The organism is Mesorhizobium sp. CA14, assembly GCF_020165195.1.
Taxonomy (GTDB): Bacteria; Pseudomonadota; Alphaproteobacteria; order Rhizobiales; family Rhizobiaceae; genus Mesorhizobium.
On the sequence record NZ_JAIUHR010000013.1, the window covers coordinates 55,416 to 142,105 of the forward strand.

General features: G+C 63.8%; 85 protein-coding genes and 1 pseudogene (1 of these 86 only partly in view). 42 read left to right on the top strand and 44 right to left on the bottom strand.

Annotated features, from left to right (window positions below; all coding sequences use genetic code 11):
* Positions 1 to 230 carry the 3' portion of a hypothetical protein gene (locus LB565_RS15845; protein WP_224585565.1) on the top strand. It extends 148 nt beyond the left edge of the window, so the window shows 230 of its 378 coding nt (coding positions 149-378); its start codon lies beyond the left edge, outside the window; it ends in the stop codon at positions 228 to 230.
* A gap of 28 nt (positions 231 to 258) precedes the next feature.
* Here the strand turns inward: LB565_RS15845 and LB565_RS15850 are convergent, their stop codons facing one another.
* Positions 259 to 1,203 carry a nucleoside hydrolase gene (locus LB565_RS15850; protein WP_224585567.1) on the bottom strand — a complete coding sequence of 315 codons (945 nt, stop codon included), beginning with the start codon at positions 1,201 to 1,203 and terminating at the stop codon, positions 259 to 261.
* Positions 1,204 to 1,345: 142 nt separating this feature from the next.
* Here LB565_RS15850 and LB565_RS15855 point away from each other — a divergent pair, with 142 nt between their 5' ends.
* Positions 1,346 to 1,771 (top strand): Hsp20 family protein, encoded by a 426-nt coding sequence (locus tag LB565_RS15855; protein WP_224585569.1) that lies wholly within the window; start codon positions 1,346 to 1,348, stop codon positions 1,769 to 1,771.
* A 63-nt stretch (positions 1,772 to 1,834) separates the two neighbouring features.
* Positions 1,835 to 2,092 carry a DUF1150 family protein gene (locus tag LB565_RS15860; RefSeq protein ID WP_224513840.1) on the top strand — a complete coding sequence of 86 codons (258 nt, stop codon included), beginning with the start codon at positions 1,835 to 1,837 and terminating at the stop codon, positions 2,090 to 2,092.
* Positions 2,093 to 2,199: 107 nt separating this feature from the next.
* On the opposite strand, the gene ptsN is transcribed toward LB565_RS15860, so the two are convergent.
* From ptsN to lptC, 6 genes are all read right to left on the bottom strand, one after another.
* Complete coding sequence (ptsN, locus tag LB565_RS15865) at positions 2,200 to 2,664, bottom strand: PTS IIA-like nitrogen regulatory protein PtsN (RefSeq protein ID WP_042641064.1); 465 nt, start codon at positions 2,662 to 2,664, stop codon at positions 2,200 to 2,202.
* Positions 2,665 to 2,725: 61 nt separating this feature from the next.
* Positions 2,726 to 3,313 (bottom strand): ribosome hibernation-promoting factor, HPF/YfiA family, encoded by a 588-nt coding sequence (gene hpf / locus LB565_RS15870; protein WP_224585570.1) that lies wholly within the window; start codon positions 3,311 to 3,313, stop codon positions 2,726 to 2,728.
* A 306-nt stretch (positions 3,314 to 3,619) separates the two neighbouring features.
* Positions 3,620 to 5,146, bottom strand: a complete 1,527-nt coding sequence (rpoN, locus tag LB565_RS15875; RefSeq protein WP_224585572.1) for an RNA polymerase factor sigma-54 — start codon at positions 5,144 to 5,146, stop codon at positions 3,620 to 3,622.
* 189 nt (positions 5,147 to 5,335) lie between these two features.
* A complete protein-coding gene (gene lptB, locus LB565_RS15880; RefSeq protein WP_224585583.1) occupies positions 5,336 to 6,154 on the bottom strand; it encodes an LPS export ABC transporter ATP-binding protein in 819 nt (272 codons plus the stop codon).
* Positions 6,154 to 6,750 (bottom strand): LptA/OstA family protein, encoded by a 597-nt coding sequence (locus LB565_RS15885; protein ID WP_224585585.1) that lies wholly within the window; start codon positions 6,748 to 6,750, stop codon positions 6,154 to 6,156. The genes lptB and LB565_RS15885 overlap by 1 nt, the downstream gene beginning before the upstream one ends.
* Positions 6,737 to 7,450, bottom strand: coding sequence for an LPS export ABC transporter periplasmic protein LptC (gene lptC, locus LB565_RS15890; RefSeq protein ID WP_224585588.1), 714 nt, complete (start codon positions 7,448 to 7,450; stop codon positions 6,737 to 6,739). Before lptC ends, LB565_RS15885 begins: the two co-directional genes overlap by 14 nt.
* A gap of 290 nt (positions 7,451 to 7,740) precedes the next feature.
* On the opposite strand from lptC, the gene sppA reads away from it, so the two are divergent.
* The 4 genes from sppA (at position 7,741) to LB565_RS15910 (ending at position 10,640) form a co-directional block, all read left to right on the top strand.
* Positions 7,741 to 8,697: a signal peptide peptidase SppA gene (sppA, locus tag LB565_RS15895; RefSeq protein ID WP_224585676.1), complete on the top strand. Its 957-nt coding sequence runs from the start codon at positions 7,741 to 7,743 to the stop codon at positions 8,695 to 8,697.
* A 76-nt stretch (positions 8,698 to 8,773) separates the two neighbouring features.
* On the top strand, positions 8,774 to 9,058 hold the full coding sequence (locus LB565_RS15900; RefSeq protein WP_027165368.1) for an integration host factor subunit beta: 285 nt from the start codon (positions 8,774 to 8,776) through the stop codon (positions 9,056 to 9,058).
* A 118-nt stretch (positions 9,059 to 9,176) separates the two neighbouring features.
* Positions 9,177 to 9,509 (top strand): DUF1049 domain-containing protein, encoded by a 333-nt coding sequence (locus LB565_RS15905; RefSeq protein ID WP_224585590.1) that lies wholly within the window; start codon positions 9,177 to 9,179, stop codon positions 9,507 to 9,509.
* 168 nt (positions 9,510 to 9,677) lie between these two features.
* Positions 9,678 to 10,640 carry an ornithine cyclodeaminase family protein gene (locus LB565_RS15910; protein WP_224585592.1) on the top strand — a complete coding sequence of 321 codons (963 nt, stop codon included), beginning with the start codon at positions 9,678 to 9,680 and terminating at the stop codon, positions 10,638 to 10,640.
* A 154-nt stretch (positions 10,641 to 10,794) separates the two neighbouring features.
* Here LB565_RS15910 and LB565_RS15915 read toward each other — a convergent pair whose 3' ends face one another.
* Together LB565_RS15915 and LB565_RS15920 are read right to left on the bottom strand one after the other, a co-directional pair.
* Complete coding sequence (locus LB565_RS15915) at positions 10,795 to 11,166, bottom strand: VOC family protein (RefSeq protein ID WP_224585594.1); 372 nt, start codon at positions 11,164 to 11,166, stop codon at positions 10,795 to 10,797.
* A gap of 70 nt (positions 11,167 to 11,236) precedes the next feature.
* Complete coding sequence (locus tag LB565_RS15920) at positions 11,237 to 11,947, bottom strand: helix-turn-helix transcriptional regulator (protein ID WP_224585596.1); 711 nt, start codon at positions 11,945 to 11,947, stop codon at positions 11,237 to 11,239.
* A 100-nt stretch (positions 11,948 to 12,047) separates the two neighbouring features.
* Here LB565_RS15920 and LB565_RS15925 point away from each other — a divergent pair, with 100 nt between their 5' ends.
* From LB565_RS15925 to LB565_RS15955, 7 genes are all read left to right on the top strand, one after another.
* A complete protein-coding gene (locus tag LB565_RS15925; RefSeq protein ID WP_224585677.1) occupies positions 12,048 to 12,533 on the top strand; it encodes a DUF1772 domain-containing protein in 486 nt (161 codons plus the stop codon).
* An 88-nt stretch (positions 12,534 to 12,621) separates the two neighbouring features.
* Positions 12,622 to 13,704: a class I SAM-dependent rRNA methyltransferase gene (locus tag LB565_RS15930; protein ID WP_224585597.1), complete on the top strand. Its 1,083-nt coding sequence runs from the start codon at positions 12,622 to 12,624 to the stop codon at positions 13,702 to 13,704.
* On the top strand, positions 13,705 to 14,565 hold the full coding sequence (locus tag LB565_RS15935; RefSeq protein WP_224585599.1) for a TrmH family RNA methyltransferase: 861 nt from the start codon (positions 13,705 to 13,707) through the stop codon (positions 14,563 to 14,565). It begins immediately after the preceding gene.
* A gap of 24 nt (positions 14,566 to 14,589) precedes the next feature.
* On the top strand, positions 14,590 to 15,078 hold the full coding sequence (lspA, locus tag LB565_RS15940) for a signal peptidase II (protein ID WP_224585602.1): 489 nt from the start codon (positions 14,590 to 14,592) through the stop codon (positions 15,076 to 15,078).
* A 55-nt stretch (positions 15,079 to 15,133) separates the two neighbouring features.
* A complete protein-coding gene (locus tag LB565_RS15945; RefSeq protein ID WP_224585604.1) occupies positions 15,134 to 16,123 on the top strand; it encodes an MDR family oxidoreductase in 990 nt (329 codons plus the stop codon).
* A 124-nt stretch (positions 16,124 to 16,247) separates the two neighbouring features.
* Positions 16,248 to 18,527, top strand: a complete 2,280-nt coding sequence (locus LB565_RS15950; protein WP_224585606.1) for a PAS domain-containing sensor histidine kinase — start codon at positions 16,248 to 16,250, stop codon at positions 18,525 to 18,527.
* A gap of 183 nt (positions 18,528 to 18,710) precedes the next feature.
* Entirely contained in the window at positions 18,711 to 19,592 is an 882-nt protein-coding gene (locus tag LB565_RS15955) for a GNAT family N-acetyltransferase (protein WP_224585608.1), read from the top strand.
* 143 nt (positions 19,593 to 19,735) lie between these two features.
* Here the strand turns inward: LB565_RS15955 and LB565_RS15960 are convergent, their stop codons facing one another.
* The gene (locus tag LB565_RS15960) at positions 19,736 to 20,368 is read right to left on the bottom strand and encodes a trimeric intracellular cation channel family protein (protein ID WP_224585610.1); all 633 of its coding nucleotides are present in this window, start codon (positions 20,366 to 20,368) and stop codon (positions 19,736 to 19,738) included.
* Between the two features lie 101 nt (positions 20,369 to 20,469).
* The gene (gene grpE, locus LB565_RS15965) at positions 20,470 to 21,105 is read right to left on the bottom strand and encodes a nucleotide exchange factor GrpE (protein WP_224585611.1); all 636 of its coding nucleotides are present in this window, start codon (positions 21,103 to 21,105) and stop codon (positions 20,470 to 20,472) included.
* A gap of 250 nt (positions 21,106 to 21,355) precedes the next feature.
* Here grpE and LB565_RS15970 point away from each other — a divergent pair, with 250 nt between their 5' ends.
* Positions 21,356 to 21,544, top strand: coding sequence for a hypothetical protein (locus LB565_RS15970; RefSeq protein WP_411970655.1), 189 nt, complete (start codon positions 21,356 to 21,358; stop codon positions 21,542 to 21,544).
* 82 nt (positions 21,545 to 21,626) lie between these two features.
* Here the strand turns inward: LB565_RS15970 and LB565_RS15975 are convergent, their stop codons facing one another.
* From LB565_RS15975 to cysG, 6 genes are all read right to left on the bottom strand, one after another.
* Positions 21,627 to 22,247: a DJ-1/PfpI family protein gene (locus tag LB565_RS15975; RefSeq protein WP_140747164.1), complete on the bottom strand. Its 621-nt coding sequence runs from the start codon at positions 22,245 to 22,247 to the stop codon at positions 21,627 to 21,629.
* A gap of 197 nt (positions 22,248 to 22,444) precedes the next feature.
* Positions 22,445 to 22,978, bottom strand: coding sequence for a DUF934 domain-containing protein (locus tag LB565_RS15980; RefSeq protein ID WP_224585678.1), 534 nt, complete (start codon positions 22,976 to 22,978; stop codon positions 22,445 to 22,447).
* 99 nt (positions 22,979 to 23,077) lie between these two features.
* Positions 23,078 to 23,842: a phosphoadenylyl-sulfate reductase gene (locus LB565_RS15985; RefSeq protein WP_224585616.1), complete on the bottom strand. Its 765-nt coding sequence runs from the start codon at positions 23,840 to 23,842 to the stop codon at positions 23,078 to 23,080.
* Positions 23,817 to 25,487: a nitrite/sulfite reductase gene (locus tag LB565_RS15990; protein ID WP_224585618.1), complete on the bottom strand. Its 1,671-nt coding sequence runs from the start codon at positions 25,485 to 25,487 to the stop codon at positions 23,817 to 23,819. The genes LB565_RS15985 and LB565_RS15990 overlap by 26 nt, the downstream gene beginning before the upstream one ends.
* Positions 25,488 to 25,530: 43 nt before the next feature.
* Positions 25,531 to 25,836 (bottom strand): DUF2849 domain-containing protein, encoded by a 306-nt coding sequence (locus LB565_RS15995; protein WP_224513793.1) that lies wholly within the window; start codon positions 25,834 to 25,836, stop codon positions 25,531 to 25,533.
* A complete protein-coding gene (gene cysG, locus LB565_RS16000; RefSeq protein ID WP_224585620.1) occupies positions 25,833 to 27,281 on the bottom strand; it encodes a siroheme synthase CysG in 1,449 nt (482 codons plus the stop codon). Before cysG ends, LB565_RS15995 begins: the two co-directional genes overlap by 4 nt.
* Before the next feature lie 417 nt (positions 27,282 to 27,698).
* Between cysG and LB565_RS16005 the strand changes: the two genes are divergently transcribed.
* The gene (locus LB565_RS16005; protein ID WP_224585622.1) at positions 27,699 to 28,139 is read left to right on the top strand and encodes a host attachment protein; all 441 of its coding nucleotides are present in this window, start codon (positions 27,699 to 27,701) and stop codon (positions 28,137 to 28,139) included.
* A 217-nt stretch (positions 28,140 to 28,356) separates the two neighbouring features.
* On the top strand, positions 28,357 to 30,156 hold the full coding sequence (gene ybaL / locus LB565_RS16010) for a YbaL family putative K(+) efflux transporter (protein ID WP_224585624.1): 1,800 nt from the start codon (positions 28,357 to 28,359) through the stop codon (positions 30,154 to 30,156).
* A 6-nt stretch (positions 30,157 to 30,162) separates the two neighbouring features.
* Here ybaL and LB565_RS16015 read toward each other — a convergent pair whose 3' ends face one another.
* On the bottom strand, positions 30,163 to 30,969 hold the full coding sequence (locus LB565_RS16015) for an AraC family transcriptional regulator (protein WP_224585626.1): 807 nt from the start codon (positions 30,967 to 30,969) through the stop codon (positions 30,163 to 30,165).
* Positions 30,970 to 31,092: 123 nt separating this feature from the next.
* Here LB565_RS16015 and LB565_RS16020 point away from each other — a divergent pair, with 123 nt between their 5' ends.
* Positions 31,093 to 32,010, top strand: a complete 918-nt coding sequence (locus LB565_RS16020) for a zinc-binding dehydrogenase (RefSeq protein WP_224585628.1) — start codon at positions 31,093 to 31,095, stop codon at positions 32,008 to 32,010.
* Positions 32,011 to 32,020: 10 nt separating this feature from the next.
* On the opposite strand, the gene LB565_RS16025 is transcribed toward LB565_RS16020, so the two are convergent.
* The 8 genes from LB565_RS16025 to LB565_RS16060 form a co-directional block, all read right to left on the bottom strand.
* A complete protein-coding gene (locus LB565_RS16025; protein ID WP_224585630.1) occupies positions 32,021 to 32,770 on the bottom strand; it encodes an SDR family NAD(P)-dependent oxidoreductase in 750 nt (249 codons plus the stop codon).
* A gap of 62 nt (positions 32,771 to 32,832) precedes the next feature.
* Positions 32,833 to 35,091, bottom strand: a complete 2,259-nt coding sequence (locus LB565_RS16030; RefSeq protein WP_224585631.1) for a transglycosylase domain-containing protein — start codon at positions 35,089 to 35,091, stop codon at positions 32,833 to 32,835.
* A gap of 198 nt (positions 35,092 to 35,289) precedes the next feature.
* Positions 35,290 to 35,427: a hypothetical protein gene (locus LB565_RS16035; RefSeq protein ID WP_224585632.1), complete on the bottom strand. Its 138-nt coding sequence runs from the start codon at positions 35,425 to 35,427 to the stop codon at positions 35,290 to 35,292.
* Between the two features lie 64 nt (positions 35,428 to 35,491).
* Positions 35,492 to 36,739 carry a helix-turn-helix domain-containing protein gene (locus LB565_RS16040; protein WP_224585633.1) on the bottom strand — a complete coding sequence of 416 codons (1,248 nt, stop codon included), beginning with the start codon at positions 36,737 to 36,739 and terminating at the stop codon, positions 35,492 to 35,494.
* 374 nt (positions 36,740 to 37,113) lie between these two features.
* Positions 37,114 to 37,260, bottom strand: a complete 147-nt coding sequence (locus LB565_RS16045; protein WP_140836137.1) for a hypothetical protein — start codon at positions 37,258 to 37,260, stop codon at positions 37,114 to 37,116.
* Between the two features lie 49 nt (positions 37,261 to 37,309).
* Positions 37,310 to 37,507: a hypothetical protein gene (locus LB565_RS16050; RefSeq protein WP_224585634.1), complete on the bottom strand. Its 198-nt coding sequence runs from the start codon at positions 37,505 to 37,507 to the stop codon at positions 37,310 to 37,312.
* Positions 37,508 to 37,559: 52 nt separating this feature from the next.
* Positions 37,560 to 38,180, bottom strand: coding sequence for a ribonuclease D (locus LB565_RS16055; RefSeq protein WP_224513781.1), 621 nt, complete (start codon positions 38,178 to 38,180; stop codon positions 37,560 to 37,562).
* Positions 38,181 to 38,301: 121 nt separating this feature from the next.
* A complete protein-coding gene (locus LB565_RS16060; RefSeq protein ID WP_224585635.1) occupies positions 38,302 to 39,687 on the bottom strand; it encodes a M20/M25/M40 family metallo-hydrolase in 1,386 nt (461 codons plus the stop codon).
* Positions 39,688 to 40,112: 425 nt separating this feature from the next.
* Between LB565_RS16060 and polA the strand changes: the two genes are divergently transcribed.
* On the top strand, positions 40,113 to 43,073 hold the full coding sequence (polA, locus tag LB565_RS16065) for a DNA polymerase I (protein ID WP_224585636.1): 2,961 nt from the start codon (positions 40,113 to 40,115) through the stop codon (positions 43,071 to 43,073).
* A 217-nt stretch (positions 43,074 to 43,290) separates the two neighbouring features.
* Here polA and LB565_RS16070 read toward each other — a convergent pair whose 3' ends face one another.
* The 8 genes from LB565_RS16070 to LB565_RS16105 form a co-directional block, all read right to left on the bottom strand.
* Positions 43,291 to 43,695, bottom strand: coding sequence for a Fur family transcriptional regulator (locus tag LB565_RS16070; RefSeq protein WP_041003614.1), 405 nt, complete (start codon positions 43,693 to 43,695; stop codon positions 43,291 to 43,293).
* 147 nt (positions 43,696 to 43,842) lie between these two features.
* Positions 43,843 to 44,889, bottom strand: coding sequence for an L-glyceraldehyde 3-phosphate reductase (gene mgrA / locus LB565_RS16075; RefSeq protein ID WP_224585637.1), 1,047 nt, complete (start codon positions 44,887 to 44,889; stop codon positions 43,843 to 43,845).
* 216 nt (positions 44,890 to 45,105) lie between these two features.
* A complete protein-coding gene (locus LB565_RS16080; protein WP_224585638.1) occupies positions 45,106 to 46,248 on the bottom strand; it encodes a Gfo/Idh/MocA family protein in 1,143 nt (380 codons plus the stop codon).
* A 6-nt stretch (positions 46,249 to 46,254) separates the two neighbouring features.
* Complete coding sequence (locus LB565_RS16085) at positions 46,255 to 47,007, bottom strand: sugar phosphate isomerase/epimerase family protein (protein WP_224585640.1); 753 nt, start codon at positions 47,005 to 47,007, stop codon at positions 46,255 to 46,257.
* 30 nt (positions 47,008 to 47,037) lie between these two features.
* A complete protein-coding gene (locus LB565_RS16090) occupies positions 47,038 to 48,138 on the bottom strand; it encodes an ABC transporter ATP-binding protein (protein ID WP_224585679.1) in 1,101 nt (366 codons plus the stop codon).
* A 2-nt stretch (positions 48,139 to 48,140) separates the two neighbouring features.
* Positions 48,141 to 49,073, bottom strand: coding sequence for a carbohydrate ABC transporter permease (locus LB565_RS16095; RefSeq protein WP_224585641.1), 933 nt, complete (start codon positions 49,071 to 49,073; stop codon positions 48,141 to 48,143).
* The gene (locus LB565_RS16100) at positions 49,066 to 49,959 is read right to left on the bottom strand and encodes a carbohydrate ABC transporter permease (protein ID WP_224585643.1); all 894 of its coding nucleotides are present in this window, start codon (positions 49,957 to 49,959) and stop codon (positions 49,066 to 49,068) included. Before LB565_RS16100 ends, LB565_RS16095 begins: the two co-directional genes overlap by 8 nt.
* Positions 49,960 to 50,041: 82 nt before the next feature.
* Positions 50,042 to 51,280: an ABC transporter substrate-binding protein gene (locus LB565_RS16105; protein WP_224585646.1), complete on the bottom strand. Its 1,239-nt coding sequence runs from the start codon at positions 51,278 to 51,280 to the stop codon at positions 50,042 to 50,044.
* Between the two features lie 386 nt (positions 51,281 to 51,666).
* Between LB565_RS16105 and LB565_RS16110 the strand changes: the two genes are divergently transcribed.
* Positions 51,667 to 52,710, top strand: coding sequence for a LacI family DNA-binding transcriptional regulator (locus tag LB565_RS16110; RefSeq protein ID WP_224585648.1), 1,044 nt, complete (start codon positions 51,667 to 51,669; stop codon positions 52,708 to 52,710).
* 133 nt (positions 52,711 to 52,843) lie between these two features.
* On the opposite strand, the gene gndA is transcribed toward LB565_RS16110, so the two are convergent.
* From gndA to LB565_RS16140, 6 genes and pseudogenes are all read right to left on the bottom strand, one after another.
* Positions 52,844 to 54,331, bottom strand: a complete 1,488-nt coding sequence (gene gndA / locus LB565_RS16115) for an NADP-dependent phosphogluconate dehydrogenase (protein WP_318012164.1) — start codon at positions 54,329 to 54,331, stop codon at positions 52,844 to 52,846.
* Positions 54,332 to 54,388: 57 nt separating this feature from the next.
* A complete protein-coding gene (locus tag LB565_RS16120) occupies positions 54,389 to 56,017 on the bottom strand; it encodes a copper resistance CopC/CopD family protein (protein WP_224585650.1) in 1,629 nt (542 codons plus the stop codon).
* A gap of 52 nt (positions 56,018 to 56,069) precedes the next feature.
* A pseudogene (locus LB565_RS16125) lies at positions 56,070 to 56,588 on the bottom strand (YcnI family protein).
* Positions 56,589 to 56,618: 30 nt separating this feature from the next.
* A complete protein-coding gene (locus tag LB565_RS16130) occupies positions 56,619 to 57,176 on the bottom strand; it encodes a copper chaperone PCu(A)C (protein WP_224585652.1) in 558 nt (185 codons plus the stop codon).
* A gap of 88 nt (positions 57,177 to 57,264) precedes the next feature.
* Positions 57,265 to 57,612 carry a DUF2946 family protein gene (locus tag LB565_RS16135; protein ID WP_224585654.1) on the bottom strand — a complete coding sequence of 116 codons (348 nt, stop codon included), beginning with the start codon at positions 57,610 to 57,612 and terminating at the stop codon, positions 57,265 to 57,267.
* 228 nt (positions 57,613 to 57,840) lie between these two features.
* Positions 57,841 to 58,743 carry a GntR family transcriptional regulator gene (locus LB565_RS16140; RefSeq protein ID WP_224585655.1) on the bottom strand — a complete coding sequence of 301 codons (903 nt, stop codon included), beginning with the start codon at positions 58,741 to 58,743 and terminating at the stop codon, positions 57,841 to 57,843.
* 254 nt (positions 58,744 to 58,997) lie between these two features.
* Between LB565_RS16140 and LB565_RS16145 the strand changes: the two genes are divergently transcribed.
* The 5 genes from LB565_RS16145 to LB565_RS16165 all read left to right on the top strand — a co-directional run bounded on the left by LB565_RS16145 (position 58,998) and on the right by LB565_RS16165 (position 65,653).
* Complete coding sequence (locus tag LB565_RS16145) at positions 58,998 to 60,503, top strand: UxaA family hydrolase (RefSeq protein ID WP_224585656.1); 1,506 nt, start codon at positions 58,998 to 59,000, stop codon at positions 60,501 to 60,503.
* A gap of 395 nt (positions 60,504 to 60,898) precedes the next feature.
* Complete coding sequence (locus tag LB565_RS16150; protein WP_224518361.1) at positions 60,899 to 61,894, top strand: ABC transporter substrate-binding protein; 996 nt, start codon at positions 60,899 to 60,901, stop codon at positions 61,892 to 61,894.
* A 157-nt stretch (positions 61,895 to 62,051) separates the two neighbouring features.
* Positions 62,052 to 63,605 (top strand): sugar ABC transporter ATP-binding protein, encoded by a 1,554-nt coding sequence (locus tag LB565_RS16155; RefSeq protein WP_224585657.1) that lies wholly within the window; start codon positions 62,052 to 62,054, stop codon positions 63,603 to 63,605.
* Positions 63,602 to 64,567, top strand: a complete 966-nt coding sequence (locus LB565_RS16160; RefSeq protein WP_095769218.1) for an ABC transporter permease — start codon at positions 63,602 to 63,604, stop codon at positions 64,565 to 64,567. Before LB565_RS16155 ends, LB565_RS16160 begins: the two co-directional genes overlap by 4 nt.
* Before the next feature lie 69 nt (positions 64,568 to 64,636).
* On the top strand, positions 64,637 to 65,653 hold the full coding sequence (locus tag LB565_RS16165) for a zinc-binding alcohol dehydrogenase family protein (protein WP_224585658.1): 1,017 nt from the start codon (positions 64,637 to 64,639) through the stop codon (positions 65,651 to 65,653).
* A 332-nt stretch (positions 65,654 to 65,985) separates the two neighbouring features.
* On the opposite strand, the gene phnF is transcribed toward LB565_RS16165, so the two are convergent.
* A complete protein-coding gene (phnF, locus tag LB565_RS16170) occupies positions 65,986 to 66,729 on the bottom strand; it encodes a phosphonate metabolism transcriptional regulator PhnF (RefSeq protein WP_224585659.1) in 744 nt (247 codons plus the stop codon).
* 138 nt (positions 66,730 to 66,867) lie between these two features.
* Here phnF and phnG point away from each other — a divergent pair, with 138 nt between their 5' ends.
* The 13 genes from phnG (at position 66,868) to LB565_RS16235 (ending at position 78,646) form a co-directional block, all read left to right on the top strand.
* A complete protein-coding gene (gene phnG / locus LB565_RS16175; protein ID WP_224585660.1) occupies positions 66,868 to 67,329 on the top strand; it encodes a phosphonate C-P lyase system protein PhnG in 462 nt (153 codons plus the stop codon).
* Positions 67,329 to 67,940 (top strand): phosphonate C-P lyase system protein PhnH, encoded by a 612-nt coding sequence (phnH, locus tag LB565_RS16180; protein WP_224585661.1) that lies wholly within the window; start codon positions 67,329 to 67,331, stop codon positions 67,938 to 67,940. Before phnG ends, phnH begins: the two co-directional genes overlap by 1 nt.
* Before the next feature lies 1 nt (position 67,941).
* Positions 67,942 to 69,054, top strand: a complete 1,113-nt coding sequence (locus LB565_RS16185) for a carbon-phosphorus lyase complex subunit PhnI (protein ID WP_224585662.1) — start codon at positions 67,942 to 67,944, stop codon at positions 69,052 to 69,054.
* Entirely contained in the window at positions 69,051 to 70,028 is a 978-nt protein-coding gene (locus LB565_RS16190) for an alpha-D-ribose 1-methylphosphonate 5-phosphate C-P-lyase PhnJ (RefSeq protein ID WP_318012163.1), read from the top strand. The genes LB565_RS16185 and LB565_RS16190 overlap by 4 nt, the downstream gene beginning before the upstream one ends.
* The gene (gene phnK / locus LB565_RS16195) at positions 70,025 to 70,801 is read left to right on the top strand and encodes a phosphonate C-P lyase system protein PhnK (protein WP_042640728.1); all 777 of its coding nucleotides are present in this window, start codon (positions 70,025 to 70,027) and stop codon (positions 70,799 to 70,801) included. Before LB565_RS16190 ends, phnK begins: the two co-directional genes overlap by 4 nt.
* 2 nt (positions 70,802 to 70,803) lie before the next feature.
* Positions 70,804 to 71,511 carry a phosphonate C-P lyase system protein PhnL gene (gene phnL, locus LB565_RS16200; RefSeq protein ID WP_224585663.1) on the top strand — a complete coding sequence of 236 codons (708 nt, stop codon included), beginning with the start codon at positions 70,804 to 70,806 and terminating at the stop codon, positions 71,509 to 71,511.
* Positions 71,508 to 72,122, top strand: coding sequence for a DapH/DapD/GlmU-related protein (locus LB565_RS16205; RefSeq protein ID WP_224585664.1), 615 nt, complete (start codon positions 71,508 to 71,510; stop codon positions 72,120 to 72,122). The genes phnL and LB565_RS16205 overlap by 4 nt, the downstream gene beginning before the upstream one ends.
* Before the next feature lie 120 nt (positions 72,123 to 72,242).
* Positions 72,243 to 72,953: a DUF1868 domain-containing protein gene (locus LB565_RS16210; protein ID WP_224585665.1), complete on the top strand. Its 711-nt coding sequence runs from the start codon at positions 72,243 to 72,245 to the stop codon at positions 72,951 to 72,953.
* 115 nt (positions 72,954 to 73,068) lie between these two features.
* A complete protein-coding gene (gene phnC / locus LB565_RS16215; RefSeq protein ID WP_224585666.1) occupies positions 73,069 to 73,926 on the top strand; it encodes a phosphonate ABC transporter ATP-binding protein in 858 nt (285 codons plus the stop codon).
* Between the two features lie 140 nt (positions 73,927 to 74,066).
* Positions 74,067 to 74,975 (top strand): phosphonate ABC transporter substrate-binding protein, encoded by a 909-nt coding sequence (gene phnD, locus LB565_RS16220; protein WP_224585667.1) that lies wholly within the window; start codon positions 74,067 to 74,069, stop codon positions 74,973 to 74,975.
* Between the two features lie 56 nt (positions 74,976 to 75,031).
* The gene (gene phnE / locus LB565_RS16225) at positions 75,032 to 75,985 is read left to right on the top strand and encodes a phosphonate ABC transporter, permease protein PhnE (RefSeq protein WP_224585668.1); all 954 of its coding nucleotides are present in this window, start codon (positions 75,032 to 75,034) and stop codon (positions 75,983 to 75,985) included.
* Position 75,986: 1 nt separating this feature from the next.
* Complete coding sequence (gene phnE / locus LB565_RS16230; protein ID WP_224585669.1) at positions 75,987 to 77,351, top strand: phosphonate ABC transporter, permease protein PhnE; 1,365 nt, start codon at positions 75,987 to 75,989, stop codon at positions 77,349 to 77,351.
* A 170-nt stretch (positions 77,352 to 77,521) separates the two neighbouring features.
* Positions 77,522 to 78,646, top strand: a complete 1,125-nt coding sequence (locus LB565_RS16235) for a TIR domain-containing protein (RefSeq protein WP_224585670.1) — start codon at positions 77,522 to 77,524, stop codon at positions 78,644 to 78,646.
* Here the strand turns inward: LB565_RS16235 and LB565_RS16240 are convergent.
* The 3 genes from LB565_RS16240 to LB565_RS16250 all read right to left on the bottom strand — a co-directional run bounded on the left by LB565_RS16240 (position 78,639) and on the right by LB565_RS16250 (position 82,146).
* Positions 78,639 to 79,523 carry a sugar phosphate isomerase/epimerase family protein gene (locus LB565_RS16240; RefSeq protein ID WP_224585681.1) on the bottom strand — a complete coding sequence of 295 codons (885 nt, stop codon included), beginning with the start codon at positions 79,521 to 79,523 and terminating at the stop codon, positions 78,639 to 78,641. The genes LB565_RS16235 and LB565_RS16240 overlap by 8 nt on opposite strands.
* Before the next feature lie 220 nt (positions 79,524 to 79,743).
* The gene (locus LB565_RS16245; protein ID WP_224585671.1) at positions 79,744 to 80,931 is read right to left on the bottom strand and encodes a Gfo/Idh/MocA family protein; all 1,188 of its coding nucleotides are present in this window, start codon (positions 80,929 to 80,931) and stop codon (positions 79,744 to 79,746) included.
* Between the two features lie 159 nt (positions 80,932 to 81,090).
* Positions 81,091 to 82,146 (bottom strand): sugar phosphate isomerase/epimerase family protein, encoded by a 1,056-nt coding sequence (locus LB565_RS16250; RefSeq protein ID WP_224585672.1) that lies wholly within the window; start codon positions 82,144 to 82,146, stop codon positions 81,091 to 81,093.
* Between the two features lie 400 nt (positions 82,147 to 82,546).
* Here LB565_RS16250 and LB565_RS16255 point away from each other — a divergent pair, with 400 nt between their 5' ends.
* From LB565_RS16255 to LB565_RS16270, 4 genes are read left to right on the top strand one after another with little or no spacing between them, the layout of a single operon-like run.
* On the top strand, positions 82,547 to 83,434 hold the full coding sequence (locus LB565_RS16255) for a sugar phosphate isomerase/epimerase family protein (protein WP_140644632.1): 888 nt from the start codon (positions 82,547 to 82,549) through the stop codon (positions 83,432 to 83,434).
* 56 nt (positions 83,435 to 83,490) lie between these two features.
* Complete coding sequence (locus LB565_RS16260; RefSeq protein ID WP_224585673.1) at positions 83,491 to 84,660, top strand: mandelate racemase/muconate lactonizing enzyme family protein; 1,170 nt, start codon at positions 83,491 to 83,493, stop codon at positions 84,658 to 84,660.
* 2 nt (positions 84,661 to 84,662) lie between these two features.
* Positions 84,663 to 85,379: a FadR/GntR family transcriptional regulator gene (locus LB565_RS16265; RefSeq protein ID WP_224518333.1), complete on the top strand. Its 717-nt coding sequence runs from the start codon at positions 84,663 to 84,665 to the stop codon at positions 85,377 to 85,379.
* Positions 85,380 to 85,383: 4 nt separating this feature from the next.
* Positions 85,384 to 86,364, top strand: coding sequence for a hydroxyacid dehydrogenase (locus LB565_RS16270; RefSeq protein WP_224585674.1), 981 nt, complete (start codon positions 85,384 to 85,386; stop codon positions 86,362 to 86,364).
* Positions 86,365 to 86,690 lie beyond the last annotated feature (326 nt).

The window sequence follows — 86,690 nt, forward strand, 5'->3', positions numbered from 1 at the left end:
GCACGCAGCGCGTGATCGGCGTGGTTGAATACATCAGGCCCGCGCCCGTCAATCCGAAGTTCACAGTCGGCCGGGGGCTATATTACACCTATGATGTGCGGCTTGAGGACGACACACTGATATCGATAGACGATGAAGTGGGGACGCCGCACCTTGTCGGATCGGCAATCCCCATCGAACGGCAGCATCACAAGCACGGCGCCGACACCTATCGATTGCTCAACGGGTGACGGCGGGCGCTGGTTTTGGCCTACATGGCTAATTGAGCCGCCCCAGCCGCTCCACCAGCAACGCGAAGAAGCCGTCATGGTCGATGTCGCGCATCACCATGGCGTTCTTTTTGCGCTTGGCGACACCCCACCAGTCGATCACCGTCATGCCCATGGTGAGCTCCGACGCGGTCTCGACGCTGACATTGCAGTGGCGGCCCTTGAACAGCTCCGGCTTGACGAGGTAGGCGATCACGCACGGGTCGTGCAGCGGCCCGCCATCGGTGCCGTATTTTTCCTCGTCATAGCGCTCGAAGAATTCCAGCATCTCGGCGGTCGCTGTGCCGACCTTGGTGCCGAGTTGGCGGAAAGCCTGGATGCGCTTGGAGGTGGTCAGCGCCTTGTGGGTGACGTCGAGCGGCATCATCACGATCGGAATGCCCGATTTGAACACCAGATCGGCGGCCTGCGGGTCGACATAGATGTTGAATTCGGCCGCCGGCGTGACATTGCCGCCCTCGAAGAAGCCGCCGCCCATCAAGACGATTTCCTTGATGCGCGGCGCGATCCTGGGCTCGCGGATCAGCGCCAGCGCGATATTGGTGAGCGGTCCGAGCGGGCAGAGCGTGATCGTGCCGATTTCCTCGCGCATCAGCGTCTCGACGATGAAATCGACGGCGTATTGTTCCTGGAGCGGCATGGTCGGCTCCGGCAGCTGCGGGCCGTTCAGGCCGGTCTTGCCGTGCACTTCCTCGGCGGTGACGAGTTCGCGCGCCAGCGGCCGGATGGCGCCGGCATAGACCTTGATGTCGGGCCGTCCGGCCAGTTCGCAGATCTTGCGGGCGTTGTTCTGGGTCAGTTTCAACGGCACGTTGCCGGCAACCGCGGTGATGCCGACGATCTCCAGCTCGGAACTGCCGAGCGCCAGCAATATGGCGACGGCATCGTCCTGGCCGGGATCCGTGTCGATGATGATTTTTCTGGACTGGGGCATTTCAATTCCTTTTTGGGGAGTCTTTTTGGGCGGGGTCTTAATGGCTTGAACTTGATCGCGCGGCGGACCATATCAAGACCATCGGGAAAAATGCCATCCGGGTTTTTCCAGTTTGTGTCGCTCTTCAGAGGACAGTGTAACAATGAGTCGAATGACGCCCTTCTCCAGCCCGCTTCTCCTGGGTTTTGATGCCATGGAAAAGACGCTCGAACGTCTGGCGAAGTCCGGCGACAGCTATCCTCCATACAATATCGAGCGCCTCAGCGCCGCTGACGACAAGGCCGAGAGGCTGCGCATAACGTTGGCCGTTGCCGGTTTCGCAGAAAGCGACCTCGATGTCACCACGGAGGAAAACCAACTGATCGTGCGCGGTCGTCAGACCGACGATACCGAGCGCGAGTTCCTGCACCGCGGCATCGCCGCTCGCCAGTTCCAGCGCTGTTTCGTGCTGGCCGACGGCATGCGAGTGATCGCGGCGGAACTGAAGAACGGTCTGCTGTCGATCGATCTCGACCGGCCGGAGTCCGAGCGGATGGTACGGAAAATAAACATATCGGTGAAAGACTGACCTTTGCCGATGGCTCTATGCGAGGCGGCCGATCCTGGCGTCCTCGCGCCAAGGAGGCTTGAAATGACCAGAACTGACGAAACGATCACCATGACCAGCGGCGAACTCGCCCATCTCGGCGAAGGTTCGGTCGCCTATCTCAGGAAAGTGTCGAGCGACGACCTGCGCGGCCGCTTCCCCGGCCTGCAGGAAATCGCGCCCGGCCTGGAGCTGTGGGCACTGTTTGCCGCCAACGGCCAGCCGATCCTGCTTTCCGATGCCCGTGACCGGGCGCTGGCAGGTGCGTTGGAGAACGATCTGACCACCGTCGCGATCCACTAAGATTATGATCGACTAAAATAGCGACTGTGACGTCTTGAATCGAAAGGGCCGCCACGCGGCGGCCCCTGAAGGTTTTAATCCAAAGACAGGTTTTGATCCAAAAAACTTCAGGCTGCGTGCGAGGCCTGCGTATCGGATAGCAACGCATGGATCGCCACGGCGTCGCGCGTACCCCTGATCTTGGCCACCGTGTCGGCATCGCGCAGCACGCGCGCAATGCGCGACAGCGCCTTGAGATGGTCTGCGCCCGCCCCTTCCGGCGCCAGCAGCAGAAACACCAGGTCGACCGGCTGGTCGTCTAGCGCCTCGAAATCGACCGGCGTTTCCAGCCGGGCGAAGACGCCGGCGATCCGCTTCACGCCGGCGAGCTTGCCATGCGGAATGGCGATGCCGTTGCCGACGCCGGTCGAGCCCAGCCGTTCGCGCTGCAGGATAGTGTCGAACACCTCCCGTTCCGGAATCCCCGAAATCGCCGCCGCCCTCTCCGACAGCAATTGCAGAAGCTGCTTTTTGGAATTCGCCTTCAACGCCGGCATGATCGCCGGGACGCTGATGAGATCACTGAGATCCATGCTTGAAAAATCCCTTGCTCGCCTGCCGCGCCAGTCGTCGCCCCCTTGCGCGGCTGGCTTTTTATCCTTGCGCGACTTTGGTCGTCGACGGATCGATCCAGCCGATATTGCCGTCCGGCCGGCGGTAGACGATGTTGAGATGGTCGGTTCCAACGTTGCGGAACAGGAAGACCGGGCTGTCGCTGTTGTCGAGTTCGATGACCGCCGAAGCCACCGACATGGTCCGCAGCGTCACGCTTGATTCGGCGACGATGACCGGAGCGAAGTCCTCCGGAATGTCTTCTTCGTCGTCGGTAAGAGGAGCCATCACGGTATAGGCGATGTCGGTCGGCTCTTCGCCATTGCCGTTGCCGGTATTGCGGGATTTCAGCCGGCGCTTGTAGCGGCGCAGCCGCGTTTCCAGGCGGTCGGCGGCCGCCTCGAAGGCAAGCGTCGGGTCCTGGGCGTCGCCGGTTGCCTGCAGCGAGGCGCCGGAATCAAGCCGGACCATGCAGTCGGCGGAGAAGCGCGATCCCGATTTGATGACCGTGACATGTCCTGAAAAACCCCGATCGAAATATTTCTCGATCGCCTCGCCGACCCGGTCGTTGATGCGTGTGCGGAACGCATCGCCGATGTCCATGTGTTTTCCCGAAATGCGTAGATTCATCTGAAAACTGACCTTCCTTGCTCAGGCTTCAAACTGTTCCCGAGTTTATACCCGTGGCGCGCGCGCACAAGCTTCGCAGCGGCATGCGCGCCGATTTTAGACCCGAACTTTCCGGTTGATCACAAGTCGCCTTCTTGGCCGTCCATGGCCATGTCTGACAGACCCATTCGCAAGCGGGCATTACCGCCCTGCTCCATGCGGGCGGGCTTCTAGACACTTCATTGCGGCTTGTCAATCAAGCTTGGGAATTGTGGGAAAGCAGCCTGTCTCGCACCGGCCAAGGCTTGTCGAAATTCCGGGCCGGGCCTAGCGGCCGACGTTCGCGAGCGCCCGCTTTTCCCGCCGCCGCTGCACCGACGATGGGATATTCATGCCTTCGCGGTATTTCGCGACGGTGCGGCGGGCGATATCGACACCGCTCTCCTTGAGCATGTCGACGATGGCGTCGTCGGAAAGCACATCGGCGGGCTTTTCCTCGTCGATCATCTGCTTGATGCGGTCGCGCACGGCCTCGGACGAATGCGCTTCGCCGCCTCCGGCCGAGGCGATCGACGCCGTGAAGAAATAGCGCAGTTCGAAGACGCCGCGCGGCGTCAGCATGTATTTGTTGGCGGTGACGCGGCTGACGGTCGATTCATGCATGCCGATGGCATCGGCCACAGTGCGCAGGTTGAGCGGCTTGAGGTGGCGCACGCCATGGATGAGGAAGGCATCCTGCTGCCGCACGATCTCGGACGCCACCTTGAGAATGGTCTTGGCCCGCTGGTCGAGGCTGCGCGTCAGCCAGTTGGCGTTCTGCAGGCATTCGGCGAGAAAATCCTTTTCCGCCTGGTCCTTGGTGTGCCTTGAAACGCGGGCGAAGTAGACATTGTCCACCAGCACGCGCGGCAGCGTATCGGCGTTGAGCTCCACCGCCCAGCTGCCGTCATTGGCAGCGCGCACCTCGACATCGGCGACGATCGCATCGCTCGCGCCGCCTGAAAACGCCAGGCCGGGACGCGGATCGAGCGCGCGGATCTCGGCCAGCATGTCGAGGAGATCCTCCTCGTCGACGCCGCAGATGCGTTTCAGCGTCTGGAAATCCCGCCGCGCCAGAAGCTCGAGATTGGCGACCAGCGCTTTCATCGCCGGATCGAGCCGGTCGCGCACCGCCAGTTGCAGCGACAGGCACTCCGCAAGGTCGCGCGCGAAAAGTCCTGAAGGCTCGAAAGTCTGGCAGACGCCAAGCACGCGCGCCACCGCCGCTTCGTCGGCACCGAGCCGGGCCGCGATCTCCATCAGGTCGGTGCGCAAATAACCGGCTTCGTCGAGCCCGTCGGCGAGCTCACCCGCGATCAGGCGTTCGCCAGGGCTGAGGGAAGCAAGCGCGATCTGCTCGCCGACATGTTCACGCAGCGTGGCGACGACCGCCACCATGTCGCCGACGTCGAAACCTTCCGATGACGCCGTGCCTGCGCTGCCGGCGGCCGACTTCCACTGCGCCGTGAGATCAGGCCCCAGTCTCTCATGGGTACCGGGATCGTCGGGAAACAGGTTCTCCAGCGAAGAATCGAGCTTTTGCGAGATCGCTTCGGCGCTCCATTCCGTCTCGCCTTCGAACCAGTCGCCCTCGGGGTCCCGCTCCGGCGCCGCCTCGCTTTTCTGGGCTTGGTCGCCGGCGATATCGTCCTGCGGTTCGGCCCGCTCCAACAGCGGGTTGCGCTCGATCTCCTCGTCGATGAAGCGCTCGAGCTCGACATGGGTGAGCTGCAGCAGCCGGATCGACTGCATCAGCTGCGGCGTCATCACCAGCGACTGGGACTGTCTGAGCTGCAGTTTGGCTGCCAGCGCCATGGTGGGATTCAAACGCCTCGTCTACGCGTCGTACAGTTGTTTTTCGGTCGGGCATTGAAACTGGCCCGGCTTTTGCTTGTCAAGGAAAACGCTAGCAGCTGCGGCTTACCGGAGCGTTATCGAACGCTAAAATAGCGAAAAACCGCCATGCGACTTTCGAAAATCGCGCCACGACCCGAAAATCAGCAGTCAGAGTGTGAAGCCCTCGCCGAGATAAAGACGCCGCACATCAGCGTTGGCGACGATCTCGTCGGCTCGGCCATGCGTCAGCACCTGGCCGGCATGGATGATATAGGCGCGGTCGATCAGGCCGAGCGTCTCGCGCACATTGTGGTCGGTGATCAAGACGCCGATACCGCGGGCCGTGAGGTGGCGGACGAGCTGCTGGATGTCGGCGACGGCGATCGGGTCGATACCGGCGAAGGGCTCGTCGAGCAGCATATAGGCCGGCCGCGTCGCCAGCGCCCGCGCGATTTCGAGGCGACGCCGTTCACCGCCTGAGAGCGACATCGACGGCGCCTTGCGCAGATGGCTGATGTGAAATTCCTCAAGCAGCTCGTCGAGGTTGCGTTCACGCGCCTTGCGATCCTTTTCGACCACTTCCAGCACGGCGCGGATGTTCTGCTCGACGTTGAGGCCGCGGAAGATCGACGCTTCCTGCGGCAGATAGCCGATTCCGAGGCGGGCTCGTCGGTACATCGGCATCGACGTGACATCGAAGCCGTCGATCTCGATCGAGCCTTCGTCGACCGGCACGAGGCCCGTGACCATGTAGAAACAGGTGGTCTTGCCGGCGCCATTGGGCCCGAGCAGGCCGACGGCCTCGCCGGCGCGCACGCCAAGCGTCACCCCGCTCACAACCTTGCGGCCCTTGTAGCTCTTGGTCAGCCCCTTGGCGATCAGGGTGCCCTTGAACTTCGCCTTGTCGGTGCCGACCGTCGCCGGCGCAGCCGGTTTTGCGGCCGCCAGTCCCGGAAGACGGGCCAGCAGCGAGGTTACGCCGGCCATTAGTTGCCCGACGCTCCCTGCTGCTGCGCGCCTTGCTTCTGGGGCGTGAACGACATCATCACGCGACCGCCACAGCCGTCGACATTGGCGAGGCCGCTCTTCATCTGCACGGTGAGCTTGCAGCCCTTGAGCACATTGTCGCCTTGCGACAACACCACTTCCTTGCCCTTAAGCACCAGCACCTGCGTCTTCATGTCGAATGTGCCGCTGTCGCCCGTGGCGACCTGGTCGTTCGATTTGACGTAGACTTTGTTCTCGACCTCCAGGTGGTCGATATTGGCCGCCCCGGTCATCGCCGACGCGCCGGCCGCGGCGCTTTTGCCGGCATTGGCATCCTTGACGTAGTAGACCGTCATCTTGCCGGCCTTGAGCAGGGTCGGCCCCTGATTGACGGTCACGTTGCCGCTGAACACGGCCATGCTCTCGGCCTGGCGGACCTCAAGCTTGTCGCTTTCGATCTGGATCGGCTGGTCGCCCGACAGTTTCAGCCCCGGAATCTGGCTGGTCGCGCTCGATTGCGCGAAGGAATGCGCCGTCGCCAAAAGCAGCAATGCGGAAGCAGCGCCCGGAAGCCATGCCGATTTACTGCGACGCATTCTGTTCTCCACCGTTTACCCCCGCTGCCTTCAGCGCGGTTGGATCTATGTTGACGCGAACCCGGTTCTCGAAGACCACGAGCCTGCCATTGTCCTCGACCGCCATGGACTCCGCGGTGATGCGCGACCCGCCGCGGCTGACGTCGACCGGATTGCTCGTCTTCATAGAGCCTTTGCCCATGTCTAGGAAGATCGATTTGAATTTCGCCATCAGACCGTCCGACGTCGTCACGCTGACGTCGCTGGTCAGGTCCATCGTGTTGGCGTCGCGATTGTAGATACCATGCGCGGCATCGACCGACACGATGTTGTCGGTGGCGACGGGCAGTTTGGCGTTGATGCCTTCGAGATCGATAACGGCCTGCTGGCCGACATCCTGCGTCGCCCTGGTCGCCGTCAGCGAATATAGCAGCTTCTGCTTGGTGAAGCCGTTGAGCTTCGGATTGGCCATCACCAGCTTGCCGTTGGAAAACGCCGTGCCGTCGGCCTGCACCGAGACGGGCAGCGGGGCCTTGAGGTAGGAATAGACCGGAAAGGCAACGGCGATAACGACCGCGAGCAGCGGCACCGCGAATTTCAGCACGCGCACGCGGCGCGAGTGCCGCTGCGCGCGGTTGAAAGCATCGCCACGCGTGCCGCCTTGGGCCGCGGGAGCCGATGCCTCGCCGGCCTGGCTCGTTTCGTCAGATCGCGCCAACATGACTTTCTAATGGACCTTTGCCCGCCCAAACACCGCCTATAGGTGGTATGCCGGCACCTACAAGCAAGCACAAGCGGAGGAAAACTGCAAAAATGTGACAACTGGCCGCCCGCAAAATCGACAGGAATCTGGCGAGACGGCCTGTACTTTATAGCAGATAGGGACTTAGTTGCGTTAATTTTTCGTGAGGTCGGCGTCAACGCTTCACGGCCGGGCATTTTCAGGAAACGGTAGCCGTGTGCCGAGGCTTGCTTTAAAAGCGTGCTTCCCACCGATCCATGAGGCTGATGATGGCAATGAGAGCCGACGACCTGATCGACCGCCGCCGCTTGCGCCGCAAGCTGACTTTCTGGCGCGTGGTCGCGTTTCTGGTTCTGGCGGCGGCAATTATCGCCTTCTCGACCTGGGTCTATGGCGACAATTTTACCGGCAAGGCGGTCCCCCATATCGCCAAGGTCAAGATCGAAGGCACCATCACCGAGGACGAGGACCTGCTCAAAAGGCTGGAATCGATCCGCAAGTCGCCGGAGGTGAAGGGCGTCATCCTGTCGATCGATTCGCCCGGAGGCACTACGGTCGGCGGCGAGTCGATATTCGACGCCGTGCGCAAGCTTGCCGGCGACAAGCCGGTGGTGGCCGAAGTCGGCACGCTGGCGGCATCGGCCGGCTACATGATCGCCAGCGCTGCCGACCACATCGTCGCCCGCAAGACCTCGATCGTCGGTTCGATCGGCGTGCTGATCCAATACCCCGATGTCAGCGGCCTCATGGACAAGCTCGGCATCAAGCTGGAAGAAGTGAAATCCTCGCCGCTCAAGGCTTCGCCCTCGCCCTTCAAGCCGACCAATGACGATGAGCGCGCCATGGTGCGCAAGCTCATCCTCGACAGTTACGACTGGTTCGTCGGCATTGTCGCAGACCGCCGCAAAATGACGCATGAGCAGGCGCTGGCGCTGGCCGACGGTTCGATCTTCACCGGCCGCCAGGCTTTGGCCAACCATCTGGTCGACGCCGTCGGCGGCGAGCAGGAGGCGATCGACTGGCTGGCGACGAAGGGCGTGGACGCCAAGCTCAAGGTCGTCGAGTGGAAGGATAGGGAAAGGCGTGGCGGTTTCCTGTTTTCCCAGTCGATGGCAAAACTGGCGGCCAAGGCACTCGGCCTGCCGGATGCCGGCGGCGATGTCATTCACGAACTCGGCGCCGACCGCTTGTTTCTTGACGGTCTCGTTTCGGTCTGGCACCCTTGACATCTCGCTGGGGCGAGCCAAAAAAGCAGTAAAATCATTCTGATAATCGACTGCAGTGGTTTACGGGGAACGTTCTATGATCAAATCCGAGCTTGTGCAGATCATTGCCGCGCGCAACCCGCACCTTTTCCTGCGCGATGTCGAAAACATCGTCGGCGCGATCTTTGACGAGATCACCGATGCGCTTGCCGAGGGCAACCGGGTCGAGTTGCGCGGTTTCGGCGCCTTTTCGGTGAAAAACCGTCCCGCCCGCACCGGCCGCAATCCGCGCACCGGCGAATCCGTCGAGGTCGAGGAAAAGTGGGTGCCGTTCTTCAAGACCGGCAAGGAGTTGCGCGAGAGACTGAACGGCGGCAAATAGGCGCCGCGCCGGCGGGTTGAATCGGCATCTTGGCGCCTAAAGCATGTCTCCCGAAAGCGGAGACCGGTTTTCGGGACAAAGACATGCGCGCCCCAAGAAGTCTCTCCATGGAGATCTGATGTTCAGTCGCTTCATTCTCGTCGTGGTCTTCGTGCCGCTGGCTATCATCCTGATCGCGCTCGCCGTCGCCAATCGCGGCGCCGTCGCCTTCACGCTCGATCCATTCCATCCCGGCAATCCCGCGCTGACGCTGACCCTGCCGCTTTTCATCTTCCTATTCCTTGCCTTGGCCGTCGGCATGGTCGTCGGCAGCATGGCGACCTGGGTGAAGCAGGGGCGCTACCGCAAGCTCGCGCGCCAGCGCGGTCTGGAAGCCGAAAACCTGCGCCAGGCGGTGAGCCGCCCGCCAGCGGCGCCCAAGGGACCGGCGCTGCCCAAGCCCACGGACTAGAGCAATTCCAGGAAAAGTGTGAGCGGTTTTCCGTCCGGAATTGGAGATAGAACATTTCACGGTTTCCGTGAAACGGTGAAATGTTCTAGAGCATGATGCCGAAACCTGTGGAGCGGTTTTCGGGCGACATCATGCTCTGTCTCTGAGCAACACCTTACGGAGCCTCCGATGCTGACCATTTCGGCCGCCGATGTCGACCGCGCGCTGACCTTTCCCGGCCTTGTCGAGACATTGCGCACGGCTTTTCGCGAAGGCGCCGTGCAGCCGGTTCGCCATCATCATGGTGTCGAACGGCCGGACGGCGCCGCCTCGACCTTGCTTTTGATGCCGGCCTGGACCGATTTCAACGCCGCCGGCACCTCGGCGGGAGGCCATATCGGCGTCAAGATCGTCACCGTATCGCCGGACAACAACGCCATCGGCAAGCCGGCAGTGATGGGCCTCTATCTTTTGCTCGACGGCGTCACCGGCGAGCCGCAGGCGCTGATCGACGGCCAGCGGCTGACGCAGTGGCGCACGACCTGCGCCTCCGCGCTCGCCGCCTCCTATCTCGCGCGCAAGGACGCCTCGCGGCTTCTGGTCATCGGCGCCGGCGCGCTGTCGCCGTTCCTTGCCAAGGCGCATTCGGCGGTCAGGCCGATCACATCCATCCGCATCTGGAACCGCACGGCGGCCAATGCCGAAAAAGTGGCGGTCGCCTTGCGCGCCGAAGGCCTTCCGGCAAGTGCCGCCGGCGATCTCGACGCGGAGCTTGCCGAGGCCGACATCGTTGCCTCCGCGACCATCTCGAACACGCCGCTGGTCAAGGGCGCGCTGCTGAAGCCGGGCGCCCATGTCGATCTCGTCGGCGGCTTCACGCCGACGATGCGCGAAAGCGATGACGACGCGATCAAGCGCGCCCGCGTCTATGTCGACACCCGCGCCGGCGCCACCAAGGAAGCCGGCGACATCGTCCAGCCGCTGGCGTCAGGCGTGCTGAAGCCGGACGCCATCGTCGCCGACCTGCACGAACTTGCCCGCGGCGAGAAGCAGGGACGGCAAAGCGACAGCGAGATCACGCTTTTCAAGTCGGTCGGCGCGGCCCTTGAGGACCTCGCCGCAGGCATCGCCGTCTACAAGGCGCTCAAATAGGCAGGGCAGTAGGCATAGGGAAAACAGACCTACTGCCTACTGCCTACTGCCTACTGCCTACTGCCTACTGCCTACTGCCTACTGCCTACTGCCTACTGCCTACTGCGTACTGCCTACTGCCTACTGCCCACTGCCCACTGCCTACTGGCTACTGCTACTGCCCATTCGGCCAATAGACGCGCAGGCGATGATTGTCCGGATCGAGCGCTACGAAGGTGCGGCCGAAATCGAGATCGGTTGGCGCCTGCAGTACCTTAAGGCCTCTGCCAGTCCAATCCGCATGGATGGCATCGACCGCCGCTGCGTTCTCGACGGCAAGCACGAGCTCGCCGCCACCGCCTGCTGCCGCCGCAGCCGGTTCCACCGTGTGGCTCGACCAGAGGCCGAGCTTGAAGCCCTTGTCGAGCACGAACATGACGAAGGTCGGCGAGGATTCGACCGGCTCGCGTCCGAGCAGAGAGGCGTAGAACGCGCCGCTCTTTTCCGGACTGTCGACATAGAGGATGACGAAATTCGGCGTGGTCATGTCTGATCTCCAAAGTGTCTGAACCTTGGACACCATACGCGGACCTGCTGTCAGATTCTGGCAGTAGCGATCAGCCGGAAGCGTCTTTCGCGCCGTTCCGGCCGGGCGCGTCAAGGCCCGCCCGCCACTCCTTCAGCATCGCCTGGCGGCGGCGCGGATAGCGGATGCCGGTCGCCGTCAGGCCGGACATCCGGTCGGCGCGGAAATGGCGGAAATCCTGGCGCGTTTCGCACCACGCCACCATTACCCGCACCTTATCGAAGAAGGCGAGCGCGAACGGCCAGACCAGGCGCTTCGATGCCGCTCCCCCGGCGTCACGATAGAGGAAGCCAAGCTTGCGCTCGTCGCGGATCGCCTGCCGCACGATGCCGAGGTCGATCGCTTCGGCATTTTCCGAGCGCGGCCCGACGAGCAGTGTCGTAGCGTCGAGATCGTCGCGCAGGTCATCCGGCAGCACCGCCGCGATCTTGGCCAGCGCATCCGCCGCGGCGGCCGCCAGCCTTTTGTCCGGCTGCTTCGCCACCCAGCGCGAGCCGAGCACGATCGCCTCGATCTCCTCGTCGGTGAACATCAGCGGCGGCAGCATGAAGCCGGGCTTCAGCACATAGCCGAGCCCCGCCTCGCCTTCGATCGGCGCGCCCTGCCCCTGCAGCGTCGCGATGTCGCGATAGAGGGTACGGATCGACACGCCCATCTCGCCCGCAAGCGTGCGGCCGCTCACCGGCCGGCGATGGCGGTGCAGGATCTGGACGAGGTCGAGCAGGCGGGCTGAACGGGACATGAATGGCTAACCGGCGTGCCGGACAATAGGGCTGGCCCGCACATCACGGCAAGCAGTCCGACGCTACGGGAACGCCTGCTGACCATTGCCGTTCTCCACAATGGAGATGCGCGGATTCCTGCTGTTCTGGTCGGTGCTGACCGTTTTCGTCGCGGCGCTCAGCCTTGGGCCGTCCTTTGCCCATGTGCTGGAATCGCTGCCCAGGCTGACGAAATGGTCGCCGGCGCTGTGGCGAGAGGCGACGGTCTTCAACGGTCAGTTCCTGCTTTTTGCCGTCATCGGAGCGCCGCTCGATATCGCTGCGATCCTCTGTCCGGCGCTGCTTGCCTGGACGCTGCGTGCGGACCCCTTTGCCTTCCGGTTCGTGCTCGTCGCCGCATTGCTTTATGCGGTCTCGCTGGCGCTTTGGTTCGGCCTCGTCAGACCGGCAAACGCTGTCCTCGCGACCTGGACGCCGGGGCCAATTCCAGAAAACTTCGAAGCCGTCCGGCTGCGTTGGGAAACCGGCCACATGGCGGTGAGCGCGGCGAAGGCGCTTGGCTTCATTTCGCTTTGTTTCGGCCTGCTCGGCGTCCGGCATAGTTGATGACGCCACCATTGAATAAGCCGGGCTTTGTTGCGCCGGTGGGCTTAGCTGTGGCAGAAGCGGGCCGAACCGCCGGAGATGATCCTTCTTGAAATCTTTTCGCGACAAACGCCGCGATGGCCGCCCGCATCCCGCAAGGGCGGAACAGTCCCGCCCGCGTGAGGCGTTCGCGGCTGGACGGCAGCAGGCCACGCCCGCCGAGCGCCGCGAAACCAAACCGGCGGACCGGCAGGAAGCCAGACCGGCGCCGCGCGTGCTTGCGCGCCGCGAGGGCACGTTGCCCGCCGAGCGTCTGCCATTGATCCTCGAAGTCGCGCCCAATGCCGATTACGCCCTGCTGGACAGCGGCGCCGGCGAGAAGCTCGAGCAATACGGCCCCTACCGCATCGTGCGGCCCGAAGGCCAAGCGATCTGGCAGCGGGCCCTTCCGGCGAAAGAGTGGGAGCGCGCCGACGCCATCTTCACCGGCGACACGGACGAGGAAGGCATCGGCCGCTGGCGCTTTCCGAAGGCGCCGCTCGGCGAGACCTGGCCGATGAAGCACGACGGCATCGACTATCTCGGCCGCTTCACCTCCTTCCGCCATGTCGGCGTCTTTCCGGAACAGGCCTCGCATTGGGACCATATGGCGGGGCTGATCGCGGCGGCGAAGCGCCCGGTTAAGGTGCTGAACCTCTTCGGCTATACGGGGCTTGCCTCGCTGGTGGCGGCCCGCGCGGGCGCCGAGGTCACCCATGTCGATGCTTCGAAGAAGGCGATCGGCTGGGCGCGCGAAAACCAGGAGATGGCCGGGCTTGCCGACAAGCCGATCCGCTGGATCGTCGAGGACGCGGTGAAATTCGCCGAGCGCGAGGAACGCCGCGGCAGCCGCTACGACATCGTGCTGTTCGATCCGCCGGCCTATGGCCGCGGGCCCAAGGGCGAAGTTTGGCAATTGTTCGAGGACCTGCCGGGCCTCACCGACCTCTGCCGCTCGATCCTGACGCCAAAACCGCTCGCCGTCGTGCTCACCGCCTATTCGATCCGCGCCTCCTTCTTCGCCATCCATGCGCTGATGCGCGATACCTTCGCCGGCATGGGCGGCACGGTCGAATCCGGCGAGCTGATCATTCGCGAGAAATCGGCCGGCCGCGCGCTGTCGACCTCGCTGTTCTCGCGCTGGGTGGCCTGAATGACTGCACATGACGGCGTACGCCTGGTCGGACAGGTCAAGGAAGTCACCAGCTTGGCCAACCCCCTGGTCAAGGACATCAAGGCGCTGGCGCTCAAGAAATTCCGCGACCAGCAGAACGCCTTCATGGCTGAAGGCCTGAAGCTGGTCATCGACGCGCTCGACCTCGGCTGGTCGATCAGGACCTTGGTCTTCGCCAAGGCCGGACGCGGCAACGCGGCCATCGAAAAGGTCGCCGCGCGAACCGTCGCCGCCGGCGGCACGGTTCTGGAAGTCTCGGAAAAGGTGCTCGCGACCATCACCCGCCGCGAAAACCCGCAAATGGTGGTCGGTGTCTTTGCCCAGCAGACCGTGCCGCTGAAGGACATCCGCGCCAGGGACGGCGATGTCTGGGTCGCGCTCGACCGGGTCCGCGATCCCGGCAATCTCGGTACCGTGATCCGCACCGTCGATGCCGTCGGCGCCAGAGGCGTCATCCTGGTCGGCGACACCACCGATCCGTTCTCGCTGGAGACGGTGCGCGCCACCATGGGTTCGATCTTCGCCGTGCCGGTCGCCAAAGCGACGGAGCAGGCCTTCCTCGCCTGGCGGCGCGATTTTTCCGGCCTGGTCGTTGGAACGCACCTCAAGGGCGCGGTCGATTATCGCTCGGTCGATTTCTCCAGGGGCCCGGTCCTGCTGCTGATGGGCAACGAGCAGCAGGGATTGCCCGACAACCTGGCCGAAAGCTGCGATCGGCTGCTTCGAATCCCCCAGGCCGGCCGCGCCGACTCGCTCAACCTGGCAGTCGCCACGGGCGTGATGCTGTTTGAGATAAGGCGCGGCGCGTTGAAGCTCGAGCCTGCCACCGACATGCGATGAGGACTGCCCGATGAGGACTGCCAAGTGAAATCCTGGTCCCCCTACGTCGTGCTGGTCGTCATTGCCATTGCGCTCGACCAGTGGATCAAGCAGCTGGTCGAGAACGGGCTCGCCTTTCAGGAGAAGGTCGACCTCCTGCCCTTCCTGGCGCTGTTCCGCACCTACAACACCGGCATCGCCTTCTCGATGTTCCAGTCCTTCGGCGATATCGGCCTGGTGGTCATCGCCGTGCTGGTCGTTGCCTTCGTGCTCTATCTCGCCACGCGCACGCCGGCCGGCCATGTCGTCGCCCGCATCGGCTTTGCGCTCATCATCGGCGGTGCGCTCGGCAACCTCATCGACCGCGCCGTCTACGGCCATGTCATCGACTATATCCTGTTCCACACGCCCGTCTGGTCCTTCGCGATCTTCAATCTGGCCGACACCTTCATTTCCGTCGGCGCGGCACTTGTCGTCTTCGACGAGCTGATCGGCTGGCGGCGCGAAGCCAAGTCCCAGGACCTTGGCAATTGACCTCACGCTGTTGAAACCGCAGACTTCCTCACCAGGCGGAACCGAGGAGAAAAACGTGACCGACACCTTTAAAGCCATCCTCGTTTCGCGCGATGCGGATAAGAAGCAGTCCGTCGACGTCGTCGACCTCACCGAGGCCGACCTGATGGAAGGCGACGTCACCGTCGCCGTCGAGGCGACGACGGTGAACTACAAGGACGGGCTCGCCATCACCGGCAAGGCGCCGGTCGTGCGCCGCTGGCCGCTGGTTCCAGGCATCGATTTCGCCGGCACCGTGATCTCCTCCTCGCATGCCGACTGGCGCAAGGGCGACAAGGTGATCCTCAACGGCTGGGGCGTCGGCGAGACGCATTACGGCGCCTATGCCGGCCGCGCCCGCGTCAAGGGCGACTGGCTGGTGCCGCTGCCTGAGGGCATGAGCGCGCATGATGCGATGGCCGTCGGCACGGCGGGCTACACGGCAATGCTCTCGGTCATGGCGCTGGAGCGCCACGGCATCGTGCCGGATCGCGGTCCCGTGGTGGTGACGGGTGCTGCCGGCGGCGTCGGCTCGGTCGCCATCTCGATCCTGTCGAGCCTTGGCTACCATGTCATCGCGTCAACCGGCCGCAGCGCCGAAAGCCCCTATCTGATCGATCTCGGCGCGGCCGAAGTGATCTCGCGCGAGGAGCTCGGCCAGCCGGCGAAGCCGCTCGCCAAGGAGCGCTGGGCTGGCGGCGTCGACTCGGTCGGCAGCCATACCTTGGCCAACGTGCTGTCGATGACCTCCTATGGCGGCGCGATCGCCGCCTGCGGCCTCGCCGGCGGCATGGATCTGCCGGGAAGCGTCGCGCCCTTCATCCTGCGCGGCGTCTCGCTGCTCGGCATCGATTCGGTGATGGCGCCGAAGGAAGTCCGCCTGGAGGCATGGCGCCGCATCGGCGCCGATCTCGACTTGAAGAAGCTGTCGACATTGTCGCGCACGATCGGTTTCGACGGTGTTGTCGCCGCCGCACGCGACATCGTCGAAGGTAAGATCAGGGGCCGCGTCGTCGTCGATATGTAACTGGCAACGACCTCGCAGAGCTGCGGTTGCGCCCGCACAAGCGGGCGGCCGGAATCCGCGCAATCGCTAAAATTCGAACGATACCTCCCAGCCTTCCATAATTTCTGTCTGGCATGGTTTGCGCATGGTCGCGGACTCCGACATCAGCCAGGACAGCAAAGCCGCGGGCGCTGACAGGCTCATCCCCGATGCGCCGAAGCGGAAGGTGCTTGTCGCACCGCCGCTGGCTCCCGAATTGCCCACGGCCAGCCACGAAGGCTTGCCGTTCCTGACGATCGTCGCCATCGCCGTCATGGCGGGGCTCGCGCATCTCACCGGAGCGCCGCTCATCATCACCGCCGGCCTCGCTGCCATAGCCTTTGTGGGCCTGGCCATGCATCTGCGCAGCCGTCACGACGAGCGTCGCACCGCAGCGCTGCTCGATGAGACCGCCGCCCGCAGCCGCGCCGAGATCGAAACCCTCGCCGACCGCATGTGGGAGATGCAGGAGAGCGAGGAGCGCTTCCGCGGCCTGATCGACGCGCTCGGCGATCTCGTCGTCCATCGCGACCGCGACGGCCATATCGTTTATGCCAACAGCGTCTTTGCCTCGCTTGTCGAGCTCGATGCGCGCGATCTGGCCGGCAAGACCTTGTCCGAGCTTGGCATCGATGTCGGCGTCGTTCCCGACGCCGCCTTCTCCGATCATGAATGCCTGAGTTCCACCGATGTCGCGATCCGCACCCCGAACGGGCCGCGCTGGTTCTCCTGGATCGAATTGTCGGTGCGCGACAAGGACACGGGCGCGGTCTCGCATCGGGCGATCGCCCGCGACATCACCGCCCGCAAGCGCGCCGAATCCTCGCTGATCACCGCGCGCGAGCGGGCCGAATATGCCAGCCAGGCCAAGTCGCGCTTTCTCGCCACTGTCAGCCATGAGATCCGCACGCCGATGAACGGCATCATGGGCATGGCGAAGCTGCTTGCCGATACCGACCTCTCGCCCGAGCAGCGCACCTATGTCGGCGCCGTTTCCACCTCGGCCAGCGCGCTGCTCGCGCTCATCGAGGACCTGCTCGACTATTCCAAGATCGAGGCCGGCCGCTTCGAGCCCGAGCCGCAGCCGACCTCGCTACGCGAAATCGCCGACAACATCATCGAGCTTCTGGCCGCAAAGGCCTTCGCCAAGAACATCGGCCTTGGCTGCCATGTCGAGCCCGACGTGCCGCAGATGATCACCGCCGACCCCGGCCGCGTGCGCCAGGTGCTGCTCAACCTCATCGGCAATGCGGTGAAGTTCACCGACACAGGCGGCGTGCTGTTGACCGTGGCGCGCGCCCGCACCGAAACCACCGACCGCATCTGCTTCACCGTCGCCGACACCGGCCCGGGTCTGCGCGAAGAGGACATGGAGCGCATTTTCGAGGAGTTCGAGCAGTCCGACGGCACCTCGACCAGGGTGCATGGCGGCGCCGGCCTCGGGCTTGCCATCTCGAAGCGGCTGGCGACGGCCATGGGCGGCACGATCTCGGTCTCGAGCCGGCTCGGCGAAGGGTCCGAATTCGTGCTCGAGCTTCCGGCGGTCGCGGCAACCGAGCCGCCGCCGCATCGCCACAACATCCTTGCCGACCGGCGGGCGGTGATCGTGTCGAAAAACGCCACCGAGGCCGATGCCATCGCCCGCGCGATCAGAGCCCATGGCGGCATTGTCGAGATCGCGGCAACGCCAGGCCAGGCCGCTCCCTTCGCCGCCGGTTGCAACGTGCTCCTGATCGACGCCGCGCTCGAAAGCAGCGACGGCAGGCTGCTCAAGCGACTGCGCGACTCGGGCTTTGTCGGCTGCGAGGCCATCACCCTGATCGCGCCGACCGACCGCGGCATGCTTGGCGAATTCCGCGCCGGCGGCTACGCCACCTTCCTCGCGAGACCCGTGCGCGGCGAGACCTTGCTGCGGGTGCTGTTGACCAGCCATGGCTCCGCGCTCGCCCAGCCGCGGCCGGCGCCGCGCGAGACTTCCTCGGCGCGCAAGCGCAATCAGGGCCTGTCGGTGCTGATCGCGGAAGACAATGATATCAACGCCATGCTGGCCCGCGCCACGCTGCTCAAGGCCGGGCATCGCGTCAAGATCGTCGGCAACGGCAAGGCTGCGGTCGATGCCGTTACCGACGCCGGTCTCAAGTTCCGCTTCGATGTGGTGCTGATGGACCTGCATATGCCTGTCATGGACGGGCTCGACGCGATTGCCGCCATCCGCCGCCATGAAGAGTCGCTGGCCATGCCGCCGATTCCGATCATGGTGCTTTCGGCCGACAGCCAGGAAAAGACCCGGCATGCGGTCCTCGCCCATGGCGCCAGCGGTTTCGTGACCAAGCCGCTCGACCCGGCAGCGCTCGTCCAGGCGGTCGAGGGCCAGGTTGCCGCCTGAGGAAATTTTTAACCGTTGAACGCCTTGGCTTGCCTGGCTTTCGCGGCCACAAGATAGCCGGTTGAGAGTATTGCCCAGCCGACAAAGTATTGCCCGCCACGTCGTATCACGGTACTGTCACAATCCTGTTGCACCTACACCGTATCCCCGTGCCAAGAGGGATGGCTCGAAGGAGAATCACTCGTGCATACAGTCGTGCCTGAATGTGACACTCGGCCGAATGCTGGCGGCGCCCTGCTTGCTGCCCGTAGCGCCGACGCCGTCGCAAGCGGTGCTCCGCTGGGCCGCATCGGCAATCTCGAAGTGCGGCTCGCCCGCAACGAGGCCGAGATCGCCGCCGCCCAGGAAGTCCGCTATCGGGTATTCTACGACGAGCTTGGCGCGAGGAAGGACCTGTTCCAGGACCGGCGCGACGCCGACCGTTTCGATCCGCTCTGCGATCACCTTCTTGTGTTCGACACCTCTCTTCCCGGTCCCGAGCATCGCCGCATCGTCGGCACCTACCGCTTGCTGCGGCAGGAGATCGCCACCGCCGCCGGCGGCTTCTATTCCGAGGGCGAGTTTGAGCTCACCAAGCTGATCGCGCGGCATCCCGGCCAGCGCTTCCTCGAGCTCGGCCGCTCCTGCGTTTTGCCGGAATACCGCTCCAAGCGCACCATCGAGGCGCTCTGGCAGGGCATCTGGGCCTATATCAATCATTACGACATCGGCGTGATGACCGGCTGTGCTTCGTTCCATGGCATCGTGCCGGCGGCGCATGCCGAGGCGCTGACCTATCTCGCCCATCATTGCCGCACCAATTCCGCCTGGGATGTTCGCGCGGTTCCGGGACGCTACTGCTCCATGGATCTGATGCCGATCGAAGCCGTGAACACCAAGGCGGCGATCGCCGCCATGCCGCCGCTGGTCAAGGGCTACCTGCGCGTCGGCGCCCGCATCGGCGACGGCTGCGTCATCGACCACGAATTCTCGACCGTCGACGTCTTCGTCGTCATGCCGGTCAAGGAGATCGGCGCCCGCTACGTCAACTACTATGGCGGTGAAGGGCAGCGCTTCGCGGCATAGCGAATAGCGAATAGCGAATAGCGAATAGCGAATAGCGAATAGCGAATAGCGAATAGCGAATAGCGAATAGCGAATAGAAGAAAGTGGCGGGATCTCGTTCCGTTCAACCCCTATTCGCTACTCCCTATTCGCTATTCGCTCCCTCACGGAATATCTTCCGGCCTTCGCCCCGGCCGGCTCTTATAGGCTGGAAACGACCAGCCGAACCTGAGCGCGCCACCCCGCACCAGGAACGCAGCCGCAAAGCCGAGCAGGCTGGACGCCAGCGCCGGCAGGCCGGCCAGATCGCCAAGGGTGAAGATGGCGGCGCCGGCAAGGGCGGCCGTGACATAGATCTCAGGCCTGAGCAGCACCGAAGGCTCGCCGGCAAGCAGGTCGCGCAAGATGCCGCCGAAGGTCGCCGTCAGCACGCCCATGACGACCGACACGACGGGAGAGCCGGTGATCGCCAGCCCCTTCGCTGCCCCCATCACCGAAAACGCGGCAAGGCCGATGGCATCAAGCCAGAGCAGCAGCTTGTAGCGGGATTCGAAGCGATGGGCGCTGAAGAAGACCAGCACCGCGACCACGGCGCAAATCAGCACATAGCCGCTGTTGGCGACCCAGAACACCGGCAGGTTGAGGATGACGTCGCGCAGCGTCCCGCCGCCGATGCCGGTGACGCTGGCCAGGAACAGGAACCCGATGATGTCGAGTTCTTTACGCGATGCCGCAAGCGCGCCCGTCGCCGCGAAGACGGCGACGCCGGCATAGTCGAGCAACGCGATGGGATTCATGGCTGAGCGAGTAGTGAGTAGCGAACAGTGAGTAGGGAAATAGCACGAAGCCGCAGATAAATATCAGCCCCTACTCACTATTCCCTATTCGCTACTCACTCTCACGCATCCTTCTCGGCCTGCTCGTTCACCGGGCCCGGCTCGACCTTCGCCTCCGCGGCCGCCTTCGGACCGCCCTTGGCGACGCCGACCATCGCCGGCCGCAGCACGCGCTCGCCGATCGAATAGCCTGGCTGAACCACCTGGACGACAGTGCCGGCCGGAACCTCCGGATTGGGTACCTCGAACATCGCCTGGTGGAAGTTCGGATCGAACTTCTCGCCTTCGGGCGCGAGTTTCTTCACGCCGTGGCGCTCCAGCGCCGAAAGCATGGCGCGTTCGGTAAGATCGACACCTTCGATCAGCGCCTTGAACCCGGCGTCGCCGCTGGCTTTCGCCTCGTCAGGGATCGCATCGAGCGCGCGGCGCAGATTGTCGGAAACCGACAGCATGTCGCGGGCGAAATTGGCGACGGCGTAGGCGCGGGCGTCCTGAACGTCGCGCGCGGTGCGCCTCCGCAAATTCTCCATTTCGGCCGCCACGCGCAGCGCACGGTCCTTCAGTTCCTCGTTTTCCTTCAGCAGCCGCACGAGCGCCTCATAGTCGCCGTCGACGCCACCTTCCGCACGCTCGCCGGAAGCCTGGTCGGCGGCTTCCATATCTTCGGGCGTGCGTTCGTCTTTTGCCTGGTCGCTCATCGCGTTTCCCGTCATTCGGATTGGTGTGGATTTGCGCCCGATATCGAGGTTTGGAGGGCAAAAATCAAGGGGTAAGCGCTGGCCGAGGATGTCCGGCCATCGTTCTAAATTAATTCAAATTTTACCGTATCACGCGGCTTTGCTTGCCCTCAGATGCGGTTGCGGGAACCATAGGCGGGCTGGAAGAGTTTCGAAGCCGACACAGGATTTTGGGACGATGAACGGCAACAATGGCCATAGGCTCGTCGAATTGGCCAACGACATCAGGCGACAGGCGGGCAGCGAAGCGACCAAGCGCTTTCTGCGGACCTTGCCGGCGTTTCGCCTGGAAAAGGAGATGCCCCGGCGGCTGAGCGACTTGCTGGACCGCCTCGACGATGCCGAGGCGGAGAATGCGGGCGACGGGCGGCGGCTCTCAACAGCCGCACGCCGCAATTAGGGCAATTCCAGGAAAAGTGTGTAGCGGTTGGGCTCGGCGACCTCGCCGTAGCCTTCCGTCCGGAATTGCGCAAAAAACGAGCTCAGGCCGCCTTGCGGTCGTCACGCATCAGCGCTTCGCCGTGGCGGATCTCAGTGCCAAGCACCTTCAGGCATTCCCGCATGAAGGCGGCAAGGCCCGGCCATCCCTTGGCTGAAACCAGATTGCCGTCGACATGCGCGCCGGTCGGGGCGACATCGATATAGGTGCCGCCGGCAAGCGTCACTTCCGGCTCGCAATAATGTAGCGCCGCCACTTCCTTGCCGCGCACCACGCCATCGACCGCGATCAGGATCTGCACGCCGTGGCAAATTGTGAAGATCGGCTTGCCGGTCTCATGGAAATGCCTGACCAACGCCTGCACGCGCTTGTCGATGCGGATATATTCCGGTCCGCGCCCGCCCGCCGCATAGACCGCGTCATAGTCGGCAGGGTTCACCTCGGCGAAGGTCTTGTTGAGGATATAATCGTGACCGAGTTTTTCGGTATAGGTCTGGTGGCCCTCGAAGTCGTGCAATGAGGTCTTGAGCACGTCGCCGGCCTTCTTGTCCGGGCACACGACATGGACAGTGTGGCCGACCGCGTGCATGGCCTGTTCGAAGACGAAAATCTCGTACTCCTCGCTGAACTCGCCAACGAGCATCAATATCTTTTTGCCGGCCATGCTGTTCCTCCCTTTTGGCTATTATTTCGAAGTGCGAAATAATGGACCTATCCTAAGGGCAGGCCTGACTATGGGGAAGCCCGAATCGCAATGTGGTCTGACCAGAACGAGGCAGCATGCGTTCCAGGCCTATTCTGGACCGAGTTGACCGGCAAAATACGCGATGCTGGTCGGACCAAGGCGACATCCTTGCTGGGTCAGCCGGGGCGCTTGCGCCGCCAGGAATATTTCGGCCCCTTGGGTTCCGCCTCCACCGCTGGCTGATAGTACACCGGCAAGCCGCCGGTCCGCCCTTCCTCCAGGCGCTTCAACAGCACCGGATTGGAGACCTCGAATTCGTCGAAACCGAGCCGCAGCATGTGCGGAAGCTGGTCGACGAGCACTTGGCCAGTGGCGCGAACCGCGCCCTTGAAGTGATGCCGGGTCCGCAGCAATTCGCCCTTGGAAAAAGAGCGGCCGTCATTGAAGGCCGGGAAGGCGAGTGCCACCAGCGACAGTTGATCCAGCAGGCCGGTTAGCTTGTCGAGTTCGTCGCCGGGCTGCAGCAACACCCCGAGGCGTTCCTTGGCTGATTTGCGAACTTCTTCATCCAGCCCGAGAAAAGCCTGCAGCGGCAGGATGAAACGGCCATTGCCGGCAAGCGCTTCGGCGCTTTCGGCGTGCGTCCACTCGTCCTCGCGAAAACCGTCCGGGGTCCAGAGGCGGGTCCCCGCCGTCGTCGATCCAGTCATCAAAATTCCTAAAGTCCCAAAGATTTCGAGGCGAACCGGCAGGGCCCCCAGCAACCGGAAGCTGCTTACGGACCGGCATCACGTGAATAGCGATATACCCTAAAGTGAGGCGTCGGTCAGCGACTTCTCCAAACCGGAGAGGTGAATGCCGCACTCGGTCTTGGCGTGCCCCGCCCAGCGGCCGCTGCGCGCGTCCTCGCCCGGCTGCACCGGCTGCGTGCAAGGAAAGCAGCCGATCGAGAGATAGCCATAGGCGACCAGCGGATTTTCGCGCAACGCATGCGCGCGCATATAGTCGGCCTGGTCCGATGTCGTCCAATGTGCCAGCGGATTGATGCGGATGCGCGAGCCGACGGCCTCGAAGACGGGCAGTGCCGCGCGCGTCGAAGCCTGGAAGCGCTTGCGCCCGGTGAACCAGGCACGGAACGGCTCGACGCCGCGCGCCAACGGCTCGACCTTGCGCAGGTTGCAGCAAGCGTCGGTGTCGGTCTCGTGCAGCCTGCCGGTCGGGTCGACGCGTTGGAGCGTAGCCTCCTCAGGCTTGATCACTCTTATATCGGTCAGGCCGAAATCGGCCACCAGCGCGTCGCGATAGCCGAGCGTCTCCTCGAAATGCTTGCCGGTGTCGAGGAAGATGACTGGCAGCGAACGGTCGATCTCCGAAATCATGTGCAGAAGCACCGCCGAATCCGCGCCGAAGGACGACACGGCGGCGATCTCGCCGCGAAACAGATCACGCGCCGCGCGCTCGATGATCTCGATCGGCTTCAGATGGCCGTGCAGCGCGTCGAGCCCCGCCGCTTCCGCGGCGACGCCCGTCTCTACGCTGCCGGTGCGGTCAAGCGGCCTTGGTTTCGCCAGCATAGAGCGCCTCCTTGAACGGCGCGGGACCGACACGGCGGTAGGCGTCGATAAAACGTTCGTCGGGATTGAGCCGAAGGCCGAGATAGGTGTCGACGATCTGCTCGATGGCATCGGTGATCTCTTCCGAGGAGAAGCCGCGGCCGATGATCTCGCCGACGGACGTGTTTTCGTCGGCCGAACCGCCAAGCGTCACCTGGTAGAGCTCGGTGCCTTTCTTCTCGACGCCGAGAATGCCGATATGGCCGACATGGTGGTGGCCGCAGGCATTGATGCAGCCGGAGATCTTCAGCTTCAGCTCGCCTATCTCGCGCTGCCGCTCCAGCGAAGCGAAGCGGCGCGAGATTTCCTGCGCCACCGGAATGGAGCGCGCCGTCGCCAACGCGCAATAATCGAGGCCCGGGCAGGAGATGATGTCGCTGATCAGGTTGGAATTGGCTGTCGCCAGGCCGATCTCGACCAACGCGTCATAGACCGCCTTGAGATCGGCGCGCGCCACATGCGGCAGGATCAGGTTCTGCTCGTGGCTGACGCGCAGCTCGTCGAAGGCGTATTTCTCGGCGATGTCGGCCACCGCTTCCATCTGGCTGTCGGTGGCATCGCCGGGCACCTCGCCGATGCCCTTGAGCGAGATGGTCACCGCTGCATAGTCGGGATGGCGATGGGTCACGACATTCTGGTCGAGCCATTCCGAAAAGCTCTTGGAATCGAGCCTGGCCCGTTTCACCGCATCATCGCCTTCCGGACGGGAAACCAGCGCCGGCGGAGCGAAATAGGCGTTGATGGCCTGGATGTCGGCCTCGGGCAGCTTGAGCTCGGCATCCTTCAGCGCCTGCCACTCAGCTTCGACCTGGCGGGTGATCTCCTCCACGCCGGTCTCGTGCACCAGGATCTTGATGCGCGCCTTGAACTTGTTGTCGCGGCGGCCATAGAGATTGTAAACGCGCAGGATAGCCGTGCAGTAGGACAGCAACTCCGCCTCCGGCAGGAAGTCGCGGATTTTCCTCGCCACCATCGGGGTGCGGCCCTGGCCGCCGCCGACATAGACGGCGAACCCAAGCTCGCCGGCGGCGTTCTTCTTCAGATGCAGGCCGATGTCGTGCGTCTGGATGGCGGCGCGGTCGCGCTCGGCGCCGGTCACGGCGATCTTGAATTTGCGCGGCAGATACGAGAACTCCGGATGCACGGAGGACCATTGGCGCAGGATTTCGGCATAGGGCCGCGGATCGGCGACCTCGTCGGCTGCGGCGCCGGCGAAATGGTCGGCGGTGACGTTGCGGATGCAGTTGCCGCTGGTCTGGATCGCATGCATCTCAACGCTCGCCAGATCGGCCAGGATCGCCGGAATATCCGATAGCGCCGGCCAGTTGAACTGGATGTTCTGGCGCGTGGTGAAATGGCCGTAGCCCTTGTCGTATTTGCGGGCGATATGGGCCAGCATGCGCAATTGCCGGCTGTTCAACGTGCCGTATGGCACCGCGATGCGCAGCATATAGGCATGCAGCTGGAGATAGACGCCATTCATCAGCCGGAGCGGCCGGAACTGGTCCTCGGTGATTTCGCCGGCAAGCCGGCGCTGCACCTGGTCGCTGAACTCGGCGACACGGGCGTGTACGAAATCCTGGTCGAACTCGTCGTAACGGTACATGCTTCGTCTTTCCGGGCGCGTCCGCCCGTTGCTTTCCTTGGGTTTAAGCCGCCCGTGCCGGTTGCGGGCTCGCCTGCTTGCCGAGATCGGTGCGGATGGTGGGGCCCGCGGCGCGTATCTTTTCGCGCAGCCGCACCGGTTCGACCAATCCGTCGACGATCGCAACGTCGATGATGTTGACGTCGACCACCTCATTGTTGGCGGCGGCCGCGGCGCCGATCGCTTCCAGCCGGTCCTCCGCCGTCTTGTCATACGCGATATCGGCATGGCCGACCGTTTCCGCCCAGCCGCCGGCGGCGTACCAGACGGCGATGCCGTCGGAGAGCCTGTTCGCGGTGAGAACCTTCATTGCTCAACTCCTTCGGCCACGGCTGAAGCCGCACCCTCATGCCTATGTGCCGCGAGCGGCTCGGATTGTTCGAAATTGGCGCCGGCGACGGCGTCGCCGATGATCGTCATCACCGGTCCGGTGAGATCGGCGCGCGCCTCCAGCGAGGGCAGGTCGGCAAGCGTGCCGTGGAAACGGCGGCGGCCGGCGAGGCTGGCGTTCTCGACGACGGCGACCGCGGTGTCCGGCGACAGCCCCGCCTCGATCAGCCGGCCCGCGACTTCCGCCGCGACCGAACGGCCCATATAGACGGCGACCGTCGCGCCGGAGATGGCAAGCTTTGCCCAGTCGGGCAGCGAGTTGCCCTTGAGGTCGTGGCCTGTGGTGAACACCATCGAGGACGAAACGCCGCGCAGCGTCAGCGGCAGTTCGAAATCGGCGGCGGCGGCGAAGGCGGCGGTGACGCCCGGAACCACCTCATAGGCGATCCCGGCCTCGCGCAGCGCCGCCATTTCCTCGCCGGCGCGTCCGAACACCAGCGGATCGCCGGATTTCAACCGCACCACGCGCTTGCCGGCGCGGCCCAGTTCGATGAGCAGCGCGTTGATCTCTTCCTGGCTCTTGGAATGACAGCCCTTGCGTTTTCCCACCGGCAGGCGCTCGGCGTCGCGGCGGCCCATGGCGACGATCGCCTCCGGCACCAGCGCGTCGTAGACGATGGCATCGGCCTCCATCAGCAGGCGATGTGCGCGCAAAGTCAAAAGGTCCTCCGCGCCCGGACCGGCACCGACCAGCGCGATATGTCCCTCGACCGGAGCATCCTGGGCCAAGAGGTCGAGCGCCGCGCCATGCGCCTCGGCGAGGTCGCCTGCTTCGATGGCCTTGGCCGGCGCGCCAGCGAAGAAATCGCTCCAGAAGCGGCGGCGGCGATTGCCCTTCGGCAGGCTCTCGGCGGCGGCGCGGAACGTCGCGGCAAGTGCCGCCAGCCGGCCGAGCGATGGCGACAGCATGCGGTCGATGCGCCCGCGCAGCATTTGCGCCAGAACCGGTCCGGCGCCCTCGGTGCCGATGGCAATCGCCACCGGCGCGCGGTTGACCAAGGCCGGGGTAAAGAAATCGCAGAGCTCAGGCCGGTCGACGGCGTTGACCGGGATGCCCAGCCGGCGCGCGTCCTCGGCTACGCGGCGATCGAGTGCCTCGTCGCTGCTCGCAGCGAACACCAGGGCGGCGCCTTGGAGTTGCGCGACTTCATAGGCTGCGTTGATGTGGACGGCGCCGGTCGATGCGATGAAATCCAGCAGCCCGCCGCTGGCATTGTCGGCGACGATGCGCAGCACCGCGCTCGATTGCGCAAGCAGCCTGGCCTTGGCAAGCGCTTCCTCGCCATTGCCTACGATGGCTACGGCTTCGCCGTCGACCCGCATGAAGACGGGAAAGGCATTGAGCTTGGTATTGGCTTGCGACATGGCAACGAGCAATATTGGAACAGTTTGGCAGTTTTACGCGGGCTGGCCAAAAACCAGAAGGCAACCACTCGCGCACTGCCGAACGGCAGGCAATCGCTTTTTCGCAGCCGCGAAGGGCAAGAGAAAAAAATTCTACTTTGAGAATGAGACGGCCTGAGCGGCATGCGAAACCGCTTTGATCCGTCGCAATTTTTAGCGCCTTGCCCGGAAAGTGGCAAAACCGTTTTTTCTAAATTCTACTAACTTAGTAGATTAAAGCCGATCTTGCCGGTCGGCGCCCCGGCTTCGCCTGAAGGGAGCAGTCGAGGGCGCCATCCCGGATCGGAACCATCATGCTGCGCGGCTCGTTTGCCTAGCGATCATCCTGTCGATCCCGAGCTCCATCGATCGACGACAATGCAAGCAAGGAGGAACGCCATGAGCGTCAAGCTGAAACACGGAGTGTGGGTCGTCGTGGCTGATGGCGAAAAGGCGCTCTTCCTGCGCAACCAGGGCGACAACAAGTTCCCGAACCTGGAGGTGGTGCATGAGATGGAGCAGGAGAACCCCGCGACGCGCGAGCAAGGCAGCGACAAGCCGGGTCGCCAGAGCAACGAGGGTCCCCGCAGCGCCGTCGAAGAAACCGACTGGCACCGTCTCGGCAAGGAACGCTTCGCCGTCGAGATCGCCGACCGGCTCTACAAGCTTGCGCATCGCGGCGCGTTCGACGCGGTCGTGCTGATCGCGCCGCCGCAGGTGCTTGGCGAGATGCGCCAGAAACTGCACAAGGAGGTGGGCGAGAAGGTGCAAGCGGAAATCCCCAAGACGCTCACCAACCACACGATTTCCGACATCGAAAACCTGTTGCAAGCGGCATAAGGCGGCGAAAAGAAAGCGGCTTCGCGGCTGGATCGCGTCCCGAAGCCGTCTCTTTGTGGCGCGGCGCCGATTTTCCGGTGCGCGCCCGCCTTCGGCGTCGAATTCTGCGCGGCGGCGGTTGCATCATCGCCGCTCCGTCCACCATATTGCCCAAGGCGACGGCCTCGGCGGGCGCCCATCCGACATTCGTGAATTTTCGAAAGGCGCTCCATAGACAATGCCGCATGACACGCCCCTTATCGCCACCATCGTCGCCGGTCTGGGGCTTGCATTCGTCTTCGGGGCGTTAGCCAACCGTTTCCGCATCCCGCCGCTCGTCGGCTATCTTGTCGCCGGCGTCCTTGTCGGTCCGAACACGCCCGGTTTCGTCGCCGACGCCAGCCTCGCCAATGAGCTCGCGGAAATCGGCGTCATCCTTTTGATGTTCGGTGTTGGCCTGCATTTTTCGCTGAAGGACCTTCTGTCCGTCCGCGCCATCGCGGTGCCGGGCGCCATTGTGCAGATCGGCTTTGCGACCTTGCTCGGCGTAGGCCTTGCCTGGCTGCTCGGCTGGTCGCTGGGCGCCGGCCTGGTCTTTGGCCTGGCGCTTTCGGTCGCCTCGACCGTGGTGCTTTTGCGCGCCATGCAGGAGCGGCGGCTGATCGAGACCGAGCGTGGCCGCATCGCCGTCGGCTGGCTGATCGTCGAGGATCTGGCCATGGTGCTGGCGCTGGTGCTGCTGCCGGCGCTCGCCGGCGTGCTTGGCGGTCAGCCGCAGGTCAATGACCATGCGAGCCTGCTTTCGCTGCCCGCCAGCTACGGCATATGGGGTATCGTCGGCGTCACGCTTGCCAAGGTCGCCGCCTTCGTCGTCGTCATGCTGGTGGTCGGCCGCAGGGTCATTCCGTGGATCCTGCATTACGTCGCTCACACCGGCTCCCGAGAATTGTTCCGGCTCTCGGTCTTGGCCATTGCGCTCGGCGTCGCCTTCGGCGCGGCGAAGCTGTTCGGCGTCTCGCTGGCGCTCGGCGCCTTCTTCGCCGGCATGATCATGAGCGAATCCGAGCTCAGCCACCGCGCGGCGGAAGAATCGCTGCCGCTGCGCGACGCCTTCTCGGTGCTGTTCTTCGTCTCGGTCGGCATGCTGTTCGACCCATTCAGCCTGATCAGCAACGGCCTGCCGATCCTCGCCACTCTGGCCATCATCGTCATCGGCAAGTCGATCGCGGCTTTCGTCATCGTGGTCGCCTTCCGCTATCCGATCGCGACCGCGCTGATGATTTCGGCGAGCCTTGCCCAGATCGGCGAATTTTCCTTCATCCTGGCCGAGCTTGGCGTTGGCCTGAAGCTGTTGCCCGAGCAAGGCCGCGACCTGATCCTGGCTGGCGCGATCCTCTCGATCCTGCTCAATCCGCTGATGTTCCTGGTTGTCGACTGGATGAAGCCGTGGCTGGAAAAGCGCGCCGGCAAGGCCACGCCGGTCGAAGAGCAAAGGCCGATCGGCCCGGCAACCGAGCCCGGCCAGGTCGCGTCGGTGTCGGCGGCTCCTGGCAAGGAAGATGGCCCGCCGCCCAAAACCGCGCTTGCCGGCCATTCCATCCTGATCGGCTACGGCCGCGTCGGCAGCCTGGTGGGCGCGGCGTTGAAAAAAGCCGCCCTGCCCTTCCTGGTCATCGAGGATGCCGACAAGACGCTGGCCAAGCTGCGCGACGACGGCGTCGAGACCGTCGCCGGCAATGCCGCCAATGCGGATGTCTTCGCAGCCGCCAATCCGGAAGGCGCCAAGCGGCTGATACTCGCTATCCCCAACGCCTTCGAGGCGGGGCAGGTCGTGCTCAGGGCCCGCGCGGCCAATCCGGCGATCGATGTCATCGCCCGCGCCCATTCCGACGCCGAGGTCGAGCACCTCAAAGGGCTCGGCGCTAGTACCGTGATCATGGGCGAGCGCGAAATCGCCCGCGCCATCGTCGAGGTGGTGACCGGCACGGCCACGGATCCGGCCGGGCCTGCCATGGAGATCAACCCGCAGCCCGCTTGATGGATGTCAGGCCAGGAACGCGGAACCGCCATTCTGCGCGATATCGCTGAGATATCTCGCCGGCGGCTTGCCCAGCGCTTTCTTGAACATGGTGATGAAGGCGGTCACGGATTCATAGCCGAGATCGCCCGACACCTGCTGCACGCTGGCGCCGGAAGACAGTTCCCTGAGTGCTACGATCAGATGCAGCTGCTGGCGCCAGCGCCCGAAACTTAAGCCGGTCTCCTTGACGACGAGGCGCGCCAGACTGCTCTCGCTGAGCGCCAGGCGGTCCGCCCACTCCGCCAGCGTGCTGCGATCGGCGGGGTTATCGGCCAGCGCTTCGGCGATTCGCCGCAACCGCGGCTCGGCCGAGATCGGCAAATGCAATTGCTGCACAGGCATACGCGGCAGTTCCGCAAGCAGCACGCTTCCCAGGAAGTTGCCGCGCGCATCGTCCGGCGCGCAGTCCGACAGTTCGATGATCAGCTCGCGCAGCAGCGGCGAGATCGAAAGCGTGCAGCACCGATCCGGCAGGTCGGCGGCGTCCGGCTCGATATAGACGAAGAAAATCCGCGCATTGGCCGTTGCGACGTTGCTGTGTTCCATGCGGCTCGGCACCCACACGCCGCAATGCGGCGGCACCATCCAAAGTCCGCTCGGAACGCGGCAGGTGACGCCGCCGCCGAGCGCAAAGACGAGCTGCCCCTTGCGATGCCAATGCTCGCGCACCTCGGCTCTGGTCTCGGTGACATCGACGCCAACGGCGATCGCCGACGCAGCCACATCATCGACGTTGAAATCCAGCCAGGGCCAACGGAGTGGCTGTCTCATATCTGATGTCTTTTAGCGATTGTCTGGCATTATCTCTAAATTCTTCGAGGTCGAAAGTCGATAGGCTCCAGCCGTTCCGCAATCGATCGCGACTCCCAAAGCCAATTTCAAAAGGAGAGGCCTGTGCTCGCTCTCGCCATTTCTTTCGACAGCCCCAACCGGTTGAAGTTCACCAGAGTCGAGGAGCCAAACTGCAATGGAAATGAAGCATTGGTGGCAGTTCATGCAATCTCGTTGAATCGTGGCGAACTGCGCCTGCTCGCCATACGTCCCGACGGCTGGATCCCTGGTCAGGACATCGTCGGCATTGTCGAGCGCGCGGCGGCAGATGGTTCAGGCCCGGCCGCAGGCACGCGCGTTGCTGCCTTGGTCGACCAGGCCGGCTGGGCCGAGCGCGTCGCTGTTCCGACCGATCGTCTCGCCGTCGTGCCGGACGCGGTCAGCTTCGCGTCCGCGGCCACGCTTCCGGTGGCCGGCACGACGGCGCTCAGGACCTTGCGCCATGGCGGCGACCTCGCCGGGCAGCGGGTCCTGATCACCGGCGCAAGCGGCGCGGTCGGCCGCCTCCAGATCCAGATCGCCCGCGAGCAAGGCGCTTCGGTGACAGCGGTCGCTTCGGCCCGGCACCACGATGATCTTCGCGACCTGGGCGCCGAGCAGGTCGTCGAGTCGATCGAACTCACCGAGGGAGCGTTTTCATTGATCACCGAGTCGGTCGGCGGGAAAAGCCTCGCCGACGCGATCGAACGCATCGCGCCCTGCGGGACCATCGTCATGTTCGGCTCGAGCAGCGGCGAGCTCACGCCGATCGGCTTCCGTCAGTTCGTTCCAGGCCACGAAGGCGCGCGGCTTCAGACCTTCGCCTATTACACGTCCGGTTCAGCCATCGGCGCCGACATCGCCGCGCTGCTCGATCTTGTCGCGGCCGGCAGGCTCGAAGCGCGCGTGGCCATGACCGTGCCGTGGACGGACATCGGCCAGGCCCTGGACGCCCTGCGGCAACGCAGCTTCAGCGGCAAGGCCGTTGTCACCATGACTTGACGTCAGCCAATCACACGTGCTGGCCGCCATTGATGTGGATTTCCGAGCCGGTCACGTAGGACGCCTGGCCGGAGCACAGGAAGAAGATGATGTCGGCGACTTCCGAGGTGGCGCCGAGGCGCCTGAGCGGGATCGTCTCGACTATTCTGTCGGTGCCGGGCGACAGAATCGCCGTATCGATCTCGCCCGGCGCGATGGCGTTGACGCGGATGCCGTGCGGGCCGAAGTCATGCGCCATCTCGCGTGTCAGCGAGCCGAGCGCCGCCTTGGATGTGGCATAGGCCGTGCCGGCGAACGGATGCACCCTGGTGCCGGCGATCGAGGTGACGTTGACGATCGAGCCCTTGGCGGCGGCGAGCTCCTTGAACAGACCTCTCGCCAGCATTATCGGCGCGAAGAAATTGACCTGGAACACGTCGCGCCACACATGCATCGGCGTGTCGATCGAGTTCATCCGGCTGCCGTCCTTCAGCTTCGGCGAGATGCCGGCATTGTTGACCAGCGCGTGCAGCTGTCCGCCATGCGCCTCCAGCCGGTGACGGATTTCCGAAACGGCGATGCCGACATCCTCCTGGTCGGCGAGATCGACCTTGATGTGATCCTCGGGGCCGGCCGGCCATGGACAGTCTTCGGCAAAGGCCTGGCGCGAGCAGGTGATGACCCGCCAGCCCTCGCGCGAAAAGCGCTTCACCGTCGCATGGCCGATGCCCCGGCTGGCGCCGGTGAGCACGATGGTTTTTCTGCTGTCGGTCTCGGCCATGGTTTTGTCTCCGGCCGGACATGTAGCCGAAGGCGCCAGCCATTGCGAGGGGCGAGTTGTTTTCAGCCTCCGCTGAGGATGTCGAGGATCGACGTCTGGCGCCTTTTCTTCGGACCGCCGACGTCGCCGGGCGGCACCGGATGTCCGACCGATGCCGTGGTGCCGCCATCGCTCGGCATGCCGAAGCCATCGGCATCGACCGTCTGGGCCGGACGCGCCTGCCGTGCGGGCGCAGGGGCCTGGGCGACGGGCTGTGACTGGCCGACGGCCGCGGGCGGCGCAGGCGGCGGCTGCGAGGCGTCCGCCGACGGGATCTCGTCCGGCACGATCGTATCGGACGGCGTCGACTTCCAGGTGCCGGGCAGCGGCCTGACAGGCACGCCCTCATGCGCGGCCACCATGAATTCATGCCAGGCCTGCGCCGGCAAGGCGCCGCCGGTGACCTTCTTCATCGGGCTGCCGTCGTCATTGCCGAACCACACGCCGGTGGTGAGATTGGCGGTGTAGCCGACGAACCAGGCGTCGCGCGAGTTCTGGCTGGTGCCGGTCTTGCCGGCCGAAGGCCAGTTGAACGCCGCCTTCTTGGCGGTGCCGACCTCGACGGTCCCGGTCATCATCGAGTTCATCATGCCGACGATATCGGCCTTGATGACACGCGGCGCGCTACCGGTGCTGCCCTCGTAGAGCACCTTGCCGTTGGCTGTCGTGATGCGCTGGATGAAATGGATGTCCGGCTTGTAGCCGCCATTGGCGAAGGGCACGTAGGCCGACGTCAATTCCAGCGGCGTCACTTCCGACGTACCGAGCGCGATCGAGGTGTTGGCCTGCAGGTCGGACTGGACGCCCATGCGATGCGCGGCTTCCACCACGGCGTCGGGCCCGACCTCCATGGTGAGCTGTGCCGCGACCGAATTGAGCGATTTGGCCAGCGCCGTGGCCAGCGTGACCTTGCCGTAATACTTGCCGCCGTAATTGTCGGGCGTCCATTTGCCGATTTTGATCGGCGCGTCGTTGCGGATGCTGTCCGGCGTGCGGCCGGCCTCCAGAGCCGCCATATAGACGAAGGGCTTGAAGGCCGAGCCAGGCTGGCGCCGCGCTTCCGAGGCGCGGTCGAACTGGCTGGTCGAGTAGTCATAGCCGCCGACCATGGCGCGCACCGCGCCCGAATCGTCGATCGACACCAGCGCGCCTTGGCTGACGTTGAGCTTCTTGCCGCTCTCGTCGATCAGCCGGCGGATTGATTGTTCGGCAATCTTCTGCAGGTTGAGGTCGACGGTGGTGTTGATGACAATGTCGCCGCGCACGTCGCCGATGAGGTCGGGAAGCTCGTCCATCACCGTGTCGGCGACATAGTTTTCCGAGCCGGTCCAATAGGACGGCGCGCGCGTTGCCGGCGCGCTCAGCGCGGTCTTGTATTCCTTGTCGCTGATCTTGCCTGTCTCGCGCATGGCGGCCAGCACGAGCTGCGCCCGCTCCTCGGCCGCTTTGGGATCGCGCGCCGGCGACAGCTTGGAGGGCGCCTTGAGCAGACCCGCCAGCAACGCGGCCTCCGAAAGCGTCACGTCGCGCGCGCTCTTGCCGAAATAGCGCCGCGAGGCCGCTTCGACGCCATAGGCGCCCGAGCCGAAATAGACCCGGTTGAGGTACATTTCGAGGATCTGGTCCTTGGTATGCTTGTGCTCGAGCCAAAGCGCGAGCAGCACTTCCTGCACCTTGCGTTCCAGCGTGCGGTCCGGCGTCAGGAACAGGTTCTTGGCCAGCTGCTGCGTCAGCGTCGAGCCGCCTTGCGAGAAATGGCCGCCGACGAGGTTGGTGACCATGGCGCGCGACAGGCCGATCGGGTCGATGCCGAAATGCGAGTAGAAGCGGCGATCCTCGATGGCGACGACTGCCTCCGGGATATAGGGCGACATTTCGTGCAGGCCGACGGCCTCGCCGCCCGACGCGCCGCGATTGGCGATCAGCGCGCCATCGACCGACACGATCTTGATGTTGGGCGCGCGGTCCGGGACCGACCATGTCGTCGCCGCCGGCATCTTGGCGCCGTAATAGACGACGACGCCCGCCGCCGCGATGCCGCCCCAGATGCACAGCACGAAGCACCAGTAGACCAGCCGGGTGGCGATGCCGAGCAAGCCCCGCCGGTTGCGATCGCGGCCGCGACCGCGTGATTTCGCCTTTGCGGATCTGCCCTTCGCAGCGGATTTACGGGTGCGCGGCACGACGCGATCCTCCTCGCTGACCGAAAAGCCCTCGGAAGATTTCGCGCGCGGCGATCCCTCGAAGCTCGGTTCGATGCGACTGTCCCTGCGGTTCGCCATGCGCTCTTGCTTGTCTGTCCCCGGTGCCGATGGCGTTCGGGTTGCAGAGTAGATGCGGCGATTTAAGGGCGGGTTAAAGCAGGGTTTATGCAGCCTTTTGAAAATCCTTAGGATTTTCTAAATCCAACGACATCGCACTATCCTTCGCCGTCGAATCGATCGCCTGCGGGACGCCGTATCATCGCGGTGGACGGTTGCTCAAAGTCCCGCGGCTTTTGTCAGATAAGGCGCCAGCGCCAGCGCATAGGTTGCCGTGAGATAATGGTTGTCGCGCAGCACGACGATGTTGCCGACCACAGCCGGGCAACTGTCCTTGCCGCAGAGGGCATCGTTCATGTCGACCACGGTCACCCACCACGGATCGGGCGGCGAGCGCGTAGATGTTTCCCGTTCGACCTAGTCACAGTTTGAGACTAAGGTTCGGCCCAAGCCGCATGTCAGAACAGTCGATGTCGAGGCCGCACGCCCAGCCGATCTGTTCCGCAAACAGCTGTGCCACATCGTCGAACTCGCCATCTCGACCAAGTTCCAGCCGGTCGGTGCAAGCTGGACTGATCGGCGCTTTCACTTCACCATCAAATTCGGTGACGAACACAACCTCTCCATCCTTTGATCCAAGAATTTCGGCTTCCATAAAAAGAGGGACTTCGACGCGACCTATGTGCCGACGAAAACGCATCGCGTTGTACAACAACCAAAGTGCCCCGACGGAATACCAGCCGGGGTAATGACGTTCCCGTATTGCAATATGTCGACACATTAGATTCCAAGTGCCATCGCTCGAAACGCTCAGTTGTCTGAACTCTGTATTGTCTCCCTCACGCGCCGTGACACCGCCCGCCATTGGACGCCAAATCGGACCGCCGAACGTTAGGGCCAGCGGCTGCGCCGACTGAAAGGGAATATGGCTGGATTGAAACGTCCGCCGGCCGAAAATGGAAGGCAGATGCGGGATTTGAAAGTGCCGGCCCGGCACAACGGTAGCGCGAAAAAGAACGTGGCTCGGGAAGGACGGTGCCAAGAAGCGATCTACCAGGTCTCTCGCAAACAATTCTCGCCTTATCCTGAAGGTCTCATTCACCCGATCGATTGCGGTTCGAGCCTCCCAAAAGACAGATTGCAAATCACGCATGGTCATCGGTTCGCACGAAGAACCTCGTCGAACATAGCCGGCGGCGGGGCGTCCCACTCCATGCGGCGCCGAAAGCGATTGCGGGACCTTAAAGACTATATAGCCAGCCCCGTCCTCCGTTGCCTTAATGGCCTTGACCTCAAGCAAAGGAAGCGGAGGGTCTATGACGGCACGCAGACTGCTCTCAAGCCTCTCCGCGCACTGCGACACCGAAGGAATGACGGAACCCAAGCCGGCCGAAACCTTGATCCCATCGCCATTGACCTCTTCCTTGATGCCCAGCAGCAAAACGCCCCCGTAGGCATTTGCAAAGGCAACTATCTCCTCGGCCAACCGATCGCGGCTTCTAGTAGAAATTTGATCTTGGCTCTTGCGCCAACGCTCGTCCGCGCCAGCTTCGAAATCGCCTTTAAATTCAAGGGTGAGCGATTCTGGCAACGCCCCTTTGGCTACAGTCTCGAAGTCAGCAAAGCTCCATTCAACCGCCGGCCGGTTGATCATAGTCACGATTTCCATGCTCGCACCCGCCGAAATTGATGAGACAGATTATACTTTTCCAAAGCGCAAGCCTAGATGCGTCTCTAGAGCATTCACAGTAATCGACTATAATGAAGGCAACCGCTTAACTTTAGAGGTGGATCAGACCAAGACTTATGCAGCCCTTTGAAAATCCCTAAAGCGCGTCGCGATTAATTGGCCTCATGACGAAGAAGATGTCGAGCCCGACATAGCCGCTGGGAAGCGCTGCCGGCCAGATGTGGAAAATCACCACAAAGGCTACGGCAAGCCCGCGCAGCCCCGTATCTCCGGCCGAAATCCCCCGGCGCAATGTCGTCTCGCAAAGCCGGTCTAGCCTCTCACGGCGCCAGTCTCCCGGCTGGCCACCATGGTCAATTCTGCTGGATCGAAATGCCCTTGTCGTCGATCTTGAGCTCGACGCCTTTCGGCTTGGTCTGCTCGCGATAGACATAGATGCCGAGCGCGATGACAACCGCGACCAGCGCCCCGATGATGAGATAGAGCGTGTTCTGCCTCATTGCGTCCCCTTGTTTCGGTCGAGGCCCGCTTTGAAAACCTGCAGGCAGCCTACTGGTCATCATCTGATGCCGGGCGCCAGCTCGTCGGATCGACCTTCTTTTGCGTGTCGCTGTCGGTGTAGACCCACCAGCCGCCGTCGCGATACTGGCCGATGGATTCATTGACGACGCCGTCGCTGTCTTTCCACAGGATGGTGACCTTCGAGCCGTCCTTCGGCGCGCTTTCTATCGGTTTGCGCTCTGCCATCTCACTCCCTCCACGAACCGGCCCCAACGTCCTTTCGACGCGCCGGGTTCCGTCAGCTATGCGCGAAGATGTCTTCCTCCGCCCAGCCCATAAGGTCGAGCTTGGCGCGCGTCGGCAGGAAACGGAAGCAGGCGTCCGCCTCCTTGGTGCGGTTTTCGCGCGCCAGGCGCGCCCCCAGCACCTCGTGCAGCCTGTGCAGATAGAGCACGTCCGAGGCGGCATATTCGAGCTGCTCGGGCGAGAGCGTTTCGGCCGCCCAGTCGGAGGATTGCTGCGCCTTGGACAGGCCGATGCCGAGCAGTTCGCTGCAGAGATCCTTCAACCCGTGACGATCGGTATAGGTGCGGGTGAGCCGCGAGGCGATCTTGGTGCAGAACACCGGCTCGGCCATCACGCCGAAGGTGTGGTAGAGCACGGCGATGTCAAAGCGGCCGTAGTGAAACAGCTTGGTGATCGTATTGTTTCTCAACAGGCTGGCGAGGTTCGGCGCCTCTTTCTGCCCTGGGGCGATCTGGATGACGTCGGCGCTGCCGTCGCCGGGCGAGATCTGCACCACGCAGAGCCGGTCGCGATGCGGGTTGAGCCCCAGCGTCTCTGTGTCGATGGCGACCGCGCCGACACTATAGCGCGACAGGTCAGGCAGATCGTTTTTGTGGAAACGGATATCGGTCATTCTCTTCTCCGGATCGCGGCCGCAATGCCGCGCATCGCCTGGGATGCGCCGGCAGGCGGCGCGTTGCGCTGGTCATTCGTCCTCGCCGCGATCCGGAGAAAAATCAACAGAAAGTTGAATTTCAACGTGTCAGCGCGTCGAGGATGCGCGCCCAGGACCGCTGACCCTTGTGGAACGAAGTCAGCTCGTATTTCTCGTTCGGCGAATGGATGCGGTCGTCGTCGAGGCCGAAGCCGACCAGCAGCGATTCCATGCCGAGATAGGTCTGGAAATCACCGACCACGGGAATGGAGCCGCCGCCGCCGGTGGTGACCGCCTGCTTCTCCCATTCGTCGGACAGCGCATCCTTGGCTTTGGCCAGGAACGGCGAGTCGTAGGAAAGCTGGATCGCTGGCGAACCGCCATGCGGGTGGAATTCGACCGAGCAGTCGCCGGGAATGCGTTCGCGCACGAAGGCCTGGAAGGCGGCGCGGATCTTCTTCGGATCCTGCTTGTGAACGAGCCGGAACGACACTTTTGCCGAGGCCTCCGCCGCGATCACCGTCTTGAAGCCCTTGCCCGTATATCCGCCGATAATGCCGTTGAATTCCGCGGTCGGCCGCGCCCAGGTGAGCTCAAGCACCGAGCGGCCCTTTTCGCCGGCCGGAATGGAGAGGCCGACCGGTCCGAGGAAGGTCTCGGCAGTCTCGCCAAGCCCTTCCCAGGATTTCAGCACCTGCGAGGGCGTCTCCTCGACGCCGTCATAGAAGCCCGCAATGGTGACGCGGCCGTCCTTGTCGTGAACATCGGCCAGCACTTTGGCCAGGATCCGGATCGGATTGGCGGCCGGACCGCCATAGAGGCCCGAATGCAGGTCGCGGTTGGCCGCCTTGACGGTGACCTCCTCGCCGACCATGCCGCGCAGCGACACGCAGATCGACGGCGTCTCGCAGTTCCACATGCTGGTGTCGCAGACCAGCGCGAAATCCGCCTTCAGCTCGGCCGCGTTGGCTTCCAGGAATGGCTTCAGCGACGGCGAGCCGGATTCCTCCTCGCCTTCGAACAGGATGGTGATGCGGCAGGGCAGATTGCCATGCACCTGCTTCCACGCGCGGCAGGCCTCGACGAAGGTCATCAGCTGCCCCTTGTCGTCGGCCGAGCCGCGCCCGGTGATCACCTTGCGGCCGGGCTCGATCTCCTTGATCGACGGCGCGAACGGATCGGTTTCCCACAATTCGATCGGATCGACCGGCTGGACGTCGTAGTGGCCGTAGAACAGCACATGCGGCACGCCCCCCGGTCCCTCGTGATGCGCCACCACCATCGGATGTCCGGGCGTGTCGCGCACACTCGCGTCGAAGCCGATCAGCTTGAGCTCGGCGACCAGCCATTCGGCGCCCTTGCGGCAGTCGGCGGCAAAGGCCGGATCGGTGGAGATCGACTTGATGCCGAGCAGGCCGAACAGCCGCTCCAGGCTCTGGTCGAGATTCTGATCGAGACGCTCAAGGACGGGGGCGATTCTGGACATGCGGGAGCCTTTCGAGTTTTCGGCCGACCCTAAAGGGCCACGCCGAAAACGAAAAGCCGTGATTGTTGGACCAACGCCGGCATCGCTATCGCCAAATAAAAGAAGACCGCCGTGGTGGAGGGGGAACCACGGCGGTCTCTACTCGAAACGTTGCGGCAGCCCGGAGAGGGGGGATAGGCTGCCGCAGTTTGCCCGGGATAGGCGGGGGACGGGCCTTACTCCGGACTTCGGCGAAAAACTGCCGATGACGTGTATTTGGGTCTGTGAACATGGCGATTCAAGGGCACGAAAATTACACTTTTGTAACATGCCCGTGAGCGGCAAATTTCCAGCCGGACAGGATGTGTCAGGGGTGTTGCCCGAACCGGTGGGTTCCACAGCCTTAGCCATGGACCGCGAAGCCGGGCCGCGCTATCCCTGCCGGCATGAAAAAAGGCGATCACCTCTTCCTCGTCGACGGCTCCGGCTACATTTTCCGCGCCTACCACGCGCTGCCGCCGCTCAACCGCAAATCCGACGGCCTGCCGACTAGTGCCGTGCTCGGTTTCTGCAACATGGTGTGGAAGCTGATGCAGGACGCCCGCAACACCGATGTCGGCGTGGTGCCGACGCATTTCGCCGTCATCTTCGATTATTCGTCGAAAACCTTCCGCAGCGATCTCTACCCCGAATACAAGGCCAACCGCTCTGCGCCGCCGGAAGACCTGATCCCGCAATTCGGCCTGATCCGCCAGGCGACCGCAGCCTTCAATGTCCCTTGCATAGAGACGGAGGGCTTTGAAGCCGACGATATCATCGCGACTTACTGCCGCCTGGCTTGCGAAGCCGGCGCCGACACCACCATTATCTCTTCCGATAAGGATCTGATGCAGCTGGTCGGTCCGACCGTCGGCATGTACGACCCGATGAAGGATCGCCAGATCGGCATTCCCGAGGTGATCGAGAAATGGGGCGTGCCGCCGGAAAAGATGATCGACCTGCAGGCGCTCACCGGCGACTCGGTCGACAATGTTCCGGGCGTGCCGGGCATCGGCCCGAAGACCGCGGCGCAATTGCTCGAACAATTCGGCGACCTTGACGGGCTGCTCGCGCGCGCTTCCGAGATCAAGCAGGAGAAACGGCGCGAGACCATCATCGCCAATGCCGACAAGGCCCGCATCTCTCGCGAGTTGGTGACGTTGAAGAACGACGTGCCGTTGAGGGAAGGCCTGGACGACCTTGTCCTGCATGCGCCGGATGGCCCGAAGCTGATCGGCTTCCTGAAGACGATGGAGTTCACCACGCTGACGCGACGCGTCGCCGAAGCGACCGGAACGGACATTGGCGACGTCCAGGCCTCGGCCGTCACCGTCGAACGCGCCGATACCGCGCATGGTCCCGATGTCGGCGCCGGCGCACCGGCGGTGCCAAGGCCGACCGCGCCGAACGACACCGCAAAGCCGGCTGCGCCGGTCAGGGGCGAGGATGCGCCGCCGCAAGGCGACACCCCATCGCTCCTCTCGGCGCTGCGGCTGGAACACGCGTCGGCGCGCAAGATCGACATTTCGGCCTATGCGCCCATCCGCGACACGGCCGCGCTCGAGGCCTGGATAGCCGAAGCCCGCGACGCCGGCATCCTTGCTTTCGACGCCGAGACCACCTCGTCCGACCCGATGCAGGCCGATCTCATCGGCCTGTCCATGGCGCTGGCGCCGGGCCGCGCCGTCTACGTGCCGCTCGCCCACAAGAGCGGCAATGGCGATCTGCTTGGCGGCGGCCTTGTGGAGAACCAGATCCCGGTCCGCAAGGCGCTGGCGCTGCTGAAGCCGCTGCTTGAGGATCGATCGGTCCTCAAGATCGTACAGGACATGAAATACGATATCGTCGTGATGAGCCGGCATGGCATCGAGGTCGCTCCGTTCGACGACACGATGCTGATCTCCTATGTGCTCGATGCAGGCACCTCCGGCGGTCACGACCTCGCTTCGCTGTCGGAAAAATGGCTGGGCCACGCGCCGGCTACGAAAAAGGAGCTTGCCGGCTCCGGCAAGAGTGCCATCGGCTTCGACCAGGTCGATATCGAGCGTGCGACCGCCTATGCCGGCGAGCAGGCCGACCTGGCGCTCCGGCTCTGGCAGGTGCTGAAGCCGAGGCTTGCCGCCAAGGGCCTCGTTTCCGTCTATGAGCGGCTGGAAAGGCCGCTGGTGCCCGTGCTCGCACGCATGGAGCAGCGCGGCGTCTCCGTAGACCGCCAGATCCTGTCGCGGCTGTCAGGCGAATTGGCCCAGGGTGCTGCCCGCGTCGAGGAAGAGATTTACGGGATCGTCGGCGAGCGCATCAACATCGGCTCGCCGAAACAGCTCGGCGACATCTTGTTCGGCAAGATGGGCCTGCCGGGCGGCTCGAAGACCAAGACCGGCCAATGGTCGACCTCGGCGCAGCTCTTGGAAGACCTCGCCGCCGAAGGCCACGAGCTGCCGCGCAAGATCGTCGACTGGCGCCAGCTCACCAAGCTGAAATCGACCTATACCGACGCGCTGCCCGGCTTCATCAACCCCGGCACCAACCGCGTGCACACCTCATATGCGCTGGCAGCGACCACCACCGGGCGGCTGTCCTCCTCCGATCCCAATCTGCAGAACATCCCGGTGCGCACGGCCGAAGGGCGCAAGATCAGGAGCGCCTTCATCGCCGAAAAAGGCCACAAGCTGGTCTCGGCCGACTACAGCCAGATCGAATTGCGCGTACTTGCCCATGTGGCCGAAATCCCGCAGCTCAAGCAGGCTTTCGCCGACGGCGCCGACATCCACGCCATCACCGCGTCGGAAATGTTCAACGTGCCGGTCGAGGGCATGCCTTCGGAGGTGCGCCGGCGCGCCAAGGCGATCAATTTCGGCATCATCTACGGCATCTCGGCCTTCGGTCTCGCCAACCAGCTGTCGATCCCGCGCGAGGAGGCGGGCGCCTATATCAAGCGCTATTTCGAGCGCTTCCCGGGCATCCGCGACTACATCGAGGAAACCAAGGCCTATGCGCGGGAGAACGGCTTCGTCGAGACCATCTTCGGCCGCCGCATCCATTATCCGGAGATACGATCCTCCAACCCGTCGATCCGCGCCTTCAACGAGCGCGCCTCGATCAACGCCAGGCTCCAGGGCACCGCCGCCGACATCATCCGCCGCGCCATGGTGCATATGGAAGAAGCGCTGGAGAAGGCGAAGCTCTCGGCCCGCATGCTGTTGCAGGTGCATGACGAGCTGATCTTCGAAACGGTGGAAGCGGAGGTCGAGACGACGATCCCCGTGGTGCGCAAGGTGATGGAGAACGCGCCGATGCCGGCCGTCTCGATGTCGGTGCCGCTGCATGTCGACGCTCGCGCCGCCAACAACTGGGACGAGGCGCATTGACGCCGACCGGCAGGCGTCGCGATCCTTCACACCCCCTCTGGCCTGCCGGCCATCTCCCCCGCAAGGGGGGAGATCAGCCGTCACGTCGGGTTTCGCCAATCTTCAACGTCGCAGGATGAGCGGAGCGCGGAACCCGCCAATCTCCCCCCTTGCGGGGGAGATGCCCGGCAGGACAGAGGGGGGTGCCTCGCGCCGGCATCAACCGGCTAGCTGGCCCTCAAGCCGCTTCAGCCCTGCACTTTGCGCACACACCGCGAAACTCGATCACCGCCTTCTTGGCCGCGAATCCCGTCGAGCGCACCCATTCGTCCAGCCGGTGATCGACATCGTGGTCGGACATCTCCGTCACCTGGCCGCAATTGTCGCAGATGGCGAAGGCCGTCATCGAATGGCTGTGGTCGTGAGGCTCGGCGCAGGCGACGAAGGAATTGAGGCTTTCGAGCCGATGCACGAAGCCGGACTTCACCAGCGTATCGAGCGCCCGGTAGACCTGCAGCGGCGCGCGGAAACCGCGCTCGCGCAGCTGGTCGAGCAGCGTATAGGCGCTGAGCGGCCCGCTGGACGCCTCGAGCTTCTCGAGCACGCAGAGCTGGTTCTTGGTCAGCGCATCTCTTGCCGTCATCTTGTTCGCCCAATCGACGTCCGCACGCGATCTCGCATGCGCACGACATCAATTCCTGAGATAGCGACGAACGAATGATTTTGCCACCGTTTCCGCAGCGCGCCCGTTCAAGTACGGACCGGACGGAGACGGTTCGCCAGCTCATCGCTACTTGCGCGGAGGTCCCTTGCGTTCGGCCGAAGCCGCCCAGAGATTGATATCGGATTCGCGCGCGTAAGTGTCGATCTCGGCGAGCTCGGCATCGGAGAACTCGAGCGCCTTGAGCGCGCCGACGCAATCCTCGACCTGTTCCGGCTGGCTGGCGCCGATCAGCGCCGTGGTCACCCGGCCCTTGCGCAGCACCCAGGCCAGCGCCATCTGCGCCAGCGTCTGGCCGCGCCGTGCGGCAATGGCGTTGAGCGCCCTTATGTTGGCGATCGACTTGTCGTTGATGAAGGCCGGTCGCAAAGACTTGCCCTGGCTGGCGCGGCTGCCTTCGGGTATGCCGCCGAGATATTTGTCGGTCAGCATGCCTTGCGCCAGCGGCGAGAACACGATCGAGCCGATGCCCAGCCCCTCCAGCGTGTCGAGCAGCCCGTCTTCCTCGACCCAGCGGTTGAGCATGGAATAGCTCGGCTGATGGATCAGGCAGGGCGTGCCGAGCCGTCTTAATATGTCGGCTGCTTCCCGCGTGCGCTGCGAATTGTAAGACGAGATGCCGGCATAGAGCGCCTTGCCCGAGCGCACCGCATGGTCGAGCGCGCCCATGGTTTCCTCGAGCGGCGTCTCGGGATCGAAACGGTGCGAATAGAAGATATCGACATAGTCGAGCCCCATGCGCTTGAGGCTCTGGTCGAGGCTCGCCAGCACATATTTGCGGCTGCCCCATTCGCCGTACGGGCCGGCCCACATTTCGTAGCCGGCCTTGGTCGAGATGATCAGCTCGTCGCGATAGGCGGCGAAATCGGTGCGCAGGATCTCGCCGAACGCGGTTTCCGCCGAGCCGGGCGGCGGTCCGTAATTGTTGGCGAGGTCGAAATGCGTGATGCCGAGGTCGAACGCCTTGCGCACGATCGCCTGCTTGGTCCTGTGCGGCCTGTCGTTGCCGAAATTGTGCCACAGCCCGAGCGAGATCGCCGGCAGCTTCAGGCCTGAGCGCCCGCAGCGGTTATAGATCATCTTCTCGTAGCGGTTTTCGGCGGCGACATAGGGCATGGGTATCCTCGGGATCGAAACGGCGCGGCGATCACCGCCAACCTGAATTGAATCGATGCTTGCCCCTAACCTTTTACCCTCTCCCCGCCGAAACGGGGAGAGGGGGGTTGCCACCTAAAGCGCATCGCAATCTTTCAGATCGCTCCCTGCGCTTTAGGGTTTTGATTTGCGCATGTCTTTGCCCCGAAACCGGTTCCCACTTTCGGGAGACATGCTTTAGTTTTTCTTGGCCATCAGCGCCTTCGCGTCCTTGACGCCGAGTGCGGCCGGCCGTTCGCAGGTCGTCTGCATGGCGACATATTTGCCGCTTTCGCCGGAGCGCAGGATGCCGGTCATCACATCGACGGCGTGCAGCGCCAGCTCCATCGAGCAGCGATGCGGCCGCCCTTCAGCGATCGCGATTGCCATGTCGGCCAGGCCGGCAGTGCGGTAATTGGCCATCATGCCTTGGCCGTGCATCTCGTTCGGCACGCCGAACGGATGGTTCCATTTCGGCAGCTTCTTCACCGGCTTGGCGCTGTCCGTGAAGCGCACCTCGCCGCCGAAGAAATTAGGGTCCGGCACGAAGACGGTGCCCAATTCGCCGTAGAGCTCCATCGGCGCGTGGCCGTGGCTCCAGACGTCCCAGGAGGTGTTGAGCGTGATCACCGCGCCATTGGCGAATTCGAGCAGCGCATGGATCGTGGTCGGCGTGTTGACCGGGATCTTCTCGCCCGCCCGCGGCTTCGACGAGATCGTCCGCTCCTTGGCCGGCGTCGTCGCGAAGGCCGCCACCTGTTTTACTGGTCCGATCAGCTGGATCAGGTTGGTGACATAGTAAGGACCGATGTCGAGCACCGGACCGGCGCCCGGCTGGAAGAAGAAATCCGGGTTGGGGTGCCAGTGCTCCATGCCGTGGCCCATCACATGGCAGGTGCCGCTGGTGATCGCGCCGAGCTTGCCGCTGTCGATGAGATCGCGGACCAGCTGGTGCGCGCCGCCGAGGAAAGTATCCGGCGCCGAGCCGATGCGCAGGCCCTTCTTCTCGGCCCGCTTCTTCAGGTCCAGCCCTTCCTCGATCGACAGCACGAACGGCTTTTCCGAATAGACATGCTTGCCGGCGTCGAGCACCGCCTTGGAGACTTCGTAATGCACCGCCGGGATCGTCAGATTGACGATGATGTCGATCTCTTCGTCCTTGAGCAGATCGCCGACCGTCTCGGCGCGCAGCTTGAATTCCTTCGCCCGCGCCTTCGCGGCCTCCATGTTGATGTCCGCGCAGGCGCGCATCTTGATGCCGCGGAACAGCGGCGCCAGCGAGAAATACGCCTTCGAGATGTTGCCGCAGCCGATGACGCCGACGCCAAGCTTCTTTGCCATTTTCGATTACTCCTGCCAGCTCTTGGCTGTCGCGATCGAGCGGCGGGCATAGCGCTCGATGTCATTGGGGTTGTCCTGTTCCATGATGAAATACTGTGCCGCGCTCTTGGCGCGCAATGTCTTGAACAGGCCCGCCCAGTCGATCGTGCCGTGACCGACATCGGACCAGCCATCCTCATCGAGCCCCTCCCCCGGCTTCGCCATGTCCTTGACGTGGACGGCGACGATGCGCTTGCCATGCTTTTCGATCCAGGGCAGCGGATCGGCGCCGCCGCGCACCACCCAGGCGACGTCCATTTCCCAGCCGATGTCGGGGGCGGCGGACAGGATGTGGTCCTGCGGCAGCGAGCCGTCCGCAAGCGCCTTGAACTCGAAATCATGGTTGTGCCAGGCAAAGCCGTAGCCGGCCTTTTTCGTCACCTCGCCGACCTTGGCCAGACGCTCGCCGAAACCGCGCCAGCCGGCGGCGTCGGACGGGCGCTGATCGGGCATCAGATAGGGGCAGATCAGGAGCGTGATGCCGAGCGCGTCGGCGATTTTGCGCACGCCGTCGAAATCGTTTTCCAGCGCATCGATCGAGAAATGCCCGGTCGGCATCGCAAGCCCGTTCTTGTCGAGCTCGGCGCGGAACGCCTTCGGGTCGTCATAGACGCCGCCGAAGCCCTCGACTTGGCTGTAGCCGAGTTGCCCAAGCATCTTCACCACGCCGTTCCATGGCTGGAAATTGCGGGCGCTGTAGAGTTGGAATGACCAGTTCATCTGTCCTGTCCGTTCATTGGTCTTGGGAGGTTAAAGGCGGTTGCCGGTTTGAGCGTCGAAGAGCGAGGCGCGCATCGGATCGAAACCGACGCTGACCGCATCCCCGTTCTTCGGCGTGCGTTCGGAAGTGACGCGCACGGTGAAGTTCTGCTGGCCGAGCTTCAGCCAGACCAGCGTGTCGGAACCCATCGGCTCGACGACCTCGACATTGGCCGTCGCGGTGAAGGGCCAGCCCGTTCCGCTGTTGAAGGCGACATGCTCAGGCCGGATGCCGAAGACCGCGGGCCCCGGCGCCGGTTCCTTCTCGAAGGCATAGGTCGCAAGCGGGATGCGCACGTCCTCGACGACAAACAGCCAGTCGCCGCCGTCCTTCTCCAGCCTGCCGTCTAAGAAATTCATCGCCGGCGAGCCGAGGAAGCCGGCCACAAAGCGATTTACGGGGCGGTTGTAGATCGTCTGCGGCGCGTCGAGCTGCTGGATCACGCCGCCCTTCATGACCGCAATGCGGTCGGCCAGCGTCATCGCCTCGATCTGGTCGTGCGTGACGTAGATCATGGTGTTCTGAAGCCTGCGGTGCAGAAGCTTGATCTCCACGCGCAGCTCCGAACGCAGCTTGGCATCGAGATTGGAAAGCGGCTCGTCGAACAGGAAGACGTCGACATCGCGCACCAGCGCGCGCCCGATCGCCACGCGCTGGCGCTGGCCGCCGGACAGCGCCAAGGGCTTCCGCTGCAGCAGCGGCTCGATCTGCAGGATCTCGGCGGCGCGCGCGATGCGTTTGGCGATCTCGTCCTTCGGCACGCCGGCGACGCGCAGGCCGAAAGAGAGGTTCCTCTCCACCGTCATCTGCGGATAGAGCGCATAGGACTGGAACACCATGCCGATGCCGCGGTCCTTCGGCTCTTCCCAGGTGACGTTCTTGCCCTTGATGAAGATGCGGCCTTCCGAAATGTCGAGCAGGCCGGCAATACAGTTGAGCAAGGTCGACTTGCCGCAGCCGGACGGGCCGAGTAGCACGATGAACTCGCCGTTGGCGACATCCAGGTTGAGCGTCTGCAGCACCGAGACGGCGCCGAAATTGAGCGACAGGTCCTGGATCGAAACGCTGGGATTGGCGATTTCAGCTGCCATCATCATCCTTTCACCGCGCCGGCGGCGATGCCGCGCACGAAGAGCTTGCCGGAAACGAAATAGACGATGAGGGGAACGAGGCCGGTGAGGATGGTCGCGGCCATGTTGACGTTATATTCCTTCACGCCTTGCACAGAATTGACGATGTTGTTGAGCTGCACCGTCATTGGATAGGTGTCGGGACGCGTGTAGACGACGCCGAACAGGAAATCGTTCCAGATGCCGGTCACCTGCAGGATGATGGCGACGACGAAGATCGGCAGCGACATCGGCAGCATGATGCGCAGATAGATGCCCCAGAAACCGGCGCCGTCGACGCGCGCGGCGCGGAACAGCTCCTCCGGCATCGAGGTGAAATAGTTGCGGAACAAGAGCGTCAGGATCGGCATGCCGAAGATCGAATGCACGATCACCAGCCCGGTCAGCGTACCGTATATGCCGATCTCTCGCAGGATGATGACGATCGGATAGATCATCACCTGGTAGGGGATGAAGGCGCCGACGATCAGGATGATGAAGAAGGTGTCGGCGCCCTTGAAGCGCCAGTTGGCAAGTGCATAGCCGTTCACCGAGGCGATCGCGATCGACAGGATCACCGATGGCACGGTGATGCGCACCGAATTCCAGAAGCCGCGCGAGAGCCCGTCGCAGTTGAGGCCGGTACAGGCGGTCGCCCAGGCTTTCACCCAGGGTTCGAAGGTGATCTCCACCGGCGGCGAGAAGATGTTGCCGAGCCGAATTTCCGGCATGCCCTTCAGCGACGTGACGATCATCACGTAGAGCGGCAAGAGGTAATAGAGCGCCACGACGATCAGCGTGCCGTAGAGGAAGATGTTGCGGCGCGACAGCACATGCCGCGGCTTTGGTCCGCTCGGGCCGGTTGCATTGCGCTTGAGCGCTTGCGCACCGGTGGACAGGGAGGCGACGTCAGCCACGCTTCTTGCCTCCGAATTCGAGATAGGCCCATGGCACGATGACGATCACCACCGACAACAGCATCATGGTCGAGGCGGCGAAACCCTGGCCGAGATTCTGGGCGAAGAACATGTAGTCGTAGACATATTTCGCCGGCACTTCCGAGGCGATGCCGGGGCCGCCGCTAGTCTGCGCCACGACCAGGTCATAAACCTTGACGATGCCGGCCGCGATGATCACCAGCGTGGTGATGAAGACCGGCCGCATCATCGGGATGACGATGAAGAGGTAGGTCTTCCACATGGGTATCCCATCCACCCTTGCCGCCTTCCAGATGTCTTCGTCTATGCCGCGCAGCCCGGCGAGCATCAGACACATGACCAGGCCCGTGCCCTGCCAGAGCGCCGCGATCGAAATGCCGTAGATGACGATGCTGGAATTATAGAGCGGGTCAAAGCTGAAGCTCGTCCAGCCGAGATCGCGCACGACGCGTTGGACGCCGAAATCCGGGTTGAGCAGCCATTGCCAGACCAGCCCGGTGACGATGAAGGACAGCGCAAAGGGATAGAGGAAGATGGTGCGGAACGTATCCTCGAAGCGGATCTTCTGGTCGAGAAGGGCTGCAAGCAGGAAGCCGATGATCAGCGAGAAGACCAGCGAGATCGCGCCGTAGATCAAGAGGTTCTCGATCGAGACCAGCCAGCGCGACGTCGACCAGAGCCGGTGATACTGGTCGAGCCCAACGAAATTGAGCCGCGGCAAAAGCTTCGAATTGGTGAAGGAATAGAGCACCGTCCAGGCCGTGCCGCCGACGAACACCACAAGCGCCGTCAGGATCATCGGGACCGATGCGACCTTGGCGTTCAGGTTGCGGAAAAGCTTACTGGGGCGTTTGCTGCTGCTCATCTCGGCCGGCTGGGCAATGAGGACATCGAGCTCCCGACCCCGATAGGCTGGGGTCGGAAGCCGGCGGGGGCGCCGGTTGTTGTCAGTCCGCAGAGGCGATGATGTCGGCGAAGCGCTTCTGCGCCTCTTCGAGCGTCATGTCGGGCTTGGCGAAGAATTCGGAGAACAGGTCCTCCTTCTGCTTCTGGGTGTCCTGCGAAAGCAGCTGGTCCGTCCACGGCATGACCGCGCCCTTGGCGAGGATGGCGAGACCCTTCTTCATGCAGTCGTTCGCTGTGTTGAGGTCGACGTCGCCGCGCACCGGCAGCGAGCCCTTCTTGAGATTGAAGGCGACCTGGGTCTTGGGGTCGAGTAAGGTTTCGGCGAGCACCACCTGCGCCTTGGACTTCGCTTCATCCTTGAGCAGGGGAAAGTAGAAGGCGTCGCCGCCGGTGGCGATGACTTCGTTGAGCCCAAGGCCGGGCAGGCAGGTATAGTCCTTGCCGGCGGTCTTGCCGGCGACCTGGAACTCGCCCTGCGCCCAGTCGCCCATGATCTGGCCGGCGGCCTTGCCGGTGATGACCAGGTTGGTGGCCTGATTCCAGTCCTGCACATTGGTGTTCTTGGCCATCTTGCGGGCGTCGTCGGCGGCCTTGAACACCTTGGCGATCTCGGGACCGGCGGCAAACTTGGCGTCCTTGTCCTTGTAGACCTTGAGGAACGTGTCGGTGCCCCCGGTCGCGGCCATCAGCACGTCGAAGGCGCCCGATGCCTGCCAGGGCTGGCCGCCCATGGCGAGCGGGATGATGCCAGCCTTTTCCAGCGCCGGCGCGTCCTTAACGTACTCATTCCAGTCCTTCGGCACTGGCAGGCCGGCCTTCTGGAAGGCCTCGTTGGACAGCCACAGCCATTGCCAGGAATGGATGTTGACCGGCACGCAATAGATCTTGCCGTCGATCGTGCAGCTATCGAGCAGGCTCTTCGGCCGCACGATCTCCGTCCACTTGTCCTTGGTGGCGATGTCGGTGAGATCGCGCATCAGCCCGGCCTGCACCAGCTCCTCCGCCTGGCGGCCGTGGTTGAACTGGGTGGCGCCCATCGGATCGCCGCCGGTGATGCGGCTGATCATGATCGGCCGCGCCGTGCCGCCGGAGCCGGCGATGGCGCCGTCGACCCAGTGATTGCCCGTCGCGTCGAATGCCTTGGCAAGCTCGGCCACCGCGGCCGCCTCGCCGCCGGAAGTCCACCAGTGGGTGACCTCCAGGTCGGTCGCGGCGGCCGGACCAGCGAAGTTGAGCGCAACGGTCGCGGCAAAGGCGGCAGTCAGGAATTTATATCGCATTTCGGCTTCCTCCCAGAATCTGAAACGTTACAGATTTTCGATACGGCAAATGATCCGCCTAGGCAACCCCTCGCTTCAAAGTCGGGAAACATTTTTTCGAGGCACGAACAAAATCTTTCTGCCGAGGCGACGAAACTACCGTGGAGGCACTCGATTGGTGCCAAATTCACGCGGAAGCCGATATTTCTTTGTGATTCCAGTGGCTTTCGATTGTTCTCCATACTCGGAGCGCAGAGGTTGCGGCCTCGCCTGGCAGTCACGAATCTTGGCAACCTGTAACGTTTCAGTATACTGAGCCAAGCTGCGGGCTAAAGGACGCGCAAAAGTCAACACCGTGCGATTGCCGCACAGCCCCGCGGCTGCTATGCGCCTGACGGGCGGGACGAATGGATAGACGGGTAACGAAGAAGGACGACGACGCGTCAGGCAAGGAGCGGCCGACGCTGAAGACGCTCGCCTTCATGACGGGGCTTGGTGTCACGACGGTCTCGCGCGCGCTGAAGGATGCGCCCGAGATCGGCGCCGAGACCAGGCGTCGCGTGCAACTCGTCGCCAAGCAGATCGGCTATCGCCCCAACCGCGCCGGCGTACGTTTGCGGACCGGCAAGACCAACGTCATCTCGCTCGTGCTCAACACCGAGCACGAGCTGATGAGCTTCGTCTCGGACATCATCTACGGCGTCACCGAGGTGATCGCAGACACGCCCTACCATCTGATCGTCACGCCCTATTCGCGCTCGCAGGATCCGCTGGACCCGGTGCGCTATCTGGTCGAGACGGGCTCGGCCGACGGCGTCATCATCTCACGCACCCAGCCCAACGATCCGCGGGCGCGCTACATGCTGGAGCGCGGCATTCCCTTCGCCACGCATGGCCGCACTGACATGGGGCTGGTGCATCCCTATCACGACTTCGACAACTACACCTTTGCGGGCGAAGCCGTGCGCTATCTCGCCGGCATGGGCCACAACCGGCTTGCGCTTGTGACGCCGCCGGTTGGCCTCACCTATTATGGTCACACGGTGAACGGCTTTGCCGATGCGCTGAGCGAGGTCGGCGCCAGCGAGGTGCCGTTCAACACGGTCTCCATCGACCAGTCGATCGAGCAGATCAGGATGCGCACAGCGCAATTGATGCGGCGCAAGGACCGGCCGGACGGCTTCGTCAGCAGCGCCGCCGCAGCGACGCTCGCCATCGTGGCCGGCATCGAGGATGCCGGGCTGAAGCTCGGTCGCGACGTCGACGTGGTGTCGAAACAATCGTCGGAGCTGCTGCATCTGTTCAGGCGGGAGCTGCTCGTCGTCAACGAGAACTTCCGGCTGGCCGGCTCCGAACTCGCCCGCGCGGTGCTCGGCTGGATCGGTGGTGCCGACCCGGGCTCGCTGCAATCGCTGAGCACGCCGAGCGAGGTCCTGCCTTATCGCGGCTGATTGGCGCGACTTGAGGGGCAGGTCAGGCCGAGTCGAAAATGGTGGCTTCCGAGAACCGGAGCGGAGCGTACTTAAAGTACGTGAGCACCGGAAGCGCAGGAAGCCGCCAATTGCAGGCCGGCCTCACCTGGCCCTAGGCGGCCCCACTCCCCCAAGGTCCATGGAACGCCCCCTGCTCGCCGATACGCTCGAAGCCGTGCGCGCCGAAGAAATCGCGCTGCGCCTGGATCAGGTTCGAGGTGCCGCGGCCCTGGCGGTAGCTGTCGAAATAGGCAAGTGCCGAGGACAGCGCCGGCACGGGCGAGCCGGCTTCGGATGCGCGCGCCACGATGCGCCTTAGCGACGGATGTGCCTCCTCCATCATGGCGATGAAGGCCGGCGCCATCAGCAGGTTGGTGGAAGCGCCGCCCGAACCGAACGCCTCGGCCATCGTGTCCAGCATCTGCGAGCGGATGATGCAGCCGGCGCGCCAGATCTTGGCGATGGTCGGCATCGGCAGGTTCCAGTTGAATTCCTTGGAGGCGCCGCTCATCACCGCAAAGCCTTGGGCGTAAGCCGCGATCTTGCCGGCGAACAAGGCGAGCTCCAGATCCTTGAGCAGCGCGGCCTTGTCGCCGGACATCTTTTCGACGCCGATATTGCCATAGGCTTTTTCCGCCGCCTGTCGCTCGTCCTTGAGCGACGACAGCACGCGCGCCGCGACCGCCGCCTCGATCGCCGTCGCCGGAATGCCGAGTTGCTGCGCCTCGATGACCGACCATTTGCCGGTGCCCTTCTGCCCGGCGCGGTCGAGGATGATGTCGACCACCGGCTTGCCGGTCTTGGGATCGTCGGCGGCGAGAACTTTTGCGGTGATCTCGATCAGGTAGGAGTTGAGCCGGCCTTTGTTCCATTCTTCGAAGACCTTGCCGATCTCCTTGGGCGCCATGCCGAGACCGTCGCGCAGAATGCCGTAGATCTCGGCGATCATCTGCATGTCGGCATATTCGATGCCGTTGTGGATGGTCTTGACGAAATGGCCGGCGCCGTCATGTCCGAGCCAGGCGGCGCAAGGCTCGTCCTTGAACTTGGCGGAGATCGCGGTCAGCACCTTTTCAACGCGCTTCCAGGACTCTTCCGTGCCGCCGACCATGATCGAGGGACCGTGGCGCGCGCCCTCCTCACCGCCCGACACGCCCATGCCGATGAAGGTCAGGCCCGAGCCGGACAGCTCCGAGAAGCGGCGCATCGTGTCGCGGAAATTGGCGTTGCCGGCATCGATGACGATGTCGTTGTCGGAAAGCACGCCGCGCAGCGCCGCGATTTGCTCGTCGACCGGCTTGCCGGCCAGCACCATGATGATGATCGGCCGCGGCGGGCGGATCGCCGCGGCAAGCTCCTCCAGGCTGGAGCAGGCAACGACCATGTCCTTAAGCGAACCGGCGTTCTCGACGAAGGCGTCGGTGCGCGCGGCGGTGCGGTTGAAGACGGCGATGCGGTGCCCATGCTCGGCGATGTTGAGCGCCAGGTTGGAACCCATCGTGCCAAGGCCGATCAGGCCGATTTCGGCTTTTTCCATCGTTTCTTCCCTGCGTTCGGATGCTTGTTGTGGGTTGCGTTCTGGAGAACGCCTTTCCCAGATGAATGACGGGCCTTGGCGGCTGCGTCAACCGTCTCGCAGGCCGGCCTCACCTGAATATCACTCACCGCGGATATCGATCGGCGCCTCGATCTTCACCATCTCGAAGTCCGAAACGAGGATATCGAGCCGGGCGTTCCAGCGGCCGGGGAGCGGGATGACGAGATCGTCGATACGCCAGGTACCGTCGCCGGGTTTTCTCGCCGGCCGTTTGATCGGCTCGATACCGGAATCCGGCTTCGACAGCACCAGCGTCACCGCCTCGGCGTCGAGAGGCCCGAAATCGCCGGTCATGATCATCATCGAAGCGGCGACCTCGCCGGCATGGCCTGGCGTGATGCTGAGATCGGCCATCGCCTTCAGCGTGTGGATGTGGATCGACACCGGCTGCGCGGCGGCGATCGCCAGCGCGCGTGGCGGCGGGGTGAAGCGCCAGCCGGCGGCGACACCGAAGATGGCGAGCACGATGACCACCTCGATGCGGATGGAGCGAACCATCCGCCGCTGCACCTCGGTGTCGCCGGCCTCGGCGGGAGCCGTCAACGTCCAGCGGTTGATGGCGGCCAACGTGAACAGGAAGAGCAGCAGGGCGAGCTTGAGCAGCAGCAGACGGCCATAAGCAGTATGGATCAACGCTACCGGCTGCTGCACCTGGATGATCGCCAGCACGATGCCGCTGGCGGCAAGCGCGATGACGACCGGCAGGATCGCGCGGGAGAAGCGCCGCAGAAAGGCTTTTGCTTCCGCCGGCTGCTGCCGCAACGCCAGCCCGAGCGGCGCCAGCGAACCGGCCCAGAAGGCGATCGCGGTGCCGTGCAGGAACACCAGTGGCCGCGTCAGCCATTGCGGTTGGGCGGCGCTGGCATGGCCGCTGACGGCAAGGGCGACGCCGACACCGAGCAGTGCTGCGCTTGCCGACAGCTTGCGAAGGCCTGACGGACCGGCAAGCGAAAGCAGCGCGAGACCGAGCGCGATCAAGCCGATCAGCACCGTCCAGACGAAGCTCGTTTCCAGCGCGGTCTTCCAGACTGTCGGCGCCGCAAACCGGGCGAGCGGCGCGCCAAGGCCGTCCAGCCCCTGCAACCCTAGCGACAACGGCGCGCCGGCAAGGCCGAAAAGCAGTGCCGCGGCGACGAAGCGCTGGCCGCGGCGCCGGTCCTCGGCCAACCAGGCAAGCGCGAACGCGCCGCCGATGCCGAGAAAAAGCCCGGCATAGAGAAACAGCTTGCCGAGCCAGATCGCCGCGCGCAGCGTCCAGTCCACGGCTTCGCCCGCCACCGGCGCGGCACTTGGCGCGCCGATGGAAAAAAGCGCCGAGCCGCCGACCGGATGGCCGTCGACCGACACCACCCGCCAGCTTAGCACATGCGTGCCGGATTTGAGCGTTTCGGGATTGTCGATCTCGACCGTCTGGTCCTTGAGACGGAAGGATGTCAGCGCAAGCTGCGAGCCGTCCGGCCGCACAAGCGTCAGCACCAGCGGCGAGACAGGCTCGCTGAAGATCAGCGAGAATTTGCCGGGACCTTGCGTCAGCACGGCGCCGTCAGCCGGGTCGGTCGCGACAAGCGCCGCATGCGCCAAGGCGCGGCCGGGTATTGCCACTATCGCCATCGCCATAAGCGCCGCGACCAGCCAGGCAAGCGAGCCGGCAAGCATGCGGTTCATCGAGGAAGGCAGTGCTGCGTTCATGCCGTCATAACAGGAAATGTTGGCGCGCCCCGAGGGAGCGCGCCAACAGAGATCATTTCTTCGGCAGCAATTTGATGCCGGGCGCAGGCGTTTCCAAGGCGTCCTCATCCTGGCCCGCCGCCGGGATCTCGATCCAGCGCTCGGCGGCGTCGCCGCATTCCTGCACCACCGGGAAATAGAGCATCTGGCCGGCCGGCAGATCGGCCGCCAGCGAGGCGCGGAAGACGAACTCGTCATAGAATTCGTCGGGCAGATTGCCGCCACTCCAGTCCACTTCCTAGACGCCGGAGGTCAGCGTGTCGCCATAGAGCTGGTAGGATTTCTCGTATTTGCCCTTCTTGACCTGCAGCGTCCAGCCGGGCTTGGGCATCGGCTTGACCGCGATAACGCCTTCGGGGATCTGCACGCGCACCGCGGTCGTCGCCTTGCCCTCGCAGCCATGCGGCACGCGCAAGACCGCCTTATAGGTCGAGCCGACGGCCGCTTCCTGCGTTTCGAGCGTAATATGGGCGAGCGCGGCATCCGTCCCGAGCGCGCAAAGCACGCCCGCCGCCAAAAGATACTTCTTCATGAATTGTCCCTCTGATTTCGAATTGGCGGATTATTCGGCGTGATCCATGTCGCCCATATCGCCGCTGCCCGTCTCGCCCATGCCTTCGACGGCGAACTCGACCTTGACGCTGCCGGCTTTCTCGAAGGTCAGCGTCGCGGGGAATTTCTCGCCCTGCTTCGGCTGCCGCTTCAGGCCGGTGAACATCAGGTGGTAGGCGCCCGGCTTCAGCGCGACCTTGCCGCCGGCCGGGATCTCCAACCCGCCCTCGACCGGCCGCATGGTCATGACGCCGTCCTTGACGCCCATCTCATGCAGTTCGGCTTTTTCGGAGATGTCGGAGGAAATCGACAGCAGCCGGTCCGGCACGCTGCCCTTGTTGACCACGGTGAAATAACCGCCTGCCACCTTGGCGCCGGGCGGCGTCGCCCGCGACCAGGGATGCTCGATCTCGAGATCGCCGACCTTGAACTCATGCGCGAGGGCGGCGGGAATGCAGGCGAAGAGCAGAAGCAAGGTGAGCACTGCAAGGCCAACGCGCTGTTGGAGGAGGAAGGGCGGCGTGCCGCGAAAGGCGAAGGCTTGCGCCTTGGGAAGAAGATTGGACATGGTTGCTCCATGAATACGGGATCGCGCCGGAATGCGGCCGCGAACAGTCTGATCTTTGGATGAATAGGCCCGCGAAAAGTTCCGCGGGTCAGACCATCGCCGGCGGCGCGCGCGGATTGGCCGGAGAGCGGTCGCGGGCGAAGTCCTGGTGCCGGAAGGCCGGAAGCTGGAAGGCGACGGCCTGGAAAAGCCGGGTCCTGGCCAGCGCGCCTGCTTCCGGCGGCGGCAGATGCGCCGGCGAAACCATGCTGCAGCCGAGCGAGCAGCAGGCCGGCATATGCTGCTGGTGGGGATCGCCGCCGGGAAGTTTTACGACGCCTTCATGCGTGCAGATGACGTTGCCGAAGGCGTCGAGCTGCGAAGGAGCGCCGAAAGCGAAAGCGCCGAGAGAGGACTGAAGCAACAGAAGCAGCGCCGCGACGAACGCGGCCGGCATGCTCCATCGTCTCAGCCGGATATCCAATGCAAAGCCTCTCTCGGAAAGGCGTCGACGGTAGCACGGGGAATGCGGGCGGGAAATCGGCAAAACCGCGCTGCGGCAACGCGGCGCGACGCGCTTGTTTTTATGCATGTCGTATCCCAACCGCTGCACGCTTCTGGACGACATGCGTTAGGATCTGTCGAGATTCAGGTCAGGCCGGCATCACCTGAATATCAACAGACCCTAGGCGGGCTGCGCCTGCCGTCCTTCGGGAATGGAGCTCAGCAGCGTCTGGCGCGCCGACTTCAGATGCTTGCGGCAGGCGGCGTCCACCTTGCCGGGATCGCGCGATCTCAGCGCCGCAATATAGGCAAGATGCTCCTGCACGGCGACCTCGTTGCGCTGGCGCTCCTCAGCCTTGTTCCACTGATAGTGGTAGTGGAAGATCATCGCGATCACGTCGTAGAAGTCGACGATGAAGCGGTTGTGCGAGGCGCGGTGGATCAGCCGATGGAAGCGCTCGTCCAGCTCGGAGAATTCATTGAAGCGCGTGGCGATTTGGCTGGCGAGCTGGCGATGCTCGCCCTCCAGCCGGTCGAGATCGGCCCACACCGCGCTGTCCTCCGGCAGCGCGGCGAAAGCCGCCGCCGAGCGCAGCTCGAACATCTCACGGATCTCGGTCAGCTCCAGCGCGAAGGCGCGCGTGAAACCCTTAAGCACCCAATGGCTGTTGCGCCGCTTCTCGATCAGGCCGAAGCGCGAGAAGCGGATCAGGAATTCGCGCACGCTGGTGGTGCCGACGCCGATCTCGCGCGCCAGCTCCAGCTCGTTGATCTGCATGCCGGCTTCTGCGCCCCCTGCAAGCAGGCGTCGCATGAAGGAGCGTTCGATGATCTCGGCCAGCGAGTCGGTCTCCTCCTCGGGGAAGAAATCCTCGGGCTGCGGCGCCCTGAGCACCGTCTTGTTGCGCTTGTTCCAGTCGATCAGCTCGGTTTCTTCCATGCGCGCAAGGATGCTGCGCACCGTAGTGCGGCTTACGCCGAGCAGCGTACCGAGCTCAGGCTCCGAAGGCAGGCTCCTGGACTCGTCGAGCAGCCGCAGACAGCGGTTATAGGCGTCCTTGTAGACGTTGTTGCTCTTCGACATGCCCCGTATCCCCAACGCTTGCGGCGGCTTGCCGGAAGCGCGATATGATCGGTGTACCTAGCGCAAGCTTCCGAAAAGCGGAACGCCTTTCGCCGGCTTGCCAGAAGGGCAATCATGCGCGTCCCAGCGACGCGCATTGCCCGCGACGAAAAAACAATTGACGCAAAAATGTTTTTTCCCGATAAAAGACATTACCTTTAAACGGGCGCAAGTCAATCCGCCCGCATTCCCAGGATCACCCAGGACAGCCGCCCGTGAACGTTGCAAACACCATCCTTCTCTCGCCCTCCGATAATGTCGCCGTCGCCAACGGGCGCATCGAAATCGGAACGCCATTGCCGGGCGGTGCCGCCGCGACTGCCGTGATCGAGCCGGGCCACAAGGTCGCGATCAAGCACATCGCCGCGGGCGAAGCGGTGGTGAAATACGCGCAGGCGATCGGTCGCGCCACGCAAGACATCGCGCCCGGCGAGCACGTCCATTCGCACAATCTGGTTTTCGAGAGCGGCCGCCTGCCGGTAGTGCCGCCGAGCGAGGCCGAGCACGCCACCGAGGCCGACCGCAAGCGCACCTTCATGGGCTACCGCCGCGCCGATGGCCGCGCCGGCACGCGCAATTTCATCGGCATCATCGCCAGCGTCAATTGCTCGTCGACCGTCTGCCATGCCATCGCGGACGAAGCCAACCGCACGCTGCTGCCGAAATATCCCGGCATCGACGGCTTCGTGCCGATCGTGCACGGCCAGGGTTGCGGCATGAGCGCCACCGGCGACGGCATGATGGTGCTGCACCGCACGCTGGCCGGCTATGCGCGGCATCCGAATTTCGGCGGCGTGCTGATGGTCGGGCTCGGCTGCGAAGTCAACCAACTTACCCTTTACGGCCAGAAGGGTGTTGCCGCCGGAAAGCGGCATTTCAACATCCAGGAGGCCGGCGGCTCGCGCAAGTCGGTCGAGAAGGCGATGGGTGTGCTGGCCGAGATCGCCGAGGAAGTGGGCCAGTTGCAGCGCGAGCCGATCTCGGTCTCAGAGATCGTCGTCGGCCTGCAATGCGGCGGCTCGGACGGCATGTCCGGCATCACCGCAAACCCGGCGCTGGGCGCGGCCGTCGATATCCTGGCCGGCTGCGGCGGCATCGGCATCCTGTCGGAGACGACCGAGATCTACGGCGCCGAGCATTTGCTTGCCTATCGCGCCGCCTCGCCCGAGATCGCCGCCAAGCTCGACGGCTTTGTGAAATGGTGGGAGGACCACACCGCCAAGCACGGCGCCTCGATCGACAACAACCCTTCGCCCGGCAACAAGCGCGGCGGCCTGACCACGATCCTCGAGAAATCGCTGGGCGCCGTCGCCAAGGGCGGCCAGACGCCGCTCAACGGCGTCTTCGGCTATGCCGAGAAGGTTTCGGGGAGCGGCCTGGTGTTCATGGACACGCCCGGTTACGACCCGGTCTCAGCGACCGGACAGGTGGCCGGCGGCGCCAACGTCATCGTCTTCACCACCGGCCGCGGCTCCTGCTTCGGTTGCCGGCCGACGCCGTCGATCAAGGTCGCCACCAATTCGACCATGTATCACCAGATGGAAGAGGACATGGACGTCAATTGCGGCGTCATCGCCTCGGGCGAGAAGACGATCGCCGGCATGGGCCGCGAGCTCTTCGAACTGATCATCGAGACCGCGTCCGGCCGCAAGACCAAGAGCGAGGCGTTCGGCTACGGCGACAACGAATTCGTGCCCTGGCATCTCGGCGCAACGCTTTAGAGCATGATCCCCAAAAGTGGGAACGAAACGTCATCCTGATCCGGTCCCCAGGCCGGTCGTCGCGGCGGAAGCGCTACCGACAGTAAGGACGTCGGCTTTCACAATTGCGCGACTTCGCGATGGAATGAATATTCCACATTGACAGTACCGTGAAATTATCGTTCCATAGCAAACAAGGAGGAGCGGAAGCGCCGATATGGAGTCAGTGAGGAGCCGCAGAACCGAGCAACCTCGTCCCGGATCACATGAACGGCACCAGACACCGCTTGCATCGATCATGGCGATGCATTATCAACAAAAGGCATCTGTTTTTTATTGATAAAGTTCTGTTTTGGACTCGCCTATCCAGACGGAGCTTCCGCAACCTTCACCAGGCGACCTTAGGGAGGAACCTAATGAAATTCGTGACCAGCCTTCTCAACCGCCGCGCCTTCGTGGCCTTGGCCGCAGCGTCGATGCTTGCCGGCGCAATGCATTCCGCGCCCGCTTCGGCAGCCGACGTGACCATTCCGATCATCGTCAAGGACACTACTTCCTTCTACTGGCAGATCGTTCTGGCCGGCGCGCGCAAGGCCGGCAAGGATCTCGGCGTCAACGTGCCGGAGCTCGGCGCCCAGGCCGAAACCGACGTCAACGGCCAGATCTCGATCCTCGAGAACGCCGTCGCCAGCAACCCGGCGGCGATCGTCATCTCGCCGACCGAGTTCAAGGCGCTCGGCAAGCCGATCGATGAGGCGGCTTCCAAGGTCAAGGTCATCGGCATCGACTCCGGCGCCGATTCCAAGGCCTTCACCTCCTTCCTGACCACCGACAACGTGCAGGGCGGCCGCGTCGCCGCTGACGGCCTCGCCGCAGCCATCGGCGCCGCCAATGGCGGCAAGGTGGAAGGCAAGGTCGCGCTGATCACGGCGCTTCCCGGCGCCGGCTCGCTCGAGCAGCGCAAGCAAGGCTTCATCGAACAGATCAAGGCCAAGTATCCGGGCCTCCAGCTTGTCGCCGACAAATATGCCGACGGCCAGGCCACCACGGGCTTGAACATCGCGACCGACCTGATCACTGCCAATCCTGACCTCAAGGGCATCTTCGCCTCGAACCTGATCATGGCGCAGGGCGTCGGCCAGGCGATCGCCGAAAACAATCTCGGCGGCAAGGTGGCGCTGATCGGCTTCGACAGCGACGAAAAGCTGATCAAGTTCCTCAATGACGGCGTCATCTCGGGCCTGGTCGTCCAGGACCCGTACCGGATGGGCTATGACGGCATCAAGACCGCTCTGGCCGCCTCGAAGGGCGAGAAGGTCGAGGCCAATGTCGACACCGGCGCGAACCTCGTCACCAAGGACAACATGAAGGATCCGAAGATCGACGCTCTGCTCAACCCGAAGCTCAAGTGAGCAGCGTTGCGACAATCGTTTCCGGGGCCTTGTGCCCCGGAAACATCCATCGGGGCGATTTGGAAATTCGCCGGCCTGATTTAGGCTCCGACTTCAAGATGCGCGTCAGACGCATCGCTGCGTGCCTAACGGTTGAGACCAATCTGGGAGGATTGTCATGACGTCGACGGCGCAGGAACTGCACCCCGCCCCAACGCTGGCCCCGGGCAGGACGATCCTCGAGCTCAACGGGCTGGAAAAGCGCTATCCCGGCACACATGCGCTGAAGCCCGTGCACCTTGCCTTCAAGGCGGGCGAGATCCACGCCATCGTCGGCGAGAACGGCGCCGGCAAATCGACCCTGATAAAACTTCTGACCGGCGTCATGCCGCGCACTTCCGGCGAGGTGATCTGGGAAGGCAAGCCGACCGCCTTGGCCACGCCGCATGAGGCGATGGCGCTGGGCATCAACGCCGTCCACCAGGAGGTGGTGCTGTGCCGCCACCTCACCGTTGCCGCCAACATGTTCCTCGGCGAGGAGGAGTCACGCTTCGGCCTGCTGCAGCAGCGCGCCATGGTCAAGGACGCGCAGAAGATCATCGACGGGCTGGGATTCGATTTGCCGGCGCATGTCATGCTCGGCGATCTCACCATCGGCCAGCAGCAGCTGATCGCCGCCGCCCGCGCTACGGTGCGCGGCACGAAGTTTCTGATCTTCGACGAACCGACCGCCTATCTCACCCGCAAGGAGGCCGACCAGCTCTTCAAGCTGATCCGCCGGCTCAAAGGCGAAGGCGTCACCATCATCTATATCAGCCACCGCATGGAGGAAGTGTTCGAGCTCGCCGACCGCGTTTCCGTGCTGCGCGACGGCACTCTGGTCGGCACCCGCAACATCGCCGAGACCGACGAGCCCGAGCTGGTCAAGCTGATGATCAACCGCTCGATCGAACAGATCTACCACAAGGAGCATTTCACGGCCGGCGCGGCCATCGTCGAGACGAAGAACCTCTCCGGCAAAGGCTTCGAGAATGTCTCGGTGACCGTCCGCGCCGGCGAGATCGTCGGCCTCTACGGCCTGATAGGTGCCGGGCGCAGCGAGTTCGTCACCACGCTTTATGGTCGCCACAGGAAATCGGCCGGCCAGATCCTGTGGCAAGGCAAGGAGGTCCAGGTCAATTCCGAGCACGACGCTATCCGGCTCGGCATGGCGCTGGCCCCGGAAAGCCGCCGCGATCAGGGCCTTTGCCTCAATTTGCCGGTCGGCATGAACCTCAACCTGCCGATCTACAAGCGCATCTCCAGCAACCTGCTGATTTCCGGCGCCAAGGAGAAGGCCGAAGCCGACCGCCAGATCGCCGACCTGCGCATCAAGACGCCGACGCGCCATGCGCTGGCTTCCAGCCTCTCGGGCGGCAACCAGCAAAAGATCGTCATCGGCAAATGGCTGGCGCACGGCGCCAAGCTGTTCATCTTCGACGAGCCGACGGTGGGCGTCGATGTCGGCACCAAGGCCGAGATCTACCGCCTGTTCTCGACGCTTCTGTCCAAGGGCGCCGGCATCATCCTTATCTCGTCCTACCTGCCGGAAGTCTATGAGCTTGCAGACACGCTGCACGTGTTCCGGCGCGGCAAGCTGGTCGCGACCCATGGTTTCCGCACCGCCAGCCATGAGGACATTTTGGGTCAGGCACTGGCCGAGAAACAAGAAAAGTCGGGAGGACAAAAATGAGCACCGAGGCGATCCCCGCCGAAAAACCCAAGCGCAATTTCAACGCCCTGTTCGGCCTGACGCTGCTTGGCCTTCTGCTCCTGATGTGGATCGTGCTGGCCGTCGCCACGCCGTCCTTCGCCACGACGCTCAACATCACCAACCTTCTGCGTCAGGGCTCGCTGATCGCCATCCTCGCCGTCGGCCAGACCTTCGTCATCATCACCGGCGGCATCGATCTGTCGGTCGGCGCGGTGGTCGGCTTCACCACCGTCATTGTCGCGCTTTTGATCAACGCCGGCTGGCCGATCTGGGCCGCGGTGCTGATCACGCTGCTGGTAGGCGTCGCCATCGGCCTCTTCCACGGCTTCGGCATCGTCAAGATGGGCCTGCCGCCCTTCATCATCACCTTGGCCACCATGACCTCGCTGCGCGGCATCGGCCTCCTGATGACGAACGGCAACTCGATCTCGATCAACAGCGACTCGTTTCAGGCTTTTTCGCGCGGCTCGCTCGCGGGCATTCCCTACCTGTTCTGGATGGTGATCCTGGTCGCCATCCCTTCCTACGTCTTCCTGCACCACACGCGCTGGGGCCGCTACCTGTTCTCGGTCGGCTCCAACGCCGAGGCCGCGCGCCTGTCCGGCGTCAACGTGCCGCGCACCATCTTCATGGCCTACGTCCTGTCCGGCCTTCTGGCGGCCATTGTCGGCGTGCTCCTGGCCTCGCGCATCGGCATCGGCAACCCGACGCAGGGCGACACCTACGAGCTGCAGGCCATCGCCTCGTCGGTGATCGGCGGCACCTCGCTCTTCGGCGCCATCGGCTCCGTGCACGGGCCGCTGATCGGCTCCTTCATCCTTTCGACGATCAACAACGGCGCCAACCTGCTCAACGTCAACACCTTCTGGCAGCGCGTCATCACCGGCCTGCTGATAATCGTCATCGTCTACTTCGACGGCCTGCGCCGTCGCGGCAAATGACTCCTCCCTGAAACTATCGCGCCGGCCCCGATCGAGCGAGGCCGGCGCTCTTTTGCTTGGATTTGCGACATGAAAGCCGTTGTCTGCCGTTCGCCCGGCGAGCTTGTCCTCGAAGACCGCGCCGACCCGGGCGCGCCGCCGCCCGGCTGGGCGCGCGTCGCGGTCAGCCATGTCGGCATCTGCGGCACCGACTATCATATCTTCGAAGGCAAGCACCCGTTCCTGGCCTATCCGCGTGTCATGGGCCACGAGGTCTCGGGGACGATCGTCGAGAAGGGCGAAGGCGTCGATCTCGCCGTCGGCGAGCCGGTGATCATCAACCCTTATCTTTCATGCGGCAAATGCATCGCCTGCCGGCACGGCAAGCCGAATTGCTGTGTGAAGATCGAAGTGCTCGGTGTTCACCGCGACGGCGCTATGTGCGACGAAATCCTGGTGCCGGCCCAGAATCTTTATCCGGCGAACGGCCTGTCGCTGGCCGATGCCGCGGCGGTTGAATTCCTGGCGATCGGCGCTCATGCGGTGCGCAGATCGCTTAGCATACCCGGCCAGCGCACGCTGGTCATCGGCGCCGGCCCGATCGGCCTCGGCACGGCGATCTTCGCGCGCATCGCCGGGCTGGACGTCAGCCTGCTCGACATGAGCGCCGAGCGGCTCGATTTCGCCGAAAAACAACTCGGCTTTGCCGCGCTGGACGGCTCGAAGGCAGCGGCCGACGAACTGGTGCGGCAGGCGACCGGCGGCGAAGGATTCGACCTTGTGTTCGACGCGACCGGCAACACGCAATCGGTGCAGTCGGCCTTCGCCCATGTCGCGCATAGCGGCACGCTGGTGCTGGTCAGTGTCGTCAAGGACGATATCACCTTCTCCGACCCCGAATTCCACAAGCGCGAGATGACGCTGGTCGGCAGCCGCAATGCCCTCAAAGCCGATTTCGAGCATGTCGCCGCCTCGATCCGCAACGGCGCCGTGCCGTTGAACAAGCTGGTCACCCATCGCACGACGCTCGCCGGAACGCCGCGGGATCTGGCCAGATGGACTCATGAGAAATCGGGGCTGATCAAGGCGGTCGTCGAGGTGGGGTGATAACAGGACAGGCGGTGAACTCGCCGAATTGACGGAGCGCCGCATAGGTCGTCGACCCCCACTCCGTCTCGGCTTCGCCGAGCCACCTCTCCCCCGATCGACGGGGGAGAGGAAGGGTGCGAGCCTTGCAGCCAACGCTCTTCAACCGGACACACTGCTTTTCCCGCCGCCAGCGGCTCCTTTCCTCTCCCTCCGGAGGGGGGAGAGGTGGCTCGGCGAAGCCGAGACGGAGTGGGGGAAGGCGATCCTCAAACGCCAAGCCGCTGACAAGTAAGCGACCTGACATCAACGTGAAGCAGATCAATCACGGTCTCGTACAAGGCCGGCACTCCCTACAACGCCGACAACTTCAGCTCCACCCGCTCCGCCGGAAAGCGTGACTCCGCGAACTGGATCGGCTCACCGTCGAGCGTCACGTTGACGGCAATGGTGACCAGCACGATGGCGCCGGGCTGCAGATCGAGGGCTGCAAGGTCATCGGCATCGGCGTGGCGCGCCGACAGCACGGTCGAATGCCTGAGATAATCGTTGATGCCGAAACGCTTCAGCGAGGCGGTGATCGATCCCGTTTCCGCCATTGCCGTCTCTATACCCGCGAAGCGTTTGGCGTCGAACCAGGTCGTGGCGCGCGACACCGCATGACCGTCGGCCTCGCCGCGCGTCTCCAGGCGGATGACGGCCGCGCCCCTGGCGATGTCCAGCGCCTCGGCGACGCGCCGGCTGGCCGGCTCCGTCGATGACGACAGGAGCGCGATATGCCGCTCGCTCGTCTGCCCTTGCAGCCCGGTCGAGAAGCGCGTGCGCGCCCCGATCGGATAGGACAGCCGTTTGCGCGACATCACGAAGGTGCCGCGTCCCTGCTCGGCCTTCAGCACGCCTTCCTGTGTCAGCGCGGCGATGGCGCTGCGCACCGTGTGGCGGTTGACGCCGTAGCGCTCGGCCAGCGCGATTTCGGGCGGCAGCGCCGCGTTCTCCGCGAAATCGCCATTCGCAATCGCCTGCAGGATCCGGTCGGCGATCTGCCGCCACAGCGACACGCCGTTGCGTCTTTCGATGCTGCTTGCCAGTCCAACCATTCGTCGCCCCATTTCTTCGCCAGCCGGGCAATTTTCCGCGCCTGTCATGCACCCGTCATGGACTCCCGCTACGAGGGAGGTATAATTTGTATAGTTGTCTATATCAATAGACAAATTTTCGGTGCAAGGAGCGATGCCATGCGAGGACAGGAAGCGCGCGAGCAGGCCGGGCGGAAAGCCTTGATCGCGACGCTGGCGCATGCCGAAGCCGATGAGATCGCCCGCCTGTGGAACGAGTCGGGCCTGCCTTCCGAGGCCGAGCTTTTGCGCGGACCCGAAACCGGATTGGTGACGGTGCGCGGACGGATCGGCGGCGGCGGCGCGCCCTTCAATGTCGGCGAGGCGACCGTCACCCGCGCCACGGTGCGGCTGCCTTCCGGCCAGGTCGGCCATTCCTATGCGCTCGGCCGCGACAAGCAAAAGGCCCGGCTCGCGGCCATCGCCGACGCGCTCTGGCAGGACCCGGCGCAGCGCGAAGCGGTCGAGACGAAGCTCGCCGCGCCCTTGCGCGCTGCGCTTGCTGCGGCGCGCGAGACAAAGCGTGTCGAAACGGCGGCCACGAAAGTGGATTTCTTCACCATGGTGCGCGGAGAGGACTGATGGATATCGCCACGCAATCGATCGACGGCGGCTTCGCCGAGCCGGTCTTCAATGCCCAGGCGGTGTTCCGCGCCATCATGAACGCGATGGCCCGCCCCGGCACCGTCCAACCGCTACCGCAGCTCGCCCGCCCGCCGGCGCCGTTGTCGGCGACGGCCGGCGCCGTGGCGCTCTCGCTCTGCGACAACGACACGCCGGTCTGGCTTGATCCGCCGCTGCAGGCCGAAGCCCCGGTCAAGGCCTGGCTCGGCTTCCACACCGGCGCGCCCTTGGCAAACACGCCCGCCGACGCGCATTTCGCCCTGATCGCCAATCCGAAAGAGATGGCGGCGCTCGATGGTTTTGCGCAAGGCACGCAAGAATATCCCGACCGCTCGACGACGCTGATCCTCCTGGTCAGCGACCTTGTCTCGGGCCCGTCGCTGCTGCTCGAAGGCCCCGGCATCGAAAAGACGTCGATGATCGCGCCTCCCGGCATGCCGCGCCATTTCGTCGAGCAGTGGAAGCAGAACAATCAGCGTTTCCCGCGCGGCGTCGACCTCATCCTGGCGGCACCCGGCAGCCTCGCCTGCCTGCCGCGCACCACCCGCATCAAGACGATGGAGGCATGACATGTATGTCGCGGTGAAAGGCGGCGAAACCGCCATTGCCAACGCGCACCGCCTGCTTGCCGATCGCCGCCGCGGCGACCGCTCGGTGCCGGCGCTGCGCCTCGATCAGATCGTCGAGCAACTGGCGCTCGGCGTCGACCGGGTGATGAGCGAAGGCTCCCTTTATGATCGCGAGCTTGCGGCACTGGCCGTCGTCCAGGCGCGCGGCGACATGATCGAGGCGATCTTCCTGGTGCGCGCCTACCGCACCACGCTGCCGCGCTTCGGCTACACCAATCCGGTCGACACCGGCGCCATGCAGGTCGAGCGTCGTATCTCGGCCACGTATAAGGACCTGCCGGGCGGCCAGGTGCTCGGCCCAACCTTCGACTACACGCACCGCCTGCTCGATCCCGAGCTTGCCGCCTGCGCCGAGGTCGAGATGCCCGCGCAGCGTCCGGTCGAACCGGAGGCCATGCCGCGCGTTTCGGCGATCCTCGCCCATGAAGGCCTGATCGAAGCCGACGGCGAGATGCCGCTTGACCATGTGCCCGGCGACATCACGCGCGAGCCGCTGCAATTCCCGATGGCGCGCGACATCCGCCTGCAGGCGCTGTCGCGCGGCGACGAAGGCTTTCTCCTGGCGCTCGGCTATTCGACGCAGCGCGGCTACGCCCGCAACCATCCCTTCGTCGGCGAGATACGCATCGGCGAGGTCGAGCTGGAGCTCGACGTGCCGGAGCTGCCCTTCGCCGTGCCGCTCGGCTCGATCCGCGTCACCGAATGTCAGATGGTCAATCAGTTCAAGGGCTCGGCCAAGGCGCCGCCGCAGTTCACCCGGGGCTATGGCCTGGTCTTCGGTCAGAGCGAGCGCAAGGCGATGGCGATGGCGCTGTGCGACCGGGCGCTACGCGCGAGCGAGCTTGGCGAGGATGTCGTTGCCGCCGCGCAGGACGAGGAATTCGTCATCTCGCATTCCGACAATGTCCAGGCGACCGGCTTCGTCGAGCATCTGAAGCTGCCGCACTATGTCGACTTCCAGGCCGAGCTCGGCCTGGTCCGCCGCATGCGTGCCGAATATGAGGCGCGGCAAAACGAGGACAAGGCTGAAGACAAGAGGGAGGCCGCGGAATGACCGCGCAACCGACAGGGATCGCCACCTACAACTTCGCCTATCTCGATGACCAGACCAAAAGGATGATCCGCCGGGCGATCCTGAAGGGCATCGCCATTCCCGGCTACCAGGTGCCCTTCGCCTCGCGCGAGATGCCGATGCCATATGGCTGGGGCACCGGCGGCGTCCAGGTCACCGCCTCGATCATCGGTCCGGATGATGTGCTGAAAGTGATCGACCAGGGCGCCGACGACACCACCAACGCCGTCTCGATCCGCGCCTTCTTCAAGAAGGTCGCCAAGGTCGCCGTCACAACCGAGACCGCGAAGGCGACGATCATCCAGAGCCGCCACCGCATTCCCGAGCATCCGCTGACCGCGGCCCAGGTGCTGGTCTTCCAGGTGCCGATCCCCGAGCCGCTGCGCTTCCTCGAGCCGCGCGAGACCGAGACGCGCAAAATGCATGCGCTGGAGGAATACGGCCTCATGCATGTGAAGCTCTATGAGGACATCGCCAGGCACGGCCGCATCGCCACCACCTACGCCTATCCCGTCAAGGTCGAGGGCCGTTACGTGATGGATCCCTCGCCGACGCCGAAATTCGACAATCCGAAGATGCACTGCTCGCCGGCCTTGCAGCTGTTCGGCGCCGGTCGCGAGAAGCGCATCTACGCGGTGCCGCCCTTCACCGACGTCGTCAGCCTCGACTTCGAGGACCATCCCTTCGAGGTGCAGACCTTCGACCAGCCCTGCGCGCTCTGCGGCGCTGAGAATGTCTATCTCGACGAGGTCATTCTCGACGACCATGGCGGCCACATGTTCGTCTGCTCGGACACCGACCACTGCGAGAAGCGGCGCGGCGATTCTACCTCCCCCTCGTGGGGAGGTCGCGCCGAAGGCGCGGGTGGGAGTGGCCTGGCGACAACCCCTGCAACCTCCACCCCGGCGCTGCGCGCCGACCCTCCCCACGAGGGGGAGGGTAAGGAGGCCGAATGACCGACGAACCGCTGCTGCGCGTTTCAGCGCTGTCCAAATTCTACGGCTCGCGGGTCGGCTGCGAGAACGTCACCTTCGACCTGTGGCCAGGCGAGGTGCTGGCGGTGGTTGGCGAGTCCGGCTCCGGCAAGACGACGCTGCTCAACTGCCTGTCGACCCGCCTGCTGCCTTCCTCCGGCACCGCGAGCTACCGCATGCGCGACGGCCAATGGCGCGAGCTCTATCGCATGAGCGAGGCCGAGCGCCGCTTCCTGATGCGCACCGACTGGGGCTTCGTCCACCAGAACCCGGCCGACGGCCTGCGCATGACCGTGTCGGCCGGCGCCAATGTCGGCGAACGGCTGATGGCGGTCGGCGACCGCCACTACGGCAGGATCCGCGCCACCGCCGTCGACTGGCTGTCACGCGTCGAGATCGACGAGGACCGTATCGACGACGAGCCCCGCGCCTTTTCCGGCGGCATGCGCCAGCGCCTGCAGATCGCCCGCAATCTGGTCACCGGCCCGCGGCTCGTCTTCATGGACGAGCCGACCGGCGGCCTCGACGTCTCGGTGCAGGCGCGCCTGCTCGATCTCCTGCGCGGGCTGGTCACCGATCTCGGCCTGGCCGCGATCGTCGTCACCCACGACCTCGCCGTAGCGCGGCTCCTGTCGCAGCGCATGATGGTGATGAAGGACGGCCGCGTCGTCGAAAGCGGCCTCACCGACCGCGTGCTCGACGATCCGCGCGCGCCTTATACGCAGTTGCTCGTTTCTTCGATCTTGCAGGTGTGACGATGGCCACTCCTCTCGTTGTTTCCGATGTCGCCAAAAGCTTCACCATGCATCTGCGTGACGGCGTCACGCTGCCGGTGGTGACGGGCGTCTCCTTCTCGATCCGCGCCGGCGAATGCGCCGTGCTCGGCGGGCCGTCAGGTGCGGGAAAAAGCTCGATCCTGAAGATGCTCTATGGCAACTATGCCGTCGATGAAGGTCAGATCATTGTCCAGCATGGCGGCGGATTGATCGACCTCGCCTCCGCCAGCCCGCGCACCGTGCTTTCCGTGCGCCGCCACACCATCGGCTATGTCAGCCAGTTCCTGCGCACCGTGCCGCGCGTTTCCGCGCTCGATGTCGTCGCCGAGCCGCTGGTCGAGCGCGGCGAGGATCGCGAAGGTGCGCGGGAAAAAGCACGCTCCTTGCTTGCGCAGCTCAACTTGCCCGAAAAGCTCTGGGCGCTGCCGCCCGCGACCTTCTCGGGCGGCGAGCAGCAGCGCGTCAACATCGCGCGCGGCTTCATAACCGAGCATCCGATCCTGCTGCTCGACGAGCCGACCGCCTCGCTCGACGCAAAGAACCGCGATGTCGTGGTCGAGCTCATCGCCGCCAAGAAGGCGGCGGGCGTCGCCCTGCTCGGCATCTTCCACGACCTCGACGTGCGTGAGGCTGTCGCCGACCGCGTCATCGACGTCAGCGCCTTCGCCGCCGGAAAGATTGCCGCATGAAGAAGCTTTCGGAGGCGCCGCTGATCCATCCGACGGCGCAGGTCGAAAACTCGACGCTCGGCCGCTGGACCGAGATCGCCGAGCGCTGCCGCGTCGCCGAATGCGAGCTCGGCGACTATTCCTACATGATGCAGGACTGCGCCGTGTGGTGCGCGACTATTCGAAAGTTCTCCAACATCGCGGCAAGCGTGCGCATCAACGCCACCAACCATCCGACCTGGCGGCCGACGCTGCATCACTTCACCTACCGCGCCTCCGACTATTGGGACGACGCCGAGCATGAAAGCGAGTTCTTCGCCGAGCGCCGCGCCAAACGTGTCACCATCGGCCACGACACCTGGCTCGGCCATGGCTCGACCATCCTGCCCGGCGTCACCGTCGGCGACGGCGCGGCGGTCGGCGCGGGCGCCGTGGTGTCGAAGGATGTCGCACCCTACACAATCGTCGGCGGCGTGCCGGCGAAGCCGATCCGCGAGCGCTTCGACCGCCGCACCGCCGAGCGCTACCAGGCTTTAGCCTGGTGGGACTGGGACCATGCAAGGCTGCGCGCCGCGCTCGGCGATTTCCGCGAGCTTTCGGCGGAGGCGTTCCTGGAGAAGCATGGCGGTTAGGCGCGGTGAATGGTGAATGGTGAACAGTGAATGGCAACGAAGCCCTCCTTTCTCACCATTCACCATTCACACCGTTGACACATGACTCGGACAGGACGCCATCTCCCCAAGGAGACCGCGATGCTCGCCACAGTCAGACCCTCGCTTGCCGGATTTTTCGAAGGCACCAACCCGGCGCCGCCCACACATCTCGGCACCCGTTATGACGCGTCGGGCAACTTCCTCCTCGAACCCGGCAACACGGTCGTCAGCCATCTGGTCAAGGGCTCGGCTTCCGAAGCGGCGATCATCGAGGTGCGCGAGCGCATGCTGGCGATGCCGGACGCCGATCGCCTCGCCTTCACGCCGATCTCCAGCCTGCACATGACGCTCTTCCAGGGCATCATCGAATATCGCCGCCGCCTCCCCTACTGGCCTTCGGACGTGCCGCTCGACACCGGCATCGACGCCATGACCCGCCTCCATCTGCAGCGTCTGGAGGGTTTTGAGGCCTGCCCTCCGTTTCGTATCAAGACCATCGGCGTCACGCCAAACGGCCTGACCGTCGCCGGTGCGACGGAACAGGACCGTGCTGCCCTCAAGGCATGGCGCGACGCCCTGTCGGTGCCGTTCGGCTACCGCCATCCGGACCACGACGCTTATGTCTTCCACATCACCTTCGCCTATCAGATCCGCCGTCTCGCCGACGAGCGAGCCGCGGCCTGGCAGGATCTGTTCGACGACTGCCTGTCGTTCCTCGAACGCGAGGCTCCTGTGATCGAGCTCAAGCCTCCGGCCTTCTGCAGCTTCAAGGACATGAAACATTTCGAGGAATTGCTGGTGCTTGGTTGAACTCCAAGCCTGTGGGACGTAACAAAACTGACATCAATCCGACACCCCAGCTTCATCGGCCTGCGCTAGCGAAGGTTAACAGACCTGCAAGAGCGCGACGGACTGGAGTTTTGGTATGTCAGCATCATCGGCCACGCTTGAGATCCGCGGCGTAACCCGACGATTTGGCAAGAACACCGCCGTCAGCGACATCAACATCTCGATCCCGCGCGGCCAGATGGTTGGCATCATCGGCCGCTCCGGCGCCGGCAAGTCGACATTGCTGCGCATGATCAATCGTCTCATCGATCCGAGCCAAGGGTCGATTTTTTTTGACGGCGCCGAGGTCTCCAGCCTGCAGGGCTCGCCGCTGCGGCGCTGGCAGCGCGACTGCGCCATGATCTTCCAGCAATTCAACCTCGTGCCACGCCTCGACGTGCTGACCAACGTGCTGCTCGGCCGCCTCAATCATCGTTCGACGATTTCCAATCTGCTCGGCATGTTCACGCGCACCGAGTGCGCCGAGGCCGTGGCCGCGCTCGAGCGCCTTGACATTGCCCGAACCGCGCTGCAGCCGGCCGGCACGCTGTCCGGCGGCCAGCAGCAGCGCGTGGCCATCGCCCGCGCCATGATGCAGCAGCCGAAAGTGCTTCTGGCCGACGAGCCGATCGCCTCGCTCGACCCGCTCAACGCCAAGGTGGTGATGGATTCGCTGCGCGACATCAATCTGCGCGAAGGCATCACCGTCGTCACCAACCTGCACACGCTGGATACCGCGCGCGCCTATTGCACCCGCATCATCGGCATGGCGGCCGGCAAGGTCGTCTTCGACGGCGCTCCGGAAGACCTCGACCGCGATGCCGTGCGCACCGTCTACGGCGCCGATGCCAGCGGCGCCGAGATCTCGGAGGCCATCACGTCGACCAGCGTGACCATCAAGCCGAAGGTCATCGCATCCGCCGGACCGCTCGAACCAGCCTTTCCTGGCTACTGACTCCGCCGCCCGACCCAGCGGGTCCGGGCAAATCGTGGATGTCAGCCGAGCAACCCGGATCGCCCGCCAGCGTCAAAGGCAAGACTTGAAAAATCAGAACGCCGCCGGCGCGCAGCCGGAACAACAGGAGAGAGATCGAAATGTTCAGGAAGATGGTTTTTGGGGCGGTTTCGCTGCTCGCCATGGCGGCAAGCACCGCGCACGCCGCTGACATCAAGGAATTCCGCGTCGGCATCCTCGGCGGCGAGAACGAGACCGACCGTCTGCGCAACTACCAGTGCCTCGCCGATCACCTGAAGTCGGAATTCGGCTTCGAAAAGGTGTCGCTGTTCCCGGCCGCCGACTATGACGGCGTCATCCAGGGCCTGCTCGGCGGCACGCTCGACTTCGCCGAGCTCGGCGCTTCCGGCTATGCCAGCGTCTATCTCAAGGATCCGAAGGCGGTCACGCCGATCCTCACCACCAAGCAGACCGACGGTTCGACCGGCTACTACTCGATCGGCCTTGCGCTGAAGACCTCGGGGATCACCGACATCAAGTCGGCCAAGGGCAAGAAGCTCGGCTATGCCGATCCGGACTCGACCTCGGGCTACCTGATCCCGCTGACCCAGATTCCGAAGGACACCGGCGCTTCGAACGAGACCTACTTCGCGTCGACCCAGTTCAACGGCGGCCACGAGAACAACGTGCTGGCCGTACGCGACGGCAAGGTCGACGTGGCGGTGGATGATTCCTCCGGCATCGGCGACTTCAAGAACGGCTACACCTCCGGCACCTTCCACAAGGAAGTCGCCAAGGGCGCCGTCGACCCGAACGACTTCGTCGAAGTGTGGCGCTCAGGCCTGATCCCGAACGGCCCGCTGGTCGTGCGCACCGCGCTCGGCGACGACATGACCGCCAAGCTCACCGCTTTCTTCACCGCGCTACCGGCCAAGGACAAGGCCTGCTTCGAAGGCGTCGAGGGTGGCGATTTCACCGGCTACGTCCCGGTGAAGCCTGACTTCTACAGCGTCATCGTCGAAGCCCGCAAAGCTGCTATAGGCGGTTAAACGCATCAGGAAAAAGGGCGGCGCCCGAAACGCCGCCCTTTTTGCATGTCCCGATCATGACATCAGCGACACTCCATTCCGACGCCACCCGCCGGCAGGCCGATGCCTGGCGGCGCCAGACCTCGCTGCGCCGCTTCTACACCGCGCTGGGCGTCGCCCTGCTGCTTGTCGCCATGTGCGCGACCATGTGGTTCGCCGACGAGGCCAATGCCGGGCATTTCTTCGACCGGCTGCCGCACATCCTCGATTTTCTGAGCTGGCTGGTCCCGAAGGACTGGAACGATGTCTGGCGCGCCCTGTTCGACATCGCCTCGCCCAACGACAAGGGCACGCAGGAGTTCAACTTCCCGCTCGGCCGCGTCTATGTCTGGGGCGGCTTCTACATCCCCGAATATTTCGAGCTGATGCTGACCACGGTGAACGTGGCGCTGGTCTCGACCTTCATCGGCTTCGTCTTCGCCGTTCCCTTCTCCTTCATCGCCGCGCGCAACCTGACGCCGAGCCCGGTCCTGCGGCTCATCGTCAAGCGCTTCATGGAATTGCTGCGCGCCTTCCCCGAAATCGTCATTGCCGGCCTGTTCGCAGCCATCGTCTCGATCGGCCCGGTCGCCGCCATCATCGCCATCGGCCTGCATTCGATCGGCGCGCTGGGCAAGCTGTTCTACGAGATCAACGAGAACATCGACATGCGCGCGGAAGAGGGCCTGCGTGCTGTCGGCGCCAACTGGTTCGAGCGCGTGCGCTTTGCCGACCTGCCGCAGGTGTTGCCCAATTTCATGTCCTACACGCTGCTCAGGATCGAGATCAACGTGCGCATCTCGACCATCATGGGCGCGGTCGGCGGCGGCGGCATCGGCGAGGAGCTGAAGCTTTCCATTTCACGCGGCTTCGGCGCCAAGACGCTGGCGCTGGTGCTCTTGCTCTTCGTCACCATCTTCCTGGTCGACCAGTTCTCCGCCTGGCTGCGCCGCAAGCTCGTCGGTGAGCAGGCCTTCCTGATGAGCGCTTGAAATGGCCGCCATGACCGCCTCCGAACTGAGCGCCATCGAAGGCCGCCATCCGCAGATATTCCAGCGGCCGGCCTATAAGCGTTTCTGGCCGCTGCTGCTGATCGCCGGCACCGTGCTCTATCTCGCCTATGCCTTGTGGTTCTTCAGCCTGCCGCAGGTGCTGCGCGAATCGCATTGGGAGCGCCTGCCGCTCTTCCTGTCGCAATGGATCAGCTACGACCTGCAGCCGGAATTCCGGCTCGACCAGCCCGAGATCACGCCGAAATATCCGCGCTTCTCGGCGCTCGGCGAGCATCCTGATCCCGACTGGGTGATCAAGAATCCGGACGGCACCTTCACCGTCCTGATCGACGGCCGGGACAAGTCCGTCACCTTCGACAAGATCAGGGCAACGATCGTCGCCAACGGCCAGACGGTGCCGGTGTCGCTCACCGGCAGCAAGCCGGTGGTTACAGGTCCGGTGCCCGACTGGGTGACCGTCCACGACGACGAGGTCGTCGCCAAGATGGGCTTTGTCGGCGAGGTGCGCGTCACCGTCGATCGCGTCAAGGTGCGCAAGCGCTTCCTCGGCTGGGCCAATTTCGTCTTCGACACCCGCTCGCCCTTCTTCGGCAAATCGGCCGGCGAGGTCATCTCGCTCATCGCCTCCGGGCCAGAGCTCAAGCCAGGCACCTCGAACCTCGCTTTGGCCGCCGACAACATCTGGAACAACGCGCAGTGGCAGCATAGCGATGTGTGGACGAAACTCCTGCAGACCATCGTCATGGCGTTTCTGGGCACGCTGCTCGGCGGCATCGTCGCCTTCCCGCTCGCCTTCTTCGCCGCCCGCAACATCACGCCGAGCGGGTTGCTCAGCCAGGTGCTGAAGCGCTTCTTCGATTTCATGCGCTCGGTCGACATGCTGATCTGGGCGCTGTTCTTCACCCGCGCTTTCGGCCCCGGGCCGCTGGCCGGCAGCGCCGCGATCTTCTTCACCGAAATCGGTACGCTCGGCAAAACCTATTCCGAGGCGCTGGAGAACATCGACGACAAGCCGCGCGAGGGCGTGCTTTCGACCGGCGCCAACGGCTTGCTGGTGCAGCGCTACGGCGTGCTGCCGGAAGTGGTGCCGGTCTTCATCAGCCAGACGCTCTACCAGTGGGAATCCAACACCCGCGGCGCCACCATCATCGGCGCCGTCGGCGCCGGCGGCATCGGCCTGAAGCTCTGGGAAGCGATGCGCACCAATTCCAACTGGGCCAACGTCTTCTACATGGTTCTGCTGACGCTGCTCGTCGTCTTCATCTTCGACAACATCTCGAACTTCCTGCGCCGAAGGCTGAGCCGCACGCTGCACGATTACAACCGGCTGCATGCAACATCCTAAGGGAGTCGCTTCCCGATATCCTGCTGAGCCCGATCCTGCGCGTTCACCGCTTTCCGCATTCGCTGAGCCTCGAGTAATTGCTAGGCGTGATAGGAGTTTGCCTCCACTAGCCTAGCGTCAAGGGGGTACGTTGATTATGCTTTCGTCGGATTCGACGAGGCCACGCTCACATGAATTTGTTCGAAGAACTTTTCAATATTTCAAAGAAACTCGCTGACGCGGCCAGTCCGGGCCATGACGATGAAGTGACAAAGCCGCTTGACCTTCTTTCTGAGGCAGCCAGTGAGGTAGGACGTTCCTTTTCGGGATCGTGGCTAGGCTATCAGTCGCGAGTGTACTACAAAGATCTGCAACCTCCGCCGCCGGGTGCAAATTTCAGCCAAGAATGGGGCCTCAAACGATTTCATTCAGGTAGCACTCTAGGCTCAAGAGGAGAGTGGCAACAATTCGATGCGGAGGACGTAAAGGGTAGAATCCGCAGTATGGCCGGAGTCCTCGATTTAAGCCCGTTTCATGAACTTGCCAAAATAGCGTCAACGACATTTGACAGCGCCAAGTCTGAAATACTCTCGATATTGGAAACGGAAACCGGCGACGACGATCGGTTCGTCGACGCGCAGAAGCACCTTTTGGAAAAGTTGGAGCCTCTCTCACCGCCGGAAATCCAGCAGTTTTGGTCACCAAAGGGACAAATTGTGACCCGCGACATGATCGCAGCTGGGCAAGGCAACCAAGCTCCGCCTCACATTCAGATTGCGTCGGAGATAAAATCGATACGCAATTCCTTCGATATCTGCAACACGGGCTCAAAAATAGCTGCTAGGTTGGCATCACATCTTGAACGCAAAAGCAAACGAACAGCTGAGGTTGCACGGTTGGGAACAAATGTATTTATCGGTCACGGACGATCTCTTCTCTGGAGGGAGTTGAAAGATTTTGTGCACGATCGACTGAAACTTCCTTGGGATGAATTTAATCGCGTTCCCGTGGCAGGTATCACAAATATCGCGCGCTTAGCTGAAATGCTTGACGCAGCTGCTATTGCTTTCTTGGTTCTAACTGCCGAGGATGAAATGGCGGATGGGGCGATGCAAGCCAGAATGAACGTCGTCCATGAGGCAGGATTATTTCAAGGACGGCTTGGATTCACAAAGGCAATTTTACTCCTTGAGGAAGGATGCGCTGAGTTCAGTAATGTTCAAGGACTTGGCCAGATTAGATTCCCAAAGGGTAAGATCTCCGCCTCTTTCGAAGAAATTCGTAGAGTAGTAGAAAGAGAAGGGTTGCTCACCTAGATACTTCGCCAGGGACCCGACGCGTGAGGTTTGCCTTCTTCCACCCCTCCCTGATGTGCCGATATCCCTCGCGATAAACCGCCTCCGGGCTCTCCGCGAAATCCCGCCACACCTTCGTCGCCGCCGCCAAATCCTTCAGTGAGCGTCCGAAGGATTCGATCGTCAGCCAGTCGTCGTAACCGCTCTTTCGGATGGCGGAAAAAGTCTCCTTCCACGGGATATTGCCGCGCCCCGGCACGCCGCGGTCGTTCTCCGAAATATGGATATGGACGACATTGCGGCGATGCTTCGTATAGGCGCCGATCGGGTCGGCCTCCTCGATATTGGCATGAAACGTGTCGTACATCGCCTTGATATGCGGCCGGTCGATCGCGTCGACATGTTCCGACAGGTCGGCCATGGTGTTGACGAGATAGCATTCGAAGCGGTTGAGCGCTTCCAACCCAATGGTCACGCCTCTCTTGCCGGCATGGTCGCCGATCGCGCGTTGCGAGGCGACCGAGCGCTTCTTTTCGGCGGTAGTCGGCCCGCTGCCGGAAAAGGCGCCGAGTGTCGAATGCAGCGGCCCGCTGAGGGTATCCGCGCCCAGGGCCGCGCTGCAGTCGATCGCCCATTTCATATAGTCGATGCCGGCCTTGCGGGTCGCCGCATCCGGCGAGATCAGGTTCATCGCCGGATCGCCCATGGCCGAGACCGCGGTACGCTCCAGCCCGATGCGGTCGAGCATCTCGCCCAACTTCTTGTAGTCGTCGGGCGCGCCCGCGAAGACCGGTATCTCGACGCCGTGGAAACCGGTCGCCTTGATGTCCTTCAGCAGCGCCTCGTGCTTCTTCGAGACGCTGGTGGTCCACAAGAACATGCACATGCCGATTTTCATCGACATCCCCCTCCCCAACTTGCGGCCAGCCATTTGCGTTGGCGGGCCACACTCCCCCTCATCCGGCCGCTCCGCGGCCACCTTCTCCCCGAGGGGAGAAGAGGTCGGCGCCGGCGTTGCTTGTCTCCTCTCCCCCTTGGGGAGAGGTCGGATTGCCCCGAATTGCTCTTCGCAATTCGGCTGGCAATCCGGGGGACTCGCTTGGACGACGCAGCTGTCCCTACAGCTTCGTCCAGGCCCCGTTTTTCTTCGACGACTTCACGCAGGCCTCGATGAAGGCCATGCCTTCGACGCCGTCGGCGACAGTCGGGAAGACCACATCCTTAGCCGGCTTGCCGCCTTTCCGGCGCGCCGCCCGGATGGCGCGGGCCGCTTCCTGGTAGATGTTGGCAAAACCTTCGAGATAGCCCTCCGGATGACCAGACGGCACGCGGCTGACGCGCGCCGCCACGGGCATTGCTCCAGCGCCGGCACGCGTCAAAAGCTGCTTCGGCTGGCCGAACGGCGTGTACCAGAGATAGTTCGGGTCTGCCTGCACCCATTCCAGCCCGCCCTTGGTGCCGTAGATGCGCAGCTTCAGCCCGTTCTCGTGGCCGGGCGCCACCTGGCTTGCCCAGATCATGCCCTTGGCCGGATGCTTGTTGCCGACCGGCTTGAAGCGCAGCATCACGTTGACATTATCGTCGAGCTGGCGCCCCGGCACGAAGGCGTCGAGATCGGCTGACAGCGTATCGAGCTCAAGTCCCGAGACGAAGCGAGCCAGGTTATAGGCATGCGTGCCGATGTCGCCGAGCGCGCCGCCGGCGCCGGCCTGCTTGGGGTCGGAGCGCCAGGAGGCCTGCTTCTGGCCGGTGGCGGCAAGGTCCTCGGTCAGCCAGTCCTGCGGATATTCCGACTGCACGATGCGGATATCGCCGAGCATGCCCTTGGCCACCATCTCGCGTGCCTGCCGGATCATCGGATAGGCGGTGTAGTTGTGGGTCAGCACGAACACCTTGCCGGTCTTTTCGACCAGGTCGGCGAGCTTTTTCGCCTCGGCCAGCGAGGTCGCCAGCGGCTTGTCGCAGATGACATGGATGCCTGCCTCGAGGAAGGCTTTCGCCGCCGGCACATGGACGTTGTTTGGCGTCACGATCGCCACCGCCTCGATGCCGTCCGGACGCTTGGCTTCGGCCTTGGCCATCTCGGCATAGGAGCTGTAGCCGCGCTCCGGATCGAGCCCGAGTTCGGCGGCCGACGCCTTGGCCTTCGCCGGATCCGACGATAGCGCGCCGGCCACCAGCACGAAATCATTGTCCATGCGCGCCGCGATGCGATGCACCGCGCCGATGAAGGCGCCCTGCCCGCCGCCAACCATGCCATAGCGGATGGGGCCGCCTCCCGCTTCCGACTTCGATGCGCCGACCATTTTTGTCCCTCCTGTCTGAGATACCCCTTCCCCTCCCTGAGGGGAGGGTGGCCCGCAGGGCCGGGTGGGGTCGGTAGGTGCCGAGCTCTACGCCCGGCGACCCCTCCCCGATCCGCTGCGCCGATCGACCCTCCCTTCAAGGGGGAGGGAAGGCAAGCGTCAAATCCCCATCATCGCGCGCAGCAGCTTCTTGTCAGTCGTGCCGGCGGCGAAATCATCGAAGGCTTTCTCGGTTACCCGGATGATGTGATGCTGGATGAAAGGCGCGCCTTCGGCCGCTCCGTCCTCGGGATGCTTCAGGCAGCACTCCCATTCCAGCACCGCCCATGAATCGTAATTATATTGGGTGAGCTTGGAGAAGATGCCGCCGAAATCCACCTGGCCGTCGCCAAGCGAGCGGAAGCGGCCTGCCCGGTTCACCCAGCCCTGGTAGCCGGAATAGACGCCCTGCCGCCCGGTCGGGTTGAACTCGGCGTCCTTGACGTGGAACGCCTTGATCCGCTCGTGATAGATGTCGATGAATTCCAGATAGTCGAGTTGCTGCAAGAGGAAGTGCGACGGGTCGTAGTTGATGTTGCAGCGCTTATGGCCTCCGACCGCGTCGAGGAACATTTCGAAGGTCGCGCCGTCGAACACGTCCTCTGAGGGATGGATCTCGTAGCCGACATCGACGCCATTGTCCTCATAGACATCGAGGATCGGCTTCCAGCGTTTGCCGAGCTCACCGAAGGCTTCCTCGATCAATCCGGCCGGCCTCTGCGGGAAGGGATAGAGATAAGGGAAAGCCAGCGAGCCGGTGAACGAGACCGAGGCCTTCAGCCCGAGATTGCGCGATGCCTTGGCGCCGAACTCCATCTGTTCGACAGCCCATTTCTGCCGCGCCTTCGGGTTGTTGTGCACCTCGGCCGGCGCGAAGCCATCCATCTGCGCGTCATACGCGGGATGCACCGCCACTAGTTGGCCCTGCAGATGCGTCGACAATTCGGTGATCTCGATGCCGGCGTCGGCGCAGATGCCTTTCACCTCGTCGCAATAGGCCTTCGACGACGCCGCTTTCTTGAGGTCGAACAGGCGCGCGTCCCAGGTCGGGATCTGCACGCCCTTGTAGCCCAGCCCTGCCGCCCATTTGGTGATCGAAGCCAGTGAATTGAACGGCGCGGCGTCGCCCGCGAACTGCGCCAGAAACAGGCCGGGACCCTTCATCGTCATGGGCATCGGCATCCTCCCTCGTTTGTTTTCGCGACCAAGCATAGCGCCGATTGAAGTGAGGGCCAGCCTGTTTGGTCAATCCTGTCGGCGTCCATGCGTTGCGCCATTCTGGTATTACCAAATCCCGGAATTCGGTCAAGCGGCCGAAAACCGCTAATGCGAGGCGAACTTCCAAACAGACAAGCGAAATAAGCTCATAAAATCAGATTATTGCTTGGTCGATAGAGCTTCAGCCGCCCACTTCTTGCTGCGCATTAAAATTTGCTGTAGAGGTCATGGCAGGCCCAATTGGTCGAACCAGTTTGGAGGAAAATGCTGGCAACGCCTTGGGGAGGAAATCATGCGGCCACCTCTGCCGGAGGCGCCGCGGCAAAATGTGACAGGCGAATTCTGGGAAGGATAGACCATGCATCTTTCGACGCACAATTGGATGCGGGCGGAGCCGCTGGAGGTGACGCTCAAGCGCATCAAGAAATTCGGCTACGAATCGATCGAGATTTCCGGCGAGCCTGAGCAGTACAAGACCAAGGAGACGCGCGCGCTCCTGAAGGAGCACGGCATTCGCTGCTGGGGTTCGGTGACGCTGATGCTCGGCGAACGCAACCTCGCCGCCAAGGACCAGGGCCAGCGCGAGCGGTCCGTCCAATACGTCAAGGACGTGCTCACCATGGTGAGCGAGCTTGACGGCGAGATCATCACGCTTGTGCCCGCGACAGTCGGCAAGGTCGTGCCGGACGGCACCGAGGCGGAGGAATGGGGCTGGGTGGTCGACGCCACGCGCGAATGCTTCACCCACGCCAAGAAGGTCGGCGTCAGGATCGCCGTCGAGCCGCTCAACCGCTTCGAGACCTATCTCTTCAACCGCGGCGCGCAGGCGCTGGCGCTCGCCGATGCGGTGAGCCCCGAGTGCGGCGTCTGCCTCGACGCCTATCACATCCACATGGAGGAATTTAACGTCTATGACGCGATCCGTCAGGTCGGAAAGCGCCTGTTCGATTTCCATGTCGCCGACAACAACCGCTTCGCCGCCGGTCTTGGCCAGATCGACTGGCCGAAGATCGTGCGCACGCTGAAGGAAGTCGGCTATGACGGCGCGCTGACCAACGAGTTCGTTGCGCCCGTCGACCGCACGCCGGCGGCGCCCTATCCGGAGATGGTCGAGCGCAATCCGGTCGACATCTCGCCCGAGCAGCTCAAATTCATCCAGGACCACGGCTCCAGCGTGCTCACGGAAAAATTCTACACCGACCAGATGCGCATCACCGCGGAAACGCTGCTGCCGCTGATCAAGTAGGCCTCCGATTGAAACCTGTCCCTTCCACCGGTGGGCGGAGGGGCCGAAGGGACAAAATGCGCATCAAAAGCGTCCAGGCCTGGTGGGTTCGTATCCCGATCGAAGTCGCGAAGCAGCATCGCAGCGACTTCGGTCAGGTGACGACGTTCGACGCCGCTATTCTGCGCATCGACACCGACGACGGCCTTGTCGGTTGGGGCGAGGGCAAGAACGCCGCCGGCAGCGCCGGCAGCTATGGCGCGCTCGTCCATATGCTCAACCATGAGATCGGCCCGCAGCTCATCGGCCGCGACCCGGCCGACATCGGCATCATCTGGGAAATGCTCTATAACGGCGTGCGGCATGAGACGGCCGCACATGCCGGCCATGCCATGCCGCAGCTGGCGCGGCGCGGCATGAGCGTGGCGGCGATCAGTGCGGTCGACATCGCGCTCTGGGACATCCTCGGCAAGTCGCTCGGACAGCCGGTGTGGCGGCTGCTCGGCGGCCGCAAGGTCGAGCGCATGCAGGCCTATGCCTCGGGCGGCTGGGCCGCGGCCGATGCGATCGGCGAGCAGTTGAAATCATACATCGCCAAAGGCGGCTTCAAGGCGCTGAAGATGCGCATCGGCGCCATGGATGGCGCCCCTCATGTGTCGGCTGCGCGCGTGCGCGCCGCGAAGCAGGCGATCGGGCCGGATGTCGATCTGATGGTCGACGCGCACGGCACCTACACCGTCGCCGAGGCCAAGCGCTTCATCAAGCTCACCGCCGATCTCGACCTTGCCTGGTTCGAGGAACCGGTGGTTGCCGATGACAAGCCGGGCATGGCCGAGGTGCGTGCCTCGGGCTCGACGCCGATCGCCACCGGCGAGAGCGAGGCGACACGCTACGCCTTCCGCGATCTGGCGGTGCTGAAGTCGGCCGACATCTTGCAGCCGGATCCTGCCTTCTGCGGCGGCATCAGCGAGGCGATGAAGATCGGCACCATCGCCAGCGCCTTCAACCTGCGCTTCGCGCCGCATCTGTGGGCGGGCGCGCCCTGCTTCTTTGCCGGGCTGCATGTGTGTGCCGCCTCGCCCGCCAGCTTCATCATCGAATATTCGCTCGGCGCCAACCCGATGATCCACGACCTGGTCGAGGAGACTGTCGAAGCGAAGGACGGTATGATAGCGATCCCTGAAAAGCCCGGCTTGGGATTCACCATCTCCGAGCGATACCTGGAGGCGCACGCGCAACGTATCTGACGATGAAAGAAAAGAACCTTCTCGCGGAACTCGCCGCCTATCTCTTTTCCAACTCGGACAAGGAGTCCGGCCGCACGCCGTCGGAGCGCGAGCTGGCGGAACATTTCGGCGTCAGCCGCGGCCAGATCCGCGAAGCGCTCGCCATTCTCGAAGCCATGCGCATTGTCGAGCGGCGCGCCAAGTCCGGCATCTATATCGATACCAAGCAGGCGAGCGTGGAAGCGCTGGCGCTTTTTGCCCGCGCCGGCCTGCCGCTCGATCCGGTGCAGATCTACGAAACCGTCGAATTGCGCAAGATCCATGAGATCAAGGCGGCCGAGCTTGCCTGCTCGCGCGCCACCGAGGAGAACTTCGAGCGCCTGCGCGAGATCCTGAAGGCTTCCGAAGAGCGCATCGCCGCCGGTGAAGGCCTCGCCAAGGAAGACCGCGAGTTCCACCTCGAGATCGTGCGCGCGACCAAGAACAGCGTCTTCCACAACATCTGCAGCGTCTATTACCTGATGGGCGAGCAGCGCCTGCCGATCTATTTCAACGACCCCGAACGCAGCGTGCGCTCGCATGCCGAGCACATCCAGATCTACGAGGCGCTGCTACGCCGCGACGGCAATCTCGCCCAGGCCCTGATGAATGCCCATTTGCAGGGCGCCGAGAGCTACTGGAAGGGGATCATCGAAGGCCGCGGGAAGGAACCGAAAAGCGCAGCGCTCGAGAAGGCTTGAGCCGATGTGCAAGATCCTGTCGACGCATCCGCTGCACCCGCGCGCCACGGCGATGCTGGCCGGCGCCGGGCGGCTTGCGATCGCTTCCGCGCTCGATGCCAAGACACTGACCGCCGAAGCTCGCGATGCCGACATCGTCATCGTGCGCGCGCCGTTGCCGCCGGAGTTGTTTGCCGGCGCGGCGAATTTGCGCGCCGCGATCCGCCACGGCGCCGGGCTGGACATGATCCCTGTCGAGGCGGCGACCGCCGCCGGCGTGCTGGTCGCGAACGTGCCCGCCGTCAACGCCCGCTCGGTCGCCGAGCACGTGATGTTCACCGCCCTTGCGCTGCTGCGGCGCTTCCGCGTGATGGACCGCGACCTACGCGCCAAGGGCTGGCTTGCCGGGCGCGAGCACGCCAACTTGACCAGCGAGCTGGCCGGCAAGACGATCGGCATCGTCGGCCTCGGCGCAGTCGGCCAGGCCGTCGGCCACATCGCCGCGCACGGCTTCGACCTCAACGTCGTGGCGACCACGCGCAGCCTGCGTCCGGCGCCCGAGCGTGTCGGCTTCCTGTCGATCGACGCGTTGGTCGAGCAAAGCGACATCATCGTGCTCTGCTGCCCGCTGACGCAGGAGACGCGCGGCCTGATCAGCCGCGAGCGCATCGCCCGCATGAAGCCCAACGCGCTGCTGATCAATGTCTCGCGCGGCCCGGTGGTGGACGATGAGGCGCTGATCGAAGCGCTGCGGGCGGGCCGTATCGGCGGCGCCGCGCTCGATGTCTTTTCCACGCAGCCGCTGCCGCCCAACCATCCTTATTTCGGCTTCGACAATGTCATCGTCACCCCGCATATGGCCGGCATCACCGAGGAATCGATGATGCGCATGGGCGTCGGCGCGGCCGGCGAGGCGCTGCTGGTGCTGGCCGGCAAACTGCCGGTCAACCTGCGCAATCCGGAAGTCATCGAGCACTACCGGCGACGCTTTCCGGTCGGCGAATAGTTCCGCGGCGAACATCGCGACGGTGCGGACCGGAGACGCCGGCGGGACAGCGCCCCCCTCCGTCCTGCCGGACATCTCCCATAAGGGGGAGATTGGCTTCTGTGACTGTCGTGACTGATCGGGCCGAGGTTTGGTTGCCAGGTGGTTCCCCCAATCCGTCGCTGCTTCGCAGCGCCACCTTTCCCCCCCTTGCGGCAGGGCTGTCCGGGGAAAGTTATTCATAGGCGAAGTCCAACTGGTTTTGGGGAGGTTCGGTTGCTTCGGCGGCCGGGATTGACCGGAGGTGGCTTGTTGATGGCCTCGATTCTTCGGCGTTCGAACAGGCA

Bases quoted from the DNA above. Each gene is read 5' to 3' on its own strand.
- LB565_RS15850 (WP_224585567.1), bottom strand. From the start codon at position 1,203: ATGCCCCAGTCCAGAAAAATCATCATCGACACGGATCCCGGCCAGGAC.
- LB565_RS15855 (WP_224585569.1), top strand. From the start codon at position 1,346: ATGAGTCGAATGACGCCCTTCTCCAGCCCGCTTCTCCTGGGTTTTGAT.
- LB565_RS15860 (WP_224513840.1), top strand. From the start codon at position 1,835: ATGACCAGAACTGACGAAACGATCACCATGACCAGCGGCGAACTCGCC.
- ptsN (WP_042641064.1), bottom strand. From the start codon at position 2,664: ATGGATCTCAGTGATCTCATCAGCGTCCCGGCGATCATGCCGGCGTTG.
- hpf (WP_224585570.1), bottom strand. From the start codon at position 3,313: ATGAATCTACGCATTTCGGGAAAACACATGGACATCGGCGATGCGTTC.
- rpoN (WP_224585572.1), bottom strand. From the start codon at position 5,146: ATGGCGCTGGCAGCCAAACTGCAGCTCAGACAGTCCCAGTCGCTGGTG.
- lptB (WP_224585583.1), bottom strand. From the start codon at position 6,154: ATGGCCGGCGTAACCTCGCTGCTGGCCCGTCTTCCGGGACTGGCGGCC.
- LB565_RS15885 (WP_224585585.1), bottom strand. From the start codon at position 6,750: ATGCGTCGCAGTAAATCGGCATGGCTTCCGGGCGCTGCTTCCGCATTG.
- lptC (WP_224585588.1), bottom strand. From the start codon at position 7,450: ATGTTGGCGCGATCTGACGAAACGAGCCAGGCCGGCGAGGCATCGGCT.
- sppA (WP_224585676.1), top strand. From the start codon at position 7,741: ATGGCAATGAGAGCCGACGACCTGATCGACCGCCGCCGCTTGCGCCGC.
- LB565_RS15900 (WP_027165368.1), top strand. From the start codon at position 8,774: ATGATCAAATCCGAGCTTGTGCAGATCATTGCCGCGCGCAACCCGCAC.
- LB565_RS15905 (WP_224585590.1), top strand. From the start codon at position 9,177: ATGTTCAGTCGCTTCATTCTCGTCGTGGTCTTCGTGCCGCTGGCTATC.
- LB565_RS15910 (WP_224585592.1), top strand. From the start codon at position 9,678: ATGCTGACCATTTCGGCCGCCGATGTCGACCGCGCGCTGACCTTTCCC.
- LB565_RS15915 (WP_224585594.1), bottom strand. From the start codon at position 11,166: ATGACCACGCCGAATTTCGTCATCCTCTATGTCGACAGTCCGGAAAAG.
- LB565_RS15920 (WP_224585596.1), bottom strand. From the start codon at position 11,947: ATGTCCCGTTCAGCCCGCCTGCTCGACCTCGTCCAGATCCTGCACCGC.
- LB565_RS15925 (WP_224585677.1), top strand. From the start codon at position 12,048: ATGGAGATGCGCGGATTCCTGCTGTTCTGGTCGGTGCTGACCGTTTTC.
- LB565_RS15935 (WP_224585599.1), top strand. From the start codon at position 13,705: ATGACTGCACATGACGGCGTACGCCTGGTCGGACAGGTCAAGGAAGTC.
- LB565_RS15950 (WP_224585606.1), top strand. From the start codon at position 16,248: ATGGTCGCGGACTCCGACATCAGCCAGGACAGCAAAGCCGCGGGCGCT.
- LB565_RS15960 (WP_224585610.1), bottom strand. From the start codon at position 20,368: ATGAATCCCATCGCGTTGCTCGACTATGCCGGCGTCGCCGTCTTCGCG.
- grpE (WP_224585611.1), bottom strand. From the start codon at position 21,105: ATGAGCGACCAGGCAAAAGACGAACGCACGCCCGAAGATATGGAAGCC.
- LB565_RS15975 (WP_140747164.1), bottom strand. From the start codon at position 22,247: ATGGCCGGCAAAAAGATATTGATGCTCGTTGGCGAGTTCAGCGAGGAG.
- LB565_RS15980 (WP_224585678.1), bottom strand. From the start codon at position 22,978: ATGACTGGATCGACGACGGCGGGGACCCGCCTCTGGACCCCGGACGGT.
- LB565_RS15985 (WP_224585616.1), bottom strand. From the start codon at position 23,842: ATGCTGGCGAAACCAAGGCCGCTTGACCGCACCGGCAGCGTAGAGACG.
- LB565_RS15990 (WP_224585618.1), bottom strand. From the start codon at position 25,487: ATGTACCGTTACGACGAGTTCGACCAGGATTTCGTACACGCCCGTGTC.
- LB565_RS15995 (WP_224513793.1), bottom strand. From the start codon at position 25,836: ATGAAGGTTCTCACCGCGAACAGGCTCTCCGACGGCATCGCCGTCTGG.
- cysG (WP_224585620.1), bottom strand. From the start codon at position 27,281: ATGTCGCAAGCCAATACCAAGCTCAATGCCTTTCCCGTCTTCATGCGG.
- LB565_RS16005 (WP_224585622.1), top strand. From the start codon at position 27,699: ATGAGCGTCAAGCTGAAACACGGAGTGTGGGTCGTCGTGGCTGATGGC.
- ybaL (WP_224585624.1), top strand. From the start codon at position 28,357: ATGCCGCATGACACGCCCCTTATCGCCACCATCGTCGCCGGTCTGGGG.
- LB565_RS16015 (WP_224585626.1), bottom strand. From the start codon at position 30,969: ATGAGACAGCCACTCCGTTGGCCCTGGCTGGATTTCAACGTCGATGAT.
- LB565_RS16025 (WP_224585630.1), bottom strand. From the start codon at position 32,770: ATGGCCGAGACCGACAGCAGAAAAACCATCGTGCTCACCGGCGCCAGC.
- LB565_RS16030 (WP_224585631.1), bottom strand. From the start codon at position 35,091: ATGGCGAACCGCAGGGACAGTCGCATCGAACCGAGCTTCGAGGGATCG.
- LB565_RS16035 (WP_224585632.1), bottom strand. From the start codon at position 35,427: ATGAACGATGCCCTCTGCGGCAAGGACAGTTGCCCGGCTGTGGTCGGC.
- LB565_RS16040 (WP_224585633.1), bottom strand. From the start codon at position 36,739: ATGGAAATCGTGACTATGATCAACCGGCCGGCGGTTGAATGGAGCTTT.
- LB565_RS16045 (WP_140836137.1), bottom strand. From the start codon at position 37,260: ATGAGGCAGAACACGCTCTATCTCATCATCGGGGCGCTGGTCGCGGTT.
- LB565_RS16050 (WP_224585634.1), bottom strand. From the start codon at position 37,507: ATGGCAGAGCGCAAACCGATAGAAAGCGCGCCGAAGGACGGCTCGAAG.
- LB565_RS16055 (WP_224513781.1), bottom strand. From the start codon at position 38,180: ATGACCGATATCCGTTTCCACAAAAACGATCTGCCTGACCTGTCGCGC.
- LB565_RS16060 (WP_224585635.1), bottom strand. From the start codon at position 39,687: ATGTCCAGAATCGCCCCCGTCCTTGAGCGTCTCGATCAGAATCTCGAC.
- polA (WP_224585636.1), top strand. From the start codon at position 40,113: ATGAAAAAAGGCGATCACCTCTTCCTCGTCGACGGCTCCGGCTACATT.
- LB565_RS16070 (WP_041003614.1), bottom strand. From the start codon at position 43,695: ATGACGGCAAGAGATGCGCTGACCAAGAACCAGCTCTGCGTGCTCGAG.
- mgrA (WP_224585637.1), bottom strand. From the start codon at position 44,889: ATGCCCTATGTCGCCGCCGAAAACCGCTACGAGAAGATGATCTATAAC.
- LB565_RS16080 (WP_224585638.1), bottom strand. From the start codon at position 46,248: ATGGCAAAGAAGCTTGGCGTCGGCGTCATCGGCTGCGGCAACATCTCG.
- LB565_RS16085 (WP_224585640.1), bottom strand. From the start codon at position 47,007: ATGAACTGGTCATTCCAACTCTACAGCGCCCGCAATTTCCAGCCATGG.
- LB565_RS16090 (WP_224585679.1), bottom strand. From the start codon at position 48,138: ATGGCAGCTGAAATCGCCAATCCCAGCGTTTCGATCCAGGACCTGTCG.
- LB565_RS16100 (WP_224585643.1), bottom strand. From the start codon at position 49,959: ATGAGCAGCAGCAAACGCCCCAGTAAGCTTTTCCGCAACCTGAACGCC.
- LB565_RS16105 (WP_224585646.1), bottom strand. From the start codon at position 51,280: ATGCGATATAAATTCCTGACTGCCGCCTTTGCCGCGACCGTTGCGCTC.
- LB565_RS16110 (WP_224585648.1), top strand. From the start codon at position 51,667: ATGGATAGACGGGTAACGAAGAAGGACGACGACGCGTCAGGCAAGGAG.
- LB565_RS16120 (WP_224585650.1), bottom strand. From the start codon at position 56,017: ATGAACGCAGCACTGCCTTCCTCGATGAACCGCATGCTTGCCGGCTCG.
- LB565_RS16130 (WP_224585652.1), bottom strand. From the start codon at position 57,176: ATGTCCAATCTTCTTCCCAAGGCGCAAGCCTTCGCCTTTCGCGGCACG.
- LB565_RS16135 (WP_224585654.1), bottom strand. From the start codon at position 57,612: ATGCCGGCCGCGTTCGTCGCGGCGCTGCTTCTGTTGCTTCAGTCCTCT.
- LB565_RS16140 (WP_224585655.1), bottom strand. From the start codon at position 58,743: ATGTCGAAGAGCAACAACGTCTACAAGGACGCCTATAACCGCTGTCTG.
- LB565_RS16150 (WP_224518361.1), top strand. From the start codon at position 60,899: ATGAAATTCGTGACCAGCCTTCTCAACCGCCGCGCCTTCGTGGCCTTG.
- LB565_RS16155 (WP_224585657.1), top strand. From the start codon at position 62,052: ATGACGTCGACGGCGCAGGAACTGCACCCCGCCCCAACGCTGGCCCCG.
- LB565_RS16160 (WP_095769218.1), top strand. From the start codon at position 63,602: ATGAGCACCGAGGCGATCCCCGCCGAAAAACCCAAGCGCAATTTCAAC.
- LB565_RS16165 (WP_224585658.1), top strand. From the start codon at position 64,637: ATGAAAGCCGTTGTCTGCCGTTCGCCCGGCGAGCTTGTCCTCGAAGAC.
- phnF (WP_224585659.1), bottom strand. From the start codon at position 66,729: ATGGTTGGACTGGCAAGCAGCATCGAAAGACGCAACGGCGTGTCGCTG.
- phnG (WP_224585660.1), top strand. From the start codon at position 66,868: ATGCGAGGACAGGAAGCGCGCGAGCAGGCCGGGCGGAAAGCCTTGATC.
- phnH (WP_224585661.1), top strand. From the start codon at position 67,329: ATGGATATCGCCACGCAATCGATCGACGGCGGCTTCGCCGAGCCGGTC.
- LB565_RS16185 (WP_224585662.1), top strand. From the start codon at position 67,942: ATGTATGTCGCGGTGAAAGGCGGCGAAACCGCCATTGCCAACGCGCAC.
- LB565_RS16190 (WP_318012163.1), top strand. From the start codon at position 69,051: ATGACCGCGCAACCGACAGGGATCGCCACCTACAACTTCGCCTATCTC.
- phnK (WP_042640728.1), top strand. From the start codon at position 70,025: ATGACCGACGAACCGCTGCTGCGCGTTTCAGCGCTGTCCAAATTCTAC.
- phnL (WP_224585663.1), top strand. From the start codon at position 70,804: ATGGCCACTCCTCTCGTTGTTTCCGATGTCGCCAAAAGCTTCACCATG.
- LB565_RS16205 (WP_224585664.1), top strand. From the start codon at position 71,508: ATGAAGAAGCTTTCGGAGGCGCCGCTGATCCATCCGACGGCGCAGGTC.
- LB565_RS16210 (WP_224585665.1), top strand. From the start codon at position 72,243: ATGCTCGCCACAGTCAGACCCTCGCTTGCCGGATTTTTCGAAGGCACC.
- phnC (WP_224585666.1), top strand. From the start codon at position 73,069: ATGTCAGCATCATCGGCCACGCTTGAGATCCGCGGCGTAACCCGACGA.
- phnD (WP_224585667.1), top strand. From the start codon at position 74,067: ATGTTCAGGAAGATGGTTTTTGGGGCGGTTTCGCTGCTCGCCATGGCG.
- phnE (WP_224585668.1), top strand. From the start codon at position 75,032: ATGACATCAGCGACACTCCATTCCGACGCCACCCGCCGGCAGGCCGAT.
- phnE (WP_224585669.1), top strand. From the start codon at position 75,987: ATGGCCGCCATGACCGCCTCCGAACTGAGCGCCATCGAAGGCCGCCAT.
- LB565_RS16235 (WP_224585670.1), top strand. From the start codon at position 77,522: ATGAATTTGTTCGAAGAACTTTTCAATATTTCAAAGAAACTCGCTGAC.
- LB565_RS16240 (WP_224585681.1), bottom strand. From the start codon at position 79,523: ATGAAAATCGGCATGTGCATGTTCTTGTGGACCACCAGCGTCTCGAAG.
- LB565_RS16245 (WP_224585671.1), bottom strand. From the start codon at position 80,931: ATGGTCGGCGCATCGAAGTCGGAAGCGGGAGGCGGCCCCATCCGCTAT.
- LB565_RS16250 (WP_224585672.1), bottom strand. From the start codon at position 82,146: ATGCCCATGACGATGAAGGGTCCCGGCCTGTTTCTGGCGCAGTTCGCG.
- LB565_RS16255 (WP_140644632.1), top strand. From the start codon at position 82,547: ATGCATCTTTCGACGCACAATTGGATGCGGGCGGAGCCGCTGGAGGTG.
- LB565_RS16260 (WP_224585673.1), top strand. From the start codon at position 83,491: ATGCGCATCAAAAGCGTCCAGGCCTGGTGGGTTCGTATCCCGATCGAA.
- LB565_RS16265 (WP_224518333.1), top strand. From the start codon at position 84,663: ATGAAAGAAAAGAACCTTCTCGCGGAACTCGCCGCCTATCTCTTTTCC.
- LB565_RS16270 (WP_224585674.1), top strand. From the start codon at position 85,384: ATGTGCAAGATCCTGTCGACGCATCCGCTGCACCCGCGCGCCACGGCG.